The sequence below is a fragment of the Acinetobacter sp. YH16040_T genome, from assembly GCF_024605785.1.
Classification (GTDB): Bacteria; Pseudomonadota; Gammaproteobacteria; order Pseudomonadales; family Moraxellaceae; genus Acinetobacter; species Acinetobacter amyesii.
This window is the reverse complement of sequence record NZ_CP094541.1, coordinates 3,285,752-3,401,094: the sequence shown is the minus strand read 5'-3', so window position 1 is coordinate 3,401,094 and position 115,343 is coordinate 3,285,752. Positions and strand designations below refer to the sequence as shown.

Here is a 115,343-nt window from a genome sequence, read left to right as displayed (position 1 = left end):
GGAGAAATAACATGAATACATCTGCATTAATCATGATGATCATTTCAATGGTTTTACTTTGGGGCGGCTTGATCTTAGCGTCGATCCATTTAGCAAAACATCCAGATGAAGAAGATTAAGCTTCATCGCTGATAAAAAAGGAACCCTCGGGTTCCTTTTTTATGTGGTGCTAAAAAGCAAATTCTATTGCAGATTAAGCTGTTTTTTGAATACGACAGTAGAAGAAGCCATCGCCATAACCCGCTTTCGGGAACAGTTGACGACCATGAATTTGTTCAACACCCCAATCCGCTTCAATTTTAATTTCTTGGGCATCGGCATGATTGGCAAAGAACTCAACCATTTGCTGTTCATTTTCAGCTTTTAAAATCGAGCAAGTGATGTAAAGCAGCGTACCGCCAACTTTAAGCTGCTTCCACATGTTTTCCAAAATTTGCTTTTGTAATACTACTGTTTTCGCAATGTCGCCCGATTGACGTAGTAAACGAATGTCAGGATGACGACGCATTACACCGACAGCAGTACATGGCGCATCGAGCACGATACAATCAGCAAGTTCAGGAGCAGTATAGGTGATGGCATCGGCAGTTTGAATTTCAACATGTTTACCATCGAGATCCAAACGATCTAGGTTTTCAACCACACGTTTTAGACGCTTTTCATCTTGATCCAATGCAACGAGTTTCTTCGGTTGGAAAGTCTCTAAAATATGTGCGGTTTTACCGCCCGGCGCAGCACAAGCATCAATCACAAATTTACCATCGAGATTTGGTAATAGTGTTGCACACAGTTGAGCATGTTCATCTTGTACCGAAAAACCACCTGCTTCAAAGCCCGGTAAACTTGGAATATGTAGGCTTTCGTCCATCACAATACCGACATTAGAGAGTTCACAGCGATGTGCATCGATGCCTTCATCTTCCAAAATATCAAGGTATTCATCACGGCTCACTTGGCGTGTATTGACACGTAAAGTCAGTGGTGCAATTTGCTTAAGCTCATAGCTGAGCTCGTCAAATTGTTCGCCCCAGTCTTTTTTCAGGCGTTTGGTTAACCAACTTGGTAGATTTGTGGCTTGTTCAAGCACGTCGTAGAACTGTTCTGTTTCACGTGTTGCACGGCGCAAAATTGCGTTGATTAAGCCACTTAGACTTCCCATACCCAATTGTTTTGCAGCTTCCACCGTTTCAGAAATTGCAGCGTGAGCCGCGACACGGGTACACAATAATTGGTACAAACCAAGGTATAAACAGGTTTCAACCACTTGGTTATCTACTGGTTTAGACAGTAATGGTAAAGTCAGTTGTTTCAATGCGTACCATTGACGTAAACAACCAAGCACCAATTCATGGAATAACGCACGGTCTTTATCTGACACGATATTCATTTGCTGCGCGAGTACCGATTGCAGCGATTGACCATTTTGGACAGCCAATAACGTCTTCACTACCTGAGCACGTAAATTAAGGTCTCGGGTCGAGGCGTTGGGAGATTGCTTCATTATAAAATTTGTCCAATAGTCAATTTTTGGGTTTGTAAAATTTGTACAGGGTTGAGTGGTTTAGCGCCTGGCCATTGTAAAGAGGTCAAAATAATCACGCTGCCATTGGCACAGGCAACGTGTATGCCTTTTTTGTCGATGGCAATGATTTCACCTGCTTGAGCGTTCGGTGCAGACACAGCAGAAAGTTCAGAATGCCAAACACGTAAGTTGTTTTGTTCATCCAACTGAATAAAGGCTACCGGCCACGGATTAAAGGCGCGAATATTACGATCGATTTGTATGGCATCGATGGACCAATCAATTTTTGCTTCGGCTTTTGAAAGCTTATGTGCATAAACCGTTAACGCTTCGTCTTGGACTTCACGGCTATCCAGATATTGCTGCAATGTTTGTTCAGTGTCTAAAACGGCAGCAATTGCAGTTGCACCTTGCTCTGCAAGTTTGTCATGCAAAGTTGCAGAGGTATCCGTTGCTTCAATCGGGCAGATGGTTTTATACATCATGTCACCAGTATCTAGTCCGGCTGCCATTTTCATAATGGTGACACCTGTTTCAATATCACCTGTTGCGATGGCACGTTGAATCGGTGCTGCACCACGCCAACGTGGCAGCAATGAGCCATGAATATTTAGGCAGCCATATTTCGGGGTATCTAGCACGACTTGCGGCAAGATCAAACCATAGGCTGCAACCACCATAACATCGGCATTTAAGGCCTTTAATTCCGCTTGTGCGGCTAAACCTTCTTCAGTCGATGATTTGAAATGAAGGGGTTGGTAAACAGGAATATGGTGCTCTAAAGCCAATTGCTTTACGGCAGAAGCTGTGAGTTTTTGTCCACGTCCAGCTTTGCGGTCAGGTTGAGTGTATACCGCAACAATTTCATGTTGTGTGTTGAGCAATGCAGCTAGTGCTGTTGCGGCAAATTCTGGCGTACCGGCAAAGATGATTTTCAAAATGAATGAACCGAATCTGTGTTGAATATGTGGATTATAGCAAATGATTAATGCGTAATTTAGAACATTAGAAATTGATTTTTGCAACTTTGAAGCTGTCCAAGCTCAATGATTTCATAACCCAAAATCGCAAATTTGCAATTTTTAAATAAATTATATTTATATAAAAATTAAAAATTATTCATGAAAGTTTTGTATTGTGCAGCCATTGATGGCGGTATAGTAGATTTCAGTTAAAAGATTTTTGTCGTCAAATCACTCGGTTTTATTTATAGACACATCTGCCCAAATCTCAGCTTAAAAAGCCATCTTTAAAAACAATGGCTTGGTGTATGATAGGTTTAAAATTCGACTGATTTTACATCATTGTCAGTATGATTTAGCCAGAGTGAATCTGTAGGATTCATTTCAAGCTCAAACTTTGTTGGAAATATAAAATGCCTGACTATCGTTCAAAAACATCGACACACGGAAGAAATATGGCGGGTGCGCGCGGCTTATGGCGCGCAACTGGTATGAAAGATGAAGACTTCGGTAAACCAATTATTGCCGTCGTGAACTCATTTACTCAATTTGTACCGGGTCACGTTCATCTTAAAGACCTTGGTCAACTCGTGGCGCGTCAAATTGAGCAAGCAGGCGGTGTTGCTAAAGAATTCAATACCATTGCAGTCGATGACGGTATTGCGATGGGCCATGATGGTATGCTGTATTCATTGCCTTCACGTGACTTGATTGCAGACTCAGTAGAATACATGGTGAGCGCGCACTGTGCCGATGCCATGGTATGTATTTCCAACTGTGACAAAATTACTCCAGGGATGTTGATGGCGGCAATGCGTTTGAACATTCCAGTGGTATTTGTCTCTGGTGGTCCAATGGAAGCGGGTAAAGTTAAAATCCGTGGCAACGACAAAGCCATCGACTTAATTGATGCCATGATTGTGGCTGCAGATGACAACTATACCGATGAAGAAGTAGCAGAATACGAACGCTCTGCATGCCCAACTTGCGGTTCATGCTCAGGTATGTTCACCGCAAACTCAATGAACTGCTTAACAGAAGCATTGGGCCTGTCTTTACCGGGTAATGGTTCTACGCTTGCAACCCATGCCAACCGTAAAAAATTATTTGAAAAAGCTGGTCAATTGATCGTAGAAATTACCAAACGTCACTACGAACAAGATGATTACAGCGTATTGCCACGTGAAATGGTAACCAAAGCATCGTATGAAAATGCCATGACTTTGGACATCGCAATGGGTGGGTCAACCAACACCGTTCTGCATTTATTAGCAGCTGCAAATGAAGCTGGTGTTGATTTCACCATGGACGACATTGACCGTTTGTCTCGCAAAGTGCCTGTTCTATGTAAAGTTGCACCTGCGAAAAACGACGTGCATATGGAAGATGTACACCGTGCAGGCGGAATCATGTCAATTCTAGGTGAATTAGACCGTGCAGGCTTGCTTGATACTTCTGTTGGTACAGTTCACGAAGCTTCACTAAAAGATGCTTTGGATAAATGGGACATCATCCGTACTGAAAATGAAGACGTGTATCAGTTCTTCCGTTCAGCGCCGGGTGGTGTTCCAACGCAAACAGCATTCTCACAAGATCGATATTACCAACGACTAGATGGTGACCGTGAAAATGGCGTGATCCGTAATGCTGAACATGCGTTCTCGAAAGATGGTGGCTTAGCTGTGCTTTACGGCAACATTGCGCTCGATGGTTGTATCGTAAAAACTGCGGGTGTAGATGATTCAATCTTGAAATTCAACGGTACTGCACGTGTGTTTGAAAGCCAAGATTCAGCAGTAGAGGCGATCTTGGGTAATGAAATCAAAGCCGGTGATGTGGTTGTGATTCGCTATGAAGGCCCACGTGGTGGTCCGGGTATGCAAGAAATGTTGTACCCAACCAGCTACCTGAAATCGAAAGGTCTAGGCAAAGAATGTGCGTTATTGACTGACGGTCGTTTCTCTGGCGGTTCGTCAGGCCTGTCTATTGGTCACGTTTCACCTGAAGCAGCAGAAGGTGGTGCAATTGGTTTGGTGGAAGATGGCGATTTAATCGAAATTGATATTCCAAACCGTACCATCAACTTAGCTGTTGATGAAGCAACCATGGCCGCTCGCCGTGCAGCGCAAGAAGCAAAAGGCTGGCATCCAGTTGAAGAGCGTCCGCGTAAAATTTCGAAAGCATTGAAAGCGTATGCAATGCATACCACAAGTGCAGCGAAAGGCGCAGTACGTGAAATCTAAGCTTTAGATTTTTAAATAAAAAGCACTCCAAATGGGGTGCTTTTTAAATTTGCATCTACATAACTTGCATTGGATACGAGGAAACGTCATCCGCAACTGTTTGAGGCAAACGGTAATTTAAAAGTGAATGTTTCTGCGATCATTTTTTTAGTTGCAATCAGTTGCCGAGTTTTGCGGATGACAAATGGTTTTGGTTACTTTTGCCAAAACAAAAGTAACATACGAGCTCCGAAAATTTGCTTTGATAGAGATAAGACTCCGTTATAACCAGCTTTTTAATGAAATAATGAGCAATTATTATTTATTTTAAAACTCTTGATCTGATTGAAAATAGAACCAAAGATCACAGCCTTGGATAGTAGCTGTAAAATATATGGCTTTTTGTAGGCATTCCCTTACTTTTGAAAGATCAAAAGTAACAAAAATCTTTTGTTCTCCTGATATGGCATCCCTGCCATATAGGAAAACAGCGACATCCATGTCGTTTTGTCATGTGATTGAATGGTATTGCATGCGCTAAAAATCTTTTTTGTTGAGATGTAATTTCTTTTACATGCCGAGCGCTTTCTATACAATAAATTTAAAAGAACCCGCCAAAGCTGAAGCCAAAATCAGCCATCGCCAAGGAACAACAATGAGTAAAAATAATATCCGCGAACATTCTGCTCCTGTTTATGAAGGCATAGAGAATGCGCCTGCACGTTCCATGATGCGTGCCACGGGCTTCCAAGATGCAGACTTTAAACGCCCATTTATTGGTATTGCTTCGACTTGGGCCAATGTCACGCCGTGTAATATGCATATTGATGGCTTGGCGCGTGAAGCTGAAAGTGGGGTGAATGCTGCAGGCGGGAAAGGCATTATTTTCAATACCATCACCATTTCTGACGGCATTTCCAACGGTACAGAAGGCATGAAGTATTCATTGCTATCGCGGGAAATCATTGCCGATTCCATTGAAGCTGTGTTGGGCTGTCAGGCCTATGATGGCGTAATTGCCATAGGCGGCTGCGACAAGAATATGCCAGGCTGTATCATGGGTTTGGCGCGATTAAACCGTCCGAGCCTGTTTATTTATGGTGGCACCATCAAACCCGGAGCAGGGCATACCGATATGATTTCGGTATTTGAAGCAGTCGGTCAGCACGCCAAAGGCGAAATCAATGAAATTCAAGTGAAGCAGATTGAAGAAGTCGCGCTGCCGGGGCCGGGTTCGTGCGGCGGTATGTATACGGCCAATTCGATGGCTTCAGCGATTGAAGCCTTAGGCATGAGCTTGCCAGGTTCATCGGCGCAGGAAGCAGTTTCAGCAGATAAAATTGAAGATTGCCAACGCGCAGGTGAAGCCGTGATGAACCTGCTGCGTCTCGATATTAAGCCGCGCGACATTATGACCAAAGCCGCTTTTGAAAACTCGATTAAAGTGCTGATTGCTTTAGGCGGTTCAACCAATGGCGTACTGCATTTGATTGCCATGGCGCATACCGCAGGCGTGGAACTGTCTTTGGATGATTTTGTGCGTATTGGCAAAGATATTCCTGTGGTGGCCGATGTGCGCCCATCGGGTAAATATTTAATGTCGGAACTGATTGCCATTGGCGGCATTCAGCCGCTCATGAAACGCATGCTGGATGCCGGCATGCTCGACGGTTCTTGCCTCACCGTTACGGGCAAAACTTTGGCGGAAAACTTAGCCGATGTAGAGGATTATCCTGAAGGACAGCAAATTATTTTGCCGTTTGATGCGCCAATTAAAAAGGATTCACATTTGGTGGTACTCAAAGGAAATTTGTCGCCGACGGGTGCAGTGGCTAAAATTACCGGTAAAGAAGGGCTGTATTTTGAGGGGCCTGCGCGGGTATTTGAGGGTGAGCAGGGTGCCATGCGCGGTATTTTAGATGGCGAAGTACAAGAAGGTGAAGTGGTGGTGATCCGCGGTGTTGGGCCAAAAGGCGGGCCGGGTATGCCGGAAATGTTAAAACCGACTTCAGCGATTATTGGTAAAGGTCTAGGCCAATCTGTTGCACTGTTGACTGATGGGCGTTTCTCGGGCGGCAGCCATGGTTTTGTGATTGGGCATGTGACACCAGAAGCCTATGAAGGAGGCCCAATTGGCTTGGTTAAAAACGGCGATAAAATTTCAATTAACGCTGAAACCCGTGAAATGACTTGGCATGTGGCTGAGGATGAAATTGCTGCACGTCGCGCGGCCTGGGTCAAACCGAAACCAAACTATACCCACGGCGCTTTGGCTAAATTTGCCAAGTTGACCTCTGGTGCGGAAAAAGGTGCGGTGACTGACCTAAATCTAGACGTCTAATCCATTGTTAAACATTGAACATTCAGCCCTGACTTGATATAAGTTTTGCACAAGGCTTATATCTCATTTAAAACAGCTTCATAATAGAAGTTGAATTTAAGCATGTGCTGGCAGGTTCGGCACAATTCATCATTTTGAGGCAAAAAACGCATGTCACTGTTACGCCGTTGGTTCGATCCAATCCGATCGAGTTGGTTTTATCAGAAACCGACCCGACAAGCGGTGTTACCCACGGAACAAGGTCTGAGTGTTTATCTTCGACTGGATGATGTCTATAGCTATTTGGCTGCTCAGCAACTGCCTCAATTAGAAGAAATTCTCAGTGATGAAATTAAACCACTGAAAGTGATTATTTGTCGTCAGAGTGCTGAACCTCCTAATCAAATGTCATCGATAGAATGGCAACAATATTGTCTGAATGATGCCCAAATTTTAGCGCGGCAGCATCGTTTTAGTTTCCATGAAACACCTGAACAGCCTACCGCTGAAGCTTTAGAACAAGCCGAAATCATTCTAAAAAATACCCCATTACGCGGCCAAGATTTTCTTTATTTACTTGAAGATGTGTTCCACATGCTGTGGCAAAAGCAGTATGGCAAGCTGAGAACACTGTATGCGATGGCCAGTCGCCATCACAAAGCACAGGATTTTCCAGAACGGATCTTTTCTGACTTACCAATTTTGACGGGCTATTTTGAGTTTGGTGAACGTAAGTACCATGCTGTAGATGATTTACTGCGTTTAACACGCCGTTTAAAACAACAAAAACTCCTGACAGATAACCCGATCTTTATGATCAATCATATTGAATGGCGTGAGCACCTGATCAGTGATGCAGAAGAGTTGAATGAAATTCAGGGACTCGATCCTGAGCTTGATCTCTACATCGCGATGGAAGATCCGATTTCATGGTTACTGTTGGCTTATATTCGTGAGGAATTGGCGGAATATTATAATATTCAGCTGAATGTGTATCCATTGTCGTATCACGGTCGTGATCTGTTTGACTGGAGTTTGGCAACACGTCTGTCTAAACGGACAGAAGTTAAGTTCACGCCATTTTGCCGGCCTACAGAAGCAGCGACATTAGCTATGTCACAGCTTTACTACAGTGCGCCCGAAGAGCAGCGTATTGATGTGATGTATCGCATTTTGGAGGCCGTATGGATCAAAGGGCGTGATTTATCCTTCAAAGCACATTTTCAGGCTTTACAGTATGAGTTAGAGATTTCTGAACTGACTACTGACGATATTGCTGAAAAATTAAAAGAAAATGATATGCACTGTGAGATGAAGTCACAGCCCGATTTTCCTGTTTTAGAATTACGTATTGCAGGTCAAAGCTATGTATTTAATAGCTTATACCGCGTATGGATGATTGAAAGTATTTTCAGTAATGTGTTAGAAGAGAAGTATAAAAGTGAAAACACCGCTGAAAGTGAAGCCAGAGAAGATGAAGAAAGAAAAAGTTGAGTCATTAGAGCAAGCCCGCGCACAGATTGATGTGATTGATCAGGGGATTATTGAGCTCATTGCTGCACGTCAGTTTTATGTTGATCAAGCGGTGCGTTTTAAGCGTTCAGTACAGGATGTTCAATCACCAGAACGTGTCGAAGCGGTGATTAGTAAAATTCGTCTACAAGCCACAGAGCACGGTGTAAATGCAGATATTGTGGAACGTTTATACCGCGATATGATTCAGCATTTTATTCAACGTGAGTTGAAAGAGATTCGACCATAGTTAGGGCGGATTTGATGTTATTCCCAAGTAGAAATGTCCTACCTAATAACCAAATAGAAATGTCCTATATGGACATTTCCAAGTCAAGCACAGGATTTAGATTTCGTTGTTCAATCGCTGTTTTCTGTGCTTGTCTACGTGGCATCTTTTGAGAACGATTGCGTTTGTTTTGGTGTTCCAGTTGTTCATGCTGTTGTTGAATATGTGCCAGCACAGAACCCAAACGTTTATTCTCAACGATCTCTCTCTGGTTGAGCTGACTTAATTTATCAAAGATGCTGTAATTGATTTTTCTTCCCTGATATTCAATGGCTACAGTACCATCCGGATATTCCAAGAACTCAAGATACTTGCCGACCAATCTTTGATTTTCTTCGCTGTTTTCCAAGATATATACGCATTTATCATAAGTAATCGTCAAGCTGTTCGTGACCCTGCGGGGTTCACGCCAGGTAAAAACATCATCTAATTCTTCGGCTGTTTCAGCGATAGGCCGATGTAGATCCTTGGGATTAAAAGCCATCTTGGCGAATTTACGATTAAATTGCTCAATAAAGCACGGCAGCCACTTATTGGCATCTGCAATTGAACTGATGCCTTCTAAACGCATCTCCTTAATCAGACGATCCTGAAGTGTTCTATTCGCTCGTTCTACACGACCTTTGGCTTGAGGGGAGTTAGCGAAAATGATATCGATATTGAGAGTGCTCAGAACACGTCCAAACTGGGTAATCTTGGTGTCTTTCTTGCTACTTTGATTCACCCTAAAAACTGAATGTTTGTCACTGTAAAATGCCAATGGCTTACCATGCTGTTCGATATATAAACGTGTCGAAATCATATAGTCAAAGGCTGACTCTGACGCACAGAAGCGTAAATGCTGCAAGTTTCCTGTGGCATCATCGATGAATACTAGCAGACAGCATTTAGGTGCTCGACCTTCAAACCAATCATGGTGTGAGCCATCAATTTGGATCAATTCACCATAACAATCTCGGTTATAACGAGGCTGATATGGTCGTTTCAGGCGCTTGCAGCGAGGGATCCATAAATCGGCTGCAATCATCCAAGAACGTAGTGTTTCCACTGAAATATCAAATCCATGAACAGTGGTGAGCTTTTCATGCGCTAAAGTGGGTCCGAAACCATAAAGTTGATCTGAAACAATATTGAGACACTTAAGTCTGAGTTCTTCAGGAAGTTTAGAATTGCTGATTTGGCCACGAGCGGCATGGGCTAATGCAGCGGGACCTTGAGCTTTGTATTTCTGCAGTAAGCGTCTGATCTGACGTTCTGAGATATGAAGTAGCTGAGCAGCCTGAGGTTGAGTTATGCGTTGATCGCAGATTTCTTGCAAGACCGACAATCGTTTAAGTTCTTTATCCGACATAGACACCAACATATCAAACCGTCCGCTTCGATAATCGCAAAAGCGCATATTCTAAAAGCGGACATTTTTACTTTGGAGAAACCGGACATTTCTACTTTGGGCTTACAAAAGCATTTCGTATAACCTCTATTATGTTAAATAGAATAGAAAACCTTTTAAATTTAGTGTCAAATTATAGATAAATATTTTTTATAACTTGATAAAAAATATAATGTTTAATTTATTATATTGATAATTAATTTAATAAGCTTTAAAAAAATATGGATTTCGATAGTACTACTCAATTACCCACAAAATTCTTAAATAAACTTTCTGAAGTTATTTCAGTAGATCCTAGTGATATTGTTAAAGATGCACAGTCTAAAGGGTTACCTATTGCGAAAATAGAAGACTTTACAACAGAGATTATTTGTAAAAATTATCGACGAATTGAAGATATTTCTAGCTCATATGGTAACTATGCAGCAAGAAATAGTGCAATAACTGGACTAGCTTCTGGAGTTGGTGGTGTAGCAACAATGGTAACCATTGGTGGCGTTGATATTGTAAATATGGCAGCGCAATTGTATAGGCTGAATCAAAGAGTTGCATATTTGAATGGCTTTGATCCTAATAATCCACATGATGCAGAACTAGCCAGAGAAATTTATTTATTTTCATTGGGATTTGATAAAGCTGCTGTTGCAGGTGTGCAAGCTATGATGAATAGGGCTGCTCAAATTGCAGGAAAATCTGGAGCAAAATCAAATCCAGTTCTTAAACTGATCATGGTCGTTGCATCAAAATTAGCACCCAAAATGACAACTAAACAAGCCGCAAAATTTATTCCTGTTGTTGGTGGTATCTTGGGTGGGGGTATTAATTTTGCATTTGCTAAATATGCATCAAGTGAAATTCAGAAAAGATATAAAGAAGAGTTTTTTAGAAAAATGCAAACAGAATCTATAAATTCTTAATTTTATAAGTTCATACGTTCTAGGAGAGTGAAAATGGGGTTTTGGAATAGTGTTTCTAGTCTTGCAAAAGGTGCAGGTCAAGCTATGCAGGAAAAAATGAAAGAACAACAATATGAGGCATGGCGAAAGTTTCAAAGCCTTCCAGCAGAAAGGTTAATTGATTATATAGGGCAACATGAAGGTGGGACATCAAGAGCATTAGCTATTTTCTCTGTACACGACAAAAATAGATAACTCATTGAAATAATGTCACAATAATTGTTTTCTAACGACGAATACTATGACACATCTCAATGAGTTATATCTTATCTTAAACAAATCTCTAAAATGGAACAAGTCACATTTAAAGTGCTTTGCGCTCATCATGCTTGTGATTATTTTAAAGCAAACATGTAATCTTTCTTCTGCATCTAAAGCCTTGCCCATCAAGTGCTTACCACAATCATTTTATCGACGTATGCAGCGCTTCTTTGCAGGTCAGTATTTTGATTATCGTCAAATTTCTCAGTTGATTTTCAATATGTTTTCATTCGACCAAGTGCAACTGACTTTAGATAGAACCAATTGGAAATGGGGAAAACGAAATATTAATATCCTGATGCTCGCAATCGTTTATCGTGGAATAGCGATACCTATCCTTTGGACATTGCTTAATAAACGTGGAAATTCAGATACGAAAGAGCGTATTGCTTTGATTCAACGCTTTATAGCCATTTTTGGTAAAGACCGTATTGTGAATGTGTTCGCAGACAGAGAGTTTATCGGTGAGCAGTGGTTTACATGGTTAATTGAACAAGACATCAACTTCTGCATTCGTGTTAAAAAAACTTCATTGTCACCAATCATTTAGGAAAGAATCATAAAATTAGTGATTTATTTCGCCATCTTAAAGTTGGTCAAATTGAATGTCGTAAACGACGGATTTTGGTTGGTCGGGTGAAACTATATATAAGTGCACTACAGTTAGAAAATGGAGAGCTTTTACTCGTCGTTTCTCCTCAGTTTAATGCCAATGCTATTCAGGATTATGCATTACGCTGGGAAATTGAAACCTTATTCAGTTGTCTCAAAGGACGCGGGTTTAATCTTGAAAATACGCGCTTGACAGACCCTAGACGAGTGAAAAAATTGATTGCGGTGTTAGCTATAAGCTTCTGTTGGTGTTACTTAACGGGTGAATGGCAACATAATCAAAAAAAAGCGATAAAAATAAAGAAGCATGGACGACTCTCAATGAGTTTATTTCGCTATGGTTTAGACTATGTTCAAATGGCGATTCAGCGTTTAATTGGTTTTGGGAAAAAAGAAGAGTTTAAGGAAATTTTGGCAATTTTAAGAAAGCAGAATCCTGATAGGATAAGGGTTCTGTGAAATTTGTCGTGTACAGAGAGCTATTTTAGCATTATCATTAAAAAATCGTTCTGCCGCACAACGTTTTGTAGATGATAGTACTAAAAGCTCACTTGAGCACATGAGAAAGAGGTTGGCTTTAGAGGAGCATAAGGATGCTGAAGAACAGCGGCGTGCTATTGATTCATTATTTAGAGGGTATTAAGACTATTCAACAATGGTGTTTTAGTTCTTCTAAAATTAACATAATACACGTTATGCGAAGTCAAAAATGGGAGCTCTAAGCTCCCATTTTTAGTCTTTAATGCGCTTTTTCGCTTCGTCATAAACTATGCTGTCAGCTCGTTTCCCAACCGTAATGAGCAAGATAACTACCTGATCATCTTTAACTTGATAAACTAGTCGGACTCCAGCCTTTAATAATTTAATTTTGTAGCAACCTGCAAGATCACCTCTAAGCATATTCTTTGGAATATGTGGCTGCTCTATGACCTTGGCAAGTTTTTTCTTAAATTGATCTCTTATAGCACTAGGAAGCTTTTCCCATTCAGCTGTGAAGTCCTTATGACGTAAAAGCTTATAAGTCATCTAAAGTAATTTCCTCAAACATTTCTTTAGGATCATTAATACGTTTACGAACAATCGCTAATAGCTCGGTATCCTCTTCTGAGAGTAAGGCTTTTTGTACAGGGAGTTTCCCAGTCGCTGCAATGTATTCAAGGACATTTGTAAAAAACTCAGTAGGTGCAATACCTTGTTCTCTTAGAACTGAATAAGATTTTTCTTTAAGGGCTTCATCGACCCTGAAGTTAACAGTAGCCATTATTTTTCCCATTTATTGAATGCATAGGAATATTGTAATGCAAGTTGCATTACGTGGCTAGTTCGTATAATCCGTATTATGTTAAATGGAGAGAAAATTAGTCTAAAATTCTTATATATTCTTTTTGTACCCCAGTTAAGATACTCACAAGTTGTTTCTTTAAATTATCAGCATCTTCTTTATAATCAGTATTCCAATCATTCCATTCAGTTGGTCTGTTAGCTAAATCCCAATCGCATAAAGCTAACCCATTTATTACTTCCATATCGAAAATTAAAGTACCTAATTGCTCCTGCATTTCTATAGGGAAATTATCTTTAAAACCATCGTAAATATTTTCAACATTTTTCGTAAATTCAGCATAGTGGTAATGAGTTTCTGTGGATCTCGAATAGTTCTGTACAAATTCTAAAAGTTCATTCATTTTATTTTCCCTTACCATCAATTTTCCCATGCGATACTGTAACCACATCGCCTCGTTTATTAGTTACCACTGTGACTGATGGTTTTGCTGCAACTCGTGGTGTGCCACTATTTTCTCCACCTGCTCTACCCATGAAAAAATTTATCAATGGTGTATTAATAGAAACAGCATTCCAAAATCAATTTAATGATCATAGGAATAACGTAAATTGAAGAAAAAAATTGGAATTTTTATCATCCTTATAGGCCTAATTATGGTAATAGCTGCTAATTTTGAAAAGAAATATGAAACTCAGATCAGTATTGACTTAGATGAAGATATAAGGAAAGATAATTTAAAAATAATAATAAATACATATGGTTATTTACTAGATGGTTATGAGCCAAGTAAACATATTGGTCAGACAAATACGTATTTATTTTTATATAAGGATGCTCAGATTCAAGATTATAGAAATACTAAAATCAATAAATATAGTGATTATTATATCTACGCTAAATATGGAAATAAGTATGCAAAAATGAAGTATACAAACTCTTTAGTTATGGGAAATAATGAAACTTCTATAAAAATTTTTATTAAAAAATTTAATAATTTATATTACATTTCTTCAAGTAATATAACACCCAGTATTGAAGCTATTTCAGAAAATTCCTTTAAAGACATAGATGCTTTCAAGAGTAATAAGCATGACATTAAGATGTTAGGCTATCTAGATAAGCCTTAATTATTATGTTTACCTTAAGTCTAATTTATGAATTTTTTTATAAATGCTTAATATTAATTTCCTGTTGGAAAGCCATGAAACATCCATTGTATTCCCCATAAGATTACTAAAATGAGGATCACCCAAACAATAATCTTTAACATATACATTTTGTAAGTTTTCCTAAAATTAACATAATACACGTTATACGAAATTCTTGAAATTTTACTATAAGTATCAATATCTTATTGAAAACCGTTCCAGTAAACAGCATATTGGAACGGTTTTTATATTACTATTCAACCAATACGCTTATAACTTATTCAAAATCAGAAGAGTTTGTTTAGCCCATCTACGCTATCTGCTTTAGACGCTATAACCTAGCCTCAACTTTTTATTGAGGCTCTATTCCAAAAACACTGATTTTTCAAAGCGCCTGAATTGCATAGCATAGAACCAATTCTTCAGCGAGTTTCGCCATGATTTGGTTCGTCATCACAGTTTTTGCAATTGCAGGTCTGATTAAAGGCACGATTGGGTTAGGCCTGCCTGCGGTATCGATGGGCTTACTTACCATTGTGATCAGTCCATTTCAGGCAGCCACATTATTAATCATTCCATCTATGGTCACCAACTTTTGGCAACTATTTGCTGAAGGGCAGGTATTGCGCCTAATTCAACGCTTTTGGCCCTTGTTACTTGGGATTATCGTCGGTTCAATTTGGAGTATTTTTCCAACTTTAGGACATGGTGAATTTAAAAGTGAAGCTTTACTGGGGGGCATGTTGGCACTATACGGACTGTATGGGCTTTGTGCCAAAAGCTTGCCGAACTTTGCACCACATGAAAAATGGCTATCTCCAATGATCGGTTATCTTGGTGGAGCGCTGACTGTTGCGACAGGTGTGGTGGTGATCCCTGTGGTGCCATATTTGCAAGGTTTGCAACTGAAACGCGATGATCTCGTACAGTCACTCGGTTTGGCCTTTACCACGTCGACTATTTGTTTGGCAGTGTTCTTACAGCAAAATCCTGTGGAAGATCTTCCGATTGATTATGCCATGTCAGCCATGGCACTGGTTCCTGCGCTCATTGGTATGTGGGCAGGGAAAAAAATCCGTTACCGCATTCCAGAACAAAAATTCCGTAAGGTGTTTTTTATCGGGTTGATTGCCCTCGGTGGCTATATGATGCTGCACCAGTTTGGCGTGATTTAAAGCCTAGACTTGGCCATCTAAAGTAGATTTTTGTGACAGTAAAAACTGACTAAAATGCTGATAATTTAAGGGTAAATCATCAAAATTACGTGCGGTGAGGAGCAATTTTCGATTGGCCCAGTCACCGCTGAGCTCAACTTGTGCAAAGGCATACAAACTTATTAATCGTTGGGCCGCACGTTTTGGCATGATGGCAATGCCCACACCATTCGCCACCACTTGCGCGATCGCGGCAAAGTTCGGCAAACGTAGCCGATACTGAATTTCACAGCCGAATAATTTGGCTTGAGCCTCGATCGATTGTTGCAAGGAATGATATTGCATCAAACCGACAAAGGAATAATTTAAAATCTCTGCGGGTTTGACGCTAGATATCGAGGCCAATTCATGAGTTATAGGACAAATCAGTACCAAAGGATCATTTGCAAACTCAAGTGTTTGTAACTTTTCGGATTTAAAGAAACCCGAAATTAGACCTAGTTGTGCATTGCCTTGTTCAATCGCTGCAATGATGTCTTTAGACTCGGCTTCATGCAGCTCAATTTGTGTGTTGGGATTTTCAAGCAAATAACGTGGTAACAAGACCGGTAAATATTCACTTTGTGCAGATGAATTACACCATAAGGTCATATTGGAACTTAACCCATGGGCAAAGGGCAGCATCGCGTGTTCTAATTGTTGCCCCTCACCTAAGATGCGCTGTGCATGTTCAACCAAGGTTTGACCGGCAAGAGTCAGTTTGACCCCTTTGGCTTGGCGAGTGAACAGGGCTGTGCGGTAATGCTGTTCGAGTTTTTTAATTCGTTCACTGGCTGCTTGTAGCGAGATGGCAGAACGAGCAGCGCCTTTGGTCAGACTACCGCTGTCTACAATGTGCAGTACCAATTGAAGGTCGAACAAATCCAGTCGCATACGGTGCATTCCTTGGCTAATGCCTTATCTTACCGAAAGAGTAGCTATAAAAAAAAGCGACCTTTCGGTCGCTTTTCAAATGAATGTTGTATTCTTTTTTAAATGTCTTGGGGCTTATTCTGATTTGTCGCCCAAGCTAAAGAACCAGTTCAAAATCAGCGCTGCAAATGTAGCAGTACCAATACCACCTAAGTTGAAGTTACCGAATTGAAGTGCAAAGTCACCTGTACCTAAAATAATCGTGACTGCTGCCACCATCAGGTTTTTATTTTTTGAGAAATCGACTTTGTTTTCAATCCAAATTTTCGCACCTGCAATGGTAATTAGACCAAATACAACAATCGATGCACCTGTCAAAATGGCTTGCGGAATGGTATGAATAATCGCACCAAACTTTGGAGAAAGACCAAGGAAGATGGCGAATACCCCTGCAAATACAAACACGATGGTCGAGTAAACACGCGTTACTGCCATCACACCAATATTTTCGCCATAAGTGGTCATACCCGGACCGCCGACACCGCCTGAAAGTGTGGTTGCAACACCATCTGCAACGAAGGCTTTACCAATGTGCGGATCGAGATTTTCACCTGTCATCGCGCCCACAGCTTTGATATGACCAAGGTTTTCTGCAACTAAAATCAACGCAATCGGTGCAATGATCAGCATGGCATTGAAATCAAAAACAGGCGAATGGAATTGAGGAACACCAAACCAAGCTGCATCTTGTACTGGAACGAAGTTGATTGGTGTGCCATGACCCATGACATTGGAAATGATGTAATACACCAAGTAAGCGAGTAGAAGGCCAACTAAGAGTAATAGACGTTGTAATAAACCTTTGGTGAACACAGCAATCGAACCCATACACAGTACAGTGACTAATGCCATCCACATATTAAAGTTATTACCGGCAACCCCTTTAATGGTCACTGGGGCAAGGTTCAGACCAATAATCATCACCACTGCACCTGTAACGACAGGCGGCATGAGTTTTTCAATCCAACGTGTACCCGTTGCCATCACGATAAAACCAAAAATGGCATATAAGATACCGCAGGCCATGATCCCGCCTGCTGCCATCGCGATATTGGCATTTGGCGCGCCAGTACCTGATGCTGCATAACCGGTTGCCGCGATCACCACACCAATAAAGGCAAAACTAGAGCCTAAATAACTTGGTACACGACCACCTGTCATAAAGAAGAACAGGATGGTACAGATCCCCGACATTAAAATCGCAAGGTTGGCATCAAAGCCCATCAAAAATGGCGCAAGGACCGTTGCACCAAACATTGCAAAGGCATGTTGTATCCCCAATACAACACTTTGCACCGGAGGTAGGTACTCATTTGTACCTACAGGACGTGCATCAATATTGCCTTCGTACGGGCGCCATTTGGGAAACCAATTGGACATAAAATGAGCACTCAATAGATAAATTGTGCACATCATACTCTTGTTTTTTAGAAGATTTAATCTCTTTTAAAAATATTTTGTTCAAACTAATTACATGACTTTACATGTAAATTTACCAAATGGTAAAAGTTTTAAGGGTGTAAAAAAGGCATTAAATCATGCAATTAATCAAATAGGATAAGAGTCAATACTTCATAAATTTTTCTTATTTTATATATTCCAAAATAAATTAAAACCAATATGACTGGTCAAAAAAAAAGCACACGGTTCTGTGTGCTTTTTGAAAACTTGGAAGATTTAGCCAGTGTTACGCAAACCTGCCGCAATACCCGCGATGCTGACCATCAACGCATGGTCGACTGGGGTATTTTCAGCTTGACGCTCGGCAAGGTATGCACGGCGGCGTTTCATTAGCTCGGCTTGTAGTAAATGTAGCGGCAATAAATAAGGCTTACGCACCTTCATGGATTGGTCGAGCACATCGTTACTGCTGAGTAATTTCGATTCACCTTTGAGTGCTAATAGCGTTTGTACCGCATCACGTAAACGCTGACGTAACTCTTCGCCCAACTGTTTGAGGTCTGCGTCATCAGTCAGATGAGACTCATAATACAGCGCCACATGACCATCGGCTTTGGACAAGACCATTTCCAACATATCAATCAGGGTTTGGAAATACGGCCATTGCTCTAACATTTCTTCGAGTGTCTGCTTTTGACCTTGATCAATCACTTGATTAATCGCAGCACCTGTACCAAGCCAAGCAGGTAGCATCAAACGGATTTGCGTCCATGCGAACACCCAAGGAATCGCACGTAAAGACTCAATCCCACCGCTAACTTTACGTTTGGCTGGGCGTGAGCCGAGCGGTAACATTTGTAGTTCCAGTTCTGGCGTTACAGTCCGTAGGTATTTTACAAAATGCGGATTTTCACGCACGGTTTGACGATACACCTGTACCGACAGATCCGTCATGCTGTGCATGAGCTGACGCCATTCCTGTTTCGGTTCAGGCGGTGGCAATAAGGTCGCTTCTAAGGTCGCAGCGGTGTAAATTTCCAAGTTTTGTAAGGCAATGCCTTCTAATCCAAACTTGAAGCGAATCATTTCCCCTTGTTCTGTGACACGGATCGCCCCTGAAATCGAGCCAGGTGGCTGTGAAAACAGCGCTTGCTGTGTCGGCGCACCACCACGGCTGATTGAACCGCCACGGCCATGGAATAATGTCAGTTGTACATCATGCTTTTTCGCAACTGCGGTTAATTCTTCCTGTGCACGATACTGCGCCCAGTTTGCCGACATAAAGCCCGCATCTTTGGCTGAGTCTGAATAGCCAATCATCACCTCGTGTTTACCCTGAATATGCTGTTTATACCAATGCATATTGAATAGGGTATTCATGGTACGGGCTGCACCATCCAAATCTTTTAAAGTTTCAAACAGTGGCACGACACGTAGCGCTTGTTTGATGCCCGCTTCTTTTTGCAGTAACAATACGGCCAAGACATCACTCGGATGTTCTGCCATGGAAATAATATAAGCCCCTAAACTTTCAGGTGGTTGCTCTGCCAAAGTGCGCATGGTTGCAAAGACTTCTTGCACATCTGGATGTTCAATCAGGCTTTGTTTTGGCTCATTTAAAAACTTCGGTAGCAGTGGTCGTTTGCTTTGCAGTTCCTGAATCAAGAAGTTTTGACGGGCTTGCTCCGTCCATGTTTCAAAATTACCTAAACCTAAATATTCAGTAATGGCTGAAATGGCTTGGCGATGACGTGTGGATTCCTGACGAATATCGAGTTTGAGTAATTCGATACCGAAACAATTCACCCGATGAATAAAGTCGAGTAACTGACCATTGGCAATTTCAGGTAAACCGCTGTCGATCAGTGAACGGTAGCAAACCAATAGTGGATCGAGCAGCTCATGGCGGCTTTTAATGACTTGGCTATCGTCAGCATCTTCACCACGAAGTTTCAGTGCCAACCAGTGACGAGTGGCTTTAAGGCGTTCACGTGCATCACGGAGATATTCACGATAGGGTTCAGGGTGGAAATGACCCAAAGCGTCACTGAGTTCTTTACTGCATTCTTGAATAGAGAGTTCCCAACGCAGGTCTTCGATATCGCGTAAATACAGGTCGGCAGCTTTCCAACGTGAAAGCCAAAGCACTTCTTGAGTAATATTATGGGTGACGTTTGGGTTACCATCACGGTCACCGCCCATCCATGACGCAAAGCGCACAGGGGCAACATTTAAAGGCAAGGTCTTGCAACAATGATCTTGGACCATGCCATCCAATTCACGCATGAATTTGGGTACAGCATTCCACAAGGTCTGTTCAATGGTCGTGAAGCCCCATTTTGCTTCGTCGACAGGCGTCGGGCGATGTTGACGAATTTCATCCGTTTGCCATGCCGAGCAAATCAGTTGTTTTAAATCATCCAGTACGGCTTTGCGTTCGCGTGGCGTAAGTTTTTGTTGATCCATTTTAAACAGGCAATCATTAATCCCATCATATTTTTGGATCAAGGTACGGCGGCTGACTTCAGTTGGATGTGCAGTCAGGACCAGTTCAATTTTTAATTCACAAATTTGTTGGAACAGTTGTTCCGCACTGATGTTATTGCTTTTAAATTTTTCAAATAAATGATCGAGTGGATTCGGTGAGGGTGCCTGCTCATCAAACTCACTTTGGCGACGGCTGCGCACCACATTGTATTGTTCGGCAATATTGGCAAAGTTGAGAAAGTGTGTAAATGCACGGGTCAGTGGCAGAATTTCTTCATCTTTTAAATTTAAAAATAATTGTTCTAACTGTTTTTCGGCTTCAACTTGTCCATCGCGCGCGCCTTTAGACAAAGCACGAATTTGCTCTACCTGATTAAACAAATCTTGTCCTGCATGCTGCTTTAGGGTTTCACCCAATAAATTGCCCAGTAAGCGCACGTCTTCACGTAATGGAGCATCAATTTGTTGAATCATTTGTTATTTCTCCGTGTATTCCTGTCTCGACTATACCCCGAAAGTGCTGTGGCAAAAGGGGGTACAGACAAAAGTCGGATGACTTTTCTAGGTAAATGAGCAATAGCTATGCCATTTGTTTCAGTTTAGCGTTGAAATATTTCAGAAAATGCTTAGCTCTGCGTGCTGAGTTGATATTTCAGCATAAAGATTTCGATGGCAGAGTGAATAATGGCTTGCCGCTCTGCTGCTTCAGGTACTGGGCGCATGCCCAATAAAACCTCTTGATGGCGTAGTCCCATCAGTAGCGACACAATCAGTTCAGTTTGTCGGGCAGGGTGATCCTGCTGAATGAAATTTAAAGCTGCTGCATCTTGAAAAAAGTTTTCCCAGACTTGGCGCATTTTTAAATGTGAGGCACGGAAAAACTGTTCCACCAAAGGACTGTGTTCGGCAGCCAACTCCAAAAGTAATAAATCCAGTTTAATGGCTTCAGGCAAATTCATGATGTTCAGCCCCAACTCACAAATTTCAACGAAAGCCTGCATAAAATGACTTTCGCTGTGCAGATGTCGCGGGCGGGTATTCAAAATATATTCACAGGTGTCTTCAATCGCACTGGTAAATAAGGTGGCTTTGTCCTGAAAATGATTATAGACCGTCAGTTTGGTGACCGCTGCATGTTGGGCAATCTGATTCATGCTGCAACCGTGATAGCCCATTTCTAAAAATAATTGTTTTGCAGACTCTAAAATCCGTTGTCGTTTTTCTAAGTCTTTTGGGCGGCCGACATTCATTTGCTGAAAAAATTCCAAAAAAGGCGAAAAGGTCATTGATTTAGGATAATTAATCTAATTAATGTACCGCATGGTTTATTAATTAAAAAATAACCAAATTAATTGAATAATATTCTGCCCTAAAAAAGACTTTTTATTAAGAGCGAACTTCATGAGTACGATTAAGATCACAGTTGTCAGCATGATTATCGTTTGCAGTGTGACCTTATGGGGATGCAGCAAGGATAAAGCCCAAACGGAACAGGAAGTGCCATTTGTGATGGTGACTCAGCCGGGCGCCACACATTTTGAACAAAAAAGTTATGCGGGTGATGTACAAGCACGCCAGCAAACAGCTTTAGCGTTTCGGGTTGGCGGTCAAATCACTGAGCGCTATGTCGATGTTGGAGACCAAGTCCGAGTCGGGCAAGTCTTGGCAAAATTAGACGTCAAAGATGCACAGTTGCAACTGAATGCAGCACAAGCGCAGCTTGAAAGTGCGCGTTCCGCTGCACAAATTGCTGAAGATGAATTAAAACGATTTAAGCAATTATTGCCAGTCAATGCTGTGAGTCGTTCGCAGTACGATGCTGTGGAAAACCAATATAAAGCGGCACAGTCGAACTTAAAGCAAGCCCAATCAAATTATGATGTGAGTCGTAATCAGACCGGTTATAACCAATTAATTGCCAATAAAACTGGGGTCATTACTGAGCGCAATATTGAGATTGGTCAAGTGATTGCAGCAGGACAACCGGCATTTCAATTGGCGATAGCAGGTGAACGTGACGTGGTCATTGGTGTGCCTGAACAAGCGGTTACTGAAATTAAAACAGGGCAGGATGCATGGGTCACCTTGTGGTCGAAACCACAGGAAAAATTTGCAGGCTATGTGCGTGAAATTAGTCCTGCTGCCGATCAGTCTCGTACATATAGTGTCAAAGTGGCATTACGTGAAGGCAATAGCACCATTCAACTGGGGCAAAGTGCACGGGTATTTTTAACCAAAGCACAGCAGAATGTTTTGCATGTGCCGTTATCGAGTGTATCTGCGAGTGGTCAGCAGGCATATGTGATGGTGGTCAATGCAGATAATACGGTACGTAAAGTTCCAGTAACTTTAGGCGAATACGGACGTGACAGCGTGCCCGTACTTAGTGGTCTGCAAGCAGGGGATTTTGTGGTGGTTGGCGGCGTGCATTTGCTCCGTGAAAAGCAAAAAATACAACCCGTTGATCGTGAAAATCGTGCGGTACACATTCAGACAGGAGTTAAATAATGAATTTTAACTTGTCTGAGTGGGCACTGAAAAATAAAGGTTTAATCCTTTATTTTATGATTCTGCTGGGCATCGTTGGGATATTTTCCTATTCCAAATTGTCGCAGAGTGAAGACCCGCCATTTACCTTTAAAGTCATGGTGATTCAAACCTATTGGCCTGGTGCAACAGCCAAAGAAGTTTCGCTACAGGTCACCGATCGAATTGAAAAAGAACTGATGACTACGGGGCAGTATGAACGCATCATGGCGTATTCACGTCCGGGTGAATCCATGGTGACCTTTGTGGCCAAGGACAGTTTACGTTCGCAGCAAGTCCCCGATGTTTGGTACACCGTGCGTAAAAAGGTCAATGATATTCGCCATCAATTACCATCTGGGGTGCAAGGTCCTTTCTTTAATGATGAGTTTGGTGACACCTTCGGTAATATCTATGTGCTGACCGGCAAAGACTTTGACTATGCCACCATGAAGGAATATGCCGACCGTTTACAGCTCCAGTTACAACGGGTCAAAGACGTTGCGAAAGTGGATTTGATTGGTCTACAAGATCAAAAAGTTTGGATTGAAATTTCCAACACCAAAGCTACGCAAATGGGCATACCTGTGACGGCGATTCAACAAGCCTTGCAGCAGCAAAATACGGTTGCTAGTGCCGGCTTTTTTGAAACTAATTCAGACCGAATTCAAGTGCGTGTCAGTGGTAATTTACAAAACATTGATGAACTGCGTCAGATGCCCTTATTGGTGAATGGACGAACGATTCAATTGGGTGATGTAGCAGATGTACATCGGGGCTTTAGTGATCCACCACAGCCGCGTATGCGTTTTATGGGCGAAAATGGTTTAGGCATTGCCGTGTCGATGCGTAAAGGTGGCGACATTCTGGCTTTGGGTAAAAACCTTGAAACAGAATTTGCCCGCCTGCAAAAAACCTTGCCCTTGGGCATGGAACTGAAAAAAGTGTCGGATCAGCCTGTAGCCGTGAAGCGCAGCGTCAATGAGTTTATGAAAGTTCTCGCTGAGGCGGTGATTATCGTCCTGTTGGTGAGCTTCTTCTCCTTGGGTTTCCGTACAGGATTAGTTGTGGCATTTTCCATTCCATTGGTCTTGGCCATGACTTTTGCTGGTATGCAGATGTTTGATGTCGGGTTGCACAAGATTTCTTTGGGGGCATTGATTCTCGCACTCGGTTTATTGGTGGATGATGCAATTATTGCCGTCGAAATGATGGCGATTAAAATGGAGCAGGGCTATAGCCGATTACAAGCCGCCGGACATGCATGGCGCACCACCGCATTTCCAATGCTGACAGGCACGCTAATTACTGCGGCAGGCTTTTTGCCGATTGCCACAGCCGCATCGAGTACTGGGGAATATACTCGCTCGATTTTCCAAGTGGTCACTATTGCATTGGTGGTGTCATGGTTTGCAGCAGTGCTGTTTGTTCCCTATTTGGGGGATAAATTACTGCCCGATTTCAACAAAGATTTGGTACAAAAAGCCCCGTGGTATCAGCGCCTGTGGGCACGTTTGCGCAAACAACCTGAACCTCAGCCGATGGTGCATCATGCCGGCGAACATCATGATCCTTATCAGTCTCCGTTTTATCAACGTTTCCGTGGTTGGGTCGACACTTGTGTGACCTATCGCAAGACGGTGATTGCCGCGACGGTTGGCATTTTTGTGTTATCGATTTTAATGTTTAAAACCGTACCACAGCAGTTCTTCCCACCGTCAAACCGTGCTGAAATTTTAGTGGATTTAAAGCTTGAGGAAGGCGCCTCACTGAAGGCCACAGAAGCGGCCGTAAAAAAAGTCGAAGCGTTCTTGTCGAAAAAACAAGGCATTGATAATTTTGTGGCTTATGTGGGGACAGGTTCGCCGCGGTTTTATTTACCTCTAGATCAGCAGTTACCCCAAGCCAGTTTTGCTCAGTTTGTGGTATTGGCTTCATCTTTAGATGATCGCAATGAGATCCGCCAGTCATTAGCAGAAGAAATTCGTAAGCTCTTACCTGAAGTACGTACTCGGGTTTCACTTTTAGAAAATGGGCCACCTGTGGGTTATCCATTGCAGTTCCGCGTGTCGGGTGAAGATCTGAGCTTGGTGCGTGAGTGGGCACAACGTGTGTCTGCAAAAGTCAGTCAAAACCCGAACACTACCAACGTGCATTTGGATTGGGGTGAGCCAAGCAAAGTCATTAAACTGGACATCGACCAAGATCGCGCACGTCAAATGGGGGTTTCCAGTCTAGATCTGTCCAATTTCCTGAATAGTTCAATCAGTGGTGCAGTGATTAATCAGTATCGTGAGAAACGAGAGCTGATTGAAATTCGGATGCGTGGTGATCAAGCGGAGCGATTGGATGTCGGTTCGCTCAGCAGTTTGGCAGTACCGACCAGCAATGGTGGTTCAGTGCCATTGGCGCAGATTGCGAAAATTGAGTATAGCTTTGAAGAAGGTTTGATTTGGCATCGTAACCGTTTACCGACCATTACTGTGCGCGCGGATATTCGCAGTAAATTGCAACCTGCAACGGTGGTGGGTGAGTTAAAAGATTCATTTGATCAGCTACGTGCAGAGATGCCGAATGGTTATCTACTCGAAGTAGGCGGCACTGTGGAAGAGTCAGCACGAGGTCAAACTTCTGTAAATGCGGGCATGCCATTATTTCTCGCAGTTGTCATGACTTTGTTGATGATTCAATTACGCAGCATGTCACGGGCGATGATCGTATTTTTAACTGCGCCTTTGGGCATTATTGGCGTGGTGTTATTCCTGTTGTTGTTCAATAAACCCTTTGGTTTTGTGGCGATGCTCGGCACGATTGCACTGTCAGGAATGATTATGCGCAATTCACTGATTTTGATTGATCAGATTGAACAAGATATTCAGTCTGGGGAGTCGGCTTGGGATGCGATTATCAATGCGACGGTACGTCGTTGCCGTCCCATTGTGTTGACTGCATTGGCCGCTGTATTGGCGATGATTCCACTTTCTCGCAGTATTTTCTTCGGTCCAATGGCCGTGGCGATTATGGGTGGATTGATCGTGGCGACCCTACTGACCTTGTTCTTTTTACCTGCGTTGTATGCACAGTGGTTTAAAGTGAAAAAAACTCAGCAGAATCCTTAAAAGTGTCATAATATTGGGTGCGAAATATTGAATTTTTCTCTATAGTAGCACCTGATCTACAAAGACATTTTTAAAAAGTAAAACAACCACAAGTGCAGCGCGGCATATTGTGGTGTACGGGGTTGAATCACAGATGACAGCAGAGAGTTTAGCTAAGTATCGCCGTTATATTGCGATTTCTTATGTCTTCATGTTTTTCGCTTTATTTACCCTGATTAGTGGTGTATTTGCCTACGGCTTTGCACGCAAAGTAACTCAAATCGATTCTGCAGAAGTTTGGCTCCAAGCCCAAGCGCTTTGGGTCATGCGCACCGTCGTGATTTATTCCATGATGGCCATTTTTGCCGCACTGTGGTTTATTCCTTTATTTTTCTATTATTGGGACACCTATCTTTGGGTGACTGCATGCACGGTAATTGGTGTGATCTTTTCTGCGATTGCCTTTTTGTATCTATTAAATGCATGGATCCAAGGTCTATCCAAATTCGTTAAAAATAAGGCCGTCTTCTAAGTCGATTTATTTTTTTCCTGCCTACCCCTTGAAAAAATGGTTTGATTCCCCAATTTCAGACCACAGTTAAGTATTAAATTAAATTCCGTGAGGAGCATCGCCAGACATGGCTAAACGTGATTATTATGAGGTTTTAGGTGTATCTAAAACCGCAAGTGATGATGAAATTAAAAAAGCCTACCGTAAGTTGGCGATGAAGTATCACCCTGACCGTAATCCAGATAACCCAGAAGCTGAAGAAAAATTCAAAGAAGCTGCAGAAGCATATGAAGTTTTATCGGACAGCGAAAAACGTAGTATGTATGACCGTATGGGACATCAAGCTTTTGAAGGCGGCATGGGCGGCGGCGGTGGCTTCGGTGGCGGTTTTAGCGCAGAAGATATCTTTAGTCAGTTTGGTGACATATTCGGTGGCGCATTTGGCGGTGGTGGACGTGGTGGTCAGCAACGTGCACGCCGTGGTTCAGACTTACGCTATGTTATGGAGCTTACCCTTGAGGAAGCTGTAAAAGGCGTGAAAAAAACCATTACCTTTACTGCACCAGCGCCATGTGATGCCTGTGATGGTAAAGGATCTAAAAATCCAAACGACGTCGAAACCTGTAAAACTTGTCATGGTGCAGGTCAAGTGCGTATGCAACAGGGCTTCTTCTCTGTGCAGCAAACCTGTAGCACCTGTCGTGGTCAAGGTAAAATTATTAAGAACCCATGTAATAAATGTCATGGTTCAGGGGTTTCTGACCGTCAGCAAACTTTAGAGGTGACCATTCCTGCAGGTGTGGACAATGGCGACCGCGTACGTTTAAGTGGCAAAGGCGAGGCGATCCGTGATGGCCAAGCAGGCGACTTATATGTAGAAGTGGTGGTACGTGAACACGAAATCTTCCAACGTGATGGCGCTGACCTATATATGGATGTGCCTGTAAGCATTGCAGATGCTGCATTGGGTAAAGAAATTCAAATTCCGACACTCGATGGTCGTGTGAGCTTGAAAGTACCTGAAGGGACTCAAACTGGTAAATTGTTCCGCTTACGTGGTAAAGGTGTGAAGCCTGTACGTACCAGCATGACCGGTGACTTACTCTGCCGTATCGTGGTGGAAACGCCTGTGAACTTAACGGCTCGTCAACGTGAATTGTTGAAAGAGTTACAAGACACGATGGATGGCGATGACAATAAATCATCTCCGAAGAAAAAATCATTCTTCGACCGTTTGTTTGATTAATTGAAATGATTTGCTTGAGTTCGCTGTGATGTGAACTCAGGTATAAAAAAGCCTGCATAATTGCAGGCTTTTTTATTGAGCGTTTTAAGGTTTCGGCTGTGCTGTAGGCGGTAATAAACTCTCATAGCTCATGTCGAGCCTATAGATATTTTTAAGACGCTGTAGCTGATGACGTGCTTCAGCCTCACGACCATTAAATGCCAATAAACGTGCATATTTAATGATGTGGTATTTCGCTGGATAGCTGCGAACCAATTTTTCAGTATCCTGAATGGTTTGTTCAGAAACGATGGAATATGGATTTAAACGAATAATCGCTACCCGATGTCTAAATTCCGTGAGTAAATAGATCGGCGCATGGTTGGTGATTTTCTCCGGTGTTTTTTCATATTTTGATGCCTGACCCAGCTGAATCGCTGCATTGGCATAATCGCGATAAATCACCGTAATCAGCACGGCGCCAATCACGAAAACAATGCGGATAAACCACGGAGACAGACTCAATGTAGCCGTCTGTGATTTCGCTGCTTGAAGAATGCCGATAATAAAACCCGCAGGCAGTAAGAAGTATGCGTAGTTTTGCGGAAACTCCAACATGGCATGAATAACGAAGACACCGACCATCAATAGGCCAATCACAGATAATGCAGACTTGGCTAACTTCTGTAATTGGATGCCCCAATAAGCGAAATAGGCCAAGAACGGCACACCAATAATGGCGCCATTCCACAATAAGAAATCCAAAATAAAGTTGTGTGAGCTACGAATCCATACAGGCCCTTGTACCGTGTCCGAGATCGAGACAAACGCGCTACTGGTTTGATGCCAACCATAGCCAAACCAAGGCTGTGCAGCTACGGCATGCGCCATTTGTTGCCAAATGGCTAAACGAGACATATCTCCACTAGCACGTTCGGCTACGTCACGACTTTCTTGAATATTCATGTCGGATATTTGGCTCATGATTTGACTTAATTTTGGCATCAATACAATCAGTGCCACAAAGCCCATAAACCAGGCCAAGCTGTAAAACCAGCGAAGACGGATATAATCTTTGTACTGTGCATAAGCCAAATAGACTAGGACACAGATACTTGCCACCCAAGAGGTGCGAGATTGGCTGAGCGCGACCCCAATTAAAATAGGAATTGCACAAGCGACCAAATAGCGGGTTTTAACTTTTTGCTGTTCATAAACATATAAGCAGGCTAACAAGGACATGAGCAGAAACGTGGCCATGTTATTTGGCTGAGCAAAGTTTGCAAATGGGCGCGTAGTTCCACTAATTTTCATCACAAAAGGAAGAAACGAGTCGAAATCTAACCACTGACATATTGCGATGAGCCCCGTCATGACCCCAGAAGCAACAAAGGTATAGCTCAGGAATAGGAAGGTTCTTTCGCGTTTTTCCGTACCTTGCGAGAGGCTAAAACCAAGATTGATACACAGCCAAAAGCTGAATACAAACAGCATACAGAGCAAGGCGATACTAAAATAATATACCTGCCCAAAAGCCAGTTGGATGAAGGGGATCAGCGCTAAGAGCAACAGGGGCAAGGAAATTTTTGCCACCATGAGCTTTTCTTTAAAGAACGTTGCCGCTAAAGCAAACAGGGCAAAGAAGGTATAAAGCTCACCGGTATACGTGGCCCAAGGTCGGTAATGAATCGGAATCAGCCATGCCAGTGCAATACAGACTGCCGCACAAAGATACAATAGGGTTTTCATGAATATTCAAGATCAATAGAACGCGCCTATCATACCGTGAAAATGCCTAAACTTGGTGAGGGAATAGTCAGCGTCTGTCGTAGAAGTTGATTTGCACAATGACTCCAGAAAATGCAGGATTTTTTTGTTTGTAACTTAGCCTGCGCATGGAGTTTTGATATAGTAAGACCAATTTCGAATCAACATTAGGAAAATGTTATGTCAGCAGCTCCACGTATTGGTATCTTGGGCGCAGGCGGTCGTATGGGACGCATCTTAATTCAAGCGGTTCAGCAAGCTGGCTATCAATTGGCTGCTGCGGTAGAACGTCCTGAAAGTAGCTTGGTCGGTGCGGATGCTGGTGAACTTGCAGGGATTGGCGCGGTTGGCGTAAAGGTTGTCGGTAACCTTGCTGAGGTTTTAAAAGATTGTGATGTCGTGATCGATTTTACTGCACCTGCAGCAACGGCACAGCATCTTAAACTTTGCCGTGAAGCAGGCGTTGCGATTGTCATTGGTACCACAGGTATGAATGATGAGCAAAAAGCTTATCTCGATGAAACAGCAACAGAAACCCCAGTAGTCTATGCAGCGAACTATTCTGTCGGCGTAAACGTTTCAATCAAACTTCTTGAATTGGCATCAAAAGTATTTGGCGATACTGTAGATATTGAAGTGATTGAAGCCCATCATCGCCATAAAGTTGATGCACCATCAGGTACAGCGCTAATGTGGGGCGAAGCCATTGCCGGTGCTTTAGGACGTGACTTAAAACAAGATGCTGTGTATTGCCGTGAAGGTCATACGGGTCCACGTGAACGTCAAACCATTGGCTTCCAAACGATTCGTGGTGGTGACATTGTCGGTGAACATACTGCGATGTTTATTGCGGATGGCGAACGTGTTGAAATTACCCATAAAGCGACTAACCGTATGAACTTTGCCTCTGGTGCAGTACGTGCAGCTGCATGGGTAGTTGGTCGTGAAGCACGTAAGTACGATATGAAAGATGTACTGGGTTTTAACGATATTGACGTATAAAAGCGCGTTAAAATCCGTTATAACAACAGCATAAAATTAAAATAAGACGATCAATGGAATGAAAAAAGTCATCTTTATGGCCTGTGCTGTCGCATTCACTGCGGCAGTACAAGCGAAAACTATGGATAATGCCAAACTCACGATTAATAAAAATAATATTAAAGTTTGGACCTACCAAAATGCTCAAAATCCTGTCTTTCAATACAAAGCTGAAACCAGTTTTGATGTGCCCATTGAAAAAGCGGTTTCCCTGATTTTAGATGTGGAAAATGCAGTGAATTGGGTCCCTTATATGGGCAGTGTCAAAGTATTATCCCGCGATGACCAGAAAGGTGAATTCAGTTTATATATGGTGTTGGATTTTCCTTTTCCCTTGAAAGACCGTGATTTGGTGGTACAAGGCAAAATGCGTAAAGATGCACAAGGCATTATTAGCATCCAAAATAAAGCGGTGAAAAAAGGTTATCCGATCAATCCCAATTATGTACGCCTAACCGACTATGAGGGCGATTGGACCTTCCAGCGTTTAGGCAATCAAAAAGTCAAAGTTTCGACCTATGGCTACGCCAATCCGGAAGGTTCCATTCCGCTCAGTTTCGTGAATATGTTCGTGCAGCAACAGCCTTATCAAATGCTACAAAAAATGAAAGTGCAGCTGGGTAAAAGCAAAACTGTTGAGACCTTTCCCGAAATTTTAAAATAAGCACCAGTAATGATTCAGTTCAATATGAACGATCAATGACTTCGCTACTCAGGCAGGCGAAATGCAGTCAACTGCTGCATGTGTTGTGTTTCTGGAAGTTCGATACTGAGTAAGGTCTGTTCTGGAAATTGATGCGGATGTAACTTGATTTGAAATTGCCGCGCAGTCAATTGTTCACAGGCAAAGCGAAGTTTGGCTTGCTGCGGCATGATATTCATGCCGTTTTCAGATTTGGCTTTATAAATATATAGCTGCTGATGTAACCCGCCGCTAGTGATCGGTTGGATCTGCTCAAGTTCATATTGCGTCAGTTTTTGGGCACTCAAAAAACCTTGAATTAAAGATTTACAGATAAAATTTTGTTGGCTTTGAGCTTGAGTGTGCTGCTCGGGTTGGCACGCCATAAGCGTGAGTGTACTGATGATGATTAAACCCGCTCGAAACTGCGTGAAGTCATTCATTTAATTGTCCCCCTATCGTTATTTTTGAGATATCAACCTGATGCATTCAGCTTAAATCTGTTAACTTAATGGGTACAGATACAAGAATGATTAAAAAAAGGGTACAGATGGCTTTTCAATATCAGCAGCTTGCGCAGCAGTTGGCACAGAAAATTTATAGTGGTGAATTGGCCGCAGGGCAGCGTCTGTATGCGCTACGTCAATTTTCACAGCAGCATCAGATCAGTTTAAATACTGCGAAACGCTGCTATGAATTACTTGAAGCCAAAGGCCTGATTTATGTCAAAGAAAAGTCTGGTTATTTTGTGAAATCCTCACAGAAAGCCCAGCAAATTGCCGTGCCGAATCATCCTGATTTTGATTCCCGACCTCGTGAAATTTCGAATTTAGAATTGCAAATTCAGATCCATGAAGCATCTGCAAATAGTCGCCTGATTCATTTGGGTTCAATTCAGTTGTCCCCCAATTTTGTTCCTGTTGAAGCAATCAGACGTTCAATCCAAAGGGCATTAAAGCATTGTAAACCAGAAGATTTTTTATATAACAATCGGCAAGGTCATCCACAATTGCGTGAAGCTTTGTCGGCACATTGGGCTGAAGATGGTTTTTACATGCCTAAGGATGATATTTACATCAGCAATGGTTGTATGCCTGCTTTGTCAGTGATGTTGCAAAATCTAAGTGCGGAAGGGGAGAGTGTCATTGTTCCGACGCCGAACTATAACGGGCAATTGCAATTATTGGCTTTATTGAAGCGGAAAATTGTTGAAATTCCTGCCAATACGGAAGGTTTTGATTTAGATCGTTTAGAGCAGGCGATGCGGGATTCAGGCGCGAAAGTATGCTTATTGACTGCAAATTTTCAAAATCCTTTGGGTTTTTGTTTAAGTAATGAAGATAAGGAACGAATTGCACAACTGGCTGAAAAATATCAATGTTATGTGATTGAAGATGATATTTATGCTGAGTGTAGTTTCAATGCAAAGCGACCATTGCCTATCAAATATTGGGATCGGGCGGGCTACGTGATCTATTGTGCGTCGATTTCAAAATCTTTATCGCCTTCTTATCGGGTGGGGTGGTTTTGTCTTCCACCACATTTGCAACATTTGCGTCCGAAATTACTTTTGCAAAATGATTCGGTGAATACGCCTTTGCAGTTAGGACTTGCCGATTTGATTTTTAGTCGTGCGTATCGCCAACATCTTGCTGAATTGCGTCCTAAATTAATGGTGCAAGTCGAGCAGTATCGTCAGTATATTTACGATGCTTTTCAAGGGGTTGATATCCGTCTAAATCGGCCTCAAGGCAGTTATGCTCTGTGGTTGCAGATGCCTGAACAAATAGACAGTTTGGCGCTGTATTACCATGCGCAAAAACATGGCATCAATATTGTGCCAGGTTTAATTTTTGGTGAGGACAATCGTTATAACAATTGTATTCGCCTAAATGCAGGGCATGAGCTATCGACAGAAATTCAGCAGGCCATTTTGTTGCTTGCAGATTGGGTGCGTAAGGAATGCAGAAACACAAATGTCATCTAGATTAATGAGTCCATAAAGCATACAAAAAAAGCCTGCATGCAGCAGGCTTTTTGGGCTTAGATTTTTAGCGTTAAAAATCAGCTTTCAGCACAATTCGATAACGCACATTTCCTGAATGCAAACGTTCAATCGCTTCATTCACCTGAGACATTGGATACATTTCAATTTGAGGTGCAATATTTTGACGTGCGGCGAATCGAAGTAATTCACGCAGTGCCGCAGGAGAGCCTGTTGATGAGCCAGTGATAGATTTAGCACCACTGATCAGCATACCTGCGGGTATTTGCATCGGCTCAAGTGCTAGGCCAAGCATGTGAACGCTTCCATTCGGTGCCAAAGTTGAAAGATAGGCTTGCCAATCCAACGTTACATTGACCGTGCTTAAAATTAAATTGAACTTACCACGTTGTGCTTTAATCGCGGCAAGATCACGACTATTCACCACATGGTCAGCCCCCATAGCTTTAAGTTCATCGGTTTTATCTAAATTTGAACTGAACGCGGTAATTTCACAGCCCCAAGCTTTCAGCAGTTTAATCGCCATATGACCTAAACCACCAATGCCGATCACGGCAACATGGTGAATGGCCTGAATTTGGTGCTGTAAGATGGGATCAAATACTGTAATCCCACCGCAGAGCAGAGGGCCAGCACTGGTTGGATCGAGATCATCTGGAAGGGGAATAACCCATTGCCAGCCCGCACGGACTTTGTTGGCAAAGCCACCCGCATGACCGACGATTGTCGCCGTCTTGGTTCCAGTACATTGCACTTGGCGACCATCGATACACGAGTCACAGTGTTGACAACTTTCTGCTGTCCAGCCTATGCCCACACGTTGTCCGATTTTCAGTCCTTTGGCTTCGCTGCCGAGTTGGGTAATGGTTCCAATCACTTCATGCCCTGGGACCACAGGATAAACCGAAGATTTCCAATCATTTTGGATAATAGAAATATCTGAGTGACAAAGACCGCAATACTCGACTTTGACTTCAACCTGATGGGCTTGTAATTCACCTGCATCAAATTGGTAGGGAACAAGGGCTTCACCACTGTTCATTGCTGCATAGGCATGGATTGTATTGTCACTCATTATTCTATCCTTTCTGTTTTTGAGGTCATTCTGCGTGCGTGTATTTAAAGTCACAGTGATTTTCATGATCGTTAACCATGCCAATGGCTTGCATCAGAGCATAGCAAGTCGTTGGGCCGACAAATTTAAAGCCATGCTTTTTTAATGCTTTGGACAAGGCCTGACTTTGAGCGGTTTGTGCAGGGGCGCTGCGATATTCAACGACATCATTATTGGCAATTTGACCTTTGACAAAATTCCAAAGAAATTCCACAGGATGAATCCCTTGGGCTTTTAACTGTTGCCATGCTTTTGCATTATCTCGAATGGCAGTGAGTTTGCCGATATGGCGAATCAAACCTGAATCTTGTAATTTTTCTTGTAATTGTAGGTCACTCAACGCTGCAATTTCGGCAATGGGATATTGAAAAAAATGCTGCTGATAACAAGCCCGCTTTTTCAGCACAGTGATCCAAGACAGCCCCGCTTGTTGTCCTTCAAGACACAGCATTTCAAAGAGATGCTGCTCATCAAAACTAGGTTTAGCCCACTCAGTGTCGTGGTAGGCAATATACAAAGGATCTTCGGAGCACCAAGCACAGCGTTGTATCGTCATGTTGAATGCTCCTTTTGACTTAAATTTTAAAAGCTGTCCATTGGTCGTTTTTATTGTCCCAATATAACAGTTCCGCTTGATCGAGATCGGCAAATTGAATCCATACATCTTTACCTGATTTGTCTGCGTAGCCGGTGCTGATGAGTAATGCTTCTTCAGTGATCTCCATGATCCAGCCCTGATAAGACTGTCCATTGAGGCTGATTTTTTGTTGATTACCAGATTCTGCAAATTCCACCAGACGATTGATCAACGCTTCTGACATGTATGTTTCCTAAAATTAACGTAAATATGGATAGGGGTTAACGGCATTGCGACCTTTACCACCCAAGTAAATGCCATAATGCAAATGTGGTGCAGTATGTCGAGCATTGCCAGTATTACCTACATAGCCAATGACATCACCTTTTTTGACATAGTCGCCGACATTTAAGCCACGTTTATGACCATCAAGATGCGCATAATAATGCCAAGAACCTGCGGGCCCCATAATCCATATCACTTTACCACCCAAATTGTTATTACGTAAGTCAGCAACTAAACCTTCTGTAGCACTGAGGACTTTTGTTCCACGTGGAACAATAATATCAATACCTTCGTGGCTTCGTCCTTGGCTACGCGCTGCGCCCCAAGTATCCTTGAGCGCACTTCGTTTGACTTGATGAACAGGAACAGGCAATTGATTGGATAAACGCATGTTTTGTAATTTTTTCACTTCATGTGCAGGCAATGTACTGCCAGATGGTTTGGGTGGAGTCGACGTACAGGCGCTGAGTAAAAGCAAAATAAAACCAATACCGCCGAACAACCCTCTGCGAAGCTGAAAAAATCCTTGAGTCACATTTGTCCCTATTCAATTGATGAGCAGTTCAAAACTATGGCATAGAATGGCTTTCGAGTTCTAGCGTAGAAATGAGTTTTTTCATGGCAGTAGGAATACCGAGAGCAGTGGCTTGTATCGGTGTAAACCACTGTGCGTTGCATTCAATGGCTAAATGCTCTTTTTGATCTGCGGTAACGGTAAATACAGTAGTCTCTAAAAGCCAAGTAAAGTGGGTAAAGCTATGTGATATTTGCACTTGAGTGGTGGTAGGTTTCAGATCAAGCTGTTGAGTGAGGGATTGAAACTCATGGGGTTGATCAAAAATAGGTAAACACCACAGACCACCCCATAGCCCGCTATTCGGACGTTGTATCCACAGCCATTCTCCTGCAGATTGAATCAGCATGACTTGAGCTTCTCTTACAGGAACAGGCTTTTTAGGCTTTTTATAAGGTAATTCAGTTTCTAAACCTTGAGCATGTGCTTTGCAGTGCTGTTGCATGGGACAATATAAACAGAGCGGCTTTTTCGGCGTGCATACCGTTGCACCCAGATCCATAATCGCTTGGGTATAATCGTGGTTGCGTTCAATGGGGCAGAGCTCTGTCGCCAGTTGCCACATGGCCCGTTCATGTACAGGTTTCGATAAATCATCTTCTATAGCAAAGAAACGAGACAATACTCGCTTGACGTTGCCGTCCATAATCACGCCATATTGTCTTAAACCCAAAGACATCAGCGCACCCGCGGTAGACGGGCCGATGCCCGGTAGTTCCATCCACTGCTCAAGATTGCTTGGAAAATGTCCCTGACGTGCAACAATTCCTGCGGCTTTGTGTAAGTTCCGAGCCCGTGCATAGTAGCCTAAGCCAGCCCAATAGGGTGCCACATCATCCCAAGAGGCATGGCCTAAATCTTCAACAGTCGGAAATCGTTGAATAAATCGATCAAAATATTGTAAGACGGTTTTGACTTGAGTCTGTTGTAGCATAATTTCTGAAACCCATACTTTGTAAGGGTCATCCTTCACTTGCCACGGTAAGTCATGACGACCATGGACATCAAACCAGTCGAGAAGGGCATCAGAAAAGTTAAACATGCAATACAGTCAAAATTGAAAAAACCTGCCTAGTATACATCTTTCAATAGGCATTCTTTTTGTTCAAAACGAAAACTGTATATCAGGGGAAATGCAAAAATAGTGGCCATCAAAAAAGGAGCCGAGGCTCCTTAGTGAGTGTAAATTTAAAGTTTAGCTTTTAAAGCCCCAGCGGGTATCGAGCGCCAATGTTTGGTTTTCATAACGTGGAATAATGTGAATATGCACATGTTCAGTGGCTTCGCCAAAAACTTGTCCATCATTAAACCCAATATGAAAGCCAGTAGGTTGATAGCGTAAATTTAATTCATTACGCGCTTGTTCAAGTAAGGACATTAAACTTTTACGTTCTTTATCAGTAATTTCAAAAAATGAACCAACATGACGTAGTGGGACAATGACAGCATGCCCTTTAGACAGTGTATGTGGTTCAGGAAGTACAACACCAAAATCATTTTTTGCAATCACGTCATATTCGTCAAAATTGCAATATGGACAATTGAGTTCTGTCATTGTGCTCTCCTCATTTTTATAAATTAAATATTGGTATTGGTTCTTAGCGCTTTAAGAACTAAGCTGGCGTGCTAACAAGGCATACATGGCCGCTAAGCTTTGTTGTTCTGCAGCAGCGTTATAAGCTAAATCTACGCCGTTTGCTTTGGCGCGTTCATCCGCCATCGGGTTGCTAAAGCCATGTTTTGCACCTTCAAAAATATTGATTTGATACTGCACTTGGGCAGCATCCATTTCATTTCTAAAGGTTGCAACATCATCTAAGCTCACCATCGAGTCGAGCTCACCATGTTGCACTAAAATCTCTGCTTGGACTTGTCCTGTTTGTGCAGGAGTCGCTGTAGCAAGTGTTGCATGGAAGGTCACCACAGCTTTTAATGCAGCACCTGAACGAGCTAAATCCAGCACGACTTTTCCGCCATAGCAAAAGCCTATAGCTGCGAGTTTATCTGCATTTACTTCTTTTTGCTGTGCCAAAGTGTGTAATGCAGCAGACGCACGGGTCACAATGGTGTCGGCATGATCAAAAGTTTGCATCATCCATTCATAAGCTTGCTTGGCATCTGTGGTGACTTTTTTGTCACCATACATATCCAAAGCGAAAGCAGCATAGCCTTGTTCAGCCAATTCGCGCGCACGTTGTTCGGTATATTCATTGCGTCCCCACCATTCAGGGGCAACTAACACACCTGCGACTGCAGTGTCTGACTCTGGTGCGGCAAAATAGCCAAAAAGTTGAGTTCCATCAGCTGCTGTATATTGAATTTCGCGAGTCTTAATTTTAACGGTCATGGTCAAATCCTTATGTGCGGCTACGCAGTTGATGAAGACTCAAGATAAAGGGAAATTGGTTTTTGTGAAATAAATATAAGATATCAATGTGAATTTTAAGTCAAATCAATCAAAAAATTGTAAAAGAAAATAATGGAAAGAAGAAATATTGAGGAGCACCGAGATTTGTCGATGCTCCTAAAGAGAGTATTGTTATTTCGGGAGAACTTCAATGAGCTCTACATCAAAAATCAGCGTGCTATTTGGCTCAATGACGTCTGCTGAACCAATTTGACCATAGCCTAAATTTGCAGGAATGAAGAAGCGATATTTTGCACCTTCTTTCATCAACTGTAGACCTTCTGTCCAACCCTGAATGACTTGACTCACTTGGAACATCGCAGGTTGGTTACGTGCAATTGAACTATCAAAAACAGTGCCATCAATTAAGCGACCTTCATAGTGAACTTTCACTGTTGAATTGGCTTTGGGTGATTTACCTTTGCCGGCTTGAATGACTTGATACTGCAGGCCAGATTTCGTGACTAGAATGCTCGGTTTTTTGGCATTTTCAGCAAGGAAAGCTGCACCAATGGTGGCATTCGCATCCGCTTTTTGTTTCAGTTCAATCAGTTGTTTCGCTTCGGTTTGCTTTTTATATTGGGTTAAGGCACGGGTCATTTCTTCATCTGTTAGTGACGAAGCTTGACCTTTAGATGCTGCCTTTAAACCTGCAACAAATGCATCAATATCTAAATCCTTAATGGATTCAGCATTACTGCGTCCCATTAAATAACCAAAACTATAACCGACTTGTTCTGCAGCACTACTTTTATTACTGACATCTTTGGCAAATACAGTGCTTGAGCAGAGTGCCAAACACAACATACTGATCTGTAATTTCATGACCGAGTCTCAAAATAAAGCAGGAGAGCGAAAAGCTCTCCTGTACCGGTTTTATTATTTAACTTCAATGAGTTCTACATCAAAAATTAAAGTACTGTTCGGTGGAATCGTTCCCGGAACACCTTGAGCACCATAACCGAGGTTTGAAGGAATATACAAAGTGGCTTTGCCGCCTTCTTTCATTAACTGTAGACCTTCAGTCCAACCTGGAATTACTTGGTTCAACGGAAATTCAATTGGCTCGCCGCGCTGTACTGAACTATCAAATACTGTGCCATCCACTAACTTACCTGTGTAGTGAACTTTAACAACTGATGTGGCTTGCGGTTGTTTACCTGTACCTTCTTTCGTTGTTAGGTACTGTAAACCAGAAGCAGTGGTTTTAACCCCAGCTTTGCTTTTATTTTCTGTTAAGAAATTATCGCTGCTACTTTGTGCTTGCTTATTGCTTTCGAGCTGCTTGTTTTGCATTTCTTGCTGGAACTCAGCATATGCTTTTTGTAATTCTTCTTCAGTATATGCAGGTTTTGCACGAGCATGACCCGCACGAACGCCAGTGACAAAGCTATCAATATCTAATTCTGGAGGCGTTTGATGGGCAACTTCATAACCAAGTGCATAACTGATTTTAGCGACAGCAGAAGCATTTGCAGCTGGTTGAGTTGATGTTGCTGATTGCGTAGCAGGTGTTTTAGTTGCATAGTAAACAGGAACAAGTGCGGCACCGCCGAGTAATACAGCGACAGCGATAGGTAGGGCCTTACTCATATATTTTCCCACAATTATTTTATATGTAAAAAGTTGCTGAAATTCTAGCAGACTTTTCCTGTTCAGCGCTTACCTATCTCTATGATCAGGTAAGGTGCAGGAAAGATCATCATAGTCATGTTCTTATTTTTATACTATAACGGTATGAATATATAAAACATTTTTTATACAGAATGATGCATGCAACATAAATTTCGAAAATAAAAAAAGCCACCGTATTCGGTGGCTTTTTTGAATAGGCTTGAATTAGTCTTGGTCTTTTGAAGCTTTATAACCATAAGAATAGTTATAGCCATAACCATAACCATAACCAGCTGAGCTACGTTGAATGTCGTTTAAAATAATACCATTGACCTTCACACCCACTTGTTCAAAGCGGTTCACGGTTAACTCTAGTTCTTTCAACTGAGTTTTGGCATAACGAGCAATCACCAAATTCACACCAGCATATTGCGAAATAATGATACCGTCTGTCACCGCAAGTACAGGAGGGGTATCAATGATCACATGATCAAACATCGGTGAAATCAAATCTAAGAATTCTTTGAATTTACCAGAACTTAAAAGCTCAGATGGATTAGAAGGGCTTTTACCACGAGTAATCACACTCAAATTTGGAATTTCAGTGGTTTTAATGATGCTGTCTAGATCACGCTGACCATTTAAATACTCAGAAAGACCTGGTTGGTTGTCATGATTGAAGTATTTGTTCAAATAACCACGACGTAAATCGGCATCAATAATTAAAACACGTTTATCGCTTTGCGCAAGAATCGTAGCTAAATTGGTTGAAATAAACGATTTACCAACTTCTGGTGCTGGCCCCGAAATCATGATCAGGTTATTTTTTGCAGATGTCAGTGCAAAGTGAATGGCAGTACGCATACTGCGCAAACTTTCAATTGCAATATCATCGCTATTTTTAACCGCAAGTACAGGAATGGTCTTTTTCTTCTTCAGTAACTTGATGCGACTTTCTTGAACAGGCGAACGTGGCACAGTGGCATAAACCGGAAGATCCAGATTATTTTCAATTTCTGATGAATCTTTGATCCCTGAGCGTAGCATATTGCGAACTAAAGCAATGAGTACACCAATAAAGCCACCGACAAATAGCGAGAGTATAAGGACAATTAACTTTTTAGGTTTAATAGGTTCAATTGGCTCTACTGCAGTATCCACAATACGGACATTACCAATTTCACCAGCTTTGGCAATACGAAGCTGTTGGTAAGAATTCAACAACGCTGTATAAAGTTGTTGTTTCACTTCAACTTCACGATAGAGCTGTAAATAACGACGTTGTAGGTCTGGTAATTTTTTTAAGGTGGCATTTAGTTCAGCAATTTTGCTATTGATTGCACCCAATTGAGCATTCATTTGTTGCATCACTGGATGCTCACTGGTGTACTTCGCAGAAGCTTCAGCAACTTTTTGCTCTAATTCAGCTTTTTGAGTTTCAAGAGTGACACTTTGAGTTAAATAGAGTTCAGATTCTTTAGTGACATCGACAGTATTAAACTCTTGACGGAATTTGTTAAATTCGCGTTCCGCAACATCCAGTTGTTGTTTTAGTTCAGGTAGTTGCTCATCCAAAAACTTTAAGGTCTGCGCGCTTTCAGCTGAACGGCGTTCAATATTTTGCTGGCTATAGGCTGCTAAAATTGAATTGAGTACTTGGGTAATATGTTCTTTATCTTGACCTTGGTAATTTAGACCCAGTACACCCGTCATTTTCCCTTTTTCAGCTACAGAATAGTTTGCCAAAATATTCTCTACTGCGGCAGGCAATGACTGCTTTTGAATTAGGTAGTGATCTTTTAACTTGTCGCGGGTAAAAATCGAAATATCCCACTGTCCGTCAGCGGTGCGTAATGAATTATCTTGGTTTAATTTACCCGTTAAAATGATTTGCTCAGTTTTAAGATCAGTTAATGTAAACTGATTATCTTTAAAGCTGAGATCAATATTTTTATCTCGATATACTGCTGGAATATTAAACTGTCGAATATCAAAACTTTTTTCATTGTCTTTAAAAGTTACTGATTTATTTTTATATTCTGTGACATATTCATGCGGGGAAAATAGGCGATCAATAAATGAATTCTCTGTACCCGAAACTTTAAGATCAAGATGCAAATTTTGAATCACAGTACCTAGAACTAAGCGTGATTTTAAAATTTCAATTTCTGCTTGAGCCGGTTGCTTTTGATCAATCATGCTTGATAGATCACCCAAGAGTGCTGCTGAAGTTCCTTTACTTTCCTCAACCTGTACCAGTGCATTTACTGCGTAGGTATCAGGCGTGGTTCTTAAATAAAGCAGGGCACAAACGAGACTTAAAATTACACATAGAGCAATTAACTTCCACTGTGCAATCAGAGAGAAAAATAATTCTTTTAAATCAATTGTATCTTCTGTATTGATATTTTGGCTCATAATCGTACATCAAAAGTTAAATTTGTTTAGTCCAATCTGCAACGCAAGATTGGATCAGTTCTGAGATCTGGTCAAAAAAAGCTTGATCGTGCTGATATGGGTCAGGCACATTTTTACCTTGCCAATGACCTAAACGAAAAGTCTTTCCCTTTGCAAATGGCCATGTCTGTTCAATATGCTTTTGTTGATTTGAACTCATGACCAAAATTAAATCTGATTTTTTGATCAGTTCAGCATTTAATTTTTGGGCAATATGTCCACTCATATTGATGCCAATTTTTTGCATACAGTATTGAGCTTTTTCATCTGCTGCATGTCCAATCATACCTGAGATTCCAGCTGAATAAATATTCAGGTCGGGATGATCTTTTTTTAGGAGATACTCCGCCATAGGACTTCGGCAAATATTACCTACACAGACCACCAAAATATTTTTAAATAACATTATTGGCCCAATCTGTCCAAGTTATAGATGATATTTGAGAAAGGAATCACTTGATTGATTACACGCTGCCAGCGAGCTAAACCAGATGCATCAACATAGACAATATCATTGCTGCGCATTTTGAACTGGTTAGCGAGACCAAAATCACCAATACTGGTTAAATCTAAATGGTAAATTTCAGTCATCGGGCTATTTACATCGCTACGCACTACGTAGATTTTACCTCGACTTGCGGAAAGCGAATTTACCCCTAAGCTCTCTCCGAGGACATCACTTAAGCTCATGCCTTGTTCACGCATTGGTAAAGATTGGTTTTTGCCAGACTCTCCCATCACATAAATTTTTTGGTTTTCACGTGAGTTGACATAAATTGTGTCATTAGGTTTGATAAGTAAGTTGTGTAAAGAATATCCAGCTTTTTCAAGTTCAATACTATTGAGTACATAACTTTGACCATTTCTAACTAAGGTTAAAGATGCATTGTCACCAAATTGACTATTTACTCCGCCCGCCATACCTAATGCAGTATAAATACTTGTCGGCTGATCGGTTAGATTAAACTGACCACCTTTCATCACGTTACCTTGAACAGAAAAACGTTGGCCTTGGTAGGAAAGTACCCGAACAATCACATCTGGGGTTTTTAAGTAACGAGCAAGTTGACTGCGTAATTCCTGATTGACTTGTGTCAGCGATTTTCCGGCAGCTTTATATCGGCCAATAATAGGGAATTGGATATAGCCACTTTGATCAATTTGGTAACCGTTTGATTTAATCGCTTCCGCATTGCTTATTGTATTTGTGGGTGGGGTTATTTCAGGATATGCCCATAAATAAATAGATAAAATATCACCCGGATTTAAACGATAACTTTTTTGTTGTTGATTGAATAGATGGGCAAAAATTTGCTGATTTACTTGGGCGGGTTGAACAGCAACTAAATTTTCTTGAGTTAGTTTAATAACATTGACTGTCGAGCCTAAATCAGTCTGAAATGTGCCTTCTTTAGGAAGGTCATAGGTTTGTAAGCCTGAAGTAATGGCACAACCCGTCATACTTAGGCTCAAAGCTAACATACAGCTATAACGATAGTAACTCACTCGAATACAAATCCTATTTATAAAATATTTGAATCATTGAAATACGGGTTTAAGTACCCAAATTACTCATTTTAGAATGTTAAGTTTATACTATTCACCTTGTAGAATATAGCTTTACATTTGTTTTAAATCGTAAGTTTAATCAAGACTTGCATGGATGAATTTCTTTTTAAAGATCTTATTGTTATTTGAATTTTTTTAAATATACAAAGTTGGTTTTATAGGGTGAATTGTTTAACTCTATAAATATTTTTGATTAAAATTACAGGCCTCATAGAACATCATTACACAATCGAAATTTGATTTTCTGATATAATTTAACGCTATTTACAACATAACGATGATTGATGATTCATCGATGACATAGGCTTCAGTATGTTACAACTCTCCGAATTAAAAATTGCCATAATCGGATTAGGTTATGTCGGTTTACCGCTAGCTGTTGAGTTTGGAAAAAAAGTTCCCGTGGTGGGCTTTGATATTCATCAGAAGCGTATTGATGAATTACGTAGCGGACGTGATCATACCCTAGAAGTTTCTCCTGAAGAATTAGCACAATCAGCTCAATTAAGTTACAGCGCAAATTTAGAAGATTTAAAAGACTGTAATTTCTTTATTGTTACAGTGCCAACCCCGATTGATGAATATAAGCAGCCAGATCTAACGCCATTAGTGAAAGCCTCAGAAAGCATTGCAAAAGTGTTGAAAAAAGGTGATGTGGTTGTTTATGAATCGACCGTTTATCCGGGTGCAACAGAAGAAGTCTGTATTCCTGTTTTAGAGAAAAATTCAGGCTTAATATTCAATCAGGATTTTTATGCAGGCTATAGCCCTGAACGAATTAATCCGGGTGATAAATTACACCGGGTAACTAATATTTTAAAAATCACTTCGGGTTCAACACCAGAAGTGGCTGATTATGTTGATGAAGTCTATAACCTGATTATTGAAGCGGGTACTCATAAAGCAGCTAGCATTAAGGTTGCAGAAGCAGCGAAAGTGATTGAAAACACTCAGCGTGATGTGAATATTGCCTTAATTAATGAATTGGCATTGATTTTCAATAAAATGGGTATTGATACCGAAGCGGTATTACACGCAGCGGGAACAAAATGGAACTTCCTTCCATTCCGTCCGGGTTTAGTCGGTGGTCACTGCATCGGTGTTGACCCGTACTATTTAACGCATAAAGCCCAAGCGATTGGTTATAACCCAGAAATTATTTTAGCGGGTCGCCGTTTAAATGATGGTATGGGGGCTTATGTGGTGACTCAGTTGGTGAAAGCTATGCTGAAAAAACGCATTCAAGTGGAAGATGCCAAAGTCCTCATTTTAGGCTTAAGCTTTAAAGAAAACTGCCCGGATATCCGCAATACCCGCATCATTGATATTGTGAATGAGCTGAAAGAATACCATATTGATGCCGATATCTATGATCCTTGGGTTGATGGCGTTGAGGCTGAACATGAGTACGGCATTAGCCCAGTACAGGCGCTGGAAAATGGCAAGTATGATGCTGTAATTTTGGCTGTTGCTCATCACCAGTTTAAAGATATGGGCGTAGATGCCATCCGTGCTTTGGGTAAAGCTGATCATGTGCTGTATGACTTGAAATACGTGTTATCTCAAGCCGAATCTGATCTTCGTTTGTAAGAGGGCCATACCAAAATGAATCAATATCAACAGGTATGTGAAAACCTTAAAATAGCGCCTAAAACATGGCTGGTAACTGGAGTTGCTGGATTTATTGGTTCAAACTTGCTTGAAACTTTATTAAAGCTGAATCAAACCGTAGTGGGTTTAGATAACTTTGCCACAGGTCATCAGCATAATTTGGATGAAGTGCAAAGTTTAGTGACTGCTGAGCAATGGGCAAAATTCAGTTTTATTGAAGGTGATATTCGCCAATTTTCCGACTGCCAAAAAGCCTGTGCAGGCGTGGATTATGTCCTGCATGAAGCCGCTTTAGGTTCTGTACCGCGTTCGATTGCCGATCCGATCATCACCAATGACACCAATATTAGCGGTTTCTTAAATATGCTGACGGCTGCGCGTGATGCAGGTGTTGCCAGCTTTACATACGCAGCCAGCAGTTCGACTTATGGTGATCATCCTGCATTGCCAAAAGTAGAAGAAAATATTGGTAAACCACTTTCACCCTATGCAGTGACGAAGTACGTCAATGAGTTATACGCAGACGTATTTGCGAAAACTTATGGGTTTAAAGCAATTGGCTTACGTTATTTCAACGTGTTTGGTCAGCGCCAAGATCCTAACGGTGCTTATGCTGCGGTGATTCCGAAATGGACGGCATCAATGATCGCGGGTGAAGATGTCTTCATCAATGGTGATGGTGAAACCAGCCGTGATTTCTGTTTTATCGATAATACAGTTCAAGCCAATATTTTGGCGGCAACTGCATCTGATGACGCCAAAAACCAAGTGTATAACGTGGCTGTGGGTGACCGTACTACGTTGAATGAGTTATATCGTGCCATTCAGGTGGCACTTGCTGAAAATGCGGTGAACTTTGAGCGTGATCCTGTGTACCGTGAGTTCCGTGCAGGTGATGTGCGTCATTCACAGGCGAGCATTGCCAAAATTGAGCAACATTTGGGTTATGCACCTGAGTTTAAAATTGCTGAAGGCATTCAACTCGCAATGCGTTGGTACGTCAATAACTTAAAATGATCTTGAGCAGATGATTGCGAAACTGTTCGCAAAATATCAGTCCATTGGACTGATTACACTCAGTTTACTGGTCGGTGCGATAATGACATTTATCGCACTTCCTGTTTTAACGCGCCTATATTCTGTTGCTGATTTTGGCGCGTATGGTATTGCTTTGGCGATTGTCAGTGTTTTATCGACCGTTGCTAATTTACGTCTCGATCAAGCTTTATTGGTCGCGGACGAGCAAGACAAAAAGAGTCTGATTTTTGAAGGGGCGGTGTTCTCAACAGGCATTGCGATTCTTAGTGGCATCGTCATTAGCTTTATTTTAAATGTTGAAATGGCAAGTGCAGTCGCCACAGGCGTGCTTGCCAACACTCTGATTCAGAGTCTGTATAATTATCAATTTGCTGCGCATAAGGAATATTTTTGTGCAGGCTTAAATATTTTTAGAAGTGCGATTGTCGTTGCGGTGCAACTGAGTTTGCCACTGTTTATACAGATCAGTCTGGTCAATAGCTATAATGTCAGTTCTATCCTGATGATCGTGGCGATGTTGCTCTACATCTTGAAGTATCAGCTCTATCAAGTCAGTTGGCAGGCGTTTAAAAATTATCAAGATTTTATTTATGCCAATACCCCGCATGCCTTGCTGAATAGTTTTTCACATAACTTGCCATACTATGTGGTGTCGCATTTTGTCGGTGTGCAGGCGATGGGTTTTTATGCCATTGTCGAGCGGACTTTGCGTGTCCCGATCAATCTAATTTCACAAACCCTGCGTCAGTTTTTTATCCGTAAGTTTAAAATTACAGATTCAAACAAAAATGCGTTAAAGGCAAGTTTGCTTTTAAGCTTAGTGTCACTGCCATTATTTGCCTTGGTCTTTGTATTGCCTGAATCGGTATATCTTTGGATTTTCGGTTCTGAATGGGTTGGCATCTCAACTTATTTCCAAATTTTAGCTTTGGGCTATTGGGCGATTTTCTGTAATCCGCCAAGCTCAGCTTTTCTGATTGCTAAGCGCAATAGCCAAGTGCTGTTTAAGTTGCAAATCGTAGAACTCATGATTAAGTTCGCTTTATTTGCAGGCTTCTATGCAGTCTTTGCTGATAAAGTATATATGTTGCTTGCGGTGCCTGTAGCACTGATCATTTATAACTTTGCCATTTTATATGTGGTGTGGAGAAACAAAAGCTGATGTTTTTTAAACTGTTAAAACTGATGAATTGGTTCACTGCACAATCCCGTCAGCAATTTTATAATGTGGCTTTTGGCACCAAATTTCGTTATTTCGGCAAAGCCTGTACGGTCGATATTAGCGGACAAGTGAAGATTGGCAACAATGTTTATATTGGCGATCATGTCAGTTTAATTGTCGAGCAAGGTGCGAGCTTAGAAATCGCGGATAACAGTTTTATTGGTGAAAACTGCTATATCAAATGCTTTGGTGGCAAGGTGTCAATTGGTAAAGATGTCAGTATCAATTCTAAGTCCTATATCAATGGCTGTGGAGGTGTGAGCATTGGCGATAACACCCGTATTGGCACGCAAAGTATCATCATTGCCAGTAATCATAAATTTGGTGAACCTGACGTGTTGGTGAAAGACGCAATTACCAAACAAGGGGTCAGTTTGGGTGAAAATATTTGGCTTGGTGCACGGGTGACGGTACTTGATGGTGTGAAAATTCCAAGTGATTCGGTGATTGGCGCGTGCAGCCTTGTGTCGAAACCTTTGGACGAATCAGGTGTCTATGTCGGTAGTCCTGCCAAAAAAATCAAATCGCTCTGATCTTATTTTTCATCCTGCATCGTGACTGCGGTTTCCATATCGTAAAGTGGATTTTCAGCGTAAAATAGCTGACTTATTTTCCTCCTTTTAAGTTGCCTCGCCTCATTCAGGTATTGTGTATGTCATTTATGGTTTCTGCTTTTCGACAGCTGTTTGATTTGGCTTATTTTATGGCAAAAGGCAGTGTGGCTTATGCACGTAAGAAAGGTGTGACAGTCGGGGAAAACTGCCGAATTTATATTAAAAGCTGGGGCTCAGAACCATTTTTGGTCAGCATTGGTGATCATGTGACTGTGACCTCAGGGGTGAAATTTATTACTCATGATGGCAGTACCTGTTTAGTCAAAGATGCGCAAGGTAAACGCTACCAACGCTTTGCACCAATTCAAGTGGGATCGCATGTGTTTATTGGGGTCAATACTATTGTAATGCCGGGTGTAAGCATTGGCTCCAACGTGGTGATTGGCGCAGGCTCGGTGGTGACCAAAGACATTCCTGATCACAGTGTGGCGATTGGCGTACCTGCCAAAGTGGTATCCAGTTTTGTCGACTATCAAGCCAAAATTCAAAGCACCTGTGCCAGTGATAGTGAGCTGGCAGGTATCACGGATTATCGTGAGCGTGTTGAGCGTGCCATGGCGATTCAAGCCTCAAAAAACCACTTTTAATATTTTCCCATTTCATAAAATTTAGGTCTGCATATGTTGAATAAAGTCATGTTCTTTTTGCCAAGCTTGGGCGGTGGCGGTGCAGAACGTACGGTCATTCAACTGGCGAACAGTTTTGCTGAACAAGGACTTAAAATTCATTTAGGCGTATGTGACCTGAATGGTGATAAAGCTAAACTTTTTCCTGAAGTTAGCCCGAAAATTGAGTTGGTCAATTTTAATTGCGGTCGGGTGATGAATAGCATCACGCCTTTAAAAATAAAAATGAAAGCTGAGCAATACGACTGCTTAGTCGCAACACAAACCCACACCAATATTGTGGCAGGTATTGCGAAAAAACTCGCAGGTGTTAAAACGCGATTAATCTTCCGTGAAGTATCTACGCCGTCCAAAAACTTAAAATTGCAAGGTCTTGCCAAATTTTTGCTGAAAACTTTGGTGAATTGGACTTATCCCATGGCACAGCAAGTGGTCTGTGTTTCCAAAGGGGTTGAAGCCGATTTTCGTGAATATTATGGCTATAAAAATAATAATCTGAGCACGATTTATAACCCTGTATTGGACGATGCCTATTTTGAAAAACTCAAAGCGCCAGTCACACACAAATTTTTAAATGGTGACCATAAAGTGATTTTGGCAGTGGGGCGTCTCACTGAAGCAAAGAACTTTGGTTTTCTGATCCGCTCCTTTAAAGCCTTGCATGATCAGCATCCTGAAACCCGATTATTGATTTTAGGTGAGGGCGAACTGCGTGCAGAGTTTGAAGCTTTGGTATCTGACTTAGGTTTAAAAGATGTCGTGGATTTACCTGGCTTTGATTCAAACCCGTATGCCTATTTTAAATATGCATCGCTATTTGTTTTAAGCTCGAATTGGGAAGGCTTGCCGGGTGTACTTATTCAAGCCTTAGCCTCTAAAGTGAAAGTGGTGAGTACCAACTGTCCAAGTGGACCAATGGAAATTCTAGAAAACTCTAAGTTTGGTTTATTGGTCGAATGCAATGATCAAACAGGTTTGACGCAAGCCATGCAACAGGCGATTTTTGCCGATTATGTACATTATTCAGAAGCTGATTTTGAAGCGCATATTCAGCAATTCCACAAAGCAACGGTATTGAAGCAGTACTTAAACATGATGGAGTCTGCAACATGAGCAAACCGTTGATGGTGCATGTGATCACCAACTTTGCAGGGGTGGGCGGTGCAGAAATGATGCTGTCGCGTCTGATTCAATATACTGAAAACCAATATCAGCACGTGATCATCAGTTTAATGAAAACATCGAGCATCTATCAAAGCACGCTCGATCGTTGTCAGTCACATTATGCTTTAGGCTGGAATGGCATCAATACGCTGAGTACGATTCAAAAATTACGTAAATTGCTGAAACAGTTACAACCTCAAACCGTGCAATGTTGGATGTACCATGCCAATGCATTGACCAGTCTCAGTGTTATTGGTTTAGCGAAAAAACCAAAGGTCGTATGGGGTATTCATCATTCTCTTGCTTCTCCTAAAGATGAATCAATCAGCACCAAGATTGCCTTGGGCATAAGTAAAATACTATCACAGCAACCTAGTGCTATTATTTATTGTGCGCATTCGTCTATGCAGCAGCATCAGGCCTTCGGCTTTAAAAATGGCAATAGCCAAGTGATTGCCAATGGCGTGTTTCTCGATAAATTTCAGCCTAATCCCCAATTGCATGAACCAATCGTGATTGGTTTTGCAGGGCGTTATCACACGGCCAAAGGCTACCCCTATTTGTTTGAAACGATGGGCTTACTCAAGGATCAAGACATCATCTTTAAAATTGCAGGTAGCGGAGCGAGTTTAGAGAATCCTGAAGTAAAGGCTTTATTCGATCAATATCAATTGGATAGTCAAAAAGTCCATTTATTGGATCAAATCTCAGATATGCCTGCTTTTTATCAATCGATTGATGCATTCCTCATGACTTCAATTACCGAAGGTTTTCCGAATGTGTTGGTCGAAGCCATGGCATCAGGTTTGCCTTGTATCAGCACCGATGTTGGTGATGCGCAATATATTGTGCAAGAGCTTGGCGAAATTGTACCGCCGCGCAATTCGGCTGTATTGGTGCAAGCAATTTTAAATTATGTGCAGCAAAGCAATGATCAAAGATTGCAGTTGAAACAAGCTGTGCGTGAGCGCGTAGAAGCACATTTCAGTATTGAGAAAGTGAGTCAGCAATATATGCAAGTTTGGGAGCAAAGCCGTTGAAATTTCTGATGATCAGCAGTTTTTTGCCTTCTGTTTTAAATTTCCGCGGGAAACTGCTGGAAGCTATTCATGCACAAGGCTACGAAATTCATATTATGGCGCCTGAATTCGCATCATTCCCTGAAGAACAACAGAAATTGGAAGCACTAGGCTATCATTTACATGAAATTCCAATGCAACGGACTGGCACCAACCCACTGGCGGATTTAAAATTACTGAAGCATTTATATCAAAGCATTTGTCATATTCAGCCTGATTATGTGCTGTCTTATACCATTAAGCCTGTCATTTATGGCACGCTGGCGGCATGGTTGGCAAAAGTCCCACATCGCTTTGCTTTAATTACCGGTCTAGGTTATGCCTTTCAAAATGTTGAATCAGGTAAACGCAGTCTGTTTCAAAAAATGGTGCATGGTTTATATGCGCAAGCATTGAAACGTAGCGACAAAGTCTTTTTCCAAAATCCAGATGATTTAAAGCTATTCCAAGACATGCATTTGCTTGATGCCAATAAACCAACGGTGGTGGTGAATGGTTCAGGGGTGAATGTGCAAGACTTTGATGTCATGCCTTTACCAAAAAATGAACAAGGGCAGGTCAAAGCCTCTTTCTTACTCATTGCACGTTTGCTCGGTGATAAAGGCGTACGTGAATATGCCGAAGCCGCACGGATCATTAAAGCACAATACCCTGAAGCTGAGTTTCATTTGGTCGGTTGGATTGACGATAATCCATCTGCTATCTCGCAAGCCGAACTAGATAGTTGGATTGCCGATGTTCGCCTCAAATATTGGGGTAAACTGGGTGACGTACGTCCTGCAATTGCAGAAAGCTCAGTTTATGTGCTGCCATCCTACCGTGAAGGTACGCCGCGTACAGTTTTAGAAGCGATGGCGATGGGACGTGCGATTATTACCACTGATGCACCTGGTTGCCGTGAAACAGTATCGCATGGAGTGAATGGTTATTTGGTCGGGGTGAAATCAGTCGATGAGCTGGTGCAATACATGCAATACTTTATTGAAGATCCAAAACTGATTGAGTATATGGGACAGCGTTCGCGGGAAATTGCGCTGAATAAATATGATGTGCATCAAGTGAATAAACATATGATGGCTGAAATGGGTATCCATTAAAGGAGATTCGCCCAATTTAAGAGATGATCCAAATGACCTTAAAATATATAAAAAGTGATTTATACCGCTATACCGGTAATCTTGGTTTTAAATCATTTTTAAAAACTTATTTATTTAATCGAGGCTTTAATTTTTCATTTTGGCTGCGTTTGGCCAGTGCAAAATCGTTTTGGGCGAAGTTGGCTTATCCCATTTATTATTATAAAAAAAAGCATTACGGCATTGATATTCATACCACAACTCAAATTGGATATGGTCTGTTTATTGGTCATGGCGGGCCGCTGGTTGTTAACCCTACGACTGTGCTTGGCAATAATGTAAATTTATCGCAATTTACAACGATTGGTGCCAATGGCGGCCGTCAAGCAGCAGAAATTGGTGACAATGTTTATATTGGGCCGAATGTTTGCATCATTGAGCATGTCAAAATTGGCAATAATGCCACTATCGGTGCGGGCAGCGTCGTGACCAAAGACATTCCTGAAAATGCAACTGCGGTAGGAAACTACGCGAAGGTGATCAGCATGAATAACCCGGGTCATGCAGTCAATCGTCGTTGGACCGATCTCTAAACGACTATATTTTCGGGATCTTTTGGAATGGGCAATACTTGAGTCCCTTTGACGGTTGAAATATTTTACAAATCTGATGGTCTCGAACAGGGTATAATCATTGCTATAAATGGATACCATTCCCCCATTTTCATCTAATCTTAAGAGTGAACCATGTTAAAGCGCTTATTGGATATTGTTATTGCATCATCTGCGCTGGTGCTGCTGTCTCCTGTTTATGCTTTGGTGGCTTATAAGGTGCGAAAAAATTTAGGTTCGCCTGTTTTATTTCGTCAGCTACGTCCGGGTCTGCATGGCAAGCCCTTTGAAATGGTGAAGTTTCGCACTATGAAAGATGCGCTCGATGCGCAGGGTAATCCATTACCTGACAGTGAGCGTTTGACGCCATTTGGAAAAATGCTTCGTGCCACCAGTTTGGATGAAATGCCTGAACTGTGGAATGTGATTAAAGGCGATATGAGTATTGTCGGACCACGACCATTATTGATGGAATATTTACCGCTCTATAATCGTGAGCAAGCCAAGCGTCATAACGTGCGTCCGGGCATTACAGGTCATGCTCAAGTGAATGGTCGCAATGCCATTTCATGGGAAAAAAAGTTTGAACTCGATACGTGGTATGTGGAAAATCAGTCTTTATGGCTCGATTTTAAAATCATGCTAAAAACCGTGAAAAAAGTGATTGCCAAGGATGATATCAATGCCGAAGGCGAAGCCACCATGACAAAATTTACCGGCACACCGGAACAAAAATAATGACAACACTCTATGCGATTTATGGGGCTTCAGGTTGTGGGCGTAGCTTGATGCCTGTCGCGCGTCAGCAATTGGTACGTCAAGGTGATGCGTCTGAAATTATCTTTATCGATGATGCTTTAACAGACATTGCTTCGGTCAATGGTCATCGCGCCATGAATTACCAAGCTTTTTTAAATGAATTTGCATCGACAAAATACGTGCAAATTGCGATTGCCAATAGTCGTGTGCGTGAAAAAATCGCTCAGCGTTTAGAAGCGGATGGCATTCAGCTTTGGTCGATCATTGCGGATAATGTAGTTTTAATGGATCAAATTGAACTCGCTGAAGGTTCTGCTTTAAGTCCTTTTGTCAGCATTGGCTCAAATGTCAAAATCGGGAAGTGTTTTCATGCCAATTTATACAGTTATGTCGAGCATGATTGTGTGATTGGGGATTTCGTTACTTTCGCGCCAGGCGTAAAATGCAACGGCAATATTCATATACACGCGCATGCCTATATTGGCGCGGGTGCGATGATTAAGCAGGGCACACCTGATCAGCCTTTAGTGATTGGTGCAGGTGCAATTGTGGGTATGGGTGCTGTCGTGACCAAAAGTGTACCCGCAGGCGTCACTGTGGTCGGTAATCCTGCCCGAATTCTGACTTCAAAATAGATTTTTAAACTCGATTTTTAGACTGGGAAAATTCCATGTTAAACAGTGCATTTGAGCCTTGGCCAAGCTTTACCCAAGCAGAAGCCGATGCGGTGTCAAAAGTCCTATTATCCAATAAAGTGAATTATTGGACAGGTCAGGAATGCCGTGAATTCGAAAAGGAATTTGCACAGTTTGCAGGAACTCAGCATGCAGTTGCCGTTGCCAATGGTACAGTCGCACTCGATTTAGCCCTCAAAGCTTTAGGGATTGGTGCAGGGGATGACGTGATTGTCACCTCACGGACTTTCTTGGCGTCAGCAAGTTCAATTGTCACCGCAGGTGCCAATCCGATTTTTGCCGATGTGGAACTGGATTCACAAAATATCTCACGCCGTAGCATTGAAGCAGTGATTACACCAAATACCAAAGCCATTATTTGTGTGCATTTAGCAGGGTGGATGTGTGATATGGATCCGATCATGCAATTGGCTGAGGAAAAAGGCATTTTTGTAATTGAAGACTGTGCCCAAGCACATGGCGCGATGTACAAAGGTAAATCGGCAGGTTCAATTGGTCATATTGGGGCATGGTCATTCTGCCAAGACAAGATTATGACTACAGGCGGTGAAGGCGGGATGGTCACCACCAATGATGAAGGTCTTTGGAAAACAATGTGGTCGTATAAAGATCACGGCAAAAACTTTGATAGCGTCTATAACAAGCAACATCCACCGGGCTTCCGTTGGTTGCATGATTCATTTGGCACCAACTGGCGCATGATGGAAATGCAAGCGGTGATTGGTCGTCTGCAACTCAAACAAATGTCTGAATGGACGGCAAAACGTAATACCAATATGGCGCGTATCCAAGCCGTATTTGAAAGTAGCCCTTATTTTACCGTAGCGAAACCGTCAAATGATTATGTACATGCCGCTTATAAATGCTATGTGCAAGTCAATGTTGATGCTTTGCCAGAAGGCTGGTCACGTGACCGCATCATGGCGGAAATTTCATCTCAAGCTGTTCCATGCTTTAGTGGATCATGTTCAGAAGTATATTTAGAAAAAGCCTTTGATGGCACAGCATGGCGTCCAAAACAATCATTGCCACAAGCAAAACAACTCGGTGAAAGCAGTTTGATGTTCTTGGTACATCCAACATTGTCGGATGCCAGCCTGCAAAAAACCGTGGATGTCATTACGCAAGTCATCGCAAAAATCTAAACCTGAAAAGCGCGTATAATAATACGCGCGAATATTCCCTTGACCTGATTCGAGCACGTTGTGAAAGACATTATCCGATCTATAGCATCATTACCGCGTCGCCAAAAGCAAATTGTTTTGGTGCTGATGGATATCTGTGTTTTACCGTTGATGATGTGGCTGGCGTATGCCATTCGTTTGGCGCGTCCGAATGTACAGGTCATGCAAGGCTTAGACGCTTGGTATATCTATGTCGGTATTTTTGGCATTGCTATTTTTGCTTTGCTCGGGATTTACCGCGCAATTGTCCGTTCTTTTAATGAAGACTACTTGCTGCGGATATTAATCGGGACATTTATTCAAATCGTGGCCTTGTATACGATTAAAAAACTGAATGTTGCTTTTATACCTATGAGTATTCCACTGATGTATGGCTTTATGCTTTTTTCATACATGTGGTGGAGCCGTGCAGTCATTCGTTATGCAACATTAAAAACCTTTGCCAAAAAGCAAAGCCGTAAGCGCGTGGCAATTTATGGTGCAGGCTTAGCAGGTCAGCAAATTGCCGCTGCTTTAAACCGTTCAGATGACTATTTACCAGTGTGTTTTATCGATGATAAACGCTCTTTAAAAGGACAGTCATTAAGCGGTTTAAAGATTTATTCACCCAAAAAAGCACAAACTAAATTGGGTAAATTTGGTATTGAAGAAGTCTTACTTGCCATGCCTTCGGTCGGACGTGCACGGAAAAAAGAGATTATTGAGTCTTTTGATTCGGCAGATGCCAAAATTATGGAACTCCCAGGGGTCACGCAATTGGTCGATGGTCAAGTCCAAGTTTCAGATATTCGTGAAGTGGATATTATTGACCTATTAGGCCGTGATCCTGTACCGCCGAAACCTGAACTGTTAGAAAAAAATATTAAAAATAAAGTGGTCATGGTGACAGGGGCTGGAGGGTCGATCGGCTCTGAACTTTGCCGTCAGATCGTGAAGCATCAGCCGAAAATGTTGGTGCTGTTTGAAATGTCTGAATTTGCTTTGTACTCGATTGACCGTGAATTGCAGGCTTCTGATATACAAATTATTCCAGTGCTGGGTTCTGTCACCAATCAGCAAAAATTAGAACGTATTATTCAAGAATACAATGTGCAAACGGTTTATCACGCTGCGGCTTATAAGCATGTGCCACTTGTAGAAGCAAACCCATTTGAAGGCATTTACAATACCTCAATTGGTACGCAGCGCAGTGTAGATGCTGCAGTGAATCAAAATGTTGAAACCTTTGTATTAATTTCAACGGATAAAGCCGTGCGTCCAACCAATGTGATGGGCGCTTCTAAACGTATGGCAGAGCTGTATTGTCAGGGTTTAGCATCGACCAACCCAAAGACTCAAATCAGTATTGTACGTTTTGGTAATGTGCTGGGTTCATCAGGTTCTGTGGTGCCATTGTTTAAAAAGCAAATTGCACAAGGCGGACCTGTGACGGTGACGCATCCTGAAGTAACGCGTTACTTTATGACCATTCCAGAGGCAGCACAGCTGGTGATTCAAGCAGGGGCAATGGGTACTGGCGGTGATGTATTTTTATTAGATATGGGCGAGCCTGTTAAAATTGTAGACTTAGCCAAACAAATGATTCGCTTGAGTGGTTTTAAGCCTGTAGATGAAAAAGGGCTTGGGGATATTAAGATTGAATTTACAGGGCTAAGACCAGGTGAAAAACTGTATGAAGAATTATTAATTGATGCAGAAAATGTTGAAAAAACAAAGCATGAGCGGATTTTAAAATCTTTTGAGCAATTTTATAGCATTAAAGAAATGAAGGAAGTTTATGTAAATTTTGAAAAGATACATAAAGATGAAGATAGGTTGAGTTTATATAAAATCCTTGAAAATCATGTGGATGGATTTTTTAGGTAAAAATACAATCTGATTATATTATAATGAGAGAATTATATTTAAATAAAATGAAGCGTATTTTTCGCAGATTTTGTAAAAAATATGTATAATTCCTCGCGTTAAAATTTTTTGAATGATTATTTTATAAGTTATGGCAATTATTATGCCTACTATTTACTTTGAAACATAATGTAAATGAATGCCAATGGAATAATGGGACATGTGCATATATTTAACCAAGAAGAGCGGTGAGGACGAATGTCTAAAATAACAGTAGTTGGTACGGGTTATGTGGGGCTTTCAAATGCGATGCTTTTCGCAGAGAAACATGAAGTTACTGCATTAGATATAGATAAACATCGTGTAAATTTGTTACAACAATTAAAATCACCCATCCAAGATGAGTTAATTGAACAGTATCTCACTAAAAAAAATATTCACTTTAAAGTGACGATGGATCAGCATGAAGCTTATGCTATGGCTGATTTTATTATTGTTGCAACACCAACAAACTATGATGAGAGCACAAATTATTTTGATACAAGCTCAATCGAGCAAGTATTAGCTCATTTAAGTGAAATTCAAAGTAAATCGATCATTATTATTAAATCTACAATACCAGTTGGTTTTACAGCAAAAATGCAAAATCAATATTCAGATTTGCATATTTTATTTGCCCCAGAATTTTTGCGTGAAGGCAAAGCACTCTTTGATAACTTGTACCCATCGCGGATTGTCGTTGGTGAAAAAAGTGATGTTGGTGAGACCATCGGGCTTTTATTTAAAAATTCTTGCTTAAAAGATGATGTTGATGTTTTGTTGATGGACGCAACGGAAGCAGAAGCAGTTAAATTGTTTTCAAATACATATTTGGCAATGCGTGTAGCTTATTTTAATGAGCTAGATAGTTATTGTGCACTTCGTGGTTTAAATTCGAAAGATATTATTCAGGCTGTTGGTTTAGATCCACGCATTGGTTCGCATTATAATAATCCATCATTTGGCTATGGTGGTTATTGCTTACCTAAAGATACCAAACAGCTTTTAGCAAATTATCAAGATGTACCTCAGAGCTTAATTTCTGCCATTATTCAATCGAATACCACACGTAAAGATTTTATTGCAGAAGAAATATTGAAAAAATCACCTAAGGTTGTTGGAATTTATCGTTTGGTGATGAAAGCGGGCAGTGATAATTTTAGGCAGTCTGCAATACAAGGTATTATGAAACGCCTTAAAGCAAGAGGCATTGAGTTGGTGATTTATGAGCCAGCTTTGCATGAGGGCGCATTTTATAATTCAAAAGTATTAACCGATATTCAGGAGTTTAAAGCCACTGCTGATATTATTATTGCAAATAGAATAGTGGCAGATTTGGATGATGTGTTAGATAAAGTGTATACACGTGATTTATTTGGCGATAATTAATACCATTTATATTTAATAACTTGATTGGAATTTAACGATGAAAAAAGCACTGATTACGGGGATTACAGGTCAGGATGGTTCTTACCTTGCAGAATTTTTATTAGAAAAAGGTTACGAAGTACACGGTATTAAGCGTCGGTCTTCATTATTTAATACACAGCGTATTGATCATATTTATCAAGACCCACATGAGTCTCATGCCCGTTTACACTTACATTATGGTGATTTAACAGATACATCAAACTTGACGCGTATTTTGGCGGAAGTTCAACCTGATGAAGTTTATAACTTAGGTGCACAGTCACATGTGGCGGTGTCATTTGAATCACCAGAATACACTGCAGATGTAGATGCGATTGGTACATTGCGTTTATTGGAAGCAATCCGCTTTTTAGGCTTAGAAAAGAAAACTAAATTTTATCAAGCTTCTACTTCTGAATTGTATGGTTTAGTCCAAGAAATTCCACAAAAAGAAACAACGCCGTTCCATCCACGTTCACCGTATGCAGTAGCTAAAATGTATGCCTATTGGATTGCAGTGAACTACCGTGAAGCGTATGGCATGTTTGCATGTAATGGTATTTTATTTAACCATGAGTCACCACGACGTGGTGAAACCTTTGTAACACGTAAAATTACCCGTGGTTTAGCCAATATTGCTCAAGGCTTAGACCAGTGTTTATATATGGGTAATTTAGATTCACTGCGTGACTGGGGCCATGCTAAAGATTATGTGCGTATGCAATGGATGATGTTACAGCAAGATCAGCCTGAAGATTTTGTTATTGCGACAGGTGTTCAGTATAGCGTACGCCAGTTTATTGAATGGTCAGCGCTTGAATTAGGCATTACTTTGGAATTCACGGGTACAGGTGTGGATGAAAAAGGTATTGTAGTTAAGGTAGAAGGTGATAATGCGCCTGCAGTGAATGTTGGGGATGTATTGATTGCTGTAGATCCGCGTTATTTCCGCCCTGCAGAAGTTGAAACATTACTTGGTGACCCATCTAAAGCAAAAGAAGTCCTTGGTTGGACACCTGAAATTACAGTACAAGAAATGTGTGCTGAAATGGTGGCTGAAGATTTGAAAGAAGCACAACGAATTGCACTTTTAAAAGCCCATGGCCATAACGTATCTGTATCTTTGGAGCACTAAAAAATGTCAGTTGATTTAAATCAACGCATTTTTGTGGCTGGCCATCGTGGGATGGTCGGCTCAGCAATTGTGCGCCAGCTTCAAGCCAAAGGCTACACAAATATTATAGTAGCAACACATGCCGAACTTGATTTATGTAGTCAGGTAGCAGTAAATGACTTTTTTAAAACACATCAAATTGATCAGGTGTATTTAGCTGCAGCAAAAGTGGGTGGTATTCATGCCAATAATGAATATCCAGCGGACTTCATTTATCAAAATTTGATGATAGAGGCAAATGTAATACATGCTGCTCATGTAAATGATGTACAAAAGCTGATGTTCTTAGGGTCATCATGCATTTACCCTAAAATGGCACAGCAACCTATGGTTGAGTCTGAACTTTTGACGGGTGTCTTAGAAAGTACCAATGAACCTTATGCCGTAGCAAAAATTGCGGGTATTAAGCTGTGTGAAAGTTACAACCGTCAGTTTGGACGGGATTATCGTAGCGTAATGCCAACGAATTTGTATGGTCCGCATGATAATTATCACCCTGAAAATAGCCATGTAATTCCTGCATTACTTCGCCGTTTCCATGAAGCGGTAAAAGACAATGCTGAAGTGGTAACCATTTGGGGTAGTGGTAAGCCAATGCGTGAATTCTTGTATGTAGATGACATGGCAGCAGCCAGCATTCACGTAATGGAGTTAGATGCTGAAACGTTTAAAGCCAATACGCAGCCAATGTTGAGTCATATTAACGTTGGAACAGGTATTGACTGTACAATTCGTGAACTTGCTGAAACTGTTGCTAAAGTTACTGGTTTCCAAGGTCGTCTTGAGTTTGATGCGACTAAACCTGATGGCACACCACGCAAGTTGATGGATGTAAGTCGTTTAGCTGATCTTGGTTGGAAAGCAAGTATTAGCTTAGAAGATGGTCTACGTGATGCCTATCAGTGGTATTTAAATAATATTGATTCTGCACGGTCTTAAATATGTGGTTGCCAGACGAAACATTTAAAAGTGTCATTCAACATACACCTCTGATTTCGATTGATTTAATTGTTCGAAATGAGCAGGGTGAGGTTTTATTGGGTAAACGAGTTAATGCCCCTGCAAAGGGTTATTGGTTTGTACCTGGAGGACGTGTTCGTAAAAATGAAACTTTGGATGATGCTTTTATTCGTTTGGTGCGCGAAGAGCTTGGTATTGAATCGGGTATTACTCGTGCAGATACCAAGTTTTTAGGCGTGTTTGAGCATTTTTATGATGATTGTGCTTTTGGGGGGGATATAACAACGCATTATATTGTCTTAGGATATGAGTATGTTATTGATTTAGGGTGTGAAATATTAATAAAAGATCAACATCTGGAATTTAAATATTTTAATGTTGCTGAGCTACAGTTAGAAAAAAATGTACATGCTATGACTAAGTTGTACTTTACTACGTATAAAAGTAGTTGAAATATGAGTAATACTAAAATTTTTAGAAATGCATTCTATTTGTTAACTAGAACAATAGTTGTTTTAATAATTTCACTCTTTACAGTTCGTGAATTATTAAATGTTTTAGGTGCTGATAGTTATGGTCTTTTTAATTTAATATTTGGTATTGCTGTTTTATTTACATTTATTAATGGTGCTTTAACTGTTTCAGTACAAAGATACTTAGCTGTAAAAATTGGTGAAAATGATAATAATGGTTTACGGGATGTATTTTTAACAAGCTGTATAATTAATATTGGAATGGGATTTTTAATAGCTTTAATGATGTTGGTGTTTAAAAACATAATCATATATGAACTATTAAAAGTTGCCAATAGTTTTTATGTTGCAGAACGTCTATATATTTTAGCAATTTTTAACACCTTTATTATATTTTTGCAAACACCTCTTATTGCTTTGATTAATATTTATGAAAAAATGAAGATTATAGCCTATGTAGGAGTTATTGATGTATTTCTGAAACTTTTTTCTGTTTACATTTTAAGCAGTCTTTCTGGGTCTGTTGTAATAAACTATGGGATTTTTTTTACTGTAATTACTTTTTTTATATTTATTGTGTATTTCTTTTATTGTTTTATTAAGTTTAGGCAACTATTTATTTTAAACGAATTTAGATTAAAAAGTCTCAAAGAAAATTTATACTCAATTAGTAGTTTTATGGGGTGGACATTAATTGGGAATTTCTCTTGGATGAGTAAAAACCAAGGAATTAATGTTCTTTTAAATATGTTTTTTGGGTTGGTAGCAAATGCTGCTTATGCTATATATAATAATGTATTTAATTCAATTAATAATTTATTAAATTCAGTAACTAATGCAATTAAGCCTCAAATTTTTATTAGCTATTCAATAAATGATATTTCTAGGTTTAATAATTTAATACTGTATGGAACTAGATTTTTTACTTTAGGTGTGGTTGTAATTGTTGTTCCAATTATTATTTTTAGCAACGAGATACTTTTGTTCTGGTTGAAAAACCCACCTCAGTATGCTGTCGACTTTGTAAGCTTAGGTATGCTGGTTTTAGTAATAGAATCATTATCTATTTTTTTAACAATCGGTGTACAAGCTGTAGGAAAAATAAAGATTTATCAGATAGTTTTAGGTACACTTTTGTTATCTAATATTCCAATAATATTTTTGCTATTTAAATTAAATTTTTCAGTAAATTCATATATGTATGTTCTTATGATAAATGCACTAATATGTTTTTTCTCTAGATTGTATTTTTTAAGAAAATATGTTTTTTTTGATGTTGTTAATTTTATTAAGATGTGTGTATTAAGGTTGTTAGTGTTGTTATTGATTACGCTTTTTTTTAATAAAATTATCTATGAATTTTTATTATATCAAAAATTTAATTCGCTAACTTATATTTTAATAATACCATTTTTGATATTGATTAATTTAATTTTGGTTTATTTTTTTGGTTTGGATAGAAAGGATAAGTTGGATATTAATGCTATTGTAAGCAAATTTTTAGCGAGGAATTGAAAGTGTTTTTTACTAAAAAGAGTTTTAACTCGAAAGTTTATGGTTGGTCTCGTAAAGATAAAATGCCTAATGTAGGTGATGAGTTAGCACGAAAAATAGTGAAAGAAGTCGTACTATTTAATGATATCAATGAGGTTGATTTCTCTAGTCGATACAAAAATAAAAAATTAATGTCTATTGGTTCTGTTATGCATTTTGCTAAGACAAATGATTTGGTTTGGGGGACGGGTGTTAATGGAAAGGTTAATACCGATTTACATCAATTTAAACAATTAGATGTGAGAGCTGTAAGAGGACCACGGACAAGAAGTTTTTTAATGGAGCGGTGTATCGAGGTTCCTGAAATTTATGGGGATCCAGCTTTATTGAGCTCAATTTTTTTTCCAAAAAGTGCATTTACTAATATAGAAACACGGAAGCCATTTTTGGTAATTCCACATATGAGTGAGATAGATACATATAAAAAGAAGTTTTTAGAAGATGAAATTTGTAGTCCATTACAACACCCATATCAGTTTCTTCAGAAAATTTTATGTGCAGATAAAATTTATTCTAGTTCTTTACATGGGATTATTTTGGCAGAAGCATATGGGATACCTGCTGTTAGGATTAATTCGGATAATGGTGAGGATGAATTTAAATATATGGACTATTATGAGGGTACTAATAGATGTATTCCAAGAGAGTTTGGCGAGTTTTGTGGTTTTAAAACTGAAACCTATGATCAAATTGTTGATTTAGAAAAAATTCAAAAAGATTTAATTTCTTCATTTCCTTATGATTTTTGGAATAATTAAAATGAAAAATTTAAACATTTACTATACTCCATATTCAAATGGGATTAATTCTTATACTAATAGGATGGTTGAAATTTTATCTAGACAAGGTAATGTTGTTAGATTAAATAGAAAAAATTTGTTTAGAAAATTTTTAACACTAAATTATAATGATGTTATTGTGGTAAATTGGTTAGAAAATAATATAGTTTCAAGAGGTGGAAAGATAAGTTATTGGGGATTTATATCTACCTTATTTATGTTTTTATTTTTTAGATTGTTTTTTAAAAAATTTATTTTTGTAAAGCATAATCATTATCCACATAATTGTAATGAGAATGATATAGATTTAGCAATTAGAATGGTTTGTTTTTTGGAGAAAATTTCCACTATTAGTGTTGTTCATTCTATGGTTGAAGAGACTGAAAATAGGCAGTACATACCTCATCCATTGTATTTTGGGGGTGAAATTAATACGGTAAAGAACAATAATGAAACTAACGCCTATATAATTTTTGGAAGTATCTCAAGGTATAAAAAAATTGAAAATATTTTATGTAAACTACCTGAAAATATAAATTTAATTGTAGCTGGAAAATGTGTGGATTTAGAGTATTTAAAAGAGCTAAAAGATCTAAGTTTTGGGCGAAATAATATAGAGTTTATTACAGACTATATTGCCGATGAAGATGCTATAAAATTAATTAAAAAATGTAATGGTATGATTATTTGTCATAATGATAAAGATATGATTGTATCTGGAAGTTTTTTTTATGCTATCTCTGTAGGTAGTAAAGTTTATTGTCTAGAAAATTCATTTTTTAAATGGGCGAGTCTAAACCTTGGTAATGAATATATTGAAATTTTCGAAAACACTGATAGCATGCTTCAAAAAATAAGTGATGTAGGTGATTCTTCAATTTGTGTTTTAGAAAATAATCTTAGTCCATTTAATCTATTTAATGATAGGATAATTGGTGAAAAGTGGGAAAAAATTTTAAAATAGTATCTTAATGTGGAATCAAGTTAGTGCTTAAATTAGAGAAACTGTTACATTTTCTTATCATTATTTCTTTATGTATTCCTGGTAAAATTAAGTTTGGTGAGTCTGCTCCTCATTATGGTGGGGCGGAATTTGCTTTGGTTGCATTTGATATTCCTTTTATTTTTCTTTGTTTATTTAAGTTTTTAACTTTATCAATTCAACCTTCAAAATTTTCTATTATAAACAACAGTTATTTGAAATTATTGTTTATATATATATCTTTAAATATTTTAATATTGCCTTTTTCAGAAAGTTTAAATTATTCAATATTTGAGATAGTAAGATTAATTAAGTACTTTGTATGGTTCTTGCTATTATCTTCATTTATTCGAGTGTTACGTAATCTTGATACTGTGCTATACGCATTAGCTTTTATTGTTATTTCTCAATTTTTAATTGTATTAATTCAGAGCTCATTAGGGGTTACTATCTCAGGTTGGAGAAATAATGAAGTAACCGATTTGAATATGATTGGCGAAACAATGTTCCGGGCTTCAGGTACTTTTGGCCATCCTGGTATTTTATCGCAGTTTATAGTTGTAATTTCCCCAATTTTTTTGATGGCATTTAGGAGTTTTTCTGGGATTAAAAGTAAATTTTTCCTATTAATTTCAATTTTTTCAATCTATATTGTTGTGCAAACTTATGCTCGTACAGGTATTTTTATCTTATCTGTTATTTTGTTTGTTTTTTATGTTGCTTATATTTTTGATCAAAAAAGAATAAAAAATAAAATTTATGGATTATTTTTAGGATTTATGTCGGCTGTTTTTCTGTTTAAATCTTTTAGCGATCAAGTTATGTATCGGTTTAATAATGCAGACGTAAGTAGCTCTAATACTCGAAATCAGCTTAATAATGTGGCATTTGATATGTTTTTTGATAATCCATTTTTTGGTGTTGGTTTAAATACATTTACTGAGGTTTTATCTCGTTATGATTCATTTAATGTTGTTTCTTATTTAAATTATCCAGTTCATAATATTTATTTGTTAATATTATCTGAAACGGGTATGGTTGGTTTTGTATCGTTTATGATTATTAATTTTTTTGTGATTATAGACTTGTATAGAATTATGGTTTCTCAATACTTTATTTCTATCGGAAACTTTGCTTTTAGTTTTCTTTTAGCATATTTAGCAATGTTGCTCTTTGCATTTTTAGGTTGGAGTTGGCGTATTGATTGTATGCAAGGAATTTATTTTTTGCTATTAGCCTGTGCTAGTACGTTAAGATATAATTTAAACTTAAAAGTTGAGTCTAAAGACAAATGAAGAAAAAAATATCTATATTATATCATCATTTTCCTCATTATCGTGCACCAGTAATGAGAGCGTTATCCAAATCAAAAAAACATCAATATGATTTTTATGGTTCTACTGATGATTTTGAGGGTATTAAGGCGTTTAAAGGTGATGATTTTGTCACAATAAACCCTATTTTATTTACTTTTGATAATAAAGGTAAAATGGATATTTCTGGATATGAGAAAGCTATTTCTAATGATTATGATGCTACTATAATCATCGGTAATATCAACATGAAAGGAACTTGGAAAGCTCAAAAAGAAGCAAATAGAAACGGACTAAAAACTTTATATTGGGCTCATGGGTGGTTAAAAAAAGAAAATTTCATTAAAGCTAAAGTCAGAAATTATTATTTTAAAAAAGCTGACAAAGTGCTTACTTATGGTAGTCGTGCTAAAGTTATTGCTACGTCAACAGGTTTTAATCCTAGTAAAATACAAGTAATTTGGAACTCTTTAGATTTTACTAAACAAACAGAATATTTTGAGAAATATAAAGATATTGAACGCTTTGATTTAAGAAATAATATTGGAATGCCTAACAATAAAATTATGCTCTTAACAATATCACGCGTAACAGATATTTGCCATTATGAATGGCTAATAGATGCAGTAGCGTATTTAAAAAACAGTAAAAATTTAGATTGTGAAATTTGGATGATTGGGGAAGGTCCTGCTTTAAATGGATTAATTGAATTAGCAAAAGATAAGAACGTAAAATTAAATTGCCAAGGTGCATTATACGATGAGGAACTTATTGCTCAGCATCTTATGTCAGCAGATATAGTAGTAAGTCCTGGTAAGTTAGGCTTAACAGGTATGCATGCTCTAGCATACGGGACACCTGTTGTTACACATGGAAATTTTGATTTACAGATGCCAGAAGTTGAAGCTGTAATTGAAGGTCAATCAGGCGTGTTCTTTAAGTACGGAGATCCTACAGATTTGGCGAATAAAATATCTGAGTTTTTACCACAAATTTGTTCTTATAACTCTATTCGAGATATATGCCGTAATTCTTTAATTGGGCGATTTACACCAGAAGATCAAGCTCGATTAATAGATGAGGCGATTGACGAGGTTCTAAATGAGGACTAATAATTTTAATAAACGGTTAACATCAAGCATTAATGAAAAACCGTTAACAGTAAAAGATGAGATTATAGAATTATGTAAGTCACACGTTGAGCCTAAATGGAAAGCTGGCCTCCGTTTATTCTTAAATATGTATTTATCTCGTAAGATGAAGCTAAGTTCATATGGTATTGGTTGTCAACTGGGTAAGCATTCTAAAGCATCAAGTACTATTTTAGGGCGTTATGCTTCTTTTGGCCCTTATTGTGAGTTTAATAGTCCATTAGTTATTGGTGATCTTACAATGCTCTCTTCCGAGGTTCTGGTAATAGGACAGGACCATGATGCATTCAACTCTAAATTACCTATGCGAATAGCATTTCCAAAAAATGATCGGCCAATAACAGTGATTGAATCTGATTGTTGGATAGGTGCTAGAGTAACCATTATGGAAGGTGTGCGAATTGGCCGAGGGTCTGTAATTGGAGCAAATTCTGTCGTAACAAAATCTATCCCTCCATATTCAGTAGCGGTAGGGGCACCAGCCAGAGTTATTAAACAGCGTTTTAATAATGAAGATATGAAAGAATATGATAGATATTTATACGGAGATGAATTTGAGGTGGTTAATTAATGAATCTACCCTTACAAGCATCTGAAAAAAAAGATCCATTTAAAGGTGCAGCATCCTTTTCATTGAGTCATAGGCTGACTCGCATATTGTGGTATTTTACATGGGCTTTACTAGCCTCTTGGACTCCTGCACCTTTGCATCGTTGGCGTGTTTTCTTACTTAAGCTTTTTGGTGCCAAAATACATACAACAGCACATGTCTATAGTTCAGTAAAAATTTGGTATCCAGCAAATTTAATTATGGATGAGCATGCTTGCTTAGCTCCTTATGTCAATTGCTATAATATGAATATTATTCATATTGGAGAAAAGGCGATTGTCAGTCAGTATGCAACGCTTTGCGGGGGTACTCATGATATTCGTGATCCAAAATTTCAGTTGATCACAAAACCAATCATCATTGAAAAGGGTGCATGGGTTGCTGCTAATGCATTTATTGGCCCAGGCGTGACTATGGCCGAATATTCTGTAGTCGGTGCTTGTGGTGTAGTATTTAAAAATACGGTACCAAATGGGATTTATGTTGGAAACCCAGCCCAATTTGTCAAAATGAGAGAGTTTAAAAATGACTAATAAAAATTTGGCAGTTGTGATTTTAACGCATAATGAAAGTATGCATATTCAACGTTCCATTGAATCTGTTAAATCCATTGCATCAGAAATTTTTGTCATTGACTCTGGATCTAAAGATCAAACGGTAAAAATAGCAGAAGAAAATGGAGCAGTTGTTTTACACCACTCATTTGTAAATTATGCAAAACAATTTCAGTGGGCTCTCGATAATGCACCTATCACAGCAGATTGGACGATGCGTTTAGATGCGGATGAAATTATAGAGCTGGATTTACAGGAAGAAATTCAAGCAAAACTACACCATCTACCTATGAATGTAGTTGGAGTAAATTTAAAACGTAAACACATTTTTATGAACCGCTGGGTGAAACATGGTGGACGGTATCCGCTCGTTTTACTTCGTATTTGGCGTACGGGGCATGGCCGTATTGAAGATCGCTGGATGGATGAACATATGGTGATTTCTGGTGGTGAAACGGTTACTTTTAAAGGAGGCTTTGCTGATCATAATCTAAATGATCTAACATTCTTTACAGATAAGCATAATAAATATGCAACACGTGAAGCAATTGACGTTATTAACCAGAAGTTAAATCTATTTGCACGTGATGAATCGTTAAATACAGAAAGTGCTTCTTTCCAAGCATCTATTAAACGAATTGGTAAGGAAAAAATTTATAATAAAATACCTTTTACCATAGCTGCTTTCTCTTACTTTATTTATCGTTATATCTTCCAACTTGGTTTTTTAGATGGGCGTTCAGGGCTCGTTTATCATTTTTTACAAGGTTATTGGTATCGCTTTTTAGTTGGTGCGAAAATTATGGAACTTGAAAAAGCGATTGAGGGTATGAGTGATAAAAAAGAAATTTTAAAAGAAATTTCAAGGCTAACAGGGCATAAACTGGCAGATGACTAAATGAAAATATTGTTTTACGGTATTAATTTTGCTCCTGAGCTTACTGGCATTGGTAAATATACAGGGGAAATGGCCCAGTGGTTTGCAGAACAAGGCCATGAAGTACGAGTTATTACAGCACCACCATATTACCCTGCATGGAAAGTCTCTGTAGGTTACAAAAATGCCTATATCACTGAGCAATGGCAGGGCGTAACAGTATATCGGACCCCGCTATGGGTGCCTGCACAGCCGAGTGGTGTGAAACGTTTAGTTCATCTCGCTTCTTTTGCACTAAGTAGTCTTCCAACTCTGTTTAAGCAATGGTCCTGGAAACCGGATGTCATTTGGACTGTAGAACCGGCTTTAATGTGCGCGCCAGCTACAGTCGCTTTTGCAAAAATGAATTGTGCAAAATCTTGGTTACACGTGCAAGACTATGAAGTAAATGCAGCCTTTGATATGGGATTAATCAAAGCTAAATGGCTTAGAGGTTTTGTGGAAGCATGTGAGCGTTGGCTAATGCGTTGTTTTGACCGTGTATCAAGCATATCTGGACAGATGCTAAAACTTGCACGTTCAAAAGGTATAGATAAGCAAAATATTATTTCTTTCCCAAATTGGGTAGATATCTCAGCTATTCAGCCTTTAAAAGGCGTTAGCCCATATCGGAAAGAATTGCAGATTAGTGAAGATAAAATTGTTGCCCTTTATTCAGGTAATATGGGGGGTAAACAAGGCCTGGAAATTTTAGCTGAAGCTGCGAAAATCATTTCAGATGAAAAAAACGATAATATTCAGTTTGTGTTCTGTGGTAATGGTGCAGGGCGTGCAGATCTAGAGCAGGCATGTACAGGTTTAAGCAATGTCATATTTATAGACTTGCAGCCTTTAGAGCGTTTGAGTGAATTGCTTGGTTTGGCCGATATTCACTTATTACCGCAACGCGCAGATGCTGCAGATTTGGTTATGCCGTCAAAACTTACAGGTATGTTGGCAAGTGGCAAGAGCGTGATTGCAACAGCTACTTCTGATACTGAATTAGGTAGCGTGATTTTAAATGATGCACAGTGTGGTTTGATTGTAGAACCCGAAAATGGTCAGGCATTGGCTCATGCACTTATTGAATTATCGCAAGATTCAGAGCAGCGTAGAATACTAGGTTGTAATGGCCGTCAATATGCAGAAAATTCACTATCAAAAGATAAGATATTAAAAAAATTCGAAACGGATTTATTAAATTTAATTTCTTAATAAAAAAGAGCGGCTGATTAGCCGCTCTTTTTTATATTTTTTATACACGTCCGTATAAATCTTCAAAACGTACAATATCATCTTCACCCAAATATGAACCTGACTGAACTTCAATCAGTTCTAGTGGTACTTTTCCGGGGTTTTCAAGCGCATGTGTTTCTCCGAGCGGAATATATACCGATTCATTCTCAGTGAGTAAGAAAGTTTCTTTACCTTTGTGAATGCGAGCTGTTCCACTGACTACAATCCAATGCTCTGCACGGTGGTGATGCATTTGTAAAGAAAGCTTTTGGCCAGGATTCACTGTAATGCATTTCACTTGGTGGCGTTGGCCATTATCAATGGAATCATAGCAACCCCAAGGGCGATATACTTTACGGTGAGTATCCACCTCGGTACGTTCATTTGATTTTAATTTTTCTACAATCTTTTTAATGTCTTGGACTTTATTTTTATTTGCAACTAAAACAGCATCAGGTGTTTCAATTACAACTACATCATCTAATCCAAGGACGCTAACTAAGCGACTGTCAGCGTGAATTAAAGAGTTGGATGTGTTTACAGCGATGATATCGCCACGGCAAACATTGCCATTTTGATCTTTGTTGCTGACTTCCCATACACTTTTCCAAGCACCTACATCACTCCAGTTGGCTTTAAGAGGCACAACAACAACCTGATCAGATTTTTCCATTACGGCATAATCAATAGAGTCATCAGGTGATTTTTTAAAACTTTCTTGATCTAAGCGTACAAAATCTAGATCATTTTTGCTGAGTTTGAATGATTCTTTAGCTTGATTTGCAATCGCTGAATTAAATTTCTGTAACTCTTGTAAATACACAGAAGCTTTAAACATAAACATGCCACTATTCCAAAGATACGAGCCTTGGTCTAAATATTGTTGGGCAGTTTGAGCATCTGGTTTTTCTACAAATTGATCAACTTTACATGCTTTTATTGCTTGGTCTGTAGAAATTGTGTCTGATGCTTTAATATAACCATAGCCGACTTCTGGTGAAGTAGGAACAATACCAAAAGTCACCAGTAGACCAGATTCAGCTGCTTCTAAGCCCACTTTAACAGCATCATTAAAAGCTTCTTGTTGCTGTATAACGTGGTCTGCAGCAAGTATGAGTAAAACAGGATCATCTCCATAAGAGAGGGCAAGTTCTGCGGCGGCAGCAATAGCAGGTGCAGTGTTTCTAGCAACAGGTTCAAGTAAAATTTTTGCGTTGATTTTCTGTTGCCTTAGTTGTTCGGCAACAATAAAGCGATGATTTTCATTGGTAACAATAATAGGGTTTTGAAAGTTATCAAGCGCATGATTTAATTTTGTAATTCTTTCTAAAGTAAGCTGAAATAATGTTTTTTCTTCAGTAATGGGTAAAAATTGTTTAGGATAGTTAGATCTTGAAAGTGGCCAAAGTCTCGTGCCAGAACCACCAGATAGAATCACAGGAATCATATTATGGGTCTCTCATAATTTTATTATTGCTTATCCTACATGAATATATATATAAATCAAAATAAATACAGTATTTCGTTCGATATTCAATAATATAGTAAACAATGATGAAAGTAATTTTAGAGTTTAATTGTCAAAAAATGATTGCGTGTTTATAATGCTGAAGAAAATATTAATTAATTATTTTATTGATTTTTCAAGACTTGGGATGGACTTTCTAAATAAATCAAGAATCTATGCAAAGGGTTTCATTGATAAGAATGGCTGTTTATATAATAAATTAAGCGATATGGGGAAAAAATGGCTTCTCGATTAAATGCGTCTTACGTATCAATTTTACAAAGATTTTGTGATGTGGTAGCTATTTATTGGGCTTTGTATGCTGTTTTTAATTTAAACTCATTAGCGATCAGCCATCAGGCTATGCTTATATTTTTAAGTATGGTCAGCTTTTTTCAATTGATTGGTGGATTGACCGATTTTTACCGCTCTTGGCGTGGTGTAAGCCTATTTGATGAATTGGTTGCTTGCTTAAAAAATATCTTCTTTAGCGCTTGTTTGCTTCTTCCATTTTGTCTTTTTTATTCTGATATTAGTTTAATGGTTCTGGTTCAATATTTTTGTGCAGTCTTAGTATTTATGGCAGTATTACGGATTTTTGTTCGTTTAATATATGCGATTTCCTTTAAAATATTCAAAAAATCTCGAAATGTAATTGTTATTGGTGATTCTGTTAAAGCACATAAGCTTTTTACTGATTTAAAAAAATCAGAGTGGATTGGATTTAATCCGCTGGGTATTTATTCATTTAATGAAAAAGCAGATCAATATGATTTTAATGGTAATGTAAATGATGCAATTGGCATTATTCATTCAGAAGAGATTAATCAAGTCTATATTGTGACAAGTCAGGAAAATATTCATCAAGTCGATAACCTATTAAAAATGCTTTCGGATACAACATGTTCAACAGTTATTGTCCCTGAGTTATTTAGTTATGATTTTTTATATTCTCGAGTAGAAGATATTAATGGGACTCCAATTATTCCAATCATCGATACACGTATTAAAGGAATAAATATATTTCTTAAGCGTGTCGAAGATATCTGTGTTGCTTCAACTATTTTAGTGCTTATTTCCCCCTTGTTATTGTGTATTGCGATTGCGATTAAGCTCAATTCTAAAGGTCCTGTATTCTTTAAACAAATCCGTTATGGCTTAAATGGTAAACCAATTTTAGTTTATAAATTCAGAAGCATGTCTGTTATGGAAAATGGCGCTAAAGTTACACAGGCTGTGAAAAATGACCCACGTGTGACTAAGGTTGGTGCATTTTTACGAAAAACATCTTTAGACGAGCTTCCTCAATTTATTAACGTTGTTTTAGGCAATATGTCTGTTGTTGGACCTCGACCACATGCTGCTGCACATAATGAAGAGTATCGGAAGTTGATTACTGGCTATATGCTGCGCCATAAGGTTAAGCCTGGCATTACAGGATTGGCTCAGATCCGCGGTTGGCGGGGCGAAACAGATACTTTGGATAAAATGGAAAAACGTGTGGACTGTGATTTGGAATATATCCGCACATGGAGCCTGTTGTTGGATTTAAAAATTATATTTTTAACTATTTTTAAAGGTTTTATTAATAAAGCTGCATATTGATGCCAATTAAAAACCGAAAGCTAATGTTTTATGGATTTATTAAAATCTAGCTTAGACTTTAATAAATATGATGGTAAATTTAAACTTAGAAGTGTGATGTAATGATTAAAAAAGCAATTCTTCCTGTAGCTGGTTTGGGTACACGTTTTCTTCCTGCAAGTAAATCCATTCCTAAAGAAATGGTCACTGTCGTTGACCGTCCGGCCATTGAATATGTGGTCAAAGAAGCAGTTGCTGCAGGGATTGAACAGATTATTCTTGTTACCCACTCTTCAAAAGCCTCGATTGAAAATTACTTTGACCGTAATTTTGAGCTGGAAACCACTCTAGCACATAAAAAGAAATTTGATTTACTCAAAGAAATCACTGAAATTTTACCACCACACGTGAGTGTGATCAGCGTACGTCAACCACAGCCACTTGGTTTAGGTCATGCAGTTTTATGTGCTAAATCTGTCGTGGGGAATGATGATTTTGCTGTGCTATTGCCAGATGTTTTAGTCAAAGATCCATCAGACCAAAACGATCTGAGTTTGATGATTCAACGTTTTGATGAAACCAATGCATCACAAATTATGGTGGAAGCTGTACCTGATCATTTGGTGGATCAATATGGCATTGTAGATGTTGCTTCTACACCTGCAGAAGGGCATAGCATCGTCATGCAAGGCATTGTGGAAAAACCGGCAGTTGGAACTGCACCATCCAATTTATCCGTAGTCGGCCGTTATATCTTACCTGCCAAGATTATGCAGTTATTGGAAAACACACCTAAAGGTGCAGGTAATGAAATGCAGTTGACGGATGCTATTGCTATGCTGCAAGCGACAGATACGGTTGAAGCTTATCGTATGAAAGGACAAACTTTTGATTGCGGCAGTAAAATTGGCTATTTGGAAGCGGTTTTACATTATGGTGTAGACCATCCCAAGTTAGGTGATGAGTTTAAAGCACTGATTAAAGAGTTAGAGTTATAAAAAAAAGAGGGATGAGCCATGAAAATCGCAATGTTTGGTACAACGCTGTATGCGGGTGTTATCTCATCATTACTTGCAGAGAGTGGACATCAGGTCTTTATTTGTAATGATTTACAAGATCATACAGCGCTATTCAATCTTAGAGATCAAGATGTTGTTCGTGCTTTAGAAAAACAACATCAAAGTGGTTTTCTAAGTTATTGTAATTTTGCGGCTCTTCCCTTGGATATTGATGCGTATTTTTTTAGTTTCAATCCAACTCAAGAGGCTGAGGCACTTGATGTTGTACAGAAATTAAAAATGCGCACGATTATTCATCCTAAATTGATGATTAATGCCTCTACTTTTGGTCTTAATGGTACTGAAAAATTAAAAGCCGTATTAACAAAAGATCATTGGGTTTATTTCCCGGATATTATTCAGGAAGGTCAAGCTTTTAAAAGTGTGACGAGTGCCTCTAAAGTGATTATTGGCTGTGCTGACCAACAAGCACAGGGTGACTTAGAGGAAATGTTGCGACCTTTATTCCCACGCCAGCAACAATATTTATTTATGCCTGTTTTAGATGCTGAATTTACCAAACTCAGTATTTCAGGCATGTTGGCGACTCGTATCAGTTATATGAATGATTTGGCAGATGTTGCTGAAAAGTTGGGTATTGATATTGCCCATGTTCGAGATGGAATGGCAGCAGACAGTCGGATAGGTGAATCGTATTTATATTCAGGTGCAGGTTTTGGTGGTGAAAACTTTTCACATGATATTTTGACTCTATCGCATACCATCAGTAATACTGGAACAAAAAGTCAGCTATTGGGACAGGTTTGGGATATTAATGAGCAGCAAAAGGAGTTTCTTTTCCGTAAGCTGTGGAATTATTATCATGGAAATTTAGCTGGAAAAACGATTGCGATTTGGGGGGCTGCTTTTAAGCAACATACCTCAAGTACCAGCTTCTCACCTATTCATCCGATGCTTGCCGCACTGTGGGCGCAAGGTGTGACTGTTCGTTTGCATGATCCACAAGCCTTAGAAGAAATATACACAATTTATGGTGAACGTGATAATTTAATTTTATGTGAAGATCAGTATGACGCGGTGAATCAGGCACACGGTTTATGCGTTCTAACTGCATGGAAGCAATATTGGTCACTTGATTATACGCAATTAAAACTTAAATTAGCCCATCCTTTGATTTTGGATGGACGTAATATTTATCAACCTGATTATGTTAAAAGTCAGGGTTTTGCATATATGGGAGTAGGAAGATAATGATAAATTTAACTATTTTTCCTAAAAAAACGCTAGCAACAACACTTGAACATTTACAACACTTAAGTAAAACCATTGGCCAGAAGCACTTAAATACTTTTTTTGCCGAAGATGACCAAAGATTTAAGCATTTTTCTGTTCAATATGATGAAATCACTTTTGATTTTAGTAAGCATCGTGTTGATGAGTCCGTAATAAGCGCATTGATTGACTTTGCACAAGTTCGTGATCTCTCTACATGGACTAAACGTTTATTTTCAGAAGAAGAAATTAACTATACAGAACAGCGTGCAGCTATGCATTGGGCGCTTCGTTTACCGAAACATGATGAGCAGCACCCTAAATTAGCTGGGAAAGTACATGAGCAATTAGAGCGAATGTATGCATTGGTTGAGAAAATTCATGCTGGTCAGTACCGTGGTGCAACAGGTGAAGTTATACAAGATGTGGTTAATATTGGTGTGGGTGGGTCTGATCTAGGGCCATTGATGGTGAGTCATGCTTTGTCTGATTTTAAAGTTAATACGATTAAGCCTCTGAAGGTGCATTTCGTGTCAACGATGGATGGCACTCAACTTTCAGATCTGTTGCATCAGTTACGTCCAGAAACGACATTGTTTATTATTTCATCCAAATCCTTTGGAACAATTGATACACTCTATAATGCACAAACTGCACGTCAATGGCTTGAAAAGCAATTGGGCCAATCAGAAGCGGTGGATCAGCATCATTTTATTGGGGTATCGACTAAGCCTGAAAAAATGACAGAATGGGGTATAGCACACCAAAATCAGTTTTTGCTCTGGGACTGGGTTGGTGGGCGTTACTCTTTATGGTCATGTATTGGGTTGCCGATAGCATTAAATATTGGTGTACAAGGCTTTAAACGTTTACTTGCAGGTGCTCATGCAATTGATGAGCATTTTCAAAATGCTCCTTTGCGCCAAAATATTCCTGTTCTTATGGCTGTTTTGGGAATATGGAATCATAACTTCCTAGAAATTCAGACTCAGGCTATTTTGCCTTATGATGGTCGTTTAAAGTATTTTTCGGCATATCTACAACAGCTTGAGATGGAGTCGAATGGGAAGTCGATTCAGCGTAATGGTCAGAAAGTTGAGTTGGATACTTGCCCTATTGTTTGGGGTGAAGTGGGTCCAAATGCACAACATGCTTTTTATCAGTTGTTACACCAAGGTGCACATAAAGTAAGCTGTGAGTTTATTGCGCCAGTGAATCGTTATGCCGCTAACCAATTTACCTATGTAAAAAATGCCAATGCATTGATTAATCAACACCATTTAGCGTTATCAAATTGTTTGGCTCAGTCTCGACTATTGGCCTTTGGTAATCAGGCACTTGATGCTGAAGAGGTGGCGGGTCTAGAGAATTATCAAAAATATGAAGGTAATCAGCCTAGTACAACCATTTTGCTCAAAGAGCTTAATCCTTATACCTTAGGTATGTTGGTTGCGTTGTATGAACATAAAGTATTTGTGCAATCTGTACTTTGGAATATCAATGCTTTTGACCAATGGGGTGTTGAAAAAGGTAAACAAATTGCGAATCAAGTACTTCCAATTTTGACTGGTACAGAAAAAGATTATGTTGATTTTGATAGCTCTACCCGTGGTCTATTAGATATTTTACTTGGAAAATAAAATGGCAAAAATATTAGTCACCGGTGGGGCTGGTTATATTGGTTCACATACTTGTTTGGAATTATTGAATGCTCAACATGAAGTTGTTGTATTGGATAATTTATCAAACAGCTCTGAAGTGTCATTATCGAGAGTTCAAGCTTTAGCAAATAAAAGTTTAACTTTTATCCAAGGTGATATTCGCGATGCGCAGATCTTAGATCAGATCTTTGCACAGCATCAGATTGATGCGGTCATCCATTTTGCAGGTTTAAAAGCCGTGGGTGAAAGTCAGAAAGAGCCGCTAAAATATTTTGAAAATAATATTTCGGGTTCGATTAGTTTGGTCAAAGCCATGGAACGTGCACAAGTGTTTAAGCTGGTGTTTAGTTCATCTGCGACGGTTTATGATGAAGCCAATGTATCGCCATTAAATGAAGACATGCCTACAGGTATGCCAAGCAATAACTATGGCTATACCAAACTGATTGTTGAGCAGTTGTTGGAAAAACTCTCGGCTACAGATGAGCGTTGGTCGATTGCATTGCTGCGTTATTTTAACCCGGTGGGCGCACATCAGAGTGGTCAGATAGGTGAAGACCCACAAGGGATTCCGAATAACTTAATGCCTTATGTCACTCAAGTGGCAGTTGGTCGCCGTGAAAAATTAGCAATCTTTGGCAATGATTATGACACGCTAGATGGTACGGGTGTACGTGATTATATCCATGTGGTCGATTTGGCCAATGCACATTTATGTGCCTTAAATAATCGTTTAAATGCACAAGGATGCCGCGCTTGGAATATCGGCACAGGCAATGGGATTTCGGTTAAACAAATTCGAGATACCTTTGAGAAGGTGAATGGTGTTGAGATTCCATTTGAATATGTACCGCGCCGCGAGGGAGATGTAGCAACGTCATTTGCCGATAATGCCCGTGCAGTCGCAGAATTGGGTTGGCAGCCACAATATGGCTTGGCTGATATGTTGGCGGACAGTTGGAATTGGCAAAAGCAGAATCCAAATGGGTTTCATAAGAGTTAAATCTCAGCTTTGAGATTCATCTAAGAATATATGGCTAATGCGATAGAGCTTTAGTCATGCAAAACACTGAATATCATGCCCGTTTGAATTTAAAATCAAATTGTGTATGGATTGTGCAAACAATCATGTATTTATTCCCTTATTTTAAAAAACATCGCTATGATGTTTTTTAAAAATGAACTTAGATGAAGAATATTTATGAGATATCAAAGTATTAGATTTTTGTCACTTGCGGTTTTATCTGCACTTTCTTTGCCAGCAATTGCACAAGGAATTGTTTTAAATAATGAAGACTTACGAACTGATTTAAATTGGTTAAATCAACAAGGTGTGATTCAAATTAGCACGTCTACATGGCCTTTAAGTGGTGATGAAATACAACGTGCTTTATCTAATGCAAAGATTGATAATCAAGTTCAGCAGCAAGTCTTGGATTCCGTGCAAGCTGCTTTAAGTGCGGAAAATACAACGGCCAAAGCCAGTTTATATGCTGAATCTGATCCCCAAAATGTACCGCAACATTTTGCAGATGAACAAAAATCACAATATCAAGCGGCTGTTGAGTTCAATGCTGGTGGGGCGCAATGGGATGCAAGACTGCGTATTAATGCTGAAAAAGACCCTATTATTGATAATGGGCATGATGTGAATGTTGAAGGCTCATATCTGGCTGGAAAATTGTGGAATCAATGGATCATTGCAGGACAGATCCCAACCTATTGGGGGCCAGGGCATGATGGAAGTTTGATTCGAGGAGATGTGAGTCGTCCAGTGTATGGCGTAACATTACAAAGAGCGGATCAAACAGCATTTGAAACCAAGTGGTTATCTTGGATTGGACCTTGGCAATATCAAGTATTTGCTGGTCAGTTAGATGATTATAAAGCTGTTCCTGATGCAAAATTAATAGGAATGCGGCTCACTATTCAACCATTACCCTATTTAGAGATAGGTGCTTCTAGAATGTTGCAATGGGGGGGAGAAGGTAAGTTAAATAGTTTTAGTTCTTTATGGGAAGCGCTGAAAGGTAATGATAATTTCGATGATCGGTCATTAGATAAATCAAATCAGCTTGCGGGGGTAGACGCTCGCGTAAATCTAACCCGTTGGTTTGATATACCTATCAGTTTATATACACAAGTAATAGGTGAAGATGAGGCAGGATATTTACCTTCTCGAAAATTTTATTCAGCTGGTGCAGAGTATTCATCTAGTTATAGAGATTTACCTGTTCAAATATATACTGAGTGGACTGATACGCGTACTAATGGTGAAGTATGGGGATACACCTACAGACATGGGGATTATAAGGATGGTTATTATCAGCACGGATATCCTTTAGGGCACGGCATAGGCGGGGATAGTCAAATGTACTCAATTGGGGGAAATATTCGGTTTGATAAAATGAACCGTGTATCAGGGCGAATTTTATCTGCCAATGTCAACCAGTCCAGTTTATTAATTAACCAGCAATTTCCAAATAAAGATGAGATTCAAGCGTTAGAATTGACATGGACTCATTATATTCAACCGACTATGCCTTTAAAAATTAATGGGTGGGTAAGCGATTCTGATCTTCTGGGACAGGATAGTGGCTTGTCAGTCGGTATTGAATTGCCATTAGATGATTATCTATTCTAGTTTTTTTATTTAAGCCTCTAATCGACTGATCCATAGGTTTAAGTCGATTAAAGGTTTCTATAATGAAATTATGATTGAATAAGATTGGATAATTCATTCACATAGTGTTGAATAGGTAATGGATTCAAGCTACTACGACTCTCAATATTTAATCGCAATAACGGCTCGGTATTCGAAGCACGGATATTTAAACGCCAAGCACCGAAATCTAAACTAACACCATCTGTACGATCGATTTCAGGTTGCTGATCCGCATAATGATCAAAGATTTTTTGAATAGTTGCTTGGGTATCCGCTACCTTAAAATTGATTTCACCCGAACAAGGGAACTTTTCAATCATATCTTCAACCAGTGAAGACAATGTTTGCTGGGTTTCTGAGAGTACAGAAATTGCCAATAACCAAGGAATCATACCGCTATCACAATAAGAGAAATCACGGAAATAGTGGTGAGCAGACATTTCTCCACCATATACAGCATTATGTTCGCGCATAACCTGTTTAATAAATGCATGTCCTGACTTAGACTGCACAGTTTCACCTTTGTACTGTTCAGCAATATCCAAGGTATTCCATACTAGACGCGGATCGTGCACAATTTTTTCGCCTGACTGTTTCAGCAGGAAGGCCTGAGCCAATAGGCCGACAATGTAATAGCCTTCGATAAATTGCCCCTTTTCATCGAATAAGAAACAGCGGTCAAAGTCGCCGTCCCAGGCAAGGCCCATGTCTGCGCCGTGCTCCAAAACTGCATTGCGAGTGCTATCACGGTTTTCGACTAGCAATGGATTAGGAATACCATTCGGAAAAGTACCATCCGCTTCATGATGTATTTTAATAAATTTAATAGGAACATTCAGTGTTTTGAACTTTCCTTCAATTGCATCAATAACATGCCCAGCAGCGCCATTACCGGCATTTACTACTAGCTTCAACGGAATAATTTTTGCTGGATCAATATAGGTCATCAAATGTTCGATGAATTCAGGCAGGATATTGTATTTTTCAGTTGAGCCTTTCACCGTAGTTTTAGTAAATTCACCAGATTCTGCCAATGCTTGAATCTCTTTTAAACCTGTATCCGCACTAATTGGTCGTGAGTTCTCGCGAACCAGTTTCATCCCATTGTAATCCATAGGGTTATGGCTGGCCGTTACTTCAATACCACCTTGGACATCTAAATGGAATGCGCCAAAGTAAACTTCTTCTGTACCTGTCATACCTAAATCTAAAACATTCACACCCGCATCATTTAAGCCACGAATGGTTGCTTGCTTTAAATCTTCACTGCTTAGACGAATATCGCAGCCCACAACCACGGTTTGGGGTTGATAAATTTGCCCATAAGCACGGCCAATTTTATAAGCAATATCTTCGTTCAGTTCTGTACCGAGTTTGCCTCGAATATCGTAGGCTTTAAAACAAGTGAGTTGTGTCATCTGAATTCTCGAAATAATTCCTGAGTAGTGAGGGAAATGTGATTATAGAAGGAAAATAGCTTCTATATGCCATGTTACTGTTTAACTTTTATATCGATTTTGCTTTTGCTAAGATCCGTTGAGCCCAGTCAACATAATAATTTACATCGTCTAGTTGTTCCTTTTTTGAAGGATGATTAATTGTAGTAAAGGCGGTAATACCTCTTACTTCAGATATAAACTTTTTAGGCCAACTGAGTGATTGAGAAAGTATTGAATTGTTTAATTTTTCGAAATCTATCTCAATTAATAATTGAGTTTTTTCTTCATATCGGAGTAATAGTGTAGAGATGTTCTTTTTTCCATCTGATGTATCAATTTCACATAGATAGAATTGTTCATCATTTTTTGTGTTTATAATTCTATAGACATAAAAGTATCGTAGTTGATTGGCGTTAGAAAACTTGTGGCCTCGGAAACGTTTATATTTTTTAAACGGTGAATTCTTAATTTCTTTGATTTCATATCCTTTTTGTTCAATTTTGTCCAATACCTTAATCAAGTCTTTATGAGTGACTCGCTCTAGTTGAATATCTGATTCTGTTGTAACTCCAGGCAGAGTACCCTCTATATCTCCTTCTCCGCCAGCAAATCCTTCTTCTTGATTTTGGTCTTTATCCATCTGCTTTCGTCTTTGCCGTATGGTAGTTTCGGAAGGGGGCGTCTCTAAAGAAATTTTTAATTCTTCTATCGTATAAATTTTTCCTGGGAGGTTTCTTAGTTTGGCTATTAGTTTATCGATATCTGCATCAGCTTTTTGATTTAATTTTTCTCTAGGTGGACATGTTGGTGTTGACTGCTTGGGATTTTGTCCTTGAGCATTTTTTATTTGTTGTATAATCTTTTTTGAAGTGAAATGAAATTGAATAGGGCGGTTGATAGCTGTATCAAGATTTTTGAAAGACGTGATGCGCTCAATTCTGTAAATACCTGTTTTTTTATTAAAAATACCCTCTACTGTTAGGTTAATATTTTTGATATTAGGAGCTTCCATATCAAAATTAAAGCTTTTAACACCTTTTTGATCAACAATTGTTTTTTGATAAATACTAAGGAAGGCCTTATTTAAGTCCGGCTGTAATAAAATTAAAGCTAGCTTCTTTAAAAAATGAGGATCAGAGATATCAGCTCTCATAATTTTTTTGTTTTGCGCAATATTAATATGTATAGCATTTTCATCATTCATATCCACTAAAATATCTGTTGAATAATTTTCTGCAAAAAGTGCTGCACGTAAAAGATAGGGGTGTGAAAAAAATAGATCCCGAGCAAGAATAAGCTTAGGTAAAAGAATTGTCATATTTTTCTTTAATATGGGTGAATCATAATTAAACTCAAAGTATAACTGACCGTTATGCGTTTTTTGATAATTGTTCTTGGATAAATCTAAAACGTTGAGCGCTGAAAAATCCACTGATTTCAGGGTGTGGTTAAATAATTTCTGTGGATCAGGATTGGCAATTGGAGTTTTATGGTAATAAAGAAGAATACTTTCAATTGGCAATTTAAGATGAATATACCGTTTAATAAGAGGGTTAAATAAACAAGTATCAATATCAAACCGAGTTTGACCATGTCGACTAATTTTTTTCGCAGTATAATAAATCATATCTTTCGGTAAATATTCGATCAGACAATCACTCATTTTTAATTTCACCCCCAAATACTATTAAAAAATCTACGAGCTTCTGGCGTTAATCGTTCAGGGCTTAATCCGGATAGTCGAAGAAAAACACTCGGTGGATAGAACTGATTTTCAGTGTATTGGCGAATAAATGTTCGTGTAAGACGGCGTATTTGATAACAATCTGCAGACTCAGCGTAACGCTCTAGAAAGGCGGTGGTGAGTGGTAAAAACCTCCAGTTTTTTTCAATCATACTTACCGAGCCAAGTTGCTTAATAAAAAACTTTTTTGTCCATTGTGGAGAGTCGAGATCTTCTAATAATTGATCCCGGATTTTGATGAGTTGTTTAATCAATTGTTGATCTCGCTTTTTCCAATCTACACGTGGCTTGGGAATGGCTGAAGGTAATACCACAGCAGATTTATTTGTCAGTAATAGCCAGTTCTTATGATTACGATATAACCGAGCGTAAAGTGCAGGATCACATTGACGTGCCTGCTTAACAGAATTTTTCTGAATTAATTTTGTCCATTGTTTTTGATCTTCAGATAATATCATATCTATTTTATTATTAACCCATACAGGGGGAGCTTCGTGCTGCTGATCTAAGTTTGTTTTTTCTATAGATGCTAAGCTAACATATTGCTTATATGTTTCAATTGGTTTTTGCTCTGGAACCAGCGATTTTAATACAATGCAATGCTCAAGATAAGAAAATGCTTTACGATGTTTCCTGCACATATTTTTGAGCCAGCAGTTCTCAGAAAGAAGATCATCTAAATGATAGTATTTAAGAAAGCTTTCGCCCCAGTAATCTAAGACAAGGTGACGAATTTTTTCGTAGTTGATATTTTTTTGACCTGACAGTAAGCCTCTGTCTTTCAATAGATTGAAGTAGGCATTTGATAAAATCGAAACATCTTGTACTGCAATATGGCTAGATTGAATAAGTAGATCCTCGATTATTTTTGCTAACTCTAGATGACGCTTTAAGTCTTGTGAATTAATAAAAAGTTGTGAGGAGTCAATAAGGACATTTAAATGAGCATTATAAAATCTTCGGTCTAGCCCATTGCAAGGAACAGAGCTGACAAAAAGGGCAGATTCATGCTTTATGCAATATTCATATCCTGTAATCTGCCAGCTGCGTTTCCAGTAAACTTCACCATATTGCTCCATCTGTTCTTGCCAGCAATGAGGGCAGAACCGAAAAAAATTTACAGATTTGATTCGTGACGCATTTTTTCCCAACTTGGTATGTAATGATTGATACTGTTCACCCTGTAATACATGTACAGCATAACGCATCACTGTATCAGGTTGAAATGGTTGATAAATTGGTAATAAGGTGTGGTGGTTGATTAAATAGAGTGCATCATAGCAATCGGGTAAATAACTAGCCAATTTTCCTATATGAGATGGTAAATCGTAAGTTGGCGTCAAATTTCTATTATTGAATAATTCTTCAGTAAGGTATTTGGGACTTAAAATTCCATTGTGAATAGCATAACGTGCAATCACGCTGTAAATTAACTCATCTGGATATGGTATTGGAAAATTTGAAATCATAATACACTTACTCTCTATTTTTTGTTTAATGCAACACAGGAGAGGTGGGATCAAACAAATAGTGAGATGATTTTAATAGCTCATAAACATCTACTTCCTTTTCTTGTGCTTGACTGAAAAAATTCCGTAAGTCATTGGCTTCAGTGCTCTTCCATTCTTCTGCTTTCATGACTTTGCGTGATGTTCTTGGTTTTCTTACCGAAGTTGTGGTCTGAGGCTGGTCCAATTTATCTTTTGCTACAGAGCCGTCTAATACTTCCAGAATATGCTGGAGTAGTACCTGTAAGTTCTCGTTTGGATATTTTTTTAATGCAGAAGTGACATGCAGATCTATTGTAGCAGCCGGGTGACCAAAGGCTGTCAGCATACCAATGAGGGTAGAATAATGCGGTCCTAAATCTTTATGCTGTTTTTCCATTTTTAATTCAGATTTAAAACGTTGTTTTTCAACATATTCTTCAATTTGAACTTGAGGGATGGTTAGGTCAGAATACCGTGCAATACGTGCGGGATTGCCTGAACGCAGTGCATCTAAAATGTCGTGGACTGGCTGTAATTGTTCTTCATAGACCTTTTTAAATAATTCTGAGGTGATTTTTTCCAGGCCGATGGTGATGGCGTGAATTTGTACCAGACAGAACAGCTTAACCACTAAATCTGGAATGCCCTGCGTATAATAATACCAAGTGTTTCTTAATTCATCGGTCAGTTCAGCTGGTTGTTGAATCCATTGATATTGCCACAGCTTGTTGGTAAAGGCATACCATTCAGAAATGATCATTTGATCAGGGTCGCCAGGATCGGGAATAGGCGCTTCATTTCGCATAGGTTCCCAGATTAAAGAGCCTAATCCTGCACTGCGTCTAGCTGACCTTAAGTCTTCTTGCAGGATTTCATTCGCTTTAGGTGTCCCAATCATCACGATAGGGATCGATGCCACATTCACCAGCGTGACAAAGAAATTAAGAATGATCTCAGCCCCGCCAGATTTTTTTGTATTCAAATGCTGGATTTCATCAATGATCAGAAGTCCAATAGAATAATTATTTGCGATAATTTTCATCTGTTGCAGCATTGCATTCACATTTAAGCGGCTTCTGGTGAAACGATGCTCAAAGTTAGTATCTCCTAATGCTAAATCTACTGCTCTAAAAAAGTTTGAACATAAGTTTTTTAAAGAGCTGTCATGCGGGCAATCAATTTTAAGGAAAACAATTTGTTTTAATCCTAGCTCTTTATGCTCAATCACTTGCGGGTAATAACGCAAAATCTTGTTCATCGTCGTTGTTTTGCCGCTTCCTGAGCATCCTATAATTGACATGCTGGTCGCAGTTGATTCTGGAGGTGCATATCGGTAAGAACTTTCATTTGATGGTTCAAGTTGTTGAAAAGCGGCGTGTAAATGCCTTTGTCTATCACCATTATTGATGTTTCTACTCACGTAACCTTGCCGGATCATGATAGAAATTTTTTGTTCCAGTGATAGATGTTTGGTCAGTGGTTGAAAAAAATCATGGGGCAGCTGAGCAATCAGATGGATTCTTTCTGGTTGGGGTAAGAAACGTTGTTCTGGAATAAATTTCAGTTTTCCCCGTAGGTGTTTAATGACTGACTTTGTATCAAGGATAGGCGGTAATTTAGTAATGAGAGGATTATCCCCATAGATGTCTTGTATCGATGTATTAACTACTATTTCATTATTATTCATTCTTCATCGTCCTCTTCAAATAATTGTCTCATTAAGTCTGGTTGACTGGTTAAATCCAGATTGCTGCTGTCAGATTGGGATATTTGAGAATTGTCTTGGTTGGGATTGATAGTCTGGATAGAATTGCTGGGTCTGTTCTGGAGATGTTCCGCACGTTCCACTTGGATAGCTTCTTGTTTATTCTGACGGATATCCCGAGTACGTTGTGCTTTAGAAAGTTGGTGTACTCCTACTTGAGCCTGCCGACTCTGTGCTGCATGAATGATTTTGTCAGTAAAATCCTGCAATTCACTGATGGCTACAGACTTTAGTTGCGAATGCTGTTTTTCAACAGTTTTGATCGCTTTTTGAATTTGTTCAGCTTCCCACCAGGTCAGATGCTGATATTGACGTGAGGCATCACTTAAGTGGGCTTCCCAGTATTCCAATTTATTTTCATCAAAGAAAACATAAATGGTATTTACTGAGTATGGGTCAAAACCAATCCGCAACTTTTTCGGGCGGGATTTGGTCGTGTTACGAATAAACCAGCCTTGTTGATGCATTTCCAAACATTGATAGACTAATCCTTTGACTTTAAGTCCTTTATCACTTAAGGATGCATCGATCCTAGGTAGCAAGCCAACATATAGTGATTTGTTATCCACTTGTCTCAACATCCCAGTACGGTGCTGTAGACCCCACTGCCAGAGCTTAAGGGGGGTAGAAGGCAGGTCAGTCGGCATATCGGCACTACGATCGTATTTCGTCAAAATATCAAAATTATTGCGTAACAAGACGCAGCTTAAGATGATTTTTCTGAACTCTTCCAGAGTTAGACAAGCTTCTAGTCGATAATCATGTCCGCCTTTCTTTTTTTCCTTGAATCCAGAAACAACACCAATATTCTCGTAGGATTTAAAGCGTGACTGAATGATTCCAAAAGCCCTCTCCACAATACCTTTGGCATCGCTTCGATACGGTGGCGCATTTTCAATACGAACAGAAAAGTTTTTTTCAAGAAGTTCAATTTGATAGCCAATTAGTTCACCGCGGTCTGCAAGTATGGCACCAGGTAAACCATAAATAGGCCAGTCTTCTGGTTGTATTTGCAAGCCATAACTCTGACAGAATGTCACTTTATCTTGGATTGCAACGCTGAGGCATTGTATAGCTGTGTTAAATGAACTGTTTTCCATACCGACATAAAGTCCAGTAATCATCCTGCTGAATACATCGATAACAATATATACGGTAGGTCGGCCAATAATCTGTGATGGATCTCGTGATGATACTAGATAGATGTCAGCGACTGTTGAATCTATCTCATAACGTGCACCAGGACCATTTGCTTGCTTGGTCGCTGTTGAAGTCAGAGGTTTGTGATCTTTCAGGGTTTTCTGATTCTTCAGAATTTCCTTGGAATTGTTCTTATTTCTATATCGCGTATTATAAAAGTAGTAGAATTGAGCATACGTTGGAATATCTCCAGCTTGCACTTGATGAAAGTGCTTGGAAAATAAATTTTTAAACCGAAGATAAGTTTCGTTAATGGATTGTTTTTTGACAGGAACTAAATACTCTTCGATGGCTTTCTTAAAATATAATTCAACCTGTTCAGTGACATTCTTACCTTCACTTGATTCATAGATTCGTGGTCTGCCAATCTTTTTATTACCTATAACTCTTTTTTGGCCTTTTCCACCTGAGTTTTCATAGTCAGGTACCAAAGCATTTATCGTTTGACCACGCTGCCAGTAACGTCTTAGTAGTCGTAGAATTTTATTAATTGATACCTCTTTTTCCAGATGTATCATTTTAACTTTTGCTGTTCTTATTTTTGCATTGATAAGAACTTGTTCATCATTAATTAGCTCTTGAATAATTGAAAAGTTTTCCTCTCTTTTTTTGAGTTGAATAGAATCTTCACTCAAGTTTAATCGTTTTAAGTATTCATAAGGATCTTGTGCTGGTATCAGGCTTTGATCATCTGAGAGAGTTTGAAGCTCCTTGGACAAAATGAGTTCAGGGAATGCATTTTTATTATCAATAGAAATCCATACCGTATGCTGCGGTAGGAATTTGAGTATTCGGTATTGTGTTGAATTCAAGATGTAAACTGAATTAATTAGTTGCATGGACTGTATTCTCATTCTGGAGCAAATTACTTGCATGAATATCAGAGAGTTTAAGCTCCAAGTACGAAATTTCTAGATTAAATTGCAGTATTCGCAGTGCAAATAGTTTTCTGAACAATGCGAGCGTCGTTCCGATACCCAGTTTTTGAGTTTGGTCAATATGCTTGCAGAAGGTGATTAAGGAGCTTTGAGGATACTGGCTAATTTCTTCCATAAGATAAACTGCTTGATCAATCATGTGATTCGTTATTTCAAGATCATTTTTTTCTACATACAACCATTTAATGTTCTCTAGTACCGTAGCAGGAATGTCTTTTTCAGTAATCAACTTGAACGGCGTATTGTGCTCTTCTTCCCAGTAGCGACGTTTAATTTCTAATGACTCAATAACATGAGCTTTATTCAGATCTTTGCTGTAAAGAGTGTCAAGGGCTATAGAAAACTTACCAAAATCAACTAAAAAATCTGAAGATAGGGTAAAAGGTATATAGTCAATCGACACTTTTTTCATTCGGAAACGAGAACAGATGGAGTTAAGATCATAGATATCCAAAGGATAATGCTCGCGAATATCTGTAACGTTCTGATTCCAGTCAAGCAGTAAAAAGGTAGATAGCTCTAGATCAGAAAATAAGTGATGAAGACGTTTACTAACACGGCCTTGTACTCTGTGAGAGCGACCAATTGAACTGAAGTTTTGAACAGTTTTACAAGGTTTATAATCGCGTCCATGGCCCTGGCCATACCCTTCTGTTACTAGTTCTTCATAGTTTTTTATAATTTTTGCCATACAGAAGACCTGTGGGTTTTGGTGGATAATTAATCATATCTGAAGCGGGTTAATTTTGTATTTAGCAAAAACATACAAACTTAAATATATTTATATACAAACAAAATTTTATAATTTTTATTTAATTATTTATTTAATTCAGCAACTTAATAATTAATATGGTATTTTAATACTCAATTAATGAGTTTAAAAAAACGTTGATGATAGGCAAAAGTATTCAAATTACATCTTAGTAAACATCGTTGCATATTCTTATGTAAACCAATTGCATATTCAGACTCAAACCCGACCATTCATTTTGGTTCATAGTAAAATGCTTATTTTCTATTCCAAATATTTTAGAACAAAATATGTAAATTTGGATCTTAAAGTACTACCTTAATCTGCTATAATTTGTACATCATTATGATGTACAAATTGGTGGAAAATATGGCTAACTTAGCAACAGAACGAATCAATGTTCGTTCAACCGTAGATGCAAAGAATGTAATTGAGCAAGCTGCGAATTTATTGGGTCTTAGTGTGAGTTCCTTTATGATCCAATCCTCATTTGAACGAGCAAAAGAATTACTTAAATCTAATCACGAGTTAAAAGTAAATAATGCTGATCGTGATATGTTAATGAATTTGCTTGAAAATCCACGCCCTGCAAATGATGAGATGAAAAATTTAATGAGTTTATTGGATGAAAATTGAGGTTTTACAAGCCCATCATCAGAAAAAATCATTTAATTGTGGGCAAGATGATTTAAATAAGTTCATAAAACAATACGCATCCCAACATCAGAAATCAGGAACAAGTAAAACCTATGTTGCTATTGATGATGCACAGGTGAGGGGATTTTATTGTCTATCAAGTACCTCTATAGGATTTGATGGGGTTGATGCTGTTCTCACTAAACGATTACCTCGTTATCCCTTACCTTGTGTGGTTGTGGGTCGCTTTGCCGTTGATCAAGCAGCACAGGGGCAAGGAGTTGGAAAAGTACTTTTAGCACATGCTCTTAAACAAGTTTCAAAAGTTGCTCAAATTATTGGCGTAAATTTTGTTGTAATACATGCTAAGGATCAAAAAGCTATGGAGTTTTATCAGCGGTTTGGCTTTATCTCATTAACATCAAATCCATTAACATTAATATATCCAGTGAATGAAATACCTCATTTTAAATAAGGTGGGCTGCTAGTAACAGGAATAGCTAATAGACTTATTCAGAGTTTGCACATATTTCCTTATCCCTTATTTTGCTTTATGACCAAATACTGCGTCTAATTATGGTAATTTAATTAAGTTTGTTTTATTTTTTATCTTAAGTTGTTGATATATCTTATTCATTATTTTTTATTTTTAAAATTAAGTTTGTATTAATATTTACTATCTTTAATTCTAGATGAAATTAAGTTTGCATAATATTCTTCCGCATTTAAAATGCGAATTCTTGCGCAGAAAGGCGAAGCATACTTTAAATAAAAATGAAATTTTTTCAAGGTGAGGTCAAAAAGGAATGCTTTTTGAATCTAGGGTGAGATTTTTATATATCTATCTAATTGAATATATTAGTAATAATTTTATATTTCTGGTTTGACTCTAATTTGAATTTAATTATATTAAAAACCCTGTAGACTTGGTGAAGAATCACTGGTTCTACAGGGTGGGGGTTATTCGTTTACTTCATTAATATCCAAACTTAAATAATTAAATCTAAACTTAATTATTTGGTACAAACTTAATTATACGAACACAATTCCAGCCCTTGATCAAAAATTATTATTCCACCGTCACTGATTTTGCCAAGTTACGTGGCTGATCGACATCTGTTCCACGCAGCACGGCAACATGGTAAGAAAGTAATTGCACGGGTACGCTGTATACGATTGGTGACAAGATTTCATTCGCACTTGGAACATAAACCACGTGTTGACGATCTTTGGCTTTGATACCGCTATTTTCATCAGCGAAAACAAATAACTCACCACCACGTGCTTGCACTTCTTCCATGTTCGATTTGAGTTTGTCCAACATGTCATCCTGTGGAGCTAGAATCACCACAGGCATATCATTATCAACCAGTGCCAATGGACCATGTTTGAGTTCACCGGCAGCATAACCTTCTGCGTGGATATATGAAATCTCTTTAAGTTTCAAAGCACCTTCAAGTGCGATAGGGAACTCAGTTCCACGACCCAAGAATAGGCAGTGATTTTTTTCAACAAATAATTCTGATAGACGTAGAATCTCAGCATTATTTTGTAAAGTATCTAAAATCACTTTTGGTGTATGCCAAAGCGCTGCAATAATTTCAGAGACACGGTCAGTTGAAATGCTTTGCTTAATTTGACCAATTTTCAATACCAATAGCATCAATGCCGCAAGCTGTGTGGTAAATGCTTTGGTCGAAGCAACACCAATTTCAGGGCCTGCAAGCGTCAACAAACTATAGTTGGTTTCACGTACCATTGACGAAGTTGCGACGTTGCAAATGGTCATGGTGGTGATATTCAAGCTTTTCGCTGCTGCACGTTTTTGCGTATCACGCAGTGCAGCTAAAGTATCGGCTGTTTCACCTGATTGAGAAATACAAACATACAGTGTGTTATTCACAATCACAGGCGAGCGATAACGGAATTCACTGGCAATTTCGACTTGGCAAGGCACGTCAATCAGTTGTTCAAACCAATATTTGGCAATCATGCCAGCATGGTAGCTAGTACCACAAGCGATGATTTGCACTTGTTGAATTTGGCTGAAATCTTGAGCTGCATTGGCAAGAAAATCATCACGAAGGGCATTACCATTTAAGGCTTGAGAAATCGTTTGTTTAATCGCTTCAGGCTGCTCATAAATTTCTTTGAGCATATAGTGTTTATATTCACCTTTTGAAGCATTGCTGACAGTCGCATCAAGCTCTTTGATTGGACGATTCACCAATTTACCATCGACGAATACTTCAATAGTATTACGAGTTAAACGTGCAATATCACCTTCTTCAAGGTAGATAAAACGGTTGGTAATTGGTAAAAGTGCCAATTGATCCGAGCTAATAAAGTTCTCGCCAATACCGACACCAATCACGAGAGGTGAACCTTCACGCACCGTGATTAATTCATCAGGATGGTCGGTATGTACGATACCCAGTGCATAAGCACCTTTGAGTTGAGGCACGACACTTTTAACTGCTTCTAAAAGACTCGGAGTGCTTTTTAAAGCATCATTGACTAAATGCGCGACAACTTCTGTATCTGTTTGTGAGGTAAAGACATAACCAAGTGCTTCAAGATCATCTTTAAGCTCTTGATAGTTTTCAATAATGCCGTTATGAACTACAGCAACATTGCCTGAAATATGCGGATGGGCATTATTTTCAGTCGGTTTACCATGGGTTGCCCAGCGCGTATGAGCAATACCGACTGAACCTGCGATATCTGCTTCTTCAACGGCTTGTTCAAGATTTGCAACTTTACCTACGCGACGTTCACGTAGAACGTGGCCTTTATTAATCAGCGCTAAACCTGCAGAGTCATAGCCACGATATTCAAGACGCTTTAAGCCTTCAATTAAAATATTGGTAATACTACGTTCTGCAACGCCACCGACAATACCGCACATAATTTAATCCTCTTATTTCTTCAATTTTTGTGGACGTTGATAGTTTTCTTTGGCAAATTGCTTCGAACGTTCTACCGCAAGGCTATTGTCTGCCACGTCACGTGTAATGGTTGAGCCAGCACCCACTGTTGCACCATGACCAATGGTGACAGGAGCGACTAATGAGCTATTTGAGCCGATAAAGGCTGAGTCACCGATAATGGTTTTAAATTTGTTTGCGCCATCATAGTTGCAGGTAATGGTGCCTGCGCCAATGTTTGAACCTGCACCGACTTCTGCATCACCTAAATAGGTAAAGTGGTTGGCTTTTGAGCCTAAGCCGACAGTGGTATTTTTAACTTCAACAAAGTTACCAATATGCACTTCATTGGCCAATTTTGCGCCTGGGCGTAAACGTGCAAATGGACCGATTTGAGCTTCTTCACCAACAATGGCGCTGTCAAAAACGCTATATGGTTGAACTTTAGTACCTGCCGCAATCTTGGTGTTTTTAATGATACAACCTGCACCAATTTCTACGTTATCACCGAGTTCAACATCACCTTCAATAATCACGTTGATATCGATACGGACATCTTGACCAACAGTCAATGTACCACGTAAGTCGAAACGTGCAGGATCAATCAGGTGAACGCCTTGTTGCATCAGTTGTTTAGCTTGGAATACTTGAAATTCACGTTCAAGTGCAGCTAACTGTACACGGTCATTGACACCTTCCACTTCGAAAGCGCGTTCTGGCTCAACAGATGCCACTTCGAGACCGTCAGCAATTGCCATAGCAACGATATCGGTCAGGTAATATTCACCTTGCGCATTGTTGTTGCTTAATTTTGGCAACCATTCATGTAATTTGGCATTACTTACGGCATAAATACCGGTATTAAATTCTTTGATTTTACGTTGTTCTTCAGAGGCATCTTTGTGTTCAACAATGGCTTGAATTTTGCCATTTTCACGTACAATACGACCATAACCAGTCGCATCATTAACCGTTAGGGTTACTAAGCCAATACCTGTTTGAGCAGATGCATCTAATAGTTTTTGTAATGTTGCTTCAGTGATACAAGGCACATCACCTGAGAGAATCAAAGAAATCCCAGTTTTTGCTAGGACAGGCAGAGTCACTTTGACTGCATGGCCTGTACCCAATTGTTCTGCTTGTTCAACCCATTTGACATTTTCATGTGCAAACGCGTTTTGAACCAATTCACCGCCATGCCCATAAATGGTAATTATTTCTTCTGCATTTAGTTTTTTCGCCGTGTTGATGACATGGCCAAGTAGGGGTTGTCCTGCGAGTGGTTGTAATACTTTGGGTAAACGAGAACGCATACGTGTCCCTTTACCTGCAGCAAGAATAATAACGCTAGTAGACATGTTTAATCCTAGGTGTTTCTATTACATAGACAAAATATAAAAATAAATACAGATGCAAAGCGCGGCCCAAAGACCTGCAATGATGTCGTCAAACATGATGCCAAAGCCACCACCGACTTGACGGTCAATGACACGAATTGGCCACGGTTTCCAGACATCAAATAAACGGAATAAAGCAAAACCAATCAATGCCCAAGTCCAGCTCATTTGCCCAAGATATAAAATTGGGAGGAAGGTAATGGACTGACCGGCAAATTCATCCCATACGATGCGGCCATCATCATGAACACCCATGACTTTGGCGGTTTGACCGCAAATATAGATCCCAATAATCGACATGATGATCATGACTATAATGGAGTTGAAAAAGCCGATTGCAAGCCAACCTGGAATAAACAACAAAGCAAAAGCAGAGCCAAAGGTGCCCGGTGCTTTGGGTGCAAGACCCGAGCCAAATCCCACGCCACAAAAGGCGATGACTCGGTTAAACCAAGACATGGATTTAAAGTTAATGGCTGGCTTATGCAAAATGCTGGTATCCCTTAAATTTTATGACTTGGTCCACACCGTGGTTGTTATAACGGATTCCCAAATTTGGGGTGATTTGACCGATTTTACTAATGTTTACATCTAATTTTAGTTGCAGAAGTTTTTTATAATTCTGCGGACTTATTGTAAAGCATAACTCATAGTCATCTCCACCCGCGAGGGCGTATTGCCACTGCTTTTCTTGTTGTAATTGTTTTACATCGGGATCGATAGGAAGTTGATCTAATTCAATTTCTGCACCGACATGTGAAGCAGCGAGGATATGTCCTAAATCTTGTGCGAGCCCATCAGAGACATCAATCATACTGTTGGCTAAGCCTTTGAGCTGTTGGCCCAGTAAGCAACGGGGTGTGGGATAATCTAAACGGTGCTGTAAGCGATGACCTAAATGGTTTAAGCCAAATGCTGCGTCACCGACTTGTCCGCTGACGCAGATATAATCACCGACTTGGGCACCTGAACGTGGGACAGCTTGTCCTGATTCTACCCAGCCGAGTGCTGTGACTGAAATCGTCAGATGAGGACTTTGTGTGGTATCGCCACCAATTAAACTCACACCAAATTGATCGCAACAATCATATAAACCCTGACTAAAGCCTTTGAGCCAGTCATGATCAATTTGGGGTAGGCTCAATGCCAATAAAATACTGTGTGGTTTGGCGCCCATTGCAGCAATATCAGAGAGATTGACGGCAACAGATTTCCAGCCGATGGCATGTGGGTTTGTGTCGAGGGGGAAGTGACGCCCAGCAACCAGTGTATCGGCACAGATGACCAATTGTTGCTGTGGAGGAGGGGTGAGCAAGGCTGAGTCATCACCGACCCCTAAATCGACAGAATTAATATTCTGACGATTAAAATAGGTATCAATGATCGAGAACTCAGCCATACAACGTACTACTTAAAAAATTAATTAGCTTGTTGTTTTTCTGCTGCACGCAATGTAGTCGCTAAACGATCCAATACACCATTGATGTATTTATGGCTGTCTGCACCGCCAAAATGTTTAGCTAACTCGATCGCTTCATCTAACACGACGCGATATGGAATCTCAAGATGTTCTTTGAGTTCATATGCACCAAGACGAAGTGTTGCAAGTTCAACACCATCTAAAGCGTCCACTTCACGATCGAGTACAGGGATTAAAAGCGCATCCAATGCTTCATGATTGGCAACAACCTCGGTCAATAACTCGTGGTAATAGCCGAGGTCGACCTTGTGCATGGCATTATCCACACGTGTACGTGCTTCAATCTCATGGACAGGATTGCGGCTCATTTGCCATTCATAAATTCCTTGTACAGCAAAGCGACGTGCTTTACGTTTTGCTGCATAAGTTGCTTGAAGTGTTTGCGACATAGCGTTAAATAGCCTTTAACAAGTTAACCATTTCAATAGCAGTCAAGGCAGCTTCACTACCTTTATTGCCTGCTTTTGTACCTGAGCGTTCAATCGCTTGTTCAATACTATCCGTAGTCAATACACCATTAATTACTGGTAAGCCAGTGTCTAGACCAACAACGCCTAAACCTTTGGCACATTCGCCAGCAACAAAATCGAAGTGAGGCGTGCTACCACGAATCACTGCGCCAAGCGCGATGATGGCATCGAAACGATCTGAAGCTGCAAGTTTCTTCGCAACCACAGGAAGTTCCCAAGCACCCGGTGCATGAACAACAGTGATATTATCCTCTGATACGCCATGACGTTTCAATGTATCAACGGCACCTTCTAGCAAATGTTCAACAACAAAGCTATTAAAACGACCAACTAAAATCGCATAACGGTCTTCGTTCGCGAGATGTAACATACCTTCAATACGGCGAACTGCCATAGCAACCTCGATTATTTCTCTGATGTTTGATTTGCGGTGATGTATTCCACCACTTCTAAGTTAAAACCTGATAGTGCATTAAAGCGTAGTGGCGAGCTGAGTAGCTTCATTTTTTCCACGCCTAAATCACGTAAAATTTGTGCGCCGACACCAATGGTTTGATACTGCTGAGACAGTGCCGCATTGGATTTAACATTTTTCGGTGCAGTTAAATTTTCTAAAGCAGGGCCTAAGTCCTGTAAATGACGCTGACCGATCCACACTAAAACACCACGATCGCTGGATGCGATTTCTTTGAGTGCTTTATCGAGATTCCACGCCGGAGCGCCATCTTGTTTATTGAGTTTTAATAAGTCACGAACCGGGCTGAAACCATGTACACGGACTGTGGTTACGCCTTGTTTCGGTTCGCCTTTAACCAGTGCCAAATGAATGTCTGGGTTACCAATTTCACGGTAACGGAACAATTCAAAAGTACCATATTCAGTATCTAACGTTTGTTGATCAATGCGCTCAACGGTTTGCTCATTGGTCATGCGGTAGTGAATTAAGTCCGCAATCGTCCCCATTTTTAAGCCATGCTTTTCAGCAAAAACTTCAAGATCAGGGCGACGTGCCATGGTGCCGTCTTCATTGATGATTTCACAAATCACCGAAGCTGGTTCAAGACCTGCTAAACGCGATAAATCACAACCGGCTTCAGTATGACCTGCACGGTGAAGGACACCACCAGGCTGTGCCATCAGCGGGAAAATATGGCCTGGCTGTACGATATCAGCCGGTTTAGCATGTGCAGCCACCGCTGTTTGAATGGTGTGTGCACGTTCTGCAGGTGAGATGCCTGTTGAAATGCCATTTGCTGCTTCAATCGACAAGGTAAAGTTGGTACCGTGCTGTGCACCATTGGCATCAACCATGAGTGGTAGATTTAACTGTTGGCAACGCTCTTTACTGAGCGTTAAGCACACAAGACCACGCGCATGCGTAATCATGAAGTTGATATCTTCAGGGCGTACGTGGGTCGCAGCGATAACAAGGTCGCCTTCATTTTCACGATCTTCATCATCCATGAGGATGACCATTTTACCTGCACGAATATCAGCTACAAGCTCTTCAACAGTATTGAGCGGCATCAATCTTCACCTTTTTTTGTCTCGAATGACATTTACTTGCATTGATTGTTGCATAGTCTAACGTTTTTTTGCGTTCTTTGCCTATGCTTATCATTTTCCTTTAATGGCTCATTGTTATACACAGTCGTCAGAACCTTGAAAAGAGGACTTTATTTGAATTGTGCCATTTATGCTTAATCTTTAAACACTTGAAAAGCATAAAAATGGGTAAGCTTATACAGATTTTAAATAATTCAAATGAAAGAGATGAACAGTTTGTCGGAAAACTGTCAGTCTTTAACTCCATGAACTGTCACATAAAAATCAATCACGTTGATGCAGCCACATGACTCTCTAAATATTGCCGAATCATCATCTTATTGGCGTTTAAAATAGTTTTTTGCAAATGTGGATCTGCGGCTGCACGCGCAATTAAAATGGCACCGGCAAGTTGGCAGATGATGGCCCAAGCTTTTTCTTCACTCGCCAAATGTGCGCTAAATAAAGCATGACCGCGCAGTAATTCCTTTTCATAGGCCTGTTTAATCGTGTCATCTGCACGCGCTATTTCACTCGCAAGCGTGGGGAGTGAACAACCTTGCTCGGGATGCTGAACATGTGCAGGGGTTAAATAGCGGTCAAGCTCAAATTCAATCCAATCTTGCGCATTATCATGTGGATTGTTTTGCCACATATCAAAACTGTGTTGTAACTCATGTTCAATTAAGGCTTTAAGTAGCTCTTGTTTAGACGAAAAATGTGAGTAAAAGGCGCCACTGGTGACGCCGGCGGCTTTCATGAAACCATCCACACCTGTTGCGGCAAAGCCGTCTTTTTTCGCAATTTGTCCGCTGATGGTTAAAAGTTCTTGGCGTTTTTTTTGTTTGTATTCGGGTTTGTAGCGCATCTGCAACACCCTTGAAAATAAGATTGACGATAAATTAACCATAACATAGTATTCGTTATAGTAACGATCGTTATTTAATAATGTGTGGTTTAAAACCGACGCTTAAATAAAATGAGCATGGAATAAAAATAAAACAGCAATGGAGTGAGACTATGCAACAACTCAATCGGACTTCGTCAAAAGTCGCTTTAGTGATTGGTGCAGGTGATGCAACTGGTGGTGAAATTGCCAAGCGTTTTGCGCGAGAGGGTTATATTGCCTGTATGACACGTCGGAATGCAGACAAATTACAGCCTTTAATTGATGAGATTGAACAACTGGGTGGTAAAGCCTATGGTTTTGCTTCTGATGCTCGAAAAGAAGAGCAAGTGATTGAACTCATCGAGCATATCGAATCAAATATTGGCCCGATTGAGGTGATGGTCTTTAATATTGGTGCCAACGTCCCTTGTAGTATTTTGGAAGAAACCGCACGTAAATATTTCAAGATTTGGGAAATGGCATGTTTCTCGGCATTTTTAACGGGTCGGGAAGTGGCGAAGCGCATGGTGAGCCGTGAATCTGGCACAATTATTTTTACGGGTGCGACGGCTGGGGTTCGTGGTGCCGCAGGCTTTGCCGCTTTTGCTGGCGCAAAACATGCGCTTCGTGCCTTGGCACAAAGCATGGCGCGTGAACTTGGGCCTAGAAATATTCATGTGGCGCATGTGGTGGTTGATGGGGCGATTGATACCGACTTTATTAAAGATACTTTTCCCGATTTGTACGTGAAAAAAGCGCAAGATGGTATTTTAAATCCAGTACATATTGCAGAAAATTATTGGCATCTCTCACAGCAACCACGAGATGCATGGACGCATGAATTAGATCTGCGACCGTGGATGGAACGCTGGTAAGCACTGATTTAAAAATATTAGGAAAATAAGCAAAAAAAGGACGAAAAAATGAAAGTCATTGAATTTTATTTTGATGTCGGCAGCCCATATAGCTATATCGGTTTTCATCGCATTCAACAGATTGCACAGCAGTATCAAGCAGAGCTGATCTGGAAGCCGATGCTACTCGGTGGGGTGTTTAAAGCCACAGGCAATAGTAGCCCGATGGCGGTACCTGCGAAGGCACGTTATTCCATGATTGATCTTCAACGTTGGGCAAAGCTATGGCAGATACCCGTACAGATGAATCCTTATTTTCCAATCAATACCTTACAATTGATGCGCTTACTCACAGCCGTTCAGCTGTTTCAGCCTGAAAACTTCGTACAAGTGGCGACGGGTATTTTTGATGCCATGTTTGGGCAACCCCGTAATTTAAATGATCTCACCATCTTCATTCAACTCATGCAAGAACTGGGGTTAGATGCAGAACAAGTGAAACAGTGGTTGGATGATGAAAAAGTCAAATCTGAGCTGAAAGTGGTGACCGAAGAAGCCATTGAACGAGGTGTTTTTGGCGCACCGAGTTGGTTTGTGAATGATGAGCTGTATTGGGGTGTGGATCATCTACATTTCGTAGAGGATGCGTTACAAGCGCAGTAACGCTTGGTGATACATGCCTAGATCCATTCAAAAATTGAAATAAAAAAGCGAACCTCGGTTCGCTTTTTTATGGTCTGGATCAAATCAAGATTTAGAAGAAGCCCATTGGTTTGGTGTTATAGCTCACCAACAAGTTTTTGGTTTGTTGATAATGATCAAGCATCATTTTGTGGTTTTCCCGGCCGATCCCTGATTTTTTGTAGCCACCGAATGCTGCGTGTGCAGGGTAGATATGATAACAGTTGGTCCATACACGACCTGCCTGAATAGCACGACCCGCACGATATGAAGTATGCGCTGAACGCGACCAAACCCCTGCACCTAGACCATAAATCGTGTCATTGGCAATTTTAATGGCATCATCAAAGTCTTTAAAGGTTGCTACTGAAAGCACAGGGCCGAAGATTTCTTCTTGGAAAATCTTCATGTCATTGGTGCCTTTGAAAATGGTTGGTTCAATATAGAAACCTGTACCGACTTCATTTCGTGGGTCACCACCAGTAATGAGCTGTGCACCTTCATTTTTACCTGTCGCGATACAGCCCAAGATTTTGTCTTGCTGCTCTTGCGATGCCTGTGCACCAATCATGGTATCGGTATCGAGTGGATGACCCGTCTTAATACGTTTCACACGTTCTACTGCCATTTCCAAGAATCGATCAGCAATGCTTTCTTGTACCAATGCACGTGAAGGACAGGTACAGATTTCACCTTGGTTCAGCGCAAACATGGCAAAACCTTCGAGCGTTTTATCTAAGAATTCATCGTCTTTGTCCATGATGTCTTCAAAGAAAATGTTCGGTGATTTACCACCGAGTTCCAATGTCACAGGAATGATATTTTCAGTGGCATATTGCATGATCATTTGACCCACAGCGGTTGAACCTGTGAAGGCGATTTTTGAGATGCGTGGATTGGTCGCCAATGGACGACCGACTTCAACACCATAACCATTCACAATATTCAGCACGCCCGGTGGGAGTAGGTCTTGAATGAGTTCAGCCAAGACCAAGATGCTGACAGGTGTTTGCTCCGCAGGTTTCAACACGATGCAGTTACCCGCAGCCAATGCTGGAGCTAGTTTCCAAGCTGCCATTAAGATTGGGAAATTCCACGGAATAATTTGTCCGACCACACCAAGTGGCTCATGGAAATGGTAAGCAATGGTATTTTCATCAATTTCAGAAATGCCGCCTTCTTGGGCACGGATACAGCCGGCAAAATAACGGAAGTGATCGATACAGAGTGGAATATCAGCGGCTAAGGTTTCACGAATCGGTTTACCGTTGTCCCAGGTTTCTGCGACCGCAAGGAGCTCTAGGTTTTCTTCAAGTCGATCGGCAATTTTTAATAAAATATTTGAGCGTGTGGTTGGGGAAGAGGCGTTCCATTGGGCTTTGGCTTTATGCGCTGCATCCAAAGCCAATTCAATATCTTCAGCAGAAGAACGTGGCACTTTGGTAAAAACTTTACCGTCTACAGGGGAGATATTTTCAAAGTATTCACCTTTCACTGGCGCGACCCATTGGCCACCAATCAGGTTTTCATACTGAGCTTTAAACTGAACTTTTGAACCGGGTTGATTAGGATCGACATAACGCATATGAATTTTCCTTTGCTTGTTTATTATGATCTTGTTGGGCTGCCCATCTGTGGCAATCTACAGCTTTGGTATAAGGTACTTTTGTACATTATTTGATTAGCATAGCCTGTATAAGGTTGGAAAAAGGTTGGAGACAAGAAGGTTTACAATATTTTTTTTCAGTCTTAAAAACAAAAGCCAGGAAACGGATTTTTAGTCATGAATTGTTGTGAGAATAATGAATGATGATACAGAAGGATTTATCTGAAAAACGACAGAATGTCGAACGGTTAAGGCAGGGCATGAGTCTGTCAAAGCAGCAAACTTCGCAATTGAATGAGAGCATTGCGAGTTCTTGGCAGCGATCGGCGCAGGCGGAAATTCCGGAAAATCGGAGTGCTGCGCCTTTGGTAAATTTAAGCCCTCAAAGTCAACAACAGTCGGCATTGCATCATGCGTTGCAACATTGTGCCGAAGATTTAAAACACATTGCCGAACAGTCGTCGATGGTACTTGCCGTGGGTGATGTGGGTAGCACGATTATTTGGAGTGCGTCGAGTCGGCAAATGCAAAGTGCTGCGGAAAGTGTGCATTTTATTGCAGGTGGGCAATGGCGCGAAGAATTGGTCGGAACCAATGCTTTAGCGTTGTCTCTAAAAACCCAACAGTCGAGTTGTGTGTTTTCAAATGAACATTATATGCCGTCTGTACATGAATGGGTCTGCTATGCAGCACCAATTATCGATCCACACACGCAGCAAATTTTGGGCGTGGTTGATTTATCCACCGTGTGGAAAAACCACAATAGTTTAGGGCTACTTGCGGCTGAACGCTGCGCTTCGATTATTCAATCGGCTTTACTCGATTTTCAAAAACAGCATTTGTACATTCGGGCCTTTGCTGTGCCGCAAGTGTTATTTAATGGCAAAGTGATGGTGCTGACCCCACGGCAAATTGAAATTTTGACCATCTTGGCGCTATGTCCGCAAGGCATGACCTTAGATACTTTGCATCAAGCCTTATATGGTGAACGTAAGGTGAGCGTCGGGACTTTAAAAGCAGAAATGTCTCAGCTACGCGATATTTTGGGCGGCATGTTAGGCTCACGTCCTTACCGTCTATTGGCACAAGTCGAAGCCGATTTTTTGCAAGCCGAGCAAGCCTTAGATGCTGGTTATCTCGATTCGGCGTTGAAACTATGTTCAGGGGTTTTCTTGGCCAAAACCGAAAGTCCTTTTTTAGGGGCATGGCGTGATTGTCTTGAGTCACGATTGAGCCAAGCGATTTTTAATGCCAAGGAAACGGATGTTCTACTCAAACATGTCGCGCGTTTCCCTGAAGCTATCGATGCGGTTGAACGCCTGATTGAGCTGATGCCGAGATCGCATCCCGTACATCAGACCTTGTTGAAATTAAAACAGTAAGTCGCAACATCATACAGGCTATTAAAGGCCTTTATTGGCCAGCCATTCAAAGAGCTGGGTATAGACTTGTTCACGCGCGGTTTTTTCCGAAAGCACTAAATCATGCAAGCCATTGTGTATGCTTTGAATGGTGACATCGCCCTGAATTTTCTTGGCATATTTTTGGATGTCTTTTACACCTAAAATCACATCACTGGTCTGCGCTGCTTTACCCCATTTTTTGGGATTTTTAGTTTGATGCGAGTGCATGACCAAGACCGGTACATCTAGGCTGATACCTCGATGAATCTCTTTTTGAGCCTCATAAATTGTCCGCACGAAACTTAAATACACCATTGGATAGCGGGTCTTTTTCCAGTCTAAATTGAAGTCCCATTCACCCTTGAGTTCATGGTGTAAGCTGGCGGTGTACCATTTATTCAGTTCACTCGGAAATTTTAAATTGGGAAAGGTTTTTGCCAATTTACTCAGCTGTGGAATACCCAGTGCGCGTTTCACTGGATTCATGTTGAAATCATAAAATGGGCTGTTAACCCAAAGGGCTTGAATTAAAGGATGATTTTGATGATGTGCCGCATACAAAGTGGTGGTTAATCCACCGGTTGAATGACCACAAAGCAGTAAGGCATCATGACCTTCATCTGCAATGATCGTTAGGGCTTGATCTATTTCGGCATCGTATTCAGACAGTGCATGCACATTATAGTATTTTTGATGCGGGCGGATTGAGCGACCATATTTTCTTAAATCTAAGGCATAAAAGTCGAAACCGTGCTGATTGAAGCGTTCGGCCATTTCAGTTTGGAAAAAATAATCGATAAAGCCATGGATATAGAGCACCGCTTTGGAGGTGGGAGCTGTGGCTTTTTTGCGAACCAGTGTGGCAACCACTGGGCCTTCATAATCATCCGGGAAGGTCAGCGTGGCTTGTTCATAGCCTGCGCCCAAAATGTCAGGCTGATACTGAATATGTGAATGGCTCATTATTATACTCATCAATATTATTGGACATTATACTTTATCCTTGATGAGCCATGAGCTTTTGTCAAATGAATAATCGATGCTGTTATGCGAACTAAAAAAGAGTGACCTCAGTATGAAAACGACCAATCTAGAGTCGCTTCCCTGAAATAAAAAGTGAAATGGATTCAGTTGAGCCTACATCACCAGACTCAAAGGGTAATGTAGGCACTTAGGTCACTTAAACATGAAGACCTTTGAGGGCTTAACTTAAACAGCCGCTTTGAAGTCGACCACAGAAGCATTGGCTTTAAGCGCTGCCTTGAAAATATCAACCACTTGAGCATGATTCGCTTTACGTGGGTTGGTGAGCATACAGGCATCTTTTTGCGCATTTTCAGACATGATGCTGAGGTCTTGTTCTTTCACACCAAGTTCAGAAAGGCTCGATGGAATGCCAATCGAAGCAGAGAGTTCACGGATTGCTGCAATCGCTGCATAAGCCGCTTCAGTCACCGTTAAACCGTCGGTTGGCACACCCATGAGCTGTGCGATACGTGCATAGCGGTCAGGGCAGGCGATCAGGTTAAATTCGCAAACGTGTGGTAGCAGCACGGCATTACATACGCCATGTGGCAAGTTGTAGAAGCCACCCAGTTGGTGTGCCATTGCGTGAACATAACCTAAAGATGCATTGTTAAATGCCATCCCTGCTAAGTACTGTGCATAGCTCATCGCATCACGTGCTTCTAGGTTTTCGCCATTGGCTACGGCAGGGCTGAGCCATTCACTGATCATTGCAATGGCCTTTTCAGCACAAGCATCGGTAATAGGATTGGCTGCTGTAGAAACATAAGCTTCGACCGCATGTGTTAATGCATCCATACCGGTTGCTGCAGTGAGCGCCGCAGGTTTCGCAATCATCAGTTTCGGGTCATCAATAGCGATAAGTGGGGTACAACGCCAATCGACAATCGCCATTTTAACGTGGGTGTCGGTATTGGTAATAATACAGAAACGGGTCATTTCTGATGCCGTACCTGCGGTGGTATTAATCGCAATCAGCGGGGTCATTGGGACTGTGCTTTTATCGATGCCTTCATAGTCACGAATATGGCCACCACCCGCAGTGACTAAGCCAATGCCTTTGGCACAGTCATGAGAAGAGCCGCCACCGAGAGAGACAATAAAATCACAGCCATTGTCATTGTAGGCATCTACACCGCTATGTACGTTGGTGTCAGTTGGGTTGGGTTCTGCGCCCGGGAATATATGACTTTCTACGCCAGCTTCAGTTAAATATGAGGCAATGGTGTCTGCCACACCAAATTTGTAAAGACCGGCATCGGTCACGATAAGCGCTTTCTTTGCGCCAAGATTTTGCGCTTTTGCACCAATTTCTTTAGCACAGCCGGGGCCAAAAAGTGAAACACAAGGGATGTAAAAACCGTTTGTTTGATCTGCAATATTTTTAAAAGCCATGGTGCGATTCCTTCTACCATTCATTGTCATTTGTTATGGGTGATACTCACCTAAACTGAGTATTGCGAGGGATGTTTTAAATTCACACCTACCAAAGACCTACCAAATTTAGGGCTTTGTATTGAGTTTATTTAATTGACTGAAATTTAATCATTAATTATTTTTGCTATTTTCTAAAATTCGCTAAAAGTCGTATATGTTTAAGCCAAAATAGGCGTTGCGATGATTGGATGCATGATCGAGTTATCAGATTATAAAATCTAACTAAAACTACTATCAATTTACTAAATGCCCCAAAGCGCTCGAATCAGGATAGGCTATAACAAATAACGAGATAGTCACTTTTGTGCATTTCGCTTTTTGCAGTGCGAAACAAAAGATTAATTAAACGAGTTAAATAATGCCCAGTGAAAATTTGAAAACGAAACGACCTTTATATATTCCTTATGCCGGAAATACACTTTTAGAACTCCCACTTTTAAATAAAGGTTCTGCGTTTAATGAAGATGAACGTAAGAGCTTTAATTTACACGGTTTGATTCCACACGTAACAGAAAGCATTGAAGAACAAAGTCAGCGTTCTTATCAACAATATTGTGCATTTAATAGTGATATCAATAAGCATATTTACCTGCGCAATATTCAAGATACCAATGAAACATTGTTCTATCACTTAATTGAAAACCACCTTAGTGAGATGATGCCGATCATCTATACACCAACAGTGGGTGAAGCTTGTCAGCGCTTTTCAGATATTTACCGTCGTCATCGTGGGATTTTTATTTCATATCCTGACCGTGATCATATTGACCAAATTATTCATAACGTGAATAAAAAGAACGTGAAAGTGATCGTTATTACGGACGGTGAACGTATTCTTGGACTTGGTGACCAAGGCATTGGCGGGATGGGGATTCCAATTGGTAAGTTGTCGCTGTACACCGCATGTGGTGGGATCAGTCCAGCTTATACATTGCCGATTACTTTAGATGTCGGAACCAATAACCAACAGCTGTTGAATGACCCGATTTATATGGGATGGAGTCAGCCTCGTATCAGCGGTGAAGAATATTATCAATTTGTCGATGACGTGATTAAAGCCATACAACAACGTTGGCCTAAAGCGCTGATTCAATTTGAAGACTTTGCACAAAAAAATGCGATGCCTTTACTGGAAAAATATCGCGATAAAATTTGCTGCTTCAATGACGATATTCAAGGGACAGCAGCAGTGTCTGTCGGAAGTTTAATAGCAGCATCACGCGCAGCAGGTAAACAGCTCAAAGATCAAATCGTCACCTTCTTAGGGGCGGGTTCAGCAGGTTGTGGGATTGCAGAACAGATCATCAAGCAAATGGTGGCGGAAGGTTTAACCGATGCTCAAGCGCGTGCGCGGGTGTTTATGGTCGATCGCTTTGGTTTAATTACTGAAAATCAGCCGAATCTTTTAGATTTCCAACGCAAACTTGCACAAGCACCAGATAACGTTGCTCATTGGGCAAATGCAGATTCGGTTATTTCACTCTTGGATGTAGTTACACATGCCAAACCGACTGTATTGATTGGGGTTTCGGGACAACCGGGACTGTTTAGCCAAGAGGTCATTGAAACGATGGCTGCGAATTGTGAACAGCCTATTGTGTTGCCACTGTCTAATCCAACATCGCGTGTCGAAGCGGTGCCTGCAGATATTATCGAGTGGACCAAAGGTAAGGCTCTGATTGCGACTGGTAGTCCATTTGCACCAGTGAATTATCACGGCAAGATTCATCATATTTCACAGTGCAATAACTCCTATATTTTCCCGGGGATTGGACTGGGTGTGATTGCATCTGGGGCGAAACGTGTGACGGAAAATATGCTGATGGCATCGAGTACGGCGTTGGCAGACTGTTCACCAAAATTGGCAGATCCAAATGCCGATTTATTGCCAAGTTTGGATTATTTACAGGATATTTCGAAGAAAATCGCATTGAAAGTGGCATTAGCTGCGATTGCTGATGGTGTTGCGCCAAATGTCAGCATTGAAGTGCTCGAACATGCGATTGAAGCGAATTTCTGGAAACCTGAATATCGTGATTATGTCCGTGTGACCTATTAACGCAATTTTAATTTTTATTCATATTTGTGGAACCTGACTCAAACCATGTTCCACATACTGAATAAATATAGATTGATTTTGATTGGTGTAAGCGATAGATAAAAAAGCCCCCATCTTTCGATGAGGGCTTTTTGAATTTGGAGCGGGAAAGGAGACTCGAACTCCCGACCCCAACCTTGGCAAGGTTATGCTCTACCAACTGAGCTATTCCCGCGGAGTCTATCCTGTTTTTTTACTAAAAAACTGAATCGAAAAAAATTTGGAGCGGGAAAGGAGACTCGAACTCCCGACCCCAACCTTGGCAAGGTTATGCTCTACCAACTGAGCTATTCCCGCGGAGTCTATCCAATTTTTTAAATAAAAAACCGAATGAAAAAATTTTGAGCGGGAAAGGAGACTCGAACTCCCGACCCCAACCTTGGCAAGGTTATGCTCTACCAACTGAGCTATTCCCGCATAGCCACGTATAATACATTAAGGATTTTTCAGGTCAATAACTTTATGAAAATCTGTGCATCGTTTGCATAAAATAAAAACAATTTGTTTGAAAATTGGAAGATTTTTGCAGGTCGAAGGCTTCCATTTTGATGAAATCATGCAATTCAGGCGGTTTCAGCAACTTTGCGACACAAGAACTTCAACAAATACAGGCTATACTAAGACCAGTTGAACCTTTTTTGAATTTGGGAGAGCCGTTTTGAGTTTAGAACAGCAATTAATTGAGCGTCTACAGACATTAGCGCCTACACATCTTGAAGTGGTGAATGAGTCCGCAGGTCATGGTGGTTATTTCCCAGGTAAAGAGTCGCATTTTAAAGCGGTGATCGTGAGTGAGGCTTTTGCAGGTTTACGTTTGGTGCAACGTCATCAAAAAGTCTATGCCGCAGCAGGTGATTTACTCAGTCCGGGGCAAATTCATGCCTTGGCCATTCATGCGTTTTTACCCGAAGAATGGAAAGGTCAAGACATCACTAGCCCTGAATGTGCGCATGCACCTAAGTCATCTTAAGGTAAACCATGGAAACGCAATTAATCATTAAAATCATTCATATGTGTGGCGTGGCTTTAGGCTGTGCTGCCATTTTCATTCGTGCTTTTACGCTGTTTAAAGGGACGCAGGGCAATTTACCGAATCCATCAGGTCGTAAGTTTTTTGTTGCATTGCAACATGGCTCAATGGCTTTAATTGCCGTGACGGGAATTATCTTATTGTTTATGAAGAACTTTGATGTGCAGCCATGGTTCTATGCCAAAGTTGTACTATTTCTAGCGTTGCTGTCTTCTTTATCTAAAGCGTATAAAAAAGATGACAGTGTTTTATTGGTTCAGCGCCGTGCGGGCTTATTTATTGCAGCTGTTGCACTTATTTTCATCATGACATTGGTTATAATTAAACCAGTTTTTGGATAAATGGCTTATCCACATGGCCGATTTCAAGGCTTGAGTAAAAAAACAAAGATTAGAGGGTTTTGAATGCGTACGCGTGTGGTATTTAACCAAAAAGGTGGTGTGGGGAAATCGAGTATTACGGTCAATTTAGCTGCGATAAGCGCGCACCAAGGTTTAAAAACTTTGGTGATTGACCTCGACCCTCAAGCCAATTCAAGTCAATATTTGTTGGGGGATGATGCGACGTATTCGGCAGATAAGCCTGCACTTGAACCCAATATTGAAAATTATTTTGAAGAAGTCTTGGGGACACAACAAAGTAAAGGTTTGTTGGGAAATGCCATCGGTTCGATTTTGAAAGGTCGTGCCAAAGGTTTGGAAAGCTATGTGCATGCATCACCTTATCCACGCTTAGATGTGATTCCTGCCAGTCCAAATTTAGGCGCGTTGGCACATGCCTTAGAATCTAAGCATAAAATTTACAAACTCCGCGATGCTTTGCAGCAGATGAGCGGTCAATATGATCGAGTGTTTATTGATACACCGCCGGCCTTTAACTTTTTTACCTTATCTGCGTTGATTGCGGCAGATCGCGTGCTGATTCCATTTGACTGCGATGTGTTTTCAAAACGTGCCTTACAGACCCTGATCGAAAATGTGTTAGAAACGCAGGATGATCATAATGATCATTTAGAAATTGAAGGCATTGTGGTCAATCAATTTCAGGCACAGGCGAAGTTGCCGCGTGAAGTTGTACAACAACTCAAAGATGAAGGTCTTCCTGTATTGGACAGCATGTTACCGCCTTCAGTGCTGATGAAAGAATCGCATCATAAAAATCAACCTTTAATCCATTTGGCTGCAGATCATAAATTGACGCAAGCCTATCAATCATTGTTCAATGAAATTGAGCAAAAGTAGTATCGAGAAAAGTATGAATGCACTTAAATGTGGTCTAGTTGCTTTCACTGCTGTTGTATTGGGTGCATGTGCAAGTACGCCTAAACCAAGCTATGTTTCACCTACACAGTATCAGTCTTTGAGTTGCCAACAATTGCAAAGCGAATACAACCGAATCCACGACTATATTCAAAATGGTGTAGAAACACCGAAGCGCACAGGCGTTGGTGTCGGTGTTGGCCTCGGTGGTGGCTGGGGCAGCCGTGGAGGTTGGGGAATTGGTCCGAGTATTTCGGTCAATATGGGACAATCTTCAAATACCAAACGTACCGAGCTTTCACGCGTTCTAGGTGAGCAAGAAGCGATTGTACAGGCAGCAAAATTTAAAGGTTGTCCGATTATCGTTCGCGCAAATTTGGCTACCGCAGCAAAATCATAAACGGATCATGAGCAGGGGCTCAGGCCTGTGCTATGAGAAAAGTGTAATAAAATTTGTCAGTAGGCGAGGCGTCTATTGGCATTTTTTTTGAGCCAAATAAACTGCACTATTTAGAGCCAATAAAATATTTAAATCTATGAAAAAATTAAATTAAATATTATTGGTGTATTTCAATACCTCCTTCTGGTATTGAACATTCAGCGTGAGTGCATTGACTTGTACAAGGATAAAACTGACCTAGTGCGTACTTGTTTTTTTAAATTCATTTCGGCTAAGGTGTGCGCTTTGAAACATTGTCTGGGTATTTATGATTGAGAGTTGGCTTTTTGTATTGGCAATGATTGCGGTGATGATGACGCCGGGACCTAGCAATGCACTAATGGCAAGCTCTGCACATCAACAAGGCATTGCAAAGACGTGCATGCTGATTCCTGCAGAATTATTGGGCTATTTCTATGCCATAAATTTGTGGGCGTTGATTATTCATTTAAGCGCTCCAGTGTGGCCGAATTTAATTCACTTGCTACATTTTCTCAGTATTGCCTATGTTTTATGGTTGGCTTTTCATTTGTGGAAATCGACGCATTTACACCAGTACAATCAAAAACATCCTTCAATTCAACCACGTGAATTATTCATTTCCTCATTAAAAAATCCGAAAGCGTTGCTTTTTGCTGCAGGTATTTTCCCGATTGAAACTTGGGCAAGCCCATTAAATTTTATTTTGGTTTTCGCTGTATTTAGCGTGGTTTTGCTGCCTGTTGCGTTGTTTTGGATGTCATTTGGCCGGACGATTTTGGCGGGTAAGACTCAAAAAATTAAGGCCGATCTTCTATATAAAGGATCGGCCCTGATGCTGATTTTATGTATGTTCCCTGTGGTTTTACGCTTTTTTGCTTAAAGGCGTTCACCATATCAGTTTACTTTTTTAATTTTGCTCGAATAAAACCAATCACACCCGGTAAAACACTAATAATAATGATGCCGAAGATCAGATGGGTGAAGTTATCTTTCACGATTGGCATATTGCCAAATAAATAACCCAAAGTGATAAATGAGCCAACCCAGCAAATCGCACCAATCATGTTAAAAGTCAGGAAGTACTTGTAGTTCATGCTGCCTGCACCTGCGACAAAAGGCGCGAAGGTTCGTGCAAAAGGAATAAAGCGGGCAAAAATAATGGTTTTACCACCATGCTTTTCAAAAAACTTTTGTGTGTTGACTAAATGTTGGCGGTTAATAAAGCGGGAATCAAGTTCAAAGACATGCGGGCCAATATATTTACCAATATGATAGTTCAGCGTATCGCCTAAAACGGCGGCTATAAATAACAAGGCAATGAGTGCCCAAGGGTCCATTGCTCCGGTAGAGGCAGCTAAGGCGCCCGCAGCAAAAAGTAAACTATCGCCCGGTAAAAAGGGCATGACCACTAAACCGGTTTCAACAAAAATAATCAGGAACAGAATTGCATAAATCCATACGCCATAATTGGTAATGAACTCGAGTAAATGGTCATCAACATGTAGTATAAAATCAATCAGTTCCATGGGGCGTATATGCGTAAAATAGTGGTCTGATGCTATCAGTCTGGGGCAGCAAAGTCAGTATTAAAACGTAATTAATTATCAATAAAATCGTTCTATATATGAAATGATGAGTATTATAAAAGCATATTTAAAGAGAATAAGAAACGACCTAATCTAAGCACATCTTTTGAACAGTATTAAAAATAGGTTTCAGTATGTTTAATCCAAATTTGATGGTGAAAAATCTGAGTCAACAGCCGCAAATCAATTCGGTAGTCAGTCTCGTTGCACGTATTTTGATGTCTTATATTTTTATTGTGGCAGGTTGGGGCAAAATTACGGCTTACACTGCAACCGCAGGTTATATGGAGTCAATGGGTGTACCGGCAGGGCTACTTCCGATCACCATTTTAGTTGAGTTGGGTGGTGGCTTAGCTTTATTGTTTGGTTTTCAAGCACGTTTTGCGGCATTGGGTCTAACCGTATTTAGTTTAATCACTGCATTTTTATTCCATGGTGGTGCTGAAGATGGCATTAACTTTATGAAAAACTTGGCGATGTCTGGCGGCTTATTATTTCTCATGCTGCATGGTGCTGGTCAATTTAGTTTTGATCATTGGATTGAAAAATCAAAATAAAGTGGTCATGAGTCCGAGCATCCATCAAAGCGGTGTTCTGCCGCTTTTTTCATGTCTACGGCTGATTGAAAGCGGATGGGTAAAGTCCTGAAATGTGTTGTAAAAAACACCGTTTAGCTTGGGATTTTTGCCCCTGTCCGAATAGTGTGCGAAAGTCCAAGAAAAATGTTAGAATACGGCGCTTATATTCGTTGCCTGCATAGTTGTTTGCCATGACTACCAATACCCAAATTACTGAAGACCGTATCCTGATTTTGGATTTCGGTTCTCAATATAGTCAGCTTATTGCACGTCGTGTACGTGAAGCTGGTGTTTATTCAGAAATGTACGCATTTGATATGTCTGAAGAAGACATTCGTGCATTTAACCCAAACGGGATCATTCTTTCAGGTGGTCCAGAAAGTGTTCATGAAGAAGGTAGTCCGCGCGCACCACAAGTTGTATTTGAACTTGGTGTACCTGTTTTAGGTATTTGCTATGGTCTACAAACCATGTCAGAACAGCTTGGCGGTAAAGTTGAGCCAGGTACTGTGCATGAATTTGGTTATGCAGAAGTTGATATTAAAGTCCGTGATGCTTTAATTGGTGATCTTGAAGATACCAAAGACCAATTAAAAGTGTGGATGAGTCATGGCGATAAAGTGACTCAAATTCCTGAAGGTTTCCAAATCACTGCAAGCACACCAAGCTGCCCAGTAGCGATGGTTTCTGATGAAAAACGTCGTTTCTACGGTATCCAATTCCACCCAGAAGTGACACACACTGCGAAAGGTGCTGAGTTATTGTCTAACTTCGTACATGGCGTATGTGGTTGCCGTAACTTGTGGAACTCAGAAAACATCATCGATCTTCGCGTAGAACAACTTCGTGAGCAAATTGGTGATCAAAAAGTTCTATTGGGTCTTTCAGGCGGTGTCGATTCATCGGTTGTAGCTGCACTTTTACACCGTGCGATTGGCGACCAATTGACTTGCGTATTTGTAGATAACGGTTTACTTCGTTTGAACGAAGGCGAGCAAGTGATGGACATGTTTGCGAAAAACATGGGTATCCGCGTGATTCGTGCCGACGCTGAAAATCGCTTCTTAACAGCACTTGCTGGTGAAGTTGATCCAGAGAAAAAACGTAAAATTATCGGTCGTGAATTCATTGAAGTGTTTGCTGAAGAAGCACGTAAGCTTGACGGTGTGAACTTCCTTGCTCAAGGTACCATTTACCCAGACGTAATTGAATCTGCGGCAAGCAAACAAGGTAAAGCGCACGTGATTAAATCACACCACAACGTGGGTGGTTTACCAGAAGATTTAGCATTCGAATTGGTTGAGCCAATCCGTGATTTGTTCAAAGATGAAGTTCGCCGTTTAGGTACAACACTTGGTCTTCCATTTGAAATGCTTTACCGTCATCCATTCCCAGGTCCAGGTCTAGGTGTACGTATTCTTGGTGAAGTGAAAAAAGAATATGCTGACATCCTTCGTCTAGCAGATGACATCTTCATGCAAGAACTTCGCGCAAGCGGCTGGTATGACAAAACTGCACAAGCATTTGCCGTATTCCAACCTGTGAAATCTGTGGGTGTCGTAGGTGATGGCCGTCGTTATGCATGGGTAATCGCGCTTCGTGCTGTAGAAACTGTGGACTTTATGACTGCACGTTTTGCACACCTTCCTTATGATCTTGTAGACAAGATTTCTACACGTATCATGAACGAAATTGCTGAAGTTTCTCGTGTTGTTTATGACGTATCGTCTAAACCACCAGCAACGATTGAATGGGAGTAAAACTGGGGTTTCACGAAGCACTGCTTCGTGCCAGTTTTACGCCAAGAGCTACGCTCGCGGCAGTGAGGGATTTCAAGAAGCGAAGCTTCTTGCCTAAATTACGCCAAGAGCTATGCTCGCGGCAGTTTTGGATTTCAAGAAACAACGTTTCTTGCCTAAATTACGCCGAAAGCTATGCTTGAGGCTATTTAGGGAAACCTAGATATTTCTAATAAAAAAGGACGCCTCGGCGTCCTTTTTTATATCTCAACATTCTATTTATAAACAATTGACCAACTACTATCGCTTTCATTATTCGGTTCAGCTTTAGGCTTCGCTTTATGGGTAAAGCTTTGCCATGACTTCGTCGATTTACGTTCGGGTTTCATGCTTGAATCATATCGCTCTACACGGTTACGGCCATTTTCTTTTGCCTGATATAGTGCAATATCAGCTTGCTTAATCAGTTCAGTTAAATTTTGTTTATGTGATTTAAGCTGTGAAACACCAATGGAGACGGTAAATTGGATCGGGTGATTTGCGACATTTAGCAATGATTGATTTTGAAGCGTTAAACGAATACGTTCTGCGATTAACATTGCATCCTGTATTTGCGTTTCCGACAG

Annotated in this window: 107 protein-coding genes and 3 tRNA genes (2 of these 110 running past the window's edge); 63 read left to right on the top strand and 47 right to left on the bottom strand. The window is 40.1% G+C overall.

What is annotated here, in order from left to right; all coding sequences use genetic code 11:
* Together MST16_RS16740 and MST16_RS16735 are read left to right on the top strand one after the other, a co-directional pair.
* Positions 1–10, top strand: partial view of a sodium-dependent transporter gene (locus tag MST16_RS16740; RefSeq protein WP_180009585.1) — the 3' portion only. The gene continues 1,475 nt to the left of window position 1, outside the view; the window shows 10 of its 1,485 coding nt (coding positions 1,476–1,485); the start codon falls outside the window, past its left edge; its stop codon occupies positions 8–10.
* A 1-nt stretch (position 11) separates the two neighbouring features.
* The gene (locus MST16_RS16735) at positions 12–119 is read left to right on the top strand and encodes a methionine/alanine import family NSS transporter small subunit (protein WP_078194501.1); all 108 of its coding nucleotides are present in this window, start codon (positions 12–14) and stop codon (positions 117–119) included.
* Between the two features lie 74 nt (positions 120–193).
* On the opposite strand, the gene rsmB is transcribed toward MST16_RS16735, so the two are convergent.
* On the bottom strand, positions 194–1,501 hold the full coding sequence (gene rsmB, locus MST16_RS16730; RefSeq protein ID WP_180009586.1) for a 16S rRNA (cytosine(967)-C(5))-methyltransferase RsmB: 1,308 nt from the start codon (positions 1,499–1,501) through the stop codon (positions 194–196).
* A complete protein-coding gene (fmt, locus tag MST16_RS16725; protein ID WP_180009587.1) occupies positions 1,501–2,460 on the bottom strand; it encodes a methionyl-tRNA formyltransferase in 960 nt (319 codons plus the stop codon). The genes rsmB and fmt overlap by 1 nt, the downstream gene beginning before the upstream one ends.
* 437 nt (positions 2,461–2,897) lie before the next feature.
* Here fmt and ilvD (MST16_RS16720) point away from each other — a divergent pair, with 437 nt between their 5' ends.
* The 4 genes from ilvD (MST16_RS16720) (at position 2,898) to MST16_RS16705 (ending at position 8,788) form a co-directional block, all read left to right on the top strand.
* Entirely contained in the window at positions 2,898–4,727 is a 1,830-nt protein-coding gene (gene ilvD / locus MST16_RS16720; RefSeq protein ID WP_180009588.1) for a dihydroxy-acid dehydratase, read from the top strand.
* 634 nt (positions 4,728–5,361) lie between these two features.
* Positions 5,362–7,047, top strand: a complete 1,686-nt coding sequence (gene ilvD / locus MST16_RS16715; RefSeq protein ID WP_180009589.1) for a dihydroxy-acid dehydratase — start codon at positions 5,362–5,364, stop codon at positions 7,045–7,047.
* A 150-nt stretch (positions 7,048–7,197) separates the two neighbouring features.
* Positions 7,198–8,520 carry a hypothetical protein gene (locus MST16_RS16710; RefSeq protein ID WP_180009730.1) on the top strand — a complete coding sequence of 441 codons (1,323 nt, stop codon included), beginning with the start codon at positions 7,198–7,200 and terminating at the stop codon, positions 8,518–8,520.
* Positions 8,501–8,788, top strand: a complete 288-nt coding sequence (locus tag MST16_RS16705; RefSeq protein ID WP_078191648.1) for a chorismate mutase — start codon at positions 8,501–8,503, stop codon at positions 8,786–8,788. Before MST16_RS16710 ends, MST16_RS16705 begins: the two co-directional genes overlap by 20 nt.
* 64 nt (positions 8,789–8,852) lie before the next feature.
* Here MST16_RS16705 and MST16_RS16700 read toward each other — a convergent pair whose 3' ends face one another.
* The gene (locus MST16_RS16700; RefSeq protein WP_180012554.1) at positions 8,853–10,178 is read right to left on the bottom strand and encodes an ISNCY family transposase; all 1,326 of its coding nucleotides are present in this window, start codon (positions 10,176–10,178) and stop codon (positions 8,853–8,855) included.
* A 260-nt stretch (positions 10,179–10,438) separates the two neighbouring features.
* Between MST16_RS16700 and MST16_RS16695 the strand changes: the two genes are divergently transcribed.
* The 3 genes from MST16_RS16695 (at position 10,439) to MST16_RS16685 (ending at position 12,505) form a co-directional block, all read left to right on the top strand.
* Positions 10,439–11,134, top strand: coding sequence for an EcsC family protein (locus tag MST16_RS16695; RefSeq protein WP_180009703.1), 696 nt, complete (start codon positions 10,439–10,441; stop codon positions 11,132–11,134).
* 33 nt (positions 11,135–11,167) lie between these two features.
* Positions 11,168–11,368 (top strand): hypothetical protein, encoded by a 201-nt coding sequence (locus MST16_RS16690; protein ID WP_180092844.1) that lies wholly within the window; start codon positions 11,168–11,170, stop codon positions 11,366–11,368.
* A 46-nt stretch (positions 11,369–11,414) separates the two neighbouring features.
* Positions 11,415–12,505, top strand: a protein-coding gene (locus MST16_RS16685) for an IS4-like element ISAba1 family transposase (protein WP_085940648.1) whose coding sequence is annotated in 2 segments (ribosomal slippage) — positions 11,415–11,955 and positions 11,955–12,505 — 1,092 coding nt in all. Because the reading frame shifts where the segments join, the coding sequence is not laid out codon by codon here.
* A gap of 273 nt (positions 12,506–12,778) precedes the next feature.
* On the opposite strand, the gene MST16_RS16680 is transcribed toward MST16_RS16685, so the two are convergent.
* From MST16_RS16680 to MST16_RS16670, 3 genes are all read right to left on the bottom strand, one after another.
* On the bottom strand, positions 12,779–13,072 hold the full coding sequence (locus MST16_RS16680; protein WP_074947749.1) for a type II toxin-antitoxin system RelE/ParE family toxin: 294 nt from the start codon (positions 13,070–13,072) through the stop codon (positions 12,779–12,781).
* On the bottom strand, positions 13,062–13,307 hold the full coding sequence (locus MST16_RS16675) for a type II toxin-antitoxin system RelB/DinJ family antitoxin (protein WP_111885987.1): 246 nt from the start codon (positions 13,305–13,307) through the stop codon (positions 13,062–13,064). The genes MST16_RS16680 and MST16_RS16675 overlap by 11 nt, the downstream gene beginning before the upstream one ends.
* Before the next feature lie 97 nt (positions 13,308–13,404).
* Positions 13,405–13,731: a hypothetical protein gene (locus tag MST16_RS16670; RefSeq protein ID WP_180009701.1), complete on the bottom strand. Its 327-nt coding sequence runs from the start codon at positions 13,729–13,731 to the stop codon at positions 13,405–13,407.
* 208 nt (positions 13,732–13,939) lie between these two features.
* Between MST16_RS16670 and MST16_RS16665 the strand changes: the two genes are divergently transcribed.
* Positions 13,940–14,458 carry a hypothetical protein gene (locus MST16_RS16665; protein ID WP_257225760.1) on the top strand — a complete coding sequence of 173 codons (519 nt, stop codon included), beginning with the start codon at positions 13,940–13,942 and terminating at the stop codon, positions 14,456–14,458.
* 458 nt (positions 14,459–14,916) lie between these two features.
* Positions 14,917–15,654 (top strand): sulfite exporter TauE/SafE family protein, encoded by a 738-nt coding sequence (locus MST16_RS16660; RefSeq protein WP_180009544.1) that lies wholly within the window; start codon positions 14,917–14,919, stop codon positions 15,652–15,654.
* Between the two features lie 3 nt (positions 15,655–15,657).
* Here the strand turns inward: MST16_RS16660 and MST16_RS16655 are convergent, their stop codons facing one another.
* From MST16_RS16655 to MST16_RS16640, 4 genes are all read right to left on the bottom strand, one after another.
* Entirely contained in the window at positions 15,658–16,566 is a 909-nt protein-coding gene (locus tag MST16_RS16655) for a LysR family transcriptional regulator (RefSeq protein WP_180011051.1), read from the bottom strand.
* 114 nt (positions 16,567–16,680) lie between these two features.
* Positions 16,681–17,985 (bottom strand): solute carrier family 23 protein, encoded by a 1,305-nt coding sequence (locus MST16_RS16650; protein ID WP_180011052.1) that lies wholly within the window; start codon positions 17,983–17,985, stop codon positions 16,681–16,683.
* A 297-nt stretch (positions 17,986–18,282) separates the two neighbouring features.
* A complete protein-coding gene (gene ppc / locus MST16_RS16645) occupies positions 18,283–20,967 on the bottom strand; it encodes a phosphoenolpyruvate carboxylase (protein WP_180011054.1) in 2,685 nt (894 codons plus the stop codon).
* A 152-nt stretch (positions 20,968–21,119) separates the two neighbouring features.
* Positions 21,120–21,743 carry a TetR/AcrR family transcriptional regulator gene (locus tag MST16_RS16640; RefSeq protein ID WP_180011056.1) on the bottom strand — a complete coding sequence of 208 codons (624 nt, stop codon included), beginning with the start codon at positions 21,741–21,743 and terminating at the stop codon, positions 21,120–21,122.
* 151 nt (positions 21,744–21,894) lie between these two features.
* Between MST16_RS16640 and MST16_RS16635 the strand changes: the two genes are divergently transcribed.
* The 4 genes from MST16_RS16635 (at position 21,895) to dnaJ (ending at position 27,874) form a co-directional block, all read left to right on the top strand.
* Positions 21,895–23,001, top strand: a complete 1,107-nt coding sequence (locus MST16_RS16635; RefSeq protein WP_180011057.1) for an efflux RND transporter periplasmic adaptor subunit — start codon at positions 21,895–21,897, stop codon at positions 22,999–23,001.
* A complete protein-coding gene (locus tag MST16_RS16630) occupies positions 23,001–26,138 on the top strand; it encodes an efflux RND transporter permease subunit (RefSeq protein ID WP_180011059.1) in 3,138 nt (1,045 codons plus the stop codon). Before MST16_RS16635 ends, MST16_RS16630 begins: the two co-directional genes overlap by 1 nt.
* A gap of 133 nt (positions 26,139–26,271) precedes the next feature.
* Positions 26,272–26,649: a hypothetical protein gene (locus MST16_RS16625; protein ID WP_180011060.1), complete on the top strand. Its 378-nt coding sequence runs from the start codon at positions 26,272–26,274 to the stop codon at positions 26,647–26,649.
* Positions 26,650–26,755: 106 nt separating this feature from the next.
* Positions 26,756–27,874, top strand: a complete 1,119-nt coding sequence (gene dnaJ / locus MST16_RS16620; protein ID WP_111885156.1) for a molecular chaperone DnaJ — start codon at positions 26,756–26,758, stop codon at positions 27,872–27,874.
* 84 nt (positions 27,875–27,958) lie between these two features.
* On the opposite strand, the gene MST16_RS16615 is transcribed toward dnaJ, so the two are convergent.
* Complete coding sequence (locus MST16_RS16615; protein WP_180092051.1) at positions 27,959–29,602, bottom strand: PglL family O-oligosaccharyltransferase; 1,644 nt, start codon at positions 29,600–29,602, stop codon at positions 27,959–27,961.
* A gap of 198 nt (positions 29,603–29,800) precedes the next feature.
* Here MST16_RS16615 and dapB point away from each other — a divergent pair, with 198 nt between their 5' ends.
* Together dapB and MST16_RS16605 are read left to right on the top strand one after the other, a co-directional pair.
* Positions 29,801–30,622, top strand: a complete 822-nt coding sequence (gene dapB / locus MST16_RS16610) for a 4-hydroxy-tetrahydrodipicolinate reductase (protein ID WP_078194102.1) — start codon at positions 29,801–29,803, stop codon at positions 30,620–30,622.
* 58 nt (positions 30,623–30,680) lie between these two features.
* Entirely contained in the window at positions 30,681–31,325 is a 645-nt protein-coding gene (locus MST16_RS16605) for an START domain-containing protein (RefSeq protein WP_180042057.1), read from the top strand.
* Between the two features lie 44 nt (positions 31,326–31,369).
* Here the strand turns inward: MST16_RS16605 and MST16_RS16600 are convergent, their stop codons facing one another.
* Positions 31,370–31,786, bottom strand: a complete 417-nt coding sequence (locus MST16_RS16600; protein WP_257225224.1) for a hypothetical protein — start codon at positions 31,784–31,786, stop codon at positions 31,370–31,372.
* Between the two features lie 107 nt (positions 31,787–31,893).
* On the opposite strand from MST16_RS16600, the gene MST16_RS16595 reads away from it, so the two are divergent.
* On the top strand, positions 31,894–33,330 hold the full coding sequence (locus tag MST16_RS16595) for a PLP-dependent aminotransferase family protein (RefSeq protein ID WP_180092049.1): 1,437 nt from the start codon (positions 31,894–31,896) through the stop codon (positions 33,328–33,330).
* 70 nt (positions 33,331–33,400) lie between these two features.
* Here MST16_RS16595 and MST16_RS16590 read toward each other — a convergent pair whose 3' ends face one another.
* The 12 genes from MST16_RS16590 to MST16_RS16535 form a co-directional block, all read right to left on the bottom strand.
* On the bottom strand, positions 33,401–34,423 hold the full coding sequence (locus MST16_RS16590) for an NAD(P)-dependent alcohol dehydrogenase (protein WP_180092047.1): 1,023 nt from the start codon (positions 34,421–34,423) through the stop codon (positions 33,401–33,403).
* Between the two features lie 25 nt (positions 34,424–34,448).
* Positions 34,449–35,018: a DNA-3-methyladenine glycosylase I gene (locus MST16_RS16585; protein WP_180092045.1), complete on the bottom strand. Its 570-nt coding sequence runs from the start codon at positions 35,016–35,018 to the stop codon at positions 34,449–34,451.
* Between the two features lie 19 nt (positions 35,019–35,037).
* Positions 35,038–35,283, bottom strand: a complete 246-nt coding sequence (locus MST16_RS16580; RefSeq protein WP_180003637.1) for a hypothetical protein — start codon at positions 35,281–35,283, stop codon at positions 35,038–35,040.
* Between the two features lie 15 nt (positions 35,284–35,298).
* Complete coding sequence (locus MST16_RS16575; protein ID WP_168379469.1) at positions 35,299–35,826, bottom strand: M23 family metallopeptidase; 528 nt, start codon at positions 35,824–35,826, stop codon at positions 35,299–35,301.
* A 67-nt stretch (positions 35,827–35,893) separates the two neighbouring features.
* On the bottom strand, positions 35,894–36,940 hold the full coding sequence (gene mutY, locus MST16_RS16570) for an A/G-specific adenine glycosylase (protein ID WP_180092043.1): 1,047 nt from the start codon (positions 36,938–36,940) through the stop codon (positions 35,894–35,896).
* 153 nt (positions 36,941–37,093) lie between these two features.
* Positions 37,094–37,453 (bottom strand): HIT family protein, encoded by a 360-nt coding sequence (locus MST16_RS16565; RefSeq protein ID WP_078191628.1) that lies wholly within the window; start codon positions 37,451–37,453, stop codon positions 37,094–37,096.
* A gap of 51 nt (positions 37,454–37,504) precedes the next feature.
* Positions 37,505–38,245, bottom strand: coding sequence for a dienelactone hydrolase family protein (locus MST16_RS16560; protein WP_180092041.1), 741 nt, complete (start codon positions 38,243–38,245; stop codon positions 37,505–37,507).
* 192 nt (positions 38,246–38,437) lie between these two features.
* A complete protein-coding gene (locus MST16_RS16555) occupies positions 38,438–39,130 on the bottom strand; it encodes an FKBP-type peptidyl-prolyl cis-trans isomerase (protein ID WP_180073496.1) in 693 nt (230 codons plus the stop codon).
* A 54-nt stretch (positions 39,131–39,184) separates the two neighbouring features.
* The gene (locus MST16_RS16550; protein ID WP_078191625.1) at positions 39,185–39,898 is read right to left on the bottom strand and encodes an FKBP-type peptidyl-prolyl cis-trans isomerase; all 714 of its coding nucleotides are present in this window, start codon (positions 39,896–39,898) and stop codon (positions 39,185–39,187) included.
* 246 nt (positions 39,899–40,144) lie between these two features.
* Entirely contained in the window at positions 40,145–42,337 is a 2,193-nt protein-coding gene (locus MST16_RS16545; RefSeq protein ID WP_180092039.1) for a polysaccharide biosynthesis tyrosine autokinase, read from the bottom strand.
* 16 nt (positions 42,338–42,353) lie between these two features.
* Complete coding sequence (locus MST16_RS16540) at positions 42,354–42,782, bottom strand: low molecular weight protein-tyrosine-phosphatase (protein ID WP_180092037.1); 429 nt, start codon at positions 42,780–42,782, stop codon at positions 42,354–42,356.
* Positions 42,782–43,858, bottom strand: coding sequence for a polysaccharide biosynthesis/export family protein (locus MST16_RS16535; protein ID WP_218951706.1), 1,077 nt, complete (start codon positions 43,856–43,858; stop codon positions 42,782–42,784). Before MST16_RS16535 ends, MST16_RS16540 begins: the two co-directional genes overlap by 1 nt.
* Before the next feature lie 399 nt (positions 43,859–44,257).
* Between MST16_RS16535 and tviB the strand changes: the two genes are divergently transcribed.
* The 26 genes from tviB (at position 44,258) to MST16_RS16405 (ending at position 70,599) form a co-directional block, all read left to right on the top strand.
* Positions 44,258–45,535 carry a Vi polysaccharide biosynthesis UDP-N-acetylglucosamine C-6 dehydrogenase TviB gene (tviB, locus tag MST16_RS16530; protein ID WP_180092035.1) on the top strand — a complete coding sequence of 426 codons (1,278 nt, stop codon included), beginning with the start codon at positions 44,258–44,260 and terminating at the stop codon, positions 45,533–45,535.
* A gap of 15 nt (positions 45,536–45,550) precedes the next feature.
* Positions 45,551–46,573: an NAD-dependent epimerase/dehydratase family protein gene (locus MST16_RS16525; RefSeq protein WP_180092033.1), complete on the top strand. Its 1,023-nt coding sequence runs from the start codon at positions 45,551–45,553 to the stop codon at positions 46,571–46,573.
* Positions 46,574–46,583: 10 nt separating this feature from the next.
* Positions 46,584–47,756, top strand: coding sequence for a lipopolysaccharide biosynthesis protein (locus MST16_RS16520; RefSeq protein ID WP_180092031.1), 1,173 nt, complete (start codon positions 46,584–46,586; stop codon positions 47,754–47,756).
* Positions 47,756–48,349, top strand: a complete 594-nt coding sequence (locus tag MST16_RS16515; protein WP_180092029.1) for a DapH/DapD/GlmU-related protein — start codon at positions 47,756–47,758, stop codon at positions 48,347–48,349. Before MST16_RS16520 ends, MST16_RS16515 begins: the two co-directional genes overlap by 1 nt.
* Before the next feature lie 119 nt (positions 48,350–48,468).
* A complete protein-coding gene (locus MST16_RS16510; protein ID WP_180092027.1) occupies positions 48,469–49,017 on the top strand; it encodes an acyltransferase in 549 nt (182 codons plus the stop codon).
* Positions 49,018–49,050: 33 nt separating this feature from the next.
* The gene (locus tag MST16_RS16505) at positions 49,051–50,169 is read left to right on the top strand and encodes a glycosyltransferase (RefSeq protein WP_180092026.1); all 1,119 of its coding nucleotides are present in this window, start codon (positions 49,051–49,053) and stop codon (positions 50,167–50,169) included.
* Positions 50,166–51,260 (top strand): glycosyltransferase, encoded by a 1,095-nt coding sequence (locus MST16_RS16500; protein ID WP_180092024.1) that lies wholly within the window; start codon positions 50,166–50,168, stop codon positions 51,258–51,260. The genes MST16_RS16505 and MST16_RS16500 overlap by 4 nt, the downstream gene beginning before the upstream one ends.
* A complete protein-coding gene (locus MST16_RS16495; protein WP_180092022.1) occupies positions 51,257–52,396 on the top strand; it encodes a glycosyltransferase family 4 protein in 1,140 nt (379 codons plus the stop codon). The genes MST16_RS16500 and MST16_RS16495 overlap by 4 nt, the downstream gene beginning before the upstream one ends.
* 32 nt (positions 52,397–52,428) lie before the next feature.
* Positions 52,429–52,968 (top strand): serine O-acetyltransferase, encoded by a 540-nt coding sequence (locus MST16_RS16490; protein WP_180092020.1) that lies wholly within the window; start codon positions 52,429–52,431, stop codon positions 52,966–52,968.
* A 153-nt stretch (positions 52,969–53,121) separates the two neighbouring features.
* Entirely contained in the window at positions 53,122–53,724 is a 603-nt protein-coding gene (locus MST16_RS16485; RefSeq protein ID WP_180092018.1) for a sugar transferase, read from the top strand.
* Positions 53,724–54,380 carry a NeuD/PglB/VioB family sugar acetyltransferase gene (locus MST16_RS16480; RefSeq protein ID WP_180092016.1) on the top strand — a complete coding sequence of 219 codons (657 nt, stop codon included), beginning with the start codon at positions 53,724–53,726 and terminating at the stop codon, positions 54,378–54,380. Before MST16_RS16485 ends, MST16_RS16480 begins: the two co-directional genes overlap by 1 nt.
* 35 nt (positions 54,381–54,415) lie before the next feature.
* Positions 54,416–55,585 carry a DegT/DnrJ/EryC1/StrS aminotransferase family protein gene (locus MST16_RS16475; RefSeq protein WP_180092006.1) on the top strand — a complete coding sequence of 390 codons (1,170 nt, stop codon included), beginning with the start codon at positions 54,416–54,418 and terminating at the stop codon, positions 55,583–55,585.
* Positions 55,586–55,645: 60 nt separating this feature from the next.
* Positions 55,646–57,490 (top strand): nucleoside-diphosphate sugar epimerase/dehydratase, encoded by a 1,845-nt coding sequence (locus MST16_RS16470; RefSeq protein WP_180092004.1) that lies wholly within the window; start codon positions 55,646–55,648, stop codon positions 57,488–57,490.
* 237 nt (positions 57,491–57,727) lie between these two features.
* Complete coding sequence (locus MST16_RS16465) at positions 57,728–58,897, top strand: nucleotide sugar dehydrogenase (RefSeq protein ID WP_180092002.1); 1,170 nt, start codon at positions 57,728–57,730, stop codon at positions 58,895–58,897.
* 37 nt (positions 58,898–58,934) lie between these two features.
* Positions 58,935–60,053: a GDP-mannose 4,6-dehydratase gene (gene gmd / locus MST16_RS16460; protein ID WP_106985601.1), complete on the top strand. Its 1,119-nt coding sequence runs from the start codon at positions 58,935–58,937 to the stop codon at positions 60,051–60,053.
* A 3-nt stretch (positions 60,054–60,056) separates the two neighbouring features.
* Complete coding sequence (locus MST16_RS16455; protein ID WP_180091993.1) at positions 60,057–61,031, top strand: GDP-L-fucose synthase; 975 nt, start codon at positions 60,057–60,059, stop codon at positions 61,029–61,031.
* Positions 61,032–61,033: 2 nt separating this feature from the next.
* A complete protein-coding gene (locus MST16_RS16450) occupies positions 61,034–61,504 on the top strand; it encodes a GDP-mannose mannosyl hydrolase (protein WP_180091991.1) in 471 nt (156 codons plus the stop codon).
* A gap of 3 nt (positions 61,505–61,507) precedes the next feature.
* Positions 61,508–63,040 (top strand): lipopolysaccharide biosynthesis protein, encoded by a 1,533-nt coding sequence (locus MST16_RS16445; RefSeq protein WP_180091989.1) that lies wholly within the window; start codon positions 61,508–61,510, stop codon positions 63,038–63,040.
* A 2-nt stretch (positions 63,041–63,042) separates the two neighbouring features.
* Entirely contained in the window at positions 63,043–63,837 is a 795-nt protein-coding gene (locus MST16_RS16440; protein ID WP_218951704.1) for a polysaccharide pyruvyl transferase family protein, read from the top strand.
* Between the two features lies 1 nt (position 63,838).
* Positions 63,839–64,822: a hypothetical protein gene (locus MST16_RS16435; RefSeq protein ID WP_180091987.1), complete on the top strand. Its 984-nt coding sequence runs from the start codon at positions 63,839–63,841 to the stop codon at positions 64,820–64,822.
* Positions 64,823–64,845: 23 nt separating this feature from the next.
* Positions 64,846–66,135, top strand: a complete 1,290-nt coding sequence (locus tag MST16_RS16430) for an O-antigen ligase (protein WP_180091985.1) — start codon at positions 64,846–64,848, stop codon at positions 66,133–66,135.
* Positions 66,132–67,265, top strand: coding sequence for a glycosyltransferase family 4 protein (locus MST16_RS16425; protein WP_180091983.1), 1,134 nt, complete (start codon positions 66,132–66,134; stop codon positions 67,263–67,265). The genes MST16_RS16430 and MST16_RS16425 overlap by 4 nt, the downstream gene beginning before the upstream one ends.
* A complete protein-coding gene (locus MST16_RS16420; protein ID WP_180091981.1) occupies positions 67,255–67,875 on the top strand; it encodes a DapH/DapD/GlmU-related protein in 621 nt (206 codons plus the stop codon). Before MST16_RS16425 ends, MST16_RS16420 begins: the two co-directional genes overlap by 11 nt.
* Positions 67,876–68,009: 134 nt before the next feature.
* Positions 68,010–68,447: a hypothetical protein gene (locus MST16_RS16415; protein WP_257245663.1), complete on the top strand. Its 438-nt coding sequence runs from the start codon at positions 68,010–68,012 to the stop codon at positions 68,445–68,447.
* Positions 68,440–69,366 carry a glycosyltransferase family 2 protein gene (locus MST16_RS16410; RefSeq protein WP_180091977.1) on the top strand — a complete coding sequence of 309 codons (927 nt, stop codon included), beginning with the start codon at positions 68,440–68,442 and terminating at the stop codon, positions 69,364–69,366. Before MST16_RS16415 ends, MST16_RS16410 begins: the two co-directional genes overlap by 8 nt.
* Complete coding sequence (locus MST16_RS16405; RefSeq protein WP_180091975.1) at positions 69,367–70,599, top strand: glycosyltransferase WbuB; 1,233 nt, start codon at positions 69,367–69,369, stop codon at positions 70,597–70,599.
* 40 nt (positions 70,600–70,639) lie between these two features.
* Here MST16_RS16405 and MST16_RS16400 read toward each other — a convergent pair whose 3' ends face one another.
* Positions 70,640–72,067 (bottom strand): mannose-1-phosphate guanylyltransferase/mannose-6-phosphate isomerase, encoded by a 1,428-nt coding sequence (locus MST16_RS16400; RefSeq protein ID WP_180091973.1) that lies wholly within the window; start codon positions 72,065–72,067, stop codon positions 70,640–70,642.
* A 300-nt stretch (positions 72,068–72,367) separates the two neighbouring features.
* On the opposite strand from MST16_RS16400, the gene MST16_RS16395 reads away from it, so the two are divergent.
* The 6 genes from MST16_RS16395 to MST16_RS16370 all read left to right on the top strand — a co-directional run bounded on the left by MST16_RS16395 (position 72,368) and on the right by MST16_RS16370 (position 80,307).
* Positions 72,368–73,732, top strand: coding sequence for an undecaprenyl-phosphate glucose phosphotransferase (locus MST16_RS16395; RefSeq protein WP_180091971.1), 1,365 nt, complete (start codon positions 72,368–72,370; stop codon positions 73,730–73,732).
* A 101-nt stretch (positions 73,733–73,833) separates the two neighbouring features.
* On the top strand, positions 73,834–74,709 hold the full coding sequence (galU, locus tag MST16_RS16390; protein ID WP_180091961.1) for a UTP--glucose-1-phosphate uridylyltransferase GalU: 876 nt from the start codon (positions 73,834–73,836) through the stop codon (positions 74,707–74,709).
* Between the two features lie 18 nt (positions 74,710–74,727).
* A complete protein-coding gene (locus MST16_RS16385) occupies positions 74,728–75,981 on the top strand; it encodes a UDP-glucose/GDP-mannose dehydrogenase family protein (RefSeq protein WP_180091959.1) in 1,254 nt (417 codons plus the stop codon).
* A complete protein-coding gene (gene pgi / locus MST16_RS16380; protein ID WP_179988844.1) occupies positions 75,981–77,642 on the top strand; it encodes a glucose-6-phosphate isomerase in 1,662 nt (553 codons plus the stop codon). Before MST16_RS16385 ends, pgi begins: the two co-directional genes overlap by 1 nt.
* A 1-nt stretch (position 77,643) precedes the next feature.
* Positions 77,644–78,666, top strand: a complete 1,023-nt coding sequence (gene galE / locus MST16_RS16375; protein WP_179988843.1) for a UDP-glucose 4-epimerase GalE — start codon at positions 77,644–77,646, stop codon at positions 78,664–78,666.
* 192 nt (positions 78,667–78,858) lie between these two features.
* Positions 78,859–80,307, top strand: a complete 1,449-nt coding sequence (locus MST16_RS16370; RefSeq protein WP_257245711.1) for a capsule assembly Wzi family protein — start codon at positions 78,859–78,861, stop codon at positions 80,305–80,307.
* Positions 80,308–80,375: 68 nt separating this feature from the next.
* On the opposite strand, the gene MST16_RS16365 is transcribed toward MST16_RS16370, so the two are convergent.
* From MST16_RS16365 to MST16_RS16340, 6 genes are all read right to left on the bottom strand, one after another.
* Positions 80,376–81,746, bottom strand: coding sequence for a phosphomannomutase CpsG (locus MST16_RS16365; protein WP_180091955.1), 1,371 nt, complete (start codon positions 81,744–81,746; stop codon positions 80,376–80,378).
* A gap of 88 nt (positions 81,747–81,834) precedes the next feature.
* Positions 81,835–83,430 carry a Tn7-like element transposition protein TnsE gene (locus tag MST16_RS16360; protein ID WP_026056512.1) on the bottom strand — a complete coding sequence of 532 codons (1,596 nt, stop codon included), beginning with the start codon at positions 83,428–83,430 and terminating at the stop codon, positions 81,835–81,837.
* 8 nt (positions 83,431–83,438) lie between these two features.
* On the bottom strand, positions 83,439–84,980 hold the full coding sequence (locus MST16_RS16355; RefSeq protein WP_180035096.1) for a TnsD family Tn7-like transposition protein: 1,542 nt from the start codon (positions 84,978–84,980) through the stop codon (positions 83,439–83,441).
* Positions 84,981–85,005: 25 nt separating this feature from the next.
* A complete protein-coding gene (locus tag MST16_RS16350; RefSeq protein ID WP_180091953.1) occupies positions 85,006–86,688 on the bottom strand; it encodes an AAA family ATPase in 1,683 nt (560 codons plus the stop codon).
* Positions 86,685–88,805, bottom strand: coding sequence for a Mu transposase C-terminal domain-containing protein (locus tag MST16_RS16345; protein WP_180091951.1), 2,121 nt, complete (start codon positions 88,803–88,805; stop codon positions 86,685–86,687). The genes MST16_RS16350 and MST16_RS16345 overlap by 4 nt, the downstream gene beginning before the upstream one ends.
* The gene (locus tag MST16_RS16340; protein WP_180091950.1) at positions 88,792–89,595 is read right to left on the bottom strand and encodes a TnsA endonuclease C-terminal domain-containing protein; all 804 of its coding nucleotides are present in this window, start codon (positions 89,593–89,595) and stop codon (positions 88,792–88,794) included. Before MST16_RS16340 ends, MST16_RS16345 begins: the two co-directional genes overlap by 14 nt.
* A 429-nt stretch (positions 89,596–90,024) precedes the next feature.
* Here MST16_RS16340 and MST16_RS16335 point away from each other — a divergent pair, with 429 nt between their 5' ends.
* Together MST16_RS16335 and MST16_RS16330 are read left to right on the top strand one after the other, a co-directional pair.
* Positions 90,025–90,291 (top strand): DUF1778 domain-containing protein, encoded by a 267-nt coding sequence (locus MST16_RS16335; RefSeq protein WP_039890759.1) that lies wholly within the window; start codon positions 90,025–90,027, stop codon positions 90,289–90,291.
* Complete coding sequence (locus tag MST16_RS16330; RefSeq protein ID WP_180003567.1) at positions 90,281–90,766, top strand: GNAT family N-acetyltransferase; 486 nt, start codon at positions 90,281–90,283, stop codon at positions 90,764–90,766. Before MST16_RS16335 ends, MST16_RS16330 begins: the two co-directional genes overlap by 11 nt.
* A gap of 594 nt (positions 90,767–91,360) precedes the next feature.
* On the opposite strand, the gene glmS is transcribed toward MST16_RS16330, so the two are convergent.
* From glmS to MST16_RS16290, 8 genes are all read right to left on the bottom strand, one after another.
* Positions 91,361–93,199, bottom strand: a complete 1,839-nt coding sequence (gene glmS / locus MST16_RS16325) for a glutamine--fructose-6-phosphate transaminase (isomerizing) (protein ID WP_180010834.1) — start codon at positions 93,197–93,199, stop codon at positions 91,361–91,363.
* Between the two features lie 12 nt (positions 93,200–93,211).
* The gene (gene glmU / locus MST16_RS16320) at positions 93,212–94,576 is read right to left on the bottom strand and encodes a bifunctional UDP-N-acetylglucosamine diphosphorylase/glucosamine-1-phosphate N-acetyltransferase GlmU (protein WP_180010832.1); all 1,365 of its coding nucleotides are present in this window, start codon (positions 94,574–94,576) and stop codon (positions 93,212–93,214) included.
* 21 nt (positions 94,577–94,597) lie between these two features.
* Entirely contained in the window at positions 94,598–95,074 is a 477-nt protein-coding gene (locus MST16_RS16315; protein ID WP_078194116.1) for a phosphatidylglycerophosphatase A, read from the bottom strand.
* Positions 95,075–95,096: 22 nt separating this feature from the next.
* The gene (thiL, locus tag MST16_RS16310; RefSeq protein ID WP_180010830.1) at positions 95,097–96,014 is read right to left on the bottom strand and encodes a thiamine-phosphate kinase; all 918 of its coding nucleotides are present in this window, start codon (positions 96,012–96,014) and stop codon (positions 95,097–95,099) included.
* Between the two features lie 20 nt (positions 96,015–96,034).
* Positions 96,035–96,484, bottom strand: a complete 450-nt coding sequence (gene nusB, locus MST16_RS16305; RefSeq protein ID WP_078191534.1) for a transcription antitermination factor NusB — start codon at positions 96,482–96,484, stop codon at positions 96,035–96,037.
* A gap of 4 nt (positions 96,485–96,488) precedes the next feature.
* Positions 96,489–96,959 carry a 6,7-dimethyl-8-ribityllumazine synthase gene (gene ribE / locus MST16_RS16300; RefSeq protein ID WP_067765591.1) on the bottom strand — a complete coding sequence of 157 codons (471 nt, stop codon included), beginning with the start codon at positions 96,957–96,959 and terminating at the stop codon, positions 96,489–96,491.
* A gap of 11 nt (positions 96,960–96,970) precedes the next feature.
* Entirely contained in the window at positions 96,971–98,092 is a 1,122-nt protein-coding gene (gene ribBA, locus MST16_RS16295; protein WP_078191533.1) for a bifunctional 3,4-dihydroxy-2-butanone-4-phosphate synthase/GTP cyclohydrolase II, read from the bottom strand.
* A 307-nt stretch (positions 98,093–98,399) separates the two neighbouring features.
* Positions 98,400–98,978 carry a TetR/AcrR family transcriptional regulator gene (locus MST16_RS16290; RefSeq protein ID WP_180010828.1) on the bottom strand — a complete coding sequence of 193 codons (579 nt, stop codon included), beginning with the start codon at positions 98,976–98,978 and terminating at the stop codon, positions 98,400–98,402.
* A gap of 152 nt (positions 98,979–99,130) precedes the next feature.
* Between MST16_RS16290 and MST16_RS16285 the strand changes: the two genes are divergently transcribed.
* The gene (locus MST16_RS16285) at positions 99,131–99,874 is read left to right on the top strand and encodes an SDR family oxidoreductase (RefSeq protein WP_180003562.1); all 744 of its coding nucleotides are present in this window, start codon (positions 99,131–99,133) and stop codon (positions 99,872–99,874) included.
* A 48-nt stretch (positions 99,875–99,922) separates the two neighbouring features.
* Positions 99,923–100,516, top strand: coding sequence for a 2-hydroxychromene-2-carboxylate isomerase (locus MST16_RS16280; protein WP_180010826.1), 594 nt, complete (start codon positions 99,923–99,925; stop codon positions 100,514–100,516).
* 91 nt (positions 100,517–100,607) lie between these two features.
* Here the strand turns inward: MST16_RS16280 and MST16_RS16275 are convergent, their stop codons facing one another.
* Complete coding sequence (locus MST16_RS16275; protein WP_180003560.1) at positions 100,608–102,119, bottom strand: aldehyde dehydrogenase family protein; 1,512 nt, start codon at positions 102,117–102,119, stop codon at positions 100,608–100,610.
* A gap of 221 nt (positions 102,120–102,340) precedes the next feature.
* Here MST16_RS16275 and MST16_RS16270 point away from each other — a divergent pair, with 221 nt between their 5' ends.
* Positions 102,341–103,522 carry a transcriptional regulator gene (locus tag MST16_RS16270; protein ID WP_078191528.1) on the top strand — a complete coding sequence of 394 codons (1,182 nt, stop codon included), beginning with the start codon at positions 102,341–102,343 and terminating at the stop codon, positions 103,520–103,522.
* A gap of 21 nt (positions 103,523–103,543) precedes the next feature.
* Here MST16_RS16270 and MST16_RS16265 read toward each other — a convergent pair whose 3' ends face one another.
* Positions 103,544–104,506, bottom strand: coding sequence for an alpha/beta hydrolase (locus MST16_RS16265; RefSeq protein ID WP_180010824.1), 963 nt, complete (start codon positions 104,504–104,506; stop codon positions 103,544–103,546).
* A 246-nt stretch (positions 104,507–104,752) separates the two neighbouring features.
* The gene (locus MST16_RS16260; RefSeq protein WP_180010822.1) at positions 104,753–105,964 is read right to left on the bottom strand and encodes an iron-containing alcohol dehydrogenase; all 1,212 of its coding nucleotides are present in this window, start codon (positions 105,962–105,964) and stop codon (positions 104,753–104,755) included.
* Positions 105,965–106,364: 400 nt separating this feature from the next.
* Here MST16_RS16260 and MST16_RS16255 point away from each other — a divergent pair, with 400 nt between their 5' ends.
* Positions 106,365–108,065 carry an NAD-dependent malic enzyme gene (locus MST16_RS16255; protein WP_180010820.1) on the top strand — a complete coding sequence of 567 codons (1,701 nt, stop codon included), beginning with the start codon at positions 106,365–106,367 and terminating at the stop codon, positions 108,063–108,065.
* A gap of 138 nt (positions 108,066–108,203) precedes the next feature.
* Here the strand turns inward: MST16_RS16255 and MST16_RS16250 are convergent.
* The 3 genes from MST16_RS16250 to MST16_RS16240 all read right to left on the bottom strand — a co-directional run bounded on the left by MST16_RS16250 (position 108,204) and on the right by MST16_RS16240 (position 108,521).
* Positions 108,204–108,279, bottom strand: a tRNA-Gly gene (locus MST16_RS16250).
* A gap of 46 nt (positions 108,280–108,325) precedes the next feature.
* A tRNA-Gly gene (locus tag MST16_RS16245) sits at positions 108,326–108,401 on the bottom strand.
* A gap of 47 nt (positions 108,402–108,448) precedes the next feature.
* A tRNA-Gly gene (locus MST16_RS16240) sits at positions 108,449–108,521 on the bottom strand.
* Between the two features lie 241 nt (positions 108,522–108,762).
* Here MST16_RS16240 and MST16_RS16235 point away from each other — a divergent pair.
* The 5 genes from MST16_RS16235 (at position 108,763) to MST16_RS16215 (ending at position 111,694) form a co-directional block, all read left to right on the top strand.
* Positions 108,763–109,074 (top strand): BolA family transcriptional regulator, encoded by a 312-nt coding sequence (locus MST16_RS16235; RefSeq protein ID WP_180010818.1) that lies wholly within the window; start codon positions 108,763–108,765, stop codon positions 109,072–109,074.
* 8 nt (positions 109,075–109,082) lie between these two features.
* The gene (locus MST16_RS16230) at positions 109,083–109,475 is read left to right on the top strand and encodes a SirB2 family protein (RefSeq protein WP_180010816.1); all 393 of its coding nucleotides are present in this window, start codon (positions 109,083–109,085) and stop codon (positions 109,473–109,475) included.
* Positions 109,476–109,538: 63 nt separating this feature from the next.
* A complete protein-coding gene (locus MST16_RS16225; RefSeq protein WP_180003554.1) occupies positions 109,539–110,375 on the top strand; it encodes a ParA family protein in 837 nt (278 codons plus the stop codon).
* A 13-nt stretch (positions 110,376–110,388) separates the two neighbouring features.
* The gene (locus tag MST16_RS16220) at positions 110,389–110,793 is read left to right on the top strand and encodes a hypothetical protein (RefSeq protein ID WP_180010814.1); all 405 of its coding nucleotides are present in this window, start codon (positions 110,389–110,391) and stop codon (positions 110,791–110,793) included.
* A gap of 307 nt (positions 110,794–111,100) precedes the next feature.
* Complete coding sequence (locus MST16_RS16215; RefSeq protein WP_168378830.1) at positions 111,101–111,694, top strand: LysE family translocator; 594 nt, start codon at positions 111,101–111,103, stop codon at positions 111,692–111,694.
* A gap of 19 nt (positions 111,695–111,713) precedes the next feature.
* On the opposite strand, the gene MST16_RS16210 is transcribed toward MST16_RS16215, so the two are convergent.
* The gene (locus tag MST16_RS16210; RefSeq protein WP_180010812.1) at positions 111,714–112,340 is read right to left on the bottom strand and encodes a DedA family protein; all 627 of its coding nucleotides are present in this window, start codon (positions 112,338–112,340) and stop codon (positions 111,714–111,716) included.
* Positions 112,341–112,534: 194 nt separating this feature from the next.
* Between MST16_RS16210 and MST16_RS16205 the strand changes: the two genes are divergently transcribed.
* Together MST16_RS16205 and guaA are read left to right on the top strand one after the other, a co-directional pair.
* Positions 112,535–112,957, top strand: coding sequence for a DoxX family protein (locus MST16_RS16205; RefSeq protein ID WP_180010810.1), 423 nt, complete (start codon positions 112,535–112,537; stop codon positions 112,955–112,957).
* 212 nt (positions 112,958–113,169) lie between these two features.
* The gene (gene guaA, locus MST16_RS16200) at positions 113,170–114,738 is read left to right on the top strand and encodes a glutamine-hydrolyzing GMP synthase (protein WP_078194056.1); all 1,569 of its coding nucleotides are present in this window, start codon (positions 113,170–113,172) and stop codon (positions 114,736–114,738) included.
* Between the two features lie 254 nt (positions 114,739–114,992).
* On the opposite strand, the gene MST16_RS16195 is transcribed toward guaA, so the two are convergent.
* Positions 114,993–115,343: the end of a GGDEF domain-containing protein gene (locus tag MST16_RS16195; protein ID WP_257222971.1), read on the bottom strand. It continues 984 nt past the right edge of the window; the window shows 351 of its 1,335 coding nt (coding positions 985–1,335); the start codon falls outside the window, past its right edge; the stop codon is at positions 114,993–114,995.

Coding starts and splice junctions, on each gene's coding strand:
- glmS (WP_180010834.1), bottom strand. CDS start 93,199: ATGTGCGGTATTGTCGGTGGCGTTGCAGAACGTAGTATTACCAATATT.
- MST16_RS16475 (WP_180092006.1), top strand. CDS start 54,416: ATGTTAAACAGTGCATTTGAGCCTTGGCCAAGCTTTACCCAAGCAGAA.
- MST16_RS16455 (WP_180091993.1), top strand. CDS start 60,057: ATGTCAGTTGATTTAAATCAACGCATTTTTGTGGCTGGCCATCGTGGG.
- MST16_RS16505 (WP_180092026.1), top strand. CDS start 49,051: ATGTTGAATAAAGTCATGTTCTTTTTGCCAAGCTTGGGCGGTGGCGGT.
- MST16_RS16705 (WP_078191648.1), top strand. CDS start 8,501: ATGAAGAAAGAAAAAGTTGAGTCATTAGAGCAAGCCCGCGCACAGATT.
- MST16_RS16400 (WP_180091973.1), bottom strand. CDS start 72,067: ATGATTCCTGTGATTCTATCTGGTGGTTCTGGCACGAGACTTTGGCCA.
- MST16_RS16445 (WP_180091989.1), top strand. CDS start 61,508: ATGAGTAATACTAAAATTTTTAGAAATGCATTCTATTTGTTAACTAGA.
- MST16_RS16625 (WP_180011060.1), top strand. CDS start 26,272: ATGACAGCAGAGAGTTTAGCTAAGTATCGCCGTTATATTGCGATTTCT.
- MST16_RS16350 (WP_180091953.1), bottom strand. CDS start 86,688: ATGAATAATAATGAAATAGTAGTTAATACATCGATACAAGACATCTAT.
- MST16_RS16265 (WP_180010824.1), bottom strand. CDS start 104,506: ATGAGCCATTCACATATTCAGTATCAGCCTGACATTTTGGGCGCAGGC.
- MST16_RS16405 (WP_180091975.1), top strand. CDS start 69,367: ATGAAAATATTGTTTTACGGTATTAATTTTGCTCCTGAGCTTACTGGC.
- MST16_RS16565 (WP_078191628.1), bottom strand. CDS start 37,453: ATGACAGAACTCAATTGTCCATATTGCAATTTTGACGAATATGACGTG.
- MST16_RS16210 (WP_180010812.1), bottom strand. CDS start 112,340: ATGGAACTGATTGATTTTATACTACATGTTGATGACCATTTACTCGAG.
- MST16_RS16335 (WP_039890759.1), top strand. CDS start 90,025: ATGGCTAACTTAGCAACAGAACGAATCAATGTTCGTTCAACCGTAGAT.
- MST16_RS16330 (WP_180003567.1), top strand. CDS start 90,281: ATGAAAATTGAGGTTTTACAAGCCCATCATCAGAAAAAATCATTTAAT.
- dnaJ (WP_111885156.1), top strand. CDS start 26,756: ATGGCTAAACGTGATTATTATGAGGTTTTAGGTGTATCTAAAACCGCA.
- MST16_RS16260 (WP_180010822.1), bottom strand. CDS start 105,964: ATGGCTTTTAAAAATATTGCAGATCAAACAAACGGTTTTTACATCCCT.
- MST16_RS16280 (WP_180010826.1), top strand. CDS start 99,923: ATGAAAGTCATTGAATTTTATTTTGATGTCGGCAGCCCATATAGCTAT.
- MST16_RS16355 (WP_180035096.1), bottom strand. CDS start 84,980: ATGATTTCAAATTTTCCAATACCATATCCAGATGAGTTAATTTACAGC.
- gmd (WP_106985601.1), top strand. CDS start 58,935: ATGAAAAAAGCACTGATTACGGGGATTACAGGTCAGGATGGTTCTTAC.
- MST16_RS16550 (WP_078191625.1), bottom strand. CDS start 39,898: ATGAGTAAGGCCCTACCTATCGCTGTCGCTGTATTACTCGGCGGTGCC.
- MST16_RS16580 (WP_180003637.1), bottom strand. CDS start 35,283: ATGTCAGAAGCGTTGATCAATCGTCTGGTGGAATTTGCAGAATCTGGT.
- MST16_RS16270 (WP_078191528.1), top strand. CDS start 102,341: ATGATGATACAGAAGGATTTATCTGAAAAACGACAGAATGTCGAACGG.
- MST16_RS16630 (WP_180011059.1), top strand. CDS start 23,001: ATGAATTTTAACTTGTCTGAGTGGGCACTGAAAAATAAAGGTTTAATC.
- ribE (WP_067765591.1), bottom strand. CDS start 96,959: ATGGCAGTTCGCCGTATTGAAGGTATGTTACATCTCGCGAACGAAGAC.
- MST16_RS16605 (WP_180042057.1), top strand. CDS start 30,681: ATGAAAAAAGTCATCTTTATGGCCTGTGCTGTCGCATTCACTGCGGCA.
- MST16_RS16600 (WP_257225224.1), bottom strand. CDS start 31,786: ATGAATGACTTCACGCAGTTTCGAGCGGGTTTAATCATCATCAGTACA.
- MST16_RS16365 (WP_180091955.1), bottom strand. CDS start 81,746: ATGACACAACTCACTTGTTTTAAAGCCTACGATATTCGAGGCAAACTC.
- MST16_RS16515 (WP_180092029.1), top strand. CDS start 47,756: ATGTTTTTTAAACTGTTAAAACTGATGAATTGGTTCACTGCACAATCC.
- MST16_RS16285 (WP_180003562.1), top strand. CDS start 99,131: ATGCAACAACTCAATCGGACTTCGTCAAAAGTCGCTTTAGTGATTGGT.
- MST16_RS16275 (WP_180003560.1), bottom strand. CDS start 102,119: ATGCGTTATGTCGATCCTAATCAACCCGGTTCAAAAGTTCAGTTTAAA.
- galU (WP_180091961.1), top strand. CDS start 73,834: ATGATTAAAAAAGCAATTCTTCCTGTAGCTGGTTTGGGTACACGTTTT.
- MST16_RS16385 (WP_180091959.1), top strand. CDS start 74,728: ATGAAAATCGCAATGTTTGGTACAACGCTGTATGCGGGTGTTATCTCA.
- MST16_RS16675 (WP_111885987.1), bottom strand. CDS start 13,307: ATGGCTACTGTTAACTTCAGGGTCGATGAAGCCCTTAAAGAAAAATCT.
- tviB (WP_180092035.1), top strand. CDS start 44,258: ATGTTACAACTCTCCGAATTAAAAATTGCCATAATCGGATTAGGTTAT.
- MST16_RS16490 (WP_180092020.1), top strand. CDS start 52,429: ATGACCTTAAAATATATAAAAAGTGATTTATACCGCTATACCGGTAAT.
- thiL (WP_180010830.1), bottom strand. CDS start 96,014: ATGGCTGAGTTCTCGATCATTGATACCTATTTTAATCGTCAGAATATT.
- MST16_RS16525 (WP_180092033.1), top strand. CDS start 45,551: ATGAATCAATATCAACAGGTATGTGAAAACCTTAAAATAGCGCCTAAA.
- MST16_RS16340 (WP_180091950.1), bottom strand. CDS start 89,595: ATGGCAAAAATTATAAAAAACTATGAAGAACTAGTAACAGAAGGGTAT.
- ppc (WP_180011054.1), bottom strand. CDS start 20,967: ATGATTCAACAAATTGATGCTCCATTACGTGAAGACGTGCGCTTACTG.
- MST16_RS16615 (WP_180092051.1), bottom strand. CDS start 29,602: ATGAAAACCCTATTGTATCTTTGTGCGGCAGTCTGTATTGCACTGGCA.
- nusB (WP_078191534.1), bottom strand. CDS start 96,484: ATGTCGCAAACACTTCAAGCAACTTATGCAGCAAAACGTAAAGCACGT.
- MST16_RS16425 (WP_180091983.1), top strand. CDS start 66,132: ATGAAGAAAAAAATATCTATATTATATCATCATTTTCCTCATTATCGT.
- ilvD (WP_180009589.1), top strand. CDS start 5,362: ATGAGTAAAAATAATATCCGCGAACATTCTGCTCCTGTTTATGAAGGC.
- MST16_RS16485 (WP_180092018.1), top strand. CDS start 53,122: ATGTTAAAGCGCTTATTGGATATTGTTATTGCATCATCTGCGCTGGTG.
- MST16_RS16500 (WP_180092024.1), top strand. CDS start 50,166: ATGAGCAAACCGTTGATGGTGCATGTGATCACCAACTTTGCAGGGGTG.
- mutY (WP_180092043.1), bottom strand. CDS start 36,940: ATGTTTAACTTTTCTGATGCCCTTCTCGACTGGTTTGATGTCCATGGT.
- MST16_RS16395 (WP_180091971.1), top strand. CDS start 72,368: ATGGCTTCTCGATTAAATGCGTCTTACGTATCAATTTTACAAAGATTT.
- MST16_RS16345 (WP_180091951.1), bottom strand. CDS start 88,805: ATGCAACTAATTAATTCAGTTTACATCTTGAATTCAACACAATACCGA.
- MST16_RS16220 (WP_180010814.1), top strand. CDS start 110,389: ATGAATGCACTTAAATGTGGTCTAGTTGCTTTCACTGCTGTTGTATTG.
- MST16_RS16520 (WP_180092031.1), top strand. CDS start 46,584: ATGATTGCGAAACTGTTCGCAAAATATCAGTCCATTGGACTGATTACA.
- MST16_RS16545 (WP_180092039.1), bottom strand. CDS start 42,337: ATGAGCCAAAATATCAATACAGAAGATACAATTGATTTAAAAGAATTA.
- MST16_RS16560 (WP_180092041.1), bottom strand. CDS start 38,245: ATGACCGTTAAAATTAAGACTCGCGAAATTCAATATACAGCAGCTGAT.
- MST16_RS16735 (WP_078194501.1), top strand. CDS start 12: ATGAATACATCTGCATTAATCATGATGATCATTTCAATGGTTTTACTT.
- MST16_RS16595 (WP_180092049.1), top strand. CDS start 31,894: ATGGCTTTTCAATATCAGCAGCTTGCGCAGCAGTTGGCACAGAAAATT.
- MST16_RS16660 (WP_180009544.1), top strand. CDS start 14,917: ATGATTTGGTTCGTCATCACAGTTTTTGCAATTGCAGGTCTGATTAAA.
- MST16_RS16670 (WP_180009701.1), bottom strand. CDS start 13,731: ATGAATGAACTTTTAGAATTTGTACAGAACTATTCGAGATCCACAGAA.
- MST16_RS16420 (WP_180091981.1), top strand. CDS start 67,255: ATGAGGACTAATAATTTTAATAAACGGTTAACATCAAGCATTAATGAA.
- MST16_RS16510 (WP_180092027.1), top strand. CDS start 48,469: ATGTCATTTATGGTTTCTGCTTTTCGACAGCTGTTTGATTTGGCTTAT.
- MST16_RS16230 (WP_180010816.1), top strand. CDS start 109,083: ATGGAAACGCAATTAATCATTAAAATCATTCATATGTGTGGCGTGGCT.
- MST16_RS16255 (WP_180010820.1), top strand. CDS start 106,365: ATGCCCAGTGAAAATTTGAAAACGAAACGACCTTTATATATTCCTTAT.
- dapB (WP_078194102.1), top strand. CDS start 29,801: ATGTCAGCAGCTCCACGTATTGGTATCTTGGGCGCAGGCGGTCGTATG.
- MST16_RS16680 (WP_074947749.1), bottom strand. CDS start 13,072: ATGACTTATAAGCTTTTACGTCATAAGGACTTCACAGCTGAATGGGAA.
- MST16_RS16695 (WP_180009703.1), top strand. CDS start 10,439: ATGGATTTCGATAGTACTACTCAATTACCCACAAAATTCTTAAATAAA.
- MST16_RS16540 (WP_180092037.1), bottom strand. CDS start 42,782: ATGTTATTTAAAAATATTTTGGTGGTCTGTGTAGGTAATATTTGCCGA.
- MST16_RS16535 (WP_218951706.1), bottom strand. CDS start 43,858: ATGTTAGCTTTGAGCCTAAGTATGACGGGTTGTGCCATTACTTCAGGC.
- MST16_RS16650 (WP_180011052.1), bottom strand. CDS start 17,985: ATGTCCAATTGGTTTCCCAAATGGCGCCCGTACGAAGGCAATATTGAT.
- MST16_RS16215 (WP_168378830.1), top strand. CDS start 111,101: ATGATTGAGAGTTGGCTTTTTGTATTGGCAATGATTGCGGTGATGATG.
- ribBA (WP_078191533.1), bottom strand. CDS start 98,092: ATGCCGCTCAATACTGTTGAAGAGCTTGTAGCTGATATTCGTGCAGGT.
- MST16_RS16640 (WP_180011056.1), bottom strand. CDS start 21,743: ATGAATGTCGGCCGCCCAAAAGACTTAGAAAAACGACAACGGATTTTA.
- MST16_RS16590 (WP_180092047.1), bottom strand. CDS start 34,423: ATGAGTGACAATACAATCCATGCCTATGCAGCAATGAACAGTGGTGAA.
- MST16_RS16555 (WP_180073496.1), bottom strand. CDS start 39,130: ATGAAATTACAGATCAGTATGTTGTGTTTGGCACTCTGCTCAAGCACT.
- galE (WP_179988843.1), top strand. CDS start 77,644: ATGGCAAAAATATTAGTCACCGGTGGGGCTGGTTATATTGGTTCACAT.
- MST16_RS16205 (WP_180010810.1), top strand. CDS start 112,535: ATGTTTAATCCAAATTTGATGGTGAAAAATCTGAGTCAACAGCCGCAA.
- MST16_RS16690 (WP_180092844.1), top strand. CDS start 11,168: ATGGGGTTTTGGAATAGTGTTTCTAGTCTTGCAAAAGGTGCAGGTCAA.
- ilvD (WP_180009588.1), top strand. CDS start 2,898: ATGCCTGACTATCGTTCAAAAACATCGACACACGGAAGAAATATGGCG.
- rsmB (WP_180009586.1), bottom strand. CDS start 1,501: ATGAAGCAATCTCCCAACGCCTCGACCCGAGACCTTAATTTACGTGCT.
- MST16_RS16480 (WP_180092016.1), top strand. CDS start 53,724: ATGACAACACTCTATGCGATTTATGGGGCTTCAGGTTGTGGGCGTAGC.
- MST16_RS16290 (WP_180010828.1), bottom strand. CDS start 98,978: ATGCGCTACAAACCCGAATACAAACAAAAAAAACGCCAAGAACTTTTA.
- MST16_RS16465 (WP_180092002.1), top strand. CDS start 57,728: ATGTCTAAAATAACAGTAGTTGGTACGGGTTATGTGGGGCTTTCAAAT.
- pgi (WP_179988844.1), top strand. CDS start 75,981: ATGATAAATTTAACTATTTTTCCTAAAAAAACGCTAGCAACAACACTT.
- MST16_RS16450 (WP_180091991.1), top strand. CDS start 61,034: ATGTGGTTGCCAGACGAAACATTTAAAAGTGTCATTCAACATACACCT.
- glmU (WP_180010832.1), bottom strand. CDS start 94,576: ATGTCTACTAGCGTTATTATTCTTGCTGCAGGTAAAGGGACACGTATG.
- MST16_RS16635 (WP_180011057.1), top strand. CDS start 21,895: ATGAGTACGATTAAGATCACAGTTGTCAGCATGATTATCGTTTGCAGT.
- MST16_RS16410 (WP_180091977.1), top strand. CDS start 68,440: ATGACTAATAAAAATTTGGCAGTTGTGATTTTAACGCATAATGAAAGT.
- MST16_RS16700 (WP_180012554.1), bottom strand. CDS start 10,178: ATGTCGGATAAAGAACTTAAACGATTGTCGGTCTTGCAAGAAATCTGC.
- MST16_RS16655 (WP_180011051.1), bottom strand. CDS start 16,566: ATGCGACTGGATTTGTTCGACCTTCAATTGGTACTGCACATTGTAGAC.
- MST16_RS16435 (WP_180091987.1), top strand. CDS start 63,839: ATGAAAAATTTAAACATTTACTATACTCCATATTCAAATGGGATTAAT.
- guaA (WP_078194056.1), top strand. CDS start 113,170: ATGACTACCAATACCCAAATTACTGAAGACCGTATCCTGATTTTGGAT.
- MST16_RS16360 (WP_026056512.1), bottom strand. CDS start 83,430: ATGAGTGATTGTCTGATCGAATATTTACCGAAAGATATGATTTATTAT.
- MST16_RS16710 (WP_180009730.1), top strand. CDS start 7,198: ATGTCACTGTTACGCCGTTGGTTCGATCCAATCCGATCGAGTTGGTTT.
- MST16_RS16315 (WP_078194116.1), bottom strand. CDS start 95,074: ATGTCTTGGTTTAACCGAGTCATCGCCTTTTGTGGCGTGGGATTTGGC.
- MST16_RS16225 (WP_180003554.1), top strand. CDS start 109,539: ATGCGTACGCGTGTGGTATTTAACCAAAAAGGTGGTGTGGGGAAATCG.
- MST16_RS16585 (WP_180092045.1), bottom strand. CDS start 35,018: ATGACGATACAACGCTGTGCTTGGTGCTCCGAAGATCCTTTGTATATT.